This window comes from Flavobacterium aquiphilum (genome assembly GCF_027111335.1).
In the GTDB taxonomy this organism is placed as follows: domain Bacteria; phylum Bacteroidota; class Bacteroidia; order Flavobacteriales; family Flavobacteriaceae; genus Flavobacterium; species Flavobacterium aquiphilum.
Genome location: NZ_CP114288.1, coordinates 4,209,604 through 4,324,946, shown reverse-complemented (window position 1 = coordinate 4,324,946; position 115,343 = coordinate 4,209,604). Strand labels below are relative to the sequence as shown.

100 protein-coding genes (2 of these 100 only partly in view) are annotated in these 115,343 nt (G+C 35.3%); 51 read left to right on the top strand and 49 right to left on the bottom strand.

Translation table 11 applies throughout. The features are described from left to right. Window positions 1-648, top strand: the 3' portion of a protein-coding gene (locus OZP12_RS17495; protein WP_281226370.1) for a hypothetical protein. The gene continues 21 nt to the left of window position 1, outside the view; only the last 648 of its 669 coding nucleotides appear in the window; its start codon lies beyond the left edge, outside the window; its stop codon occupies window positions 646-648. A 67-nt stretch (window positions 649-715) separates the two neighbouring features. Here the strand turns inward: OZP12_RS17495 and OZP12_RS17490 are convergent, their stop codons facing one another. Beyond that, the gene (locus OZP12_RS17490) at window positions 716-1,243 is read right to left on the bottom strand and encodes a hypothetical protein (RefSeq protein ID WP_281226369.1); all 528 of its coding nucleotides are present in this window, start codon (window positions 1,241-1,243) and stop codon (window positions 716-718) included. A 241-nt stretch (window positions 1,244-1,484) separates the two neighbouring features. Here OZP12_RS17490 and guaA point away from each other — a divergent pair, with 241 nt between their 5' ends. The 4 genes from guaA (at window position 1,485) to OZP12_RS17470 (ending at window position 7,519) form a co-directional block, all read left to right on the top strand. Then, window positions 1,485-3,014, top strand: a complete 1,530-nt coding sequence (gene guaA / locus OZP12_RS17485) for a glutamine-hydrolyzing GMP synthase (protein WP_281226368.1) — start codon at window positions 1,485-1,487, stop codon at window positions 3,012-3,014. A 64-nt stretch (window positions 3,015-3,078) separates the two neighbouring features. Further along, window positions 3,079-4,959, top strand: a complete 1,881-nt coding sequence (locus tag OZP12_RS17480) for a LysM peptidoglycan-binding domain-containing protein (RefSeq protein ID WP_281226367.1) — start codon at window positions 3,079-3,081, stop codon at window positions 4,957-4,959. A gap of 81 nt (window positions 4,960-5,040) precedes the next feature. Continuing rightward, window positions 5,041-7,053, top strand: coding sequence for a LysM peptidoglycan-binding domain-containing protein (locus tag OZP12_RS17475; protein WP_281226366.1), 2,013 nt, complete (start codon window positions 5,041-5,043; stop codon window positions 7,051-7,053). Between the two features lie 64 nt (window positions 7,054-7,117). Beyond that, window positions 7,118-7,519, top strand: a complete 402-nt coding sequence (locus OZP12_RS17470; RefSeq protein WP_281226365.1) for an OsmC family protein — start codon at window positions 7,118-7,120, stop codon at window positions 7,517-7,519. A gap of 76 nt (window positions 7,520-7,595) precedes the next feature. Here OZP12_RS17470 and OZP12_RS17465 read toward each other — a convergent pair whose 3' ends face one another. Further along, window positions 7,596-8,294: an endonuclease/exonuclease/phosphatase family protein gene (locus tag OZP12_RS17465; protein WP_281226364.1), complete on the bottom strand. Its 699-nt coding sequence runs from the start codon at window positions 8,292-8,294 to the stop codon at window positions 7,596-7,598. 258 nt (window positions 8,295-8,552) lie between these two features. On the opposite strand from OZP12_RS17465, the gene OZP12_RS17460 reads away from it, so the two are divergent. The 3 genes from OZP12_RS17460 (at window position 8,553) to yidC (ending at window position 12,773) form a co-directional block, all read left to right on the top strand. After that, window positions 8,553-8,783, top strand: a complete 231-nt coding sequence (locus OZP12_RS17460; RefSeq protein WP_281226363.1) for a DUF3820 family protein — start codon at window positions 8,553-8,555, stop codon at window positions 8,781-8,783. 363 nt (window positions 8,784-9,146) lie between these two features. Continuing rightward, window positions 9,147-10,760, top strand: a complete 1,614-nt coding sequence (pyrG, locus tag OZP12_RS17455) for a CTP synthase (protein WP_281226362.1) — start codon at window positions 9,147-9,149, stop codon at window positions 10,758-10,760. Window positions 10,761-10,880: 120 nt separating this feature from the next. Next, window positions 10,881-12,773, top strand: a complete 1,893-nt coding sequence (yidC, locus tag OZP12_RS17450; protein ID WP_281226361.1) for a membrane protein insertase YidC — start codon at window positions 10,881-10,883, stop codon at window positions 12,771-12,773. An 86-nt stretch (window positions 12,774-12,859) separates the two neighbouring features. Here yidC and OZP12_RS17445 read toward each other — a convergent pair whose 3' ends face one another. Continuing rightward, a complete protein-coding gene (locus OZP12_RS17445) occupies window positions 12,860-13,828 on the bottom strand; it encodes a fasciclin domain-containing protein (protein ID WP_281226360.1) in 969 nt (322 codons plus the stop codon). Window positions 13,829-14,434: 606 nt separating this feature from the next. Here OZP12_RS17445 and OZP12_RS17440 point away from each other — a divergent pair. From OZP12_RS17440 to OZP12_RS17410, 7 genes are all read left to right on the top strand, one after another. After that, complete coding sequence (locus OZP12_RS17440; RefSeq protein ID WP_281226359.1) at window positions 14,435-15,151, top strand: toxin-antitoxin system YwqK family antitoxin; 717 nt, start codon at window positions 14,435-14,437, stop codon at window positions 15,149-15,151. 140 nt (window positions 15,152-15,291) lie between these two features. Continuing rightward, window positions 15,292-16,479 carry a tRNA 2-thiouridine(34) synthase MnmA gene (gene mnmA / locus OZP12_RS17435; RefSeq protein WP_281226358.1) on the top strand — a complete coding sequence of 396 codons (1,188 nt, stop codon included), beginning with the start codon at window positions 15,292-15,294 and terminating at the stop codon, window positions 16,477-16,479. 117 nt (window positions 16,480-16,596) lie between these two features. Then, window positions 16,597-18,210, top strand: coding sequence for a S8 family serine peptidase (locus tag OZP12_RS17430; protein WP_281226357.1), 1,614 nt, complete (start codon window positions 16,597-16,599; stop codon window positions 18,208-18,210). Window positions 18,211-18,224: 14 nt separating this feature from the next. After that, a complete protein-coding gene (locus OZP12_RS17425) occupies window positions 18,225-19,169 on the top strand; it encodes an NAD(P)H-dependent flavin oxidoreductase (RefSeq protein ID WP_281226356.1) in 945 nt (314 codons plus the stop codon). Between the two features lie 37 nt (window positions 19,170-19,206). Next, a complete protein-coding gene (locus OZP12_RS17420; RefSeq protein WP_281226355.1) occupies window positions 19,207-19,620 on the top strand; it encodes a hypothetical protein in 414 nt (137 codons plus the stop codon). A gap of 207 nt (window positions 19,621-19,827) precedes the next feature. Then, the gene (gene pafA, locus OZP12_RS17415) at window positions 19,828-21,450 is read left to right on the top strand and encodes an alkaline phosphatase PafA (RefSeq protein WP_281226354.1); all 1,623 of its coding nucleotides are present in this window, start codon (window positions 19,828-19,830) and stop codon (window positions 21,448-21,450) included. Between the two features lie 139 nt (window positions 21,451-21,589). Further along, the gene (locus OZP12_RS17410; protein ID WP_281226353.1) at window positions 21,590-22,558 is read left to right on the top strand and encodes a c-type cytochrome; all 969 of its coding nucleotides are present in this window, start codon (window positions 21,590-21,592) and stop codon (window positions 22,556-22,558) included. 54 nt (window positions 22,559-22,612) lie between these two features. On the opposite strand, the gene lysA is transcribed toward OZP12_RS17410, so the two are convergent. The 3 genes from lysA to gltB all read right to left on the bottom strand — a co-directional run bounded on the left by lysA (window position 22,613) and on the right by gltB (window position 30,145). Then, complete coding sequence (gene lysA / locus OZP12_RS17405) at window positions 22,613-23,836, bottom strand: diaminopimelate decarboxylase (RefSeq protein WP_281226352.1); 1,224 nt, start codon at window positions 23,834-23,836, stop codon at window positions 22,613-22,615. A 323-nt stretch (window positions 23,837-24,159) separates the two neighbouring features. After that, window positions 24,160-25,620 (bottom strand): glutamate synthase subunit beta, encoded by a 1,461-nt coding sequence (locus tag OZP12_RS17400; RefSeq protein WP_281226351.1) that lies wholly within the window; start codon window positions 25,618-25,620, stop codon window positions 24,160-24,162. Window positions 25,621-25,624: 4 nt separating this feature from the next. Continuing rightward, entirely contained in the window at window positions 25,625-30,145 is a 4,521-nt protein-coding gene (gene gltB, locus OZP12_RS17395) for a glutamate synthase large subunit (protein ID WP_281226350.1), read from the bottom strand. Between the two features lie 408 nt (window positions 30,146-30,553). On the opposite strand from gltB, the gene sucC reads away from it, so the two are divergent. The 3 genes from sucC to OZP12_RS17380 all read left to right on the top strand — a co-directional run bounded on the left by sucC (window position 30,554) and on the right by OZP12_RS17380 (window position 34,138). After that, the gene (sucC, locus tag OZP12_RS17390) at window positions 30,554-31,747 is read left to right on the top strand and encodes an ADP-forming succinate--CoA ligase subunit beta (protein WP_281226349.1); all 1,194 of its coding nucleotides are present in this window, start codon (window positions 30,554-30,556) and stop codon (window positions 31,745-31,747) included. Between the two features lie 209 nt (window positions 31,748-31,956). Then, window positions 31,957-33,522, top strand: coding sequence for a protein adenylyltransferase SelO (locus OZP12_RS17385; protein ID WP_281226348.1), 1,566 nt, complete (start codon window positions 31,957-31,959; stop codon window positions 33,520-33,522). A 259-nt stretch (window positions 33,523-33,781) separates the two neighbouring features. Beyond that, on the top strand, window positions 33,782-34,138 hold the full coding sequence (locus tag OZP12_RS17380) for a hypothetical protein (RefSeq protein WP_281226347.1): 357 nt from the start codon (window positions 33,782-33,784) through the stop codon (window positions 34,136-34,138). A gap of 325 nt (window positions 34,139-34,463) precedes the next feature. Here OZP12_RS17380 and OZP12_RS17375 read toward each other — a convergent pair whose 3' ends face one another. Both OZP12_RS17375 and OZP12_RS17370 read right to left on the bottom strand, forming a co-directional pair. Beyond that, window positions 34,464-36,965, bottom strand: a complete 2,502-nt coding sequence (locus tag OZP12_RS17375; protein ID WP_281226346.1) for a mechanosensitive ion channel family protein — start codon at window positions 36,963-36,965, stop codon at window positions 34,464-34,466. A 217-nt stretch (window positions 36,966-37,182) separates the two neighbouring features. Beyond that, window positions 37,183-37,674, bottom strand: coding sequence for a DUF1456 family protein (locus OZP12_RS17370; RefSeq protein ID WP_281226345.1), 492 nt, complete (start codon window positions 37,672-37,674; stop codon window positions 37,183-37,185). 182 nt (window positions 37,675-37,856) lie between these two features. Between OZP12_RS17370 and OZP12_RS17365 the strand changes: the two genes are divergently transcribed. Next, window positions 37,857-39,371 carry a redoxin domain-containing protein gene (locus OZP12_RS17365; RefSeq protein WP_281226344.1) on the top strand — a complete coding sequence of 505 codons (1,515 nt, stop codon included), beginning with the start codon at window positions 37,857-37,859 and terminating at the stop codon, window positions 39,369-39,371. 75 nt (window positions 39,372-39,446) lie between these two features. Here OZP12_RS17365 and OZP12_RS17360 read toward each other — a convergent pair whose 3' ends face one another. Continuing rightward, a complete protein-coding gene (locus OZP12_RS17360; RefSeq protein WP_281226343.1) occupies window positions 39,447-40,253 on the bottom strand; it encodes an alpha/beta hydrolase in 807 nt (268 codons plus the stop codon). Between the two features lie 58 nt (window positions 40,254-40,311). On the opposite strand from OZP12_RS17360, the gene OZP12_RS17355 reads away from it, so the two are divergent. Beyond that, the gene (locus tag OZP12_RS17355) at window positions 40,312-40,713 is read left to right on the top strand and encodes a TerB family tellurite resistance protein (protein WP_281226342.1); all 402 of its coding nucleotides are present in this window, start codon (window positions 40,312-40,314) and stop codon (window positions 40,711-40,713) included. Between the two features lie 109 nt (window positions 40,714-40,822). Here the strand turns inward: OZP12_RS17355 and uvrB are convergent, their stop codons facing one another. The 14 genes from uvrB to trmD all read right to left on the bottom strand — a co-directional run bounded on the left by uvrB (window position 40,823) and on the right by trmD (window position 56,884). Then, the gene (gene uvrB, locus OZP12_RS17350; protein ID WP_281226341.1) at window positions 40,823-42,814 is read right to left on the bottom strand and encodes an excinuclease ABC subunit UvrB; all 1,992 of its coding nucleotides are present in this window, start codon (window positions 42,812-42,814) and stop codon (window positions 40,823-40,825) included. Window positions 42,815-43,231: 417 nt separating this feature from the next. Further along, window positions 43,232-43,357: a hypothetical protein gene (locus OZP12_RS17345; protein ID WP_281226340.1), complete on the bottom strand. Its 126-nt coding sequence runs from the start codon at window positions 43,355-43,357 to the stop codon at window positions 43,232-43,234. A 45-nt stretch (window positions 43,358-43,402) separates the two neighbouring features. Then, entirely contained in the window at window positions 43,403-44,407 is a 1,005-nt protein-coding gene (gene rlmF, locus OZP12_RS17340) for a 23S rRNA (adenine(1618)-N(6))-methyltransferase RlmF (protein WP_281226339.1), read from the bottom strand. Window positions 44,408-44,534: 127 nt separating this feature from the next. Next, window positions 44,535-45,197 carry a thiamine diphosphokinase gene (locus OZP12_RS17335; protein WP_281226338.1) on the bottom strand — a complete coding sequence of 221 codons (663 nt, stop codon included), beginning with the start codon at window positions 45,195-45,197 and terminating at the stop codon, window positions 44,535-44,537. A 300-nt stretch (window positions 45,198-45,497) separates the two neighbouring features. After that, entirely contained in the window at window positions 45,498-46,337 is an 840-nt protein-coding gene (locus tag OZP12_RS17330) for a DUF4249 family protein (protein WP_281226337.1), read from the bottom strand. A 94-nt stretch (window positions 46,338-46,431) separates the two neighbouring features. Beyond that, window positions 46,432-48,834, bottom strand: coding sequence for a TonB-dependent receptor (locus OZP12_RS17325; RefSeq protein ID WP_281226336.1), 2,403 nt, complete (start codon window positions 48,832-48,834; stop codon window positions 46,432-46,434). Between the two features lie 182 nt (window positions 48,835-49,016). Beyond that, complete coding sequence (locus OZP12_RS17320) at window positions 49,017-50,069, bottom strand: alpha/beta hydrolase (protein WP_281226335.1); 1,053 nt, start codon at window positions 50,067-50,069, stop codon at window positions 49,017-49,019. A gap of 71 nt (window positions 50,070-50,140) precedes the next feature. After that, entirely contained in the window at window positions 50,141-51,412 is a 1,272-nt protein-coding gene (locus tag OZP12_RS17315) for an MFS transporter (protein WP_281226334.1), read from the bottom strand. Window positions 51,413-51,422: 10 nt separating this feature from the next. Beyond that, window positions 51,423-51,650, bottom strand: coding sequence for a hypothetical protein (locus tag OZP12_RS17310; RefSeq protein WP_281226333.1), 228 nt, complete (start codon window positions 51,648-51,650; stop codon window positions 51,423-51,425). Window positions 51,651-51,799: 149 nt separating this feature from the next. Then, window positions 51,800-52,390, bottom strand: a complete 591-nt coding sequence (locus OZP12_RS17305; RefSeq protein ID WP_281226332.1) for a TetR/AcrR family transcriptional regulator — start codon at window positions 52,388-52,390, stop codon at window positions 51,800-51,802. A gap of 293 nt (window positions 52,391-52,683) precedes the next feature. Continuing rightward, window positions 52,684-54,921: an NADP-dependent isocitrate dehydrogenase gene (locus OZP12_RS17300; RefSeq protein ID WP_281226331.1), complete on the bottom strand. Its 2,238-nt coding sequence runs from the start codon at window positions 54,919-54,921 to the stop codon at window positions 52,684-52,686. 291 nt (window positions 54,922-55,212) lie between these two features. Next, entirely contained in the window at window positions 55,213-55,563 is a 351-nt protein-coding gene (gene rplS / locus OZP12_RS17295) for a 50S ribosomal protein L19 (RefSeq protein ID WP_281226330.1), read from the bottom strand. Window positions 55,564-55,767: 204 nt separating this feature from the next. Then, the gene (locus OZP12_RS17290) at window positions 55,768-56,139 is read right to left on the bottom strand and encodes a hypothetical protein (RefSeq protein ID WP_281226329.1); all 372 of its coding nucleotides are present in this window, start codon (window positions 56,137-56,139) and stop codon (window positions 55,768-55,770) included. Window positions 56,140-56,206: 67 nt separating this feature from the next. Next, window positions 56,207-56,884, bottom strand: a complete 678-nt coding sequence (gene trmD, locus OZP12_RS17285) for a tRNA (guanosine(37)-N1)-methyltransferase TrmD (RefSeq protein WP_281226328.1) — start codon at window positions 56,882-56,884, stop codon at window positions 56,207-56,209. Between the two features lie 185 nt (window positions 56,885-57,069). On the opposite strand from trmD, the gene OZP12_RS17280 reads away from it, so the two are divergent. After that, window positions 57,070-57,591, top strand: a complete 522-nt coding sequence (locus OZP12_RS17280) for a TlpA family protein disulfide reductase (RefSeq protein WP_281226327.1) — start codon at window positions 57,070-57,072, stop codon at window positions 57,589-57,591. Window positions 57,592-57,720: 129 nt separating this feature from the next. Here OZP12_RS17280 and OZP12_RS17275 read toward each other — a convergent pair whose 3' ends face one another. Both OZP12_RS17275 and OZP12_RS17270 read right to left on the bottom strand, forming a co-directional pair. Continuing rightward, a complete protein-coding gene (locus tag OZP12_RS17275) occupies window positions 57,721-58,368 on the bottom strand; it encodes a DNA/RNA non-specific endonuclease (RefSeq protein WP_281226326.1) in 648 nt (215 codons plus the stop codon). Window positions 58,369-58,382: 14 nt separating this feature from the next. After that, window positions 58,383-58,826, bottom strand: a complete 444-nt coding sequence (locus OZP12_RS17270) for a DUF1569 domain-containing protein (RefSeq protein WP_281226325.1) — start codon at window positions 58,824-58,826, stop codon at window positions 58,383-58,385. A 527-nt stretch (window positions 58,827-59,353) separates the two neighbouring features. On the opposite strand from OZP12_RS17270, the gene OZP12_RS17265 reads away from it, so the two are divergent. From OZP12_RS17265 to OZP12_RS17240, 6 genes are all read left to right on the top strand, one after another. Next, window positions 59,354-60,100 carry a hypothetical protein gene (locus OZP12_RS17265; RefSeq protein WP_281226324.1) on the top strand — a complete coding sequence of 249 codons (747 nt, stop codon included), beginning with the start codon at window positions 59,354-59,356 and terminating at the stop codon, window positions 60,098-60,100. A gap of 7 nt (window positions 60,101-60,107) precedes the next feature. Further along, complete coding sequence (locus OZP12_RS17260) at window positions 60,108-60,518, top strand: VOC family protein (protein WP_281226323.1); 411 nt, start codon at window positions 60,108-60,110, stop codon at window positions 60,516-60,518. Window positions 60,519-60,559: 41 nt separating this feature from the next. After that, the gene (locus OZP12_RS17255; RefSeq protein WP_281226322.1) at window positions 60,560-61,066 is read left to right on the top strand and encodes an OsmC family protein; all 507 of its coding nucleotides are present in this window, start codon (window positions 60,560-60,562) and stop codon (window positions 61,064-61,066) included. A 41-nt stretch (window positions 61,067-61,107) separates the two neighbouring features. After that, window positions 61,108-61,677 carry a DUF4256 domain-containing protein gene (locus tag OZP12_RS17250; protein ID WP_281226321.1) on the top strand — a complete coding sequence of 190 codons (570 nt, stop codon included), beginning with the start codon at window positions 61,108-61,110 and terminating at the stop codon, window positions 61,675-61,677. 78 nt (window positions 61,678-61,755) lie between these two features. Beyond that, window positions 61,756-62,688, top strand: coding sequence for a peptidylprolyl isomerase (locus OZP12_RS17245; RefSeq protein WP_281226320.1), 933 nt, complete (start codon window positions 61,756-61,758; stop codon window positions 62,686-62,688). A gap of 198 nt (window positions 62,689-62,886) precedes the next feature. Continuing rightward, window positions 62,887-63,222 (top strand): tRNA-binding protein, encoded by a 336-nt coding sequence (locus OZP12_RS17240; protein WP_281226319.1) that lies wholly within the window; start codon window positions 62,887-62,889, stop codon window positions 63,220-63,222. Here OZP12_RS17240 and OZP12_RS17235 read toward each other — a convergent pair whose 3' ends face one another. From OZP12_RS17235 to OZP12_RS17225, 3 genes are all read right to left on the bottom strand, one after another. Continuing rightward, window positions 63,223-63,807: a YceI family protein gene (locus OZP12_RS17235; RefSeq protein WP_281226318.1), complete on the bottom strand. Its 585-nt coding sequence runs from the start codon at window positions 63,805-63,807 to the stop codon at window positions 63,223-63,225. Window positions 63,808-63,818: 11 nt separating this feature from the next. Beyond that, window positions 63,819-64,358: a dihydrofolate reductase family protein gene (locus OZP12_RS17230; protein ID WP_281226317.1), complete on the bottom strand. Its 540-nt coding sequence runs from the start codon at window positions 64,356-64,358 to the stop codon at window positions 63,819-63,821. 123 nt (window positions 64,359-64,481) lie between these two features. Continuing rightward, window positions 64,482-64,883, bottom strand: coding sequence for a cupin domain-containing protein (locus tag OZP12_RS17225; protein WP_281226316.1), 402 nt, complete (start codon window positions 64,881-64,883; stop codon window positions 64,482-64,484). Window positions 64,884-65,184: 301 nt separating this feature from the next. Between OZP12_RS17225 and OZP12_RS17220 the strand changes: the two genes are divergently transcribed. Continuing rightward, complete coding sequence (locus OZP12_RS17220) at window positions 65,185-66,717, top strand: SulP family inorganic anion transporter (protein ID WP_281226315.1); 1,533 nt, start codon at window positions 65,185-65,187, stop codon at window positions 66,715-66,717. Window positions 66,718-66,774: 57 nt separating this feature from the next. On the opposite strand, the gene OZP12_RS17215 is transcribed toward OZP12_RS17220, so the two are convergent. From OZP12_RS17215 to capB, 4 genes are all read right to left on the bottom strand, one after another. Beyond that, on the bottom strand, window positions 66,775-67,590 hold the full coding sequence (locus OZP12_RS17215; protein ID WP_281226314.1) for a sulfurtransferase: 816 nt from the start codon (window positions 67,588-67,590) through the stop codon (window positions 66,775-66,777). A 1-nt stretch (window position 67,591) separates the two neighbouring features. Continuing rightward, a complete protein-coding gene (locus OZP12_RS17210) occupies window positions 67,592-68,140 on the bottom strand; it encodes an RBBP9/YdeN family alpha/beta hydrolase (RefSeq protein ID WP_281226313.1) in 549 nt (182 codons plus the stop codon). Between the two features lie 2 nt (window positions 68,141-68,142). Next, entirely contained in the window at window positions 68,143-68,967 is an 825-nt protein-coding gene (locus OZP12_RS17205) for an alpha/beta hydrolase (RefSeq protein ID WP_281226312.1), read from the bottom strand. 250 nt (window positions 68,968-69,217) lie between these two features. Continuing rightward, on the bottom strand, window positions 69,218-70,480 hold the full coding sequence (gene capB, locus OZP12_RS17200) for a cysteate-C-fatty acyltransferase (RefSeq protein ID WP_281226311.1): 1,263 nt from the start codon (window positions 70,478-70,480) through the stop codon (window positions 69,218-69,220). Window positions 70,481-70,989: 509 nt separating this feature from the next. On the opposite strand from capB, the gene OZP12_RS17195 reads away from it, so the two are divergent. The 4 genes from OZP12_RS17195 to OZP12_RS17180 all read left to right on the top strand — a co-directional run bounded on the left by OZP12_RS17195 (window position 70,990) and on the right by OZP12_RS17180 (window position 75,252). Beyond that, complete coding sequence (locus tag OZP12_RS17195; RefSeq protein ID WP_281226310.1) at window positions 70,990-71,778, top strand: NYN domain-containing protein; 789 nt, start codon at window positions 70,990-70,992, stop codon at window positions 71,776-71,778. A gap of 668 nt (window positions 71,779-72,446) precedes the next feature. Next, a complete protein-coding gene (locus OZP12_RS17190; RefSeq protein ID WP_281226309.1) occupies window positions 72,447-73,025 on the top strand; it encodes a non-canonical purine NTP diphosphatase in 579 nt (192 codons plus the stop codon). 131 nt (window positions 73,026-73,156) lie between these two features. Continuing rightward, on the top strand, window positions 73,157-74,113 hold the full coding sequence (locus OZP12_RS17185) for a transporter (RefSeq protein WP_281226308.1): 957 nt from the start codon (window positions 73,157-73,159) through the stop codon (window positions 74,111-74,113). A 20-nt stretch (window positions 74,114-74,133) separates the two neighbouring features. Next, window positions 74,134-75,252 carry a GTP cyclohydrolase gene (locus OZP12_RS17180; RefSeq protein WP_281226307.1) on the top strand — a complete coding sequence of 373 codons (1,119 nt, stop codon included), beginning with the start codon at window positions 74,134-74,136 and terminating at the stop codon, window positions 75,250-75,252. A 161-nt stretch (window positions 75,253-75,413) separates the two neighbouring features. Here the strand turns inward: OZP12_RS17180 and OZP12_RS17175 are convergent, their stop codons facing one another. The 3 genes from OZP12_RS17175 to OZP12_RS17165 all read right to left on the bottom strand — a co-directional run bounded on the left by OZP12_RS17175 (window position 75,414) and on the right by OZP12_RS17165 (window position 78,142). Beyond that, entirely contained in the window at window positions 75,414-75,734 is a 321-nt protein-coding gene (locus OZP12_RS17175) for a panthothenate synthetase (protein WP_281226306.1), read from the bottom strand. Window positions 75,735-75,930: 196 nt separating this feature from the next. Then, the gene (locus tag OZP12_RS17170) at window positions 75,931-76,311 is read right to left on the bottom strand and encodes a PUR family DNA/RNA-binding protein (RefSeq protein WP_281226305.1); all 381 of its coding nucleotides are present in this window, start codon (window positions 76,309-76,311) and stop codon (window positions 75,931-75,933) included. A gap of 67 nt (window positions 76,312-76,378) precedes the next feature. Continuing rightward, window positions 76,379-78,142 (bottom strand): ABC transporter ATP-binding protein, encoded by a 1,764-nt coding sequence (locus OZP12_RS17165; RefSeq protein WP_281226304.1) that lies wholly within the window; start codon window positions 78,140-78,142, stop codon window positions 76,379-76,381. Window positions 78,143-78,343: 201 nt separating this feature from the next. Between OZP12_RS17165 and OZP12_RS17160 the strand changes: the two genes are divergently transcribed. The 3 genes from OZP12_RS17160 (at window position 78,344) to yajC (ending at window position 80,928) form a co-directional block, all read left to right on the top strand. Further along, on the top strand, window positions 78,344-79,450 hold the full coding sequence (locus OZP12_RS17160; protein ID WP_281226303.1) for a Glu/Leu/Phe/Val family dehydrogenase: 1,107 nt from the start codon (window positions 78,344-78,346) through the stop codon (window positions 79,448-79,450). A gap of 232 nt (window positions 79,451-79,682) precedes the next feature. Next, window positions 79,683-80,594: a transcription antitermination factor NusB gene (gene nusB, locus OZP12_RS17155; protein ID WP_281229085.1), complete on the top strand. Its 912-nt coding sequence runs from the start codon at window positions 79,683-79,685 to the stop codon at window positions 80,592-80,594. 61 nt (window positions 80,595-80,655) lie between these two features. Beyond that, entirely contained in the window at window positions 80,656-80,928 is a 273-nt protein-coding gene (yajC, locus tag OZP12_RS17150; RefSeq protein ID WP_281226302.1) for a preprotein translocase subunit YajC, read from the top strand. Window positions 80,929-81,016: 88 nt separating this feature from the next. Here the strand turns inward: yajC and OZP12_RS17145 are convergent, their stop codons facing one another. From OZP12_RS17145 to OZP12_RS17130, 4 genes are all read right to left on the bottom strand, one after another. Continuing rightward, on the bottom strand, window positions 81,017-81,577 hold the full coding sequence (locus tag OZP12_RS17145; protein WP_281226301.1) for a hypothetical protein: 561 nt from the start codon (window positions 81,575-81,577) through the stop codon (window positions 81,017-81,019). A 263-nt stretch (window positions 81,578-81,840) separates the two neighbouring features. Next, a complete protein-coding gene (locus tag OZP12_RS17140; protein WP_281226300.1) occupies window positions 81,841-82,407 on the bottom strand; it encodes a YdeI/OmpD-associated family protein in 567 nt (188 codons plus the stop codon). A 13-nt stretch (window positions 82,408-82,420) separates the two neighbouring features. After that, a complete protein-coding gene (gene pepT / locus OZP12_RS17135; RefSeq protein ID WP_281226299.1) occupies window positions 82,421-83,695 on the bottom strand; it encodes a peptidase T in 1,275 nt (424 codons plus the stop codon). A 322-nt stretch (window positions 83,696-84,017) separates the two neighbouring features. Beyond that, on the bottom strand, window positions 84,018-85,928 hold the full coding sequence (locus tag OZP12_RS17130; RefSeq protein WP_281226298.1) for an SPFH domain-containing protein: 1,911 nt from the start codon (window positions 85,926-85,928) through the stop codon (window positions 84,018-84,020). A gap of 196 nt (window positions 85,929-86,124) precedes the next feature. Between OZP12_RS17130 and OZP12_RS17125 the strand changes: the two genes are divergently transcribed. Next, on the top strand, window positions 86,125-87,087 hold the full coding sequence (locus tag OZP12_RS17125) for an ion channel (RefSeq protein ID WP_281226297.1): 963 nt from the start codon (window positions 86,125-86,127) through the stop codon (window positions 87,085-87,087). Here OZP12_RS17125 and OZP12_RS17120 read toward each other — a convergent pair. Then, complete coding sequence (locus OZP12_RS17120) at window positions 87,077-87,769, bottom strand: SIR2 family NAD-dependent protein deacylase (protein ID WP_281226296.1); 693 nt, start codon at window positions 87,767-87,769, stop codon at window positions 87,077-87,079. The genes OZP12_RS17125 and OZP12_RS17120 overlap by 11 nt on opposite strands. A 213-nt stretch (window positions 87,770-87,982) precedes the next feature. Here OZP12_RS17120 and OZP12_RS17115 point away from each other — a divergent pair, with 213 nt between their 5' ends. Continuing rightward, window positions 87,983-88,639 carry a TrmH family RNA methyltransferase gene (locus OZP12_RS17115; protein WP_281226295.1) on the top strand — a complete coding sequence of 219 codons (657 nt, stop codon included), beginning with the start codon at window positions 87,983-87,985 and terminating at the stop codon, window positions 88,637-88,639. Window positions 88,640-88,808: 169 nt separating this feature from the next. Here OZP12_RS17115 and OZP12_RS17110 read toward each other — a convergent pair whose 3' ends face one another. Both OZP12_RS17110 and OZP12_RS17105 read right to left on the bottom strand, forming a co-directional pair. Beyond that, window positions 88,809-89,576: a carboxypeptidase-like regulatory domain-containing protein gene (locus tag OZP12_RS17110; RefSeq protein WP_281226294.1), complete on the bottom strand. Its 768-nt coding sequence runs from the start codon at window positions 89,574-89,576 to the stop codon at window positions 88,809-88,811. A 188-nt stretch (window positions 89,577-89,764) separates the two neighbouring features. Next, window positions 89,765-91,660: a DEAD/DEAH box helicase gene (locus OZP12_RS17105; protein ID WP_281226293.1), complete on the bottom strand. Its 1,896-nt coding sequence runs from the start codon at window positions 91,658-91,660 to the stop codon at window positions 89,765-89,767. Between the two features lie 375 nt (window positions 91,661-92,035). Here OZP12_RS17105 and OZP12_RS17100 point away from each other — a divergent pair, with 375 nt between their 5' ends. The 6 genes from OZP12_RS17100 (at window position 92,036) to OZP12_RS17075 (ending at window position 100,179) form a co-directional block, all read left to right on the top strand. Then, window positions 92,036-92,320 (top strand): DUF4834 family protein, encoded by a 285-nt coding sequence (locus OZP12_RS17100; RefSeq protein WP_281226291.1) that lies wholly within the window; start codon window positions 92,036-92,038, stop codon window positions 92,318-92,320. 169 nt (window positions 92,321-92,489) lie between these two features. Beyond that, on the top strand, window positions 92,490-94,934 hold the full coding sequence (locus OZP12_RS17095; RefSeq protein WP_281226290.1) for a YfhO family protein: 2,445 nt from the start codon (window positions 92,490-92,492) through the stop codon (window positions 94,932-94,934). Between the two features lie 61 nt (window positions 94,935-94,995). Next, window positions 94,996-96,288: a glycosyltransferase family 4 protein gene (locus tag OZP12_RS17090; RefSeq protein WP_281226289.1), complete on the top strand. Its 1,293-nt coding sequence runs from the start codon at window positions 94,996-94,998 to the stop codon at window positions 96,286-96,288. A gap of 34 nt (window positions 96,289-96,322) precedes the next feature. Then, window positions 96,323-97,792 (top strand): oligosaccharide flippase family protein, encoded by a 1,470-nt coding sequence (locus OZP12_RS17085; RefSeq protein ID WP_281226288.1) that lies wholly within the window; start codon window positions 96,323-96,325, stop codon window positions 97,790-97,792. 144 nt (window positions 97,793-97,936) lie between these two features. After that, complete coding sequence (locus OZP12_RS17080) at window positions 97,937-99,592, top strand: DUF8459 domain-containing protein (RefSeq protein ID WP_281226287.1); 1,656 nt, start codon at window positions 97,937-97,939, stop codon at window positions 99,590-99,592. Between the two features lie 290 nt (window positions 99,593-99,882). Then, window positions 99,883-100,179, top strand: a complete 297-nt coding sequence (locus tag OZP12_RS17075) for a hypothetical protein (RefSeq protein ID WP_281226286.1) — start codon at window positions 99,883-99,885, stop codon at window positions 100,177-100,179. A gap of 78 nt (window positions 100,180-100,257) precedes the next feature. On the opposite strand, the gene uvrA is transcribed toward OZP12_RS17075, so the two are convergent. Further along, window positions 100,258-103,053 (bottom strand): excinuclease ABC subunit UvrA, encoded by a 2,796-nt coding sequence (gene uvrA, locus OZP12_RS17070; RefSeq protein WP_281226285.1) that lies wholly within the window; start codon window positions 103,051-103,053, stop codon window positions 100,258-100,260. A gap of 390 nt (window positions 103,054-103,443) precedes the next feature. Here uvrA and OZP12_RS17065 point away from each other — a divergent pair, with 390 nt between their 5' ends. Then, complete coding sequence (locus OZP12_RS17065) at window positions 103,444-104,028, top strand: RNA polymerase sigma factor (RefSeq protein ID WP_281226284.1); 585 nt, start codon at window positions 103,444-103,446, stop codon at window positions 104,026-104,028. 52 nt (window positions 104,029-104,080) lie between these two features. Next, on the top strand, window positions 104,081-104,224 hold the full coding sequence (locus OZP12_RS17060) for a hypothetical protein (RefSeq protein ID WP_281226283.1): 144 nt from the start codon (window positions 104,081-104,083) through the stop codon (window positions 104,222-104,224). Window positions 104,225-104,325: 101 nt separating this feature from the next. On the opposite strand, the gene OZP12_RS17055 is transcribed toward OZP12_RS17060, so the two are convergent. Then, entirely contained in the window at window positions 104,326-104,976 is a 651-nt protein-coding gene (locus OZP12_RS17055; RefSeq protein WP_281226282.1) for an endonuclease III domain-containing protein, read from the bottom strand. A gap of 174 nt (window positions 104,977-105,150) precedes the next feature. Between OZP12_RS17055 and bcp the strand changes: the two genes are divergently transcribed. Next, entirely contained in the window at window positions 105,151-105,603 is a 453-nt protein-coding gene (bcp, locus tag OZP12_RS17050) for a thioredoxin-dependent thiol peroxidase (protein WP_281226281.1), read from the top strand. 78 nt (window positions 105,604-105,681) lie between these two features. Here the strand turns inward: bcp and OZP12_RS17045 are convergent, their stop codons facing one another. After that, window positions 105,682-107,145 (bottom strand): TonB-dependent receptor, encoded by a 1,464-nt coding sequence (locus OZP12_RS17045; RefSeq protein ID WP_281226280.1) that lies wholly within the window; start codon window positions 107,143-107,145, stop codon window positions 105,682-105,684. A gap of 98 nt (window positions 107,146-107,243) precedes the next feature. Here OZP12_RS17045 and OZP12_RS17040 point away from each other — a divergent pair, with 98 nt between their 5' ends. Together OZP12_RS17040 and OZP12_RS17035 are read left to right on the top strand one after the other, a co-directional pair. Continuing rightward, window positions 107,244-108,008 (top strand): MBL fold metallo-hydrolase, encoded by a 765-nt coding sequence (locus OZP12_RS17040; protein ID WP_281226279.1) that lies wholly within the window; start codon window positions 107,244-107,246, stop codon window positions 108,006-108,008. Window positions 108,009-108,020: 12 nt separating this feature from the next. Next, the gene (locus OZP12_RS17035) at window positions 108,021-108,521 is read left to right on the top strand and encodes a hypothetical protein (protein ID WP_281226278.1); all 501 of its coding nucleotides are present in this window, start codon (window positions 108,021-108,023) and stop codon (window positions 108,519-108,521) included. A 53-nt stretch (window positions 108,522-108,574) separates the two neighbouring features. On the opposite strand, the gene OZP12_RS17030 is transcribed toward OZP12_RS17035, so the two are convergent. The 4 genes from OZP12_RS17030 to OZP12_RS17015 form a co-directional block, all read right to left on the bottom strand. Next, entirely contained in the window at window positions 108,575-109,222 is a 648-nt protein-coding gene (locus OZP12_RS17030; RefSeq protein WP_281226277.1) for an alpha/beta hydrolase, read from the bottom strand. 90 nt (window positions 109,223-109,312) lie between these two features. Continuing rightward, a complete protein-coding gene (locus OZP12_RS17025; RefSeq protein WP_281226276.1) occupies window positions 109,313-109,639 on the bottom strand; it encodes a hypothetical protein in 327 nt (108 codons plus the stop codon). A gap of 3 nt (window positions 109,640-109,642) precedes the next feature. Next, on the bottom strand, window positions 109,643-110,896 hold the full coding sequence (locus OZP12_RS17020) for a dihydroorotase (RefSeq protein ID WP_281226275.1): 1,254 nt from the start codon (window positions 110,894-110,896) through the stop codon (window positions 109,643-109,645). A 32-nt stretch (window positions 110,897-110,928) separates the two neighbouring features. After that, on the bottom strand, window positions 110,929-112,857 hold the full coding sequence (locus OZP12_RS17015) for a vWA domain-containing protein (RefSeq protein WP_281226274.1): 1,929 nt from the start codon (window positions 112,855-112,857) through the stop codon (window positions 110,929-110,931). Between the two features lie 178 nt (window positions 112,858-113,035). Between OZP12_RS17015 and OZP12_RS17010 the strand changes: the two genes are divergently transcribed. From OZP12_RS17010 to OZP12_RS17000, 3 genes are all read left to right on the top strand, one after another. Beyond that, on the top strand, window positions 113,036-114,148 hold the full coding sequence (locus OZP12_RS17010; RefSeq protein WP_281226273.1) for a lactonase family protein: 1,113 nt from the start codon (window positions 113,036-113,038) through the stop codon (window positions 114,146-114,148). Window positions 114,149-114,170: 22 nt separating this feature from the next. Further along, window positions 114,171-114,746 (top strand): Crp/Fnr family transcriptional regulator, encoded by a 576-nt coding sequence (locus OZP12_RS17005; RefSeq protein ID WP_281226272.1) that lies wholly within the window; start codon window positions 114,171-114,173, stop codon window positions 114,744-114,746. A gap of 68 nt (window positions 114,747-114,814) precedes the next feature. After that, on the top strand, window positions 114,815-115,343 hold the 5' portion of the coding sequence (locus OZP12_RS17000; protein ID WP_281226271.1) for a peroxiredoxin-like family protein. It continues 11 nt past the right edge of the window; only the first 529 of its 540 coding nucleotides appear in the window; the start codon lies at window positions 114,815-114,817; its stop codon lies off the right edge, out of view.

Below are 115,343 nucleotides of genomic sequence, written 5' to 3'. Positions count from 1 at the left end.
TTTCTTATTGGTTTTGCCACTTGTACTTATGCTCAGATAGAGTTTAACAGTAAGTTCAAAGGGATTCCTCCAGTTAATATAAAGCCAAAAGAAAAGAAAAATACACCTCCGCCGGTAGATACTTCTAGGATTATCCCTCCTAATATTTATAAAAACCCAAACCCGCTGTCTCCTAATCCGGTTACTGAGTATAGACCAACAATTAAGAGTGAGATTTCGATGCTTCCAAAGGAAGACGAGTTTATAAATCCGGGAGATGAAGTAAGGGATAGATTGAATAAGAAAACCGACCGTCAGGAAGGAATTGCTTACCGCCGTAATCAAAATTTAGGAACTTACAAGACAACTTCCGAATCGGCAAAAGTAATGTATAGGGATGCCCAATATGTAGATGGCGATTTAATTAGGGTGTATTTGAATGGAGAGGTTATTCAGCACCAAGTATATTTGGATAGTAATTTTAAAGGTTTTGAAATTACTTTAAAAAAAGGATTCAATAAAATTGATTTTGAAGCTTTAAACCAGGGAGATAGTGGCCCTAATACTGCCGAATTCAGAATCTATGATGACAAGAAAAACTTGATTTCAGCCAGTGAGTGGAATCTTGGAACAGGTTTTAAAGCGTCTATTATTATTGTCAAAGATTAAAATTTTATATAAAAAAAAACGAGGCTGTCCCTTTTGAGGTAGCCTCGTTTTCTTTATTTACAGTCTATTAAAACGGATCAGCTGTAACTTCAAAATTCATATTTGCTTTAACCGTTACTTCTTTGCTTAAGGTTTCCTTTGTGGTTACTGATGTGCGTATTTTAAAACTTGACGCTTTAATGTAATTATCCAATTTTTGGCTTGTACATGTTAAATTAATTGTGTTCGAAGTCGAGCTGATATTGTCTTGATAAGCCAATTCGATTTCATCCGAAGAATTTGTGGAAATGTACATGTGAACCGATTTGACAAAACTAAATGTCTTGTCGACAGGATCAGTGATGGTTAGTTTTAATTCTTTCAATTTTACGTTTTTGACTAAATCAGCACTAGTATTGTTGTTTTTGAATTCGGCAGAAGAGTTAGTTGTAACATCAGGAGTTGGGACTTCAAAAGGAGTGTTAAGAGACGTTCCCACACCTATTTTGAATGAGGTTTCTTCAGAAATGGTAAATGTCAATAATTTATCCACTTCACTGCACGCAATAGTTAATAGTAAAATAAGAGATGTAATTACAATTGTTTTTGTTTTCATGTTTGTAGGTTTTTGTTCAAAGGATATAACGTACTAATGTTTGGGTTATTATCTGTTAAAAAAATTGATTTTCATTTGTGGGGCTAATGATAAAAACAAGATTTCTTTAGTTTTTCCAAAAAAGTCTGGCGACAAATATAGTCTCGGACTTTAAATTTTTGATGTTTTTTAGTTAAAAAAGAAAATATTTTTTTTTCGAAATTCAATTTTTGAAATCAAAATATAAAAAGTATTTTTGCGCATGCAACACAACGTACTTATTTTAGATTTCGGATCGCAATATACACAGCTTATTGCGCGTAGAGTTCGCGAATTAAATATATTCTGCGAAATTTTCCCTTACAATCACATTCCTAGTGATTTATCAAGTTATAAAGCCGTAATTCTTGGTGGAAGTCCATTCTCGGTTAGAGGAGAAGATGCACCGCACCCGGATTTGTCGCAAATCAGAGGTAAACTCCCTATGTTAGCTGTTTGTTATGGAGCACAATATTTGTCTCATTTTAGTGGAGGTGAAGTAGCCGCTTCGAATACCAGAGAATACGGTAGAGCGAATTTGTCCTATATTAAGGAAGATGAAGTTTTCTTCGAAGGGATTACTCCAAACAGCCAAGTTTGGATGAGCCATAGCGACAGTATTAAAATTTTACCAACTAATGGAGTAAAACTTGCCAGCACACATGATGTAGAATTTGCTGCGTACAGAATTGAAGGTGAAACAACTTATGCTATTCAGTACCATCCAGAGGTTTACCATTCTACTGAAGGAACAAAAATGTTGGAAAACTTTTTGGTAAAAATAGCCCACGTTCCTCAAAACTTCACACCAAATGCTTTCGTTGAAGAAATCGTAGCCGAAATGAAAGAGAAAATCGGAGATGACAAAGTTGTTTTAGGTCTTTCAGGAGGTGTGGATTCAACAGTAGCTGCGGTTTTATTGAATAAAGCGATTGGTAAAAACCTATATTGTATTTTCGTAAATAACGGATTGCTTCGTAAAAACGAATTCGAAAGTGTTTTGAATCAATACGAAGGAATGGGATTGAACGTAAAAGGAGTAGATGCTTCTCAACGTTTTTACGATGCCTTGGCAGGTGTTACTGACCCTGAAAAAAAGAGAAAAGCAATCGGGAATGCCTTTATCGAAGTTTTTGATGATGAATCCCATAAAATTGAAAATGTTACTTGGTTAGCCCAAGGAACTATATATCCTGACGTAATCGAATCGGTTTCTGTAAAAGGACCATCGGCAACTATCAAATCACACCATAATGTAGGAGGTTTGCCGGATTATATGAAATTGAAAATTGTTGAGCCTTTGCGTATGCTTTTCAAAGACGAAGTGCGTAGAGTAGGAGCAACTTTAGGAATTGATCCTGAGTTATTAGGAAGACATCCTTTTCCAGGGCCAGGATTGTCCATCAGAATTTTGGGAGACATTACTTTAGAGAAAGTTCAAATTTTACAGGATGTGGATAAAGTATTTATCGACGGATTGAAATCTTGGGGATTATACGATAAAGTTTGGCAGGCCGGAGCGATTTTGCTTCCAGTTAACAGCGTTGGAGTAATGGGTGATGAGCGTACTTATGAGAAAGTAGTTGCCTTAAGAGCCGTAGAATCTACTGACGGAATGACCGCAGATTGGGTACACTTGCCTTATGATTTCTTGATGAAAATATCCAATGAAATTATCAATAAAGTAAAAGGTGTGAATCGTGTAGTTTATGATATAAGTTCAAAACCACCAGCAACAATTGAGTGGGAATAATATAATTTTTTTAACATTAAGTCGTTACATTTGTAACGACTTAATTGTTTAAACCTACTTATTTATGAAAGAATTTTTAAGAATTTTTTTGTTTGTTGCTTTTGTTTCAAATGCCTCTTTTGGACAGCAATCAGCAACAAAACATAAAGTTTTAAAAGGCGAAACCATCCCCCAAATCGCTAAAAACTACAACACTACTCCGTCTGAAATCTACAGACTAAATCCAGAAGCCCAAAACGGAATAGCAGAAAATGAAATGCTGAATATTCCGGAATTACTCCCTCAACCCAAAAATACAATTACACATACAGTTGCCCCAAAAGAAACCTTGTTTGGGTTGGCGACTAAATATAATGTCAAAGTTGAGGAGATTCAAAATGCAAATGCCGTTGCACTTGCCAATGGATTGCAAGTTGGTCAGCAATTAATAATTCCACAGGAAGATATACAAAAGCCGGATTCCGCTTCCGCAAAAAATACGCATTTGGTTCAGCCAAAAGAATCATTGTTCAGTATTGCCCGATTGTATAATGTGTCTGTGGAAGATTTGGATAAAACCAATTCGGCTATATTAAAAGATGGTTTACAAGTTGGTCAGGAAATTAAAATCCCGAACAAAAAGAAAACGCTTGACGGCAGGGTGAGAGTAATCAATTCTGAAACTGTTTTCTATGTGGTGAAAGCCAAAGAAACCAAGTACTCGATAGCGAAACAATTCGGAATTACCGTAGAGCAATTGGAATCCCAAAATCCTGAAATTGTAAACGGATTGACAGAAGGAAATAGATTGGCTATTAACGTGAAAGAAGTAAAACCAACCAATGAAAATGAAGAGTTGATGCTTGCATTGGCAGAAAAACAAGTTGTAGTCGAAAAATCGAAAGCCAGTGCAAAAGAGATCAATAGCTTAAAACAAAAATTGGTTTTGCAGGAAGAAATCAATCAGAAGGTAATTAAGGTAAATGGTCTTTTGGTGAATTTAAAAGAAATCGATAATACCAAAGAAGGTTCATCTGAAAAACTTAAAATGGTTTTGGATGCCAATAAAAAAATACAGGAAATTCTTTTGGTAAAATTGGATTCGTTGGTGAATACGATGAACAAAGATTTGAATGAATTGAAAAAAACAGAATTGGTAGATCTTGACGAATCAATTCGTTTGCAAAAGATATCCAATGAAAATATTCAAAAAACCAATGAATTATCCCAACAACTGAAAAAACAATTAGCTGAAAACAGAAAAGTATATTCCGGTTTGATGGACAAAGCCGAGCGAATTGTTGTCGAAGAAAATCAGGAATACAAGAAAAGCATCAGGGAAAACAGTAAAACCAAAGTTGAAACAAAGGTTGTAAAATTGACGACGGTTGATTTGAAAAACATGGAAATGGAACAACGCACTCGTGATTTGAATAATTTGAAGTTGATAACTAAGCTTGATTCGTTAAACAGGGAAAGTAAGTCAGAATTGAGATTACACATCGGTAAGGCAACTTTTTACAGCAAAGAAGCTCGAATGTTCGATGATAATTTGGCCAAACTAAAAAATCAAAGTTATCAGAATAAAGCACACGAAGCGCAATCTAAAACTGCTGTAGCTGCCAAATCGTTGACTTTGGATCAAATTAAAAAAGAATTGGCTAAGCAACCAACCAAAGTTAAATCCGTCAAAATTGAAAAAGTTGAAGGTATAAAAGAAGCAAAAGCGGGCTATTATATTGTATTGGGTAATTTTCAGGAAGCTGGTGCCAGAGATTCTTTTATCAGGAAATTGACTGATTTGGGTTCCTTGGAGGCTAACTTTTTCTATAATATGAACATACTTTCCTATTATGTTTATTCTAAAATGTTTGCAACCAAAGAAGAAGCACAATATGAGTGTATTCAGAAGCAAGGAAAACCTCTTTTTGAAAAAGTATTTGTTGCGAATGTAGTTTCCGAATAATTTGAATTAAGGAATAAATTAACAAACCCAGAAGTAATTCTTTCTATAAACACAGTATTTTTGCTGAAATTTATAACACACATGAAACCTATTAATATGAACTATTTTTCAGTAATACTTTGTACTGTTTTATTTTCGGTGTCCACTAGTTTTTCACAAGAAAAAATTGAAAAATATATAGTTGGAAAAGGAGAAACAGTAGCACAGATTGCTCAGAAATTTAAAGTTACTCCTTACGAGATTTATAAACTCAATCCAGACGCACAAAATGGATTGAAGCCTAATGCCATTTTGTTGATTCCTAGAAGTGGTGTGAGCACTACAAAGAGCGTTGCCGCTCCGGTAAAACCGGTAACAAATGCGGTTCCATCAAAACCACTGGTGCAACAGGCTAAAACACATACGGTACTTGCGAAAGAGACTTTATTTGGAATTGAAAAAAAATACGATCTAAGTGATGAGGCTTTGAAAAAAGCCAACCCGGATCTTGAGAAAAACGGTTTGCAGATAGGCATGGTTTTGAATATACCTTCAAAAAGTGCTGTAAAAGCGAATGTTCCTGTCACAAGTTCAGTAGTATCAAATGCTCCAATTTTTCATACGGTACAATCAAAAGAAACCAAGTATTCGATTGCTAAGAAATATGATATTACAGTTGAAGAATTGGAACGAAAAAATCCTGAAATTGTTCCCAATTTACCTGTTGGATACGAGCTATTGATAAAGGGGAATAGACCTAAAGCAGTTGCAAAAGAAGCTCTTGCAAAAGTTGTTATTCCTGCCGAAAAGCATGTCGCTGTAAGTACTCCTGAACCGATAAATTATATTGATTATACGGTAAAACCCAAAGAAACATTTTACAGTTTATCCAAAATGTTTGGATTGACACAACAGCAATTAATCGATTTGAATCCGAATTTGTCTGTTGGTGTGCAAGAAGGAATGATCTTGAAAGTGCCTTCAAAATCAAATCAGATTGCGGTTAATTCAGCAAAACAGAAAGTTGTATTGACTAAAAAAAGCAGTCAGGATAAAAAGACTCTAGTGTTGTTGTTCCCTTTTAATTTTGCCAAAAACAGTACGGATACAGTTACTTCAACGGTTAATAAACTGAATAATGATAAGTTTTTGAATATGACTTTGGATTTTTATTCAGGAGCTTTGATGGCGATAGACTCGGCAAAGCAAGTTGGTGTTTCGATGAATGTGAAAATTTTTGATTCCAACGAAACAAAATCAGCATCCAATGTTGCTTCTATTTATAGTGATAACAATCTTGCAGATGCAGATGCAGTTGTAGGGCCATTTTACCAAAATAATGTTGAAAAAACGGCGAATCTGTTTATACAAAATAATGTGCCTGTAATTTCTCCTTTGTCCAAAGATACCGGAAACCCGATAGCTAATTTGTATCAGTCTATTGTACCGACATCGGTGATGAAAACAGCCATGTTTGATTTTATGAATGCAAAACAAGGTAATTTGGTTGCGGTAATCGACAAGAAAAGAGAAACAATCAGAAAGTATATTTTGGAGAATCAAAAAGCGGTGAAAATAGCTCCGCTGACTCCAACAGGAGGTTTGGATGTGGAGAATTTCAAGAAATTATTGGTAAAGGACAGGATGAATTACGTTATTTTAGAATCTGCCAATACAGGGATGGTGAAGTACACAATAAATACGATGCTTTGGGCTATGGCCAATGGTTATCAGGTGCAATTGGTTATTTTGGAACCTAATGAGACTTTGGATACAGATGAAGTTAGTTTTGAGAATTTGACCAAATTGCATTTGCTCTATCCTTCGGCAACCCGTGAAAATAATTCGCCTGAAGCTCAGCTATTCATGCAGAGTTACAGAAAGAAAAATAAGGTAAATCCAAGTTCGTATGCTATTCGTGGTTTTGATATTACTTTTGATACCATGATGCGTTTGTCGCAGGATAAAACCTATCAGGAAACTGCCGAGACGATGATAACGGAACAAGTCGAAAATAAGTTCGAATATCACAAAAATCCGGATGGAGGATATTCGAACAAAGGAGTTTATATTCTGTATTATGACACGGATTTGACGATTAAAGAAGCGAAGTAAACTATTGGTCAGTCAAGGTTTTCAACATTAATAATTTATAACTCACAATTTATAATTTTAAAAAATGACTTCAAAAGTAACTTATTTGGGAGATTTAAGAACTTCCTCAATACACATACAATCGGGCACAGAAGTTTTATCGGATGCTCCGGTTGACAATAACGGAAAAGGAGAGGCTTTCTCGCCAACGGATTCGGTTGCCAATGCTCTGGCGACTTGCATGATGACAATTATGGGAATAAAAGCAAGAGCTATGAATATTGATTTTATAGGATCGACGGCGGCCGTTACCAAAATAATGAATGCCGAACCAAGAAAAATTGGTGCCATTGAAATTGTTTTCGAAATGCAGGGTGTCACTGAAGAAAAAGATAAAACAATCTTGGAAAGAGCGGCAATAACCTGTCCTGTTTACTTGAGCTTGAATGACGATATTGAGAAAAGAATTACTTTTAATTGGAATTAAATTTTTCCGTTTTAAAAATAAATAAACCCGATAGATTTCAAAAATCTGTCGGGTTTTGTATTTTATTCTTAAGAATTTAATCCACAAGCTCCATTGTAACCAGATAAGCACAATGATCAGAAGCGACTGAATCCGGGATGACTTCCCTGCTTATAACCTTCCATCTTTTTTTAGGGTAATACATTATGTAATCAATAGTTTTGTCGGGCTTGTTAGACGGGTAAGTGAATTGTGGATTTTTTGGGTCATAGGTCGTTCCCCACTTTTCTTCAAGTATTTTAATTGGATTACTTTCGGGAAGAGAGTTCAAATCCCCTGCTAAAATTGTTGGGTATTTATTTTTTAAAAAAACCGCATTGATTTTTTTTACCTGATTGATTCTATCAGTTTCTATTTCTTTATAGTCCAAATGAGTACCTACAAAAGCAATTGTGTCGCCTGAAGGAAGAACTGAAACTATTTCTACTGCATTTTTTGGTTCGTTGCCTTTGGTGTAAGGCAGGTTGACATTTCGGGAAGAGATTATAGAATGTTTGGATAAAATTCCTTCTCCGTATTCTCCGCTATCAAAATTCATTGCTCTGGCAAAAAGGGGGCATAATTTGGTTCTGATTCCAAGTTCTGTAACCAAATCGTATTTTTTAGCTCGGTTTGTTTTAAAATCAACTTCCTGTAAGGCAACAAAATCAGGATTAGCATCATTGATTACTTTGGCAATGACATCCAAGTTAAAATCGCCTTTCATGGTTTCGCCGTGGTAGATGTTGAAAGTCATGAATTTTATTATTTTTTTGTTTTTTGTTTCGTTTTGTGCGAATGATAGACTCGATGCGAAAAGAAATAATAAGAGAAATGGTTTTAATTTCATATAAATCGATTTAGTTGTGTTTTCGAGCACAATTTATGTATAAATGCCTAATGTGGCGTAATAAATGTTGAAAATTTTTTTAGTTATTTTTTGTGAACAAAGAATTTTGAAAATATTTTTTTGTCAAGCTAATATTTTACCTTGCGAAAAAAAAACTGTAGACTGATGGATCAAAACCAAAAACAGCTCATAAAATTAGCGCATACCAAAATGCCGTTTGGTAAGTACGAGGGTTGGTTTCTTATCGATATTCCGGAATATTATATTGTTTGGTACGCCAACAAAGGTTTTCCGAAAGGGGAACTTGGAGAGCAATTGAAATTGGTTCATGAGTTAAAACTTAATGGACTCGAAGAATTGATTCGGAACATAAAAAAGAAATATCCGAAGCCGTAATTACGAAAATCACTTATTGGGTAACGGATCTGTCATCTTGTTGCTATGAAAAAATAATGTTGATTTTTAGCCCCGATTGTAGTGAAAATCCTTGAGAACAGGGGTTCGGTTCTCAAGATTGTAGCGTAAAGCGGGAGGTTGCTTTCTGAAAATGCAGAACGTTTATACTCCAAAAAAGGAATGCGAAAAAGCCTTAATCAGAATGTTAATTTATTGATTTTTTGAATAGTTAGATGAAGGTTGTTTGCTAAATAAGCAATAATTAGGTAGGTCTAAAATTCTAATAATTCAACACTTTACTATTCCAATTAAATTTGTACTTTTGCGACGTTTTTTAGACAACTACAATACAAACAACAACAGATGAATCAAACGAAATATATTTTTGTTACAGGTGGTGTGACTTCTTCTTTAGGAAAAGGAATTATAGCGGCATCTTTGGCAAAATTGTTACAAGCAAGAGGTTATAGGACAACAATCCAAAAATTTGATCCTTATATCAATGTTGATCCGGGAACTTTGAATCCTTATGAACACGGAGAATGTTATGTAACGGATGATGGTGCTGAAACCGATTTGGATCTTGGACACTACGAGCGTTTCTTGACAGTTCCAACTTCTCAAGCCAACAACGTAACTACAGGTAGAATTTATCTTTCGGTAATTGAAAAAGAGCGTAGAGGTGAATTCTTGGGTAAAACGGTTCAAGTTGTACCTCATATCACAAACGAGATTAAAGAAAGAATGCAATTGCTGGGTAAATCTGGTGATTATGATATTGTTATTACCGAAATTGGTGGTACAGTAGGGGATATCGAATCTTTACCTTATATCGAGTCTGTTCGTCAGTTGATTTGGGATTTGGGTGAAAAGAACGCGATCGTTATTCATTTAACATTGGTTCCTTATTTGGCTGCTGCTGGTGAATTAAAAACAAAACCAACGCAACACTCCGTTAAGACTTTGATGGAAAGCGGAATCAAAGCAGATATTCTGGTGTGTAGAACAGAGCATGAGATATCTGATGAAATCCGTAATAAACTGGCATTGTTCTGTAATGTTAAGAGAGAGGCGGTAATTCAGTCTATTGATGCTTCGACGATTTATGAAGTTCCTAATTTGATGTTGGAAGAAGGACTTGATATTGTGGCGTTGAAAAAATTGGATTTACCTAAAAAAGCTGCTCCAGATTTAAAAAACTGGAACACTTTCTTGCGTAGATTGAAATTCCCAAAACATACTGTTAACATTGGTTTGATTGGGAAATATGTTGAAATGCAGGATTGTTACAAATCGATTCTTGAGGCATTCATTCATGCAGGTGCTGCGAATGAAACTAAAGTAAATGTAATTTCGATTCACTCTGAGTTTATTGATACAGAAAATATTAAAGAGAAATTAAGCGGTCTTGATGGGATTCTTGTGGCTCCTGGTTTTGGAGAAAGAGGAATTGAAGGAAAGATTGAAGCGATACGTTATGCGCGTGAAAACAAAGTTCCTTTCTTCGGGATTTGTTTGGGAATGCAAATGTCGATTATCGAATATTCAAGAAATGTTTTAGGATTGGCTGATGCGAATTCTACTGAAATGAATGATAAAACCAAGCACCCTGTTGTGAACTTGATGGAAGACCAAAAAAATGTTACCGACAAAGGAGGAACAATGCGTCTTGGAGCTTGGAAATGTGATATTAAACCGGACTCGTTGGCGTACAAAATTTATGGAAAAACATCTATTTCAGAACGTCACCGTCACCGTTACGAATACAACAGTGAATATGTAGATCAATTGCAAAAAGCAGGATTGATTTCGTCGGGAGTAAATCCTGATACAGGTCTTGTGGAGATTGTAGAATTAGAAGATCATCCTTTCTTTATTGGAGTACAATACCATCCTGAATATAAGAGTACTGTTGCAAATCCGCATCCTCTTTTTGTGAGTTTTGTTGCAGCAGCGGTTAAGGCAAAAAAGAAATAAAAGTTTATTAATTGAAAATGATAGTTGTTAAAATGTAACATTAGATATGTTTTGATGACTAACGAAATCAGTTTCTAATTCATTTCAATTAGAAAAACGAAAAAACAAGAATAAAATAAAATGGAAGATAAAAAATTAGACCTTAACTCGATTATAGGGATTTTATTGATTGGAGTTATTTTTCTTTGGATGATGTATCAAAATAAGCCTTCGAAAGAAGCTATTGCTGCAGAAAAAGCTAAAAAAGAAATGCTTGCCAAAGAAGAAAAAACTGCTAAGGCACAATCTGTTGCTGCTCCTGCGCTAGTTGCCGGTGACTCTACCCAATTGGCCCAATTGCAAAAAACTTTAGGAGGTTTTGCGTATTCTGCGACTTTGCCTTCAGCAAAAGATACTGTAACAACTATCGAAAATGATTTTGTGGTATTGAAAATTGCTAACAAAGGAGGATACATTGTTGAAGCTACTTTGAAGAAATTCACAAAATTCGAAAAGAATTCAGGGCAGTTGGTTTCTTTGATTAAAGACAACAATGCCGATTTGAATATTCGATTACAAACCAGCGATAACAGAGTTTTAGAAACAAAAAACCTGTATTTTGAGCCTACTTTGACAAAAGTTGGTAACGATCAGGTTCTTTCTATGAAATTGAAAGCGGGTGCCAATGATTTCTTGGAATACAAATATGTTTTGAAACCAAATGATTATATGGTTGGTTTCGATGTTCGTTCCCAAGGTTTGAGCAAAGTTTTGAATACCGCTAAGCCATTGGATTTACAATGGAATATGAAAACGTATAGAAGCGAAAAAAGTATCGCTTACGAAGACCGATTCACTGAAATCCGTTACAAATATGAAGGGGATAAAAACAATTATGTAGGTAACGGAAAAGACAAAGAAGAGACGCCTGACAAAGTTGATTATATTGCTTTCAAACAACATTTTTTCACGTCTATTTTATTGACAGATACTCCTTTTGAAAAATCTTCGCTAAAATCAAATAAATTAGCTATTGATACTGAGAAAGACACCATCTTTATAAAAGATCTTAAAGCTAATGTTCCTTTGGCTTTCCGTAACGGAGAAGTTGATTATAAAATGAACTGGTATTTTGGTCCAACAGATTATGATACTTTGAAAAAATATGACAAAGGAATGGAAAAAATTGTTCCATTAGGATGGGGTATTTTTGGATGGATCAATAGATTTATTTTTATTCCGTTATTTGGATTTTTAAGTTCAACATTAGGATTATCACTAGGAATTGCGATTATTTTTTTCACAATAATCATCAAAGTAGGAATGTCGCCTATTACTTATAAGTCATTCTTGTCTCAGGCAAAAATGAAAGTATTGCGCCCAGATATTGCTGAATTGGGAGAAAAATACAAAAAAGACCCAATGAAAAAACAACAGGAAACAATGAAGTTGTATTCTAAAGCAGGTGTGAATCCTATGGCGGGTTGTATTCCGGCTTTGATTCAGATTCCGTTTATGTATGCGTCGTTTCAGTTTTTCCCATCGGCATTTGAATTGAGACAAAAAAGTTTCCTTTGGGCTGATGACTTGTCTTCATTTGACTCTGTTTACAAATTGCCTTTCCATATTCCATTATACGGTGATCATATCAGTTTGTTCCCAATTTTGGCTGCGATTGCAATTTTCTTTTATATGAAAATGACTTCAGGCGATCAACAAATGGCTGCTCCACAACAAGAGGGTATGCCGGATATGACGAAAATGATGAAAATGATGATTTACGTTTCGCCAATCATGATGTTGATTTTCTTCAATAGTTATGGTGCAGGATTGAGTTTGTATAACTTTATTTCGAACTTAATCACTATCGGAATTATGTTTGTAATCAAAAATTACATTGTTGATTCAGATAAAATCCATGCTCAAATTCAGGAGAACAAGTTGAAAGAGCCTAAAAAACCAGGTAAGTTCCAACAAAGATTGCAAGAAGCAATGGAGCAGGCCGAAGCTCAAAAAAAAACTAAAAAGAAATAGAACTGAATAAAGTTGAAAAAGCTCCTGGTAATGCAGGAGCTTTTTCGTTTTTAACAAATTAAATTAACTACCAATTATTATATTAATTAAAAAGTGGGCAGAAGGACTTTGTCTAATACGTGTATGATGCCATTGGAGCATTGAACATCTACTGCTGTAATATTGCAATTTCTTCCGCTTACATCCAGTAAACGGGTTGGAGTGAATTTCACAGTAACATTTTGTCCGGAGAAAGTAGTTACAACTTGGTCGTTTGTCAATTGACTTGATTGTACATTGGCGCCAGCAACCACATGATATTTTAATGTTTTTTCTAAAACATTTGCTGGAATTGCTGATAATCCAGAATAGCCTGTTTCTTTTAAGAAAGCAGTAAACGCGTCATTTGTGGGTGCAAAAACTGTAAAAGGAGAACTAGTTGTTCCAGATAATATTCCTGCAAATCCTGAAGCAGGATTGTAGGTCAATGCAGCTACTAATGTGCTAAAGTTTGGATTGGCAACAGCATGATCTACAATTGTTGGGAGGCCTATTACTGCATCAACGACGTGTATAATTCCATTTGTTGCCTTAATATCAGCAGTAACCACTTTGGCTATTCCATTTAGTTTGACTCCTGAAGAAGTATTGACATACATACTTAAAGTATTGGTTGTCGATGCACCACCTTTAGCAAGAGTTTTGATGTAGCCGGTTGTTAAATCAGTTGACTTTACTGCACCACTTACTACGTGATTAAGTAATATTTGTGTTAAAGTTTCTTTTGGTACGTCTTTAATTGAAGCGTAAGGTGTGGTTTTAAGGAAAGCAGTAAATGCCGCATTTGTTGGTGCAAATACGGTATATGGACCTGCTCCTTTTAATGTTGTCGCTAATTCTGCTTTTGTTAATGCTTCAACTAATATGGATAAATCAGTATTACTTGAAGCAATTCCTGTAATTGTATTATCGGCGACTGGTGGCGAAGTTGTGTTGTTGTCATTGTCGCATGAAGTACCAATGATGGCTAAAAAGGCTAATACAGCTGCTTTTTTGAATTTTAATAAATTTTTCATGATATTAATCGTTTTAAGGTTTGATTATTAGTTGTTTAAGTCTGTGTAAAAGTAAAAGTATTTTTTTATTTTGTTTATTGTTTTTTAAAAAAAATTAAACAAAAAAAATAAAATTTATATTTTTTTTTGATTTTGTTTAGCCTATTATTTTTATTTAATTGATTTAAATAGCCTCTTAAATTGTCTATTTTTATCGTTTTTTGTTTTTTATTTTTTATTTTTTTTGATATGTTTTTGTTTAAAAGTGTTAAACAAAAAAAGTACTTGTATTATGTGTAGTGCTTCTTCGGGTAAAAAAATCAATTTTAAAGGTTCTAATTTGTGATTTTGATTTATAGCACTGTCCGTTAAATAGAATAAATAAAGAGTGGCTAACGGATTGAATAGATTTCATGGATTATCATGGATTTGATTAAGCAAGGTTGCAACTCCCTTTTCTATATGCCCAATAGTTTTCATACGTGGACTATTTTCTGAAATTGTCTAAGAAAGGGTAAGTCATATATTTATTAAGATTTATGTACTTTTATAGCATAATTCAGATGGATGATGTTAGTTGTTTTTTAAGGTAATGCTTTTGATTTTGAATGATTTAAATTAATTTATATGTTTTCTATTTTTAGATTTTTGACACTTTTATTGTGTTGTCAAGTTGTTTTCTCCCAAACTAATTCCAATCCGGTAGATGAAAACGGGAAGAGGCATGGTGTTTGGAAAGGGTTTTATGAAGAATCTGGGAGACAACGCTACGAAGGAACTTTTGAGCACGGAAAAGAAGTCGGGGTTTTTAATTTTTTTGATGATACAAAAGCAAAATCAATCATTGCTACAAGGAATTTTAATTCAAAGGATAATTCCTGCTACACTATTTTTTATGATCAAAATAAAAATGTGGTAAGTGAGGGAAAAGAAGTAAATAAGGTTAGGGAAGGGCAATGGAAGTATTATCATAAGGCTTCCAAAGTGATTATGACTTCGGAAAATTATAAAGACGGAAAATTAGATGGAGTTCGAACTGTATATTATCCAAGTGGGAAAATTGTAGATGAAACCATTTATAAAAACGGATTGAAAGAAGGCGTTTATAAAAAATATTCGGAACAAGGGATTGTTTTGGAAAACAGCTTTTTTAAAAATAACGAATATGAAGGTGAGGCGATTTATAAAGATTCAAATGATCAGGTTATAGTCAAAGGAAAGTTTAAAAACGGTAAAAAAGTTGGGAAGTGGCAATTTTTTGTCAATGGAAAACTCGATAAAGAGGAAAATATGGATAAGCCCAAAAAGATACAGCTCAAAAGGGATAATGTAAAAAAAGGTTAAGACATTTTGAGATTCTTAAACTAGGTATATTATTTGTACTTTTGCAAAAGATTAAATAAGATTTCAAATAATGAATAATGAAATTGGTGTGATTTTTTGTTCAAATTGCATTATTCGTAAAAAACAATAAATAATTACAAATGAAACGTGTAGTTGTAGGTCTTTCCGGTGGAGTGGATTCAAGTGTTGCAGCCTATTTGTTGCAACAGCAAGGTTATGAGGTAATAGGTCTTTTCATGAAGAATTGGCACGATGATTCGGTGACAATATCTAATGAATGTCCTTGGTTGGAAGACAGTAATGATGCTTTGTTGGTTGCCGAGAAGCTTGGAATTCCTTTTCAAACGGTCGATTTAAGCGAACAATACAAAGAAAAAATCGTTGATTATATGTTCAACGAATACGAAAAAGGGAGAACTCCAAATCCTGATGTGCTTTGTAACCGTGAAATAAAATTTGACGTTTTTATGAAAATCGCTTTGAGCCTTGGTGCCGATTATGTCGCTACTGGACATTATTGCCGAAAAAGTGAAATCGAAGTTGATGGTAAAAAAGTGTACCAACTCCTTGCAGGTGTTGATGGAAATAAAGACCAGTCTTATTTTTTATGTCAATTATCTCAGGAGCAATTATCCAAAGCGTTGTTCCCAATTGGTGAATTGACAAAGCCACAAGTAAGGGAAATTGCTGCCGAAATGGAATTGGTAACTGCCGAAAAGAAAGACTCGCAAGGACTTTGTTTTATCGGGAAAGTACGTTTGCCTGAATTTTTACAGCAAAAACTTCAACCAAAAGAAGGAACAATTATTCAAATAGATAAAAACGATCCTGTTTATTGTAATGAAATGCAAAGCGGATTGTCGATTGAAGAACAATTGGCTTTCGCTTCGAAAAAAATGCCATATACCCCAAAAATGGGTAAAGTAATGGGAAAACATCAGGGAGCACATTATTTTACCGTTGGACAACGAAAAGGCTTGAATGTAGGCGGAACAACAGACCCTTTGTTTGTGATTGCTACAGATGTTGAGACCAATACAATTTACACTGGTCTGTCAAGTATGCATCCCGGATTGTTCAAAAAAGCATTGTTTATAGATAAATCAGAAGTGCATTGGGTTCGTGAAGATTTGGCTTTGGCCGAAGGCGAAACAATGGAAGTTATGGCACGTATCCGATACAGACAACCTTTGCAAAAAGCGACTTTGCATCAGTTTGAAAATGGCATGTACATTTCTTTTGAAGAACCACAATCTGCGATTACTGAAGGTCAATTTGCCGCATGGTACCTGAATGACGAGTTAATCGGTTCTGGGGTTATTTCTTAAAGGAATTATGCTTTAAGCTATTAGTTTTTGCGATAGCCTAAAAACAGAAAACAGAGAAGTTGTAATTTTGCATTTAGTATAAAGCTTAAGGCTTAGAGCTTAAAGCAAAAAATAAGCATGAAAAAAATAGTAGCTATTGTTTTGTTCTTTTCCTGTTTTTTGGGCTTTTCCCAAGAAGATGCTTGGGTATATTTTAATGTTAAAAACAATTCTCAAAGTTATTATAACAATCCTTTGCTGATGCTTTCTCAAAGAGCTATCGATCGAAGAACTATTCAGAATATTCCGTTGGATTCCAAAGATATTCCAATCGATAAAGCTTTGATTGATCAGATTAAAAGCGTTTCGGGAATAACCATAATGGCGAAATCGAAATGGCTGAATGCTTTGCATATTCGCGGTACTCAAACGGTAATAAATTCTTTGAAGTCTTTATCATTTGTGGATAAAATCGATTTTGCAAATAAAGCACTTAATTCGACCGCGAAGATTGTTGGTACTTCAAAAATAAAAGACGTTGAAAAAGATGAAGAGATAAAAGTAGATTTTGCTTATGGCAATTCTGCTAATCAAATTCAAATGCTTCGTGGTGATGTGTTGCATAAACAAAATTATACTGGTGGAGGAAAAATAATTGCTGTTATGGATGCTGGGTTTCCCGGTGTTAATACGGCGCAGCCTTTTCAAAGACTGAGAGACAATAACCGAATTTTAGGCGGGTACGATTTTGTCGCCAGAAGTACTGATTTTTATACAAATGATTCTCATGGGACAATGGTTCTTTCCGTAATGGGAGGATATAAAGACGGCGCGCTTGTTGGAACGGCTCCAGACGCTTCTTATTTTTTGTTTCGTACTGAAGATGCTACTTCTGAAAATCCTGTTGAAGAATCGTATTGGGTAGAAGCAGCTGAAAAAGCTGATAGTTTAGGAGTAGATGTTATTAATACTTCTTTGGGTTATTTTGAGTTTGATAAAACGACTTACAACCATACTTACAGTGAGATGGACGGTAAAACGGCCTTCATGACTCGTGGTGCCGAAATTGCTTTCTCTCGGGGAATGATTGTGGTGGTTGCTGCAGGAAATGAAGGAGCGACAGTAAATCCGCATATTGCTGTTCCTGCGGATGGGATTTCGGTACTTGCAATAGGGGCTGTTACTCCTACCAAAACAGTAACGAGTTTCAGTTCGATTGGGCCTTCTTACGACGGAAGAGTAAAACCGGATATTATGGCGCAAGGACAATCAGTAGTCTTGTCTGACGCTTCAGGAAATATTGGGACTGCTAACGGAACTTCTTTTTCCAGCCCTATAACTGCGGGATTAGTGGCTTGTCTATGGCAGGCTTTCCCTAACAAAACCAATAAGGAAATTAGGGATTTAATCATAAAATCAGCGGATCGATATACAACGCCAAATAATCAATATGGGTATGGAATTCCTGATTTTGGTTTGGCATTGTCGAATGGATTGGGAAATATTGATTTTTTAAAAGGAAATGTTTTTCTGTATCCGAATCCAACAACTGATTTATTTACTGTTTCTTTTAATGGATATTTGGATGCCGCCACTTTACGGGTCTATTCAATACTTGGACAGAAAATAAAAGAACAGACAATCACAAAAACTTCGCCAAGCATTTCACTCAAAACATTACAATCCGGAATTTACATTTATGAACTCGATTGGGATGGGAATGTAACTACAGGAAAATTAATCAAACAATAATCCCTAATTTTTATATGAACAAAATTACAAGCCTTTTCAATATTAAATATCCAATTATACAAGCGGGAATGATTTGGAATAGTGGTTATAAACTGGCAAGTGCCGTTAGTAATGCTGGAGGATTAGGGTTGATAGGTGCCGGTTCGATGTATCCGGAAGTTTTGAGAGAGCATATTCAAAAGTGTAAAAAAGCAACCGATAAGCCATTTGGCGTTAATGTGCCAATGTTATATCCGAACATTGAAGAAATAATGAAAATTATTGTTGATGAAGGAGTGAAAATAGTTTTTACATCGGCTGGGAATCCTAAAACTTGGACTCCTTTTTTGAAAGAAAATGGAATAACGGTTGTACATGTCGTAAGTAGTTCTGTTTTTGCATTAAAAGCACAAGACGCAGGCGTTGATGCTGTGGTAGCTGAAGGTTTTGAGGCCGGGGGACATAACGGGCGAGAGGAAACCACGACTTTCACTTTAATTCCTATGGTAAGGGATAAAATTTCAATTCCGTTGATTGCGGCTGGAGGAATTGCTACAGGTAGGGGAATGCTTGCCGCAATGACTCTTGGTGCTGATGGTGTACAAGTTGGAAGCCGTTTTGCAGCATCACTAGAATCATCATCACATGAAAATTTTAAGAAAACCATTATTGAGCTTCAGGAAGGAGGCACACAATTAACGTTGAAAGAATTGGCTCCCGTTCGTTTGATTAAAAATAAATTTTATCAGGAGCTACAAGAGTTATATGAAAAATGCCCTAGTAAAGAAGAATTAATTGCTTTATTGGGAAGAGCAAGGGCTAAAAGGGGAATGTTTGAAGGGGATTTGGATGAAGGTGAATTGGAAATCGGACAAATCGCTGGACTAATTAAAGAAATATTGCCTGCAAGTGAGATAATTAATAAAATGATATCCGAATTTGAGCAGGCAAAACAAGAAGTGGTTTCATTTGGTTATTAAAAATGGTACATTTGTTTGTATAAAAATTTTTACGATAATGAATAAATTAAAAACTGGGTTTATATTATTCTTGCTTTTTTTTGGGGTGAACCAAGGATTTAGTCAGGTTTATAAATTCAAAACTACAGGCTTAAGTGTTTCGACAAAAGATAAAAATGAAAAATTTAGTGATTGGACCGAAGTGAAATCAGTGAATATGGTTGTTAATTTGGATACCAACAAAAACCGAATTGTGATTTATTCCGAAGTAATTCAGTTGTTCGAAATCGTTGATTATCTCCCTACAGAAGAAAATACTTCTGATTTGGTTTACCCATTTGTTTGTAAAGATAATGGTGGGGAAAACTGCACACTCTCTTTTATTACCCGTAAAAAACAAGATAACAGAATGCAGTTGTATGTGAAATATATGGATAGGGTATTGGCATATAATATTATCAAATTGGAGTAAAATCTTAAATCCAATTGTAGCCTATTCTTCTTCGGTTTTCTTATTCTGACGGTTGATTTCAATTGGAAACTTTTGACGATTTAAAGATTTTGAGAAAATATTGATGATTTTTTTAAGATGCGAAGAATTAATTTATTGTAAAGGTAATTTTGTTTTAAACTTTTTATACATGATAAAGTGTATTTTTATGACCTATTTTAATATATTATGAGAAAAATTATTTTGTTTTTAGCTTGTGTTTTTTCTTTCAATAGCCAAGCGCAGCAACGACCTAAATTAGTTGTTGGAATTGTAGTCGATCAAATGAGAATGGAGTATTTATACCGGTTTTCGGATGATTTTTCAACAAGAGGTTTTAAAAGATTGATGGATAATGGGTTTACGTACCACAATATGAATTATAATTATGTGCCCACATTTACTGCACCTGGTCATGCTTCTATCTACACCGGTACAACTCCTGCTGTACATGGAATATTAGGGAATGATTGGTATGTTCGTCCTGCAGGAAAAAGTATGTATTGTACTGATGATGCTAGTGTTAAAACGTTAGTGCCAGGAACTGAAAAGGAAGGGGCGATGTCTCCAAAAAATCTTTTGAGTACTACAATTACCGATGAATTAAGGATGTCGACTAACTTTAAAGGGAAAGTAATTGGAGTGAGTATTAAGGATCGAGGAGCTATTTTGCCAGCGGGTCATTTTGCGAATTGGGCTTTTTGGTGTACAAAATCTGGGGACTTTATTTCAAGCAGTTTTTATGGTGATAAAATGCCGGGTTGGGTTACTCAGTTCAATGCTGAGAAGAATTTTATGAAATATATTGATAAAGGTTGGAGCTTGTTGAAACCGATTGATACTTATAATGAAAGTTTGCCCGATAATAATCCTTATGAAGGAAGTTTGGATAAAGATGTTCCTCCTGTATTTCCTTATGATTTGAAGAAAATTTATAATGAAAAAGGGATGGAGGTCTTGAAAACAACTCCGTTTGGAAATGATTTCTTGGCTGAATTAGCTATGAGAGCTATCGAAAAAGAAGAGTTAGGTAAAGATAATATTACCGATTTCTTGACTTTTAGTTTCTCGTCTACCGATTATGTAGGACATACTTATGGTCCGCGTTCTATGGAGATTCAAGATACTTATTTGCGTTTGGATCTTACTATTGCTACTTTTTTGGATTATTTAGACAAAACTGTAGGAAAGGATAATTATTTGGTTTTCTTGACAGCAGACCACGCTGTTGCAGAAAATGCGATTTATTTGAAAGATCGTAAATTAAGTGTGGATAATATCCCAGCAAAAGAGATTTTTGCTTCTTTGAGTAAATTCTCAACAGATACTTTTGGTGTTAATTTAGTGTTGAACTATTCTAATTTCAATGTTTTCTTGGATAGAGAAGTTATCAAGCAAAAAGGATTAGAATTGACTAAAGTAAAGCAAAGTTTTAAAGATTTTTTGATGGGGCAAGTATATGTAAAACGAGTGTACACACAGGAAGATATTTTGGCTGGTTCTGCTCAGGATTATTATCTAAATTTCATATTTAAAGGGTATGATTCTAAGCAAAGTGGGGATCTTGTTATTCTTGAAGGGCCTGGATATTTAGAGAGTTATGGAATAGGTACCGGAACTACACATGGCACACCAAATAGTTATGATACCAATGTGCCGTTGCTTTTTTATGGTTGGCATGTTCCGCAAGGAGAATCCAATAAAAAAGAATATATCACTGAAATTGCACCTACACTATCTAAAATGCTTAAAATCACGACTCCAAACGGTACGGAATCACAAGTTTTAGAAGAGTTATTTGTGAAAAAATAAATATTTTTTTGACAGGTCAAATCCCCATTTGTGTAGATGAATGGGGATTTTTTTTGTTTCATCGATTTTTTCTCTAAATAATATTGTTTTTTAAGCGAAACTGTTAAATTTAAAAAGGTTTGTTTAAATAAATTCAATTATGAAGAAAGTTGTCAAATGGTTCTTATCATTAGTTGTCATTTTTGTTGTGACCGTCTTATTGTATGTGAAATTGGCTTTGCCTAACGTTGGTAAGATGGAGTATCTAAGTGTTAGGCCAACAGCAAGTAAATTAGAAAGAGGAAAATATCTGGCTAACCATGTTTGTGTTTGTATGGATTGTCATTCTACAAGAAATTGGAATGAGTTTTCGGGGCCATTGGTAGATGGAACTATTGGTAAAGGAGGAGAGGTTTTTGATCAAAGGTTTGGTTTTCCGGGTAGTTTTTATTCTAAAAATATAACTCCTTCAGGTATTGGTGACTGGTCTGATGCTGAAGTTTTAAGAGCAATTGCTAGCGGTGTTTCCAAAAATGGACAAGCATTGTTTCCTATAATGCCACACCCTCATTTTGGTCAAATGGATAAAGAAGATTTGGAGTCAATAATTGTTTATTTAAGAACTTTAAAACCTATTGAAAATATAGTGCCAGAATCGAAGGCAGATTTTCCGATGAACTTTATAATTAATACCATACCGAAAGAACCTCGTTTTTCGAAAAAACCGAACGTACATGATGCTGTTGCTTATGGAAGTTACTTATTTAATGCTGCATCCTGTTCAGAATGTCATACCAAACATGAAAAAGGAGAACCTATTGAAGGAATGGAATTGGCAGGTGGTTTTGAGTTTCCTATGGTGACCGGCGGTATTGCGCGATCGGCAAATATTACACAAGATAAAGTGACCGGAATAGGTAAGTGGTCTGAAGCCGATTTTGTTAAACGTTTCAAATCTTATACAGACAGTACTTATGTGTCGAATAAGGTAGTAAAAGGGAATTTTAATACCGTTATGCCCTGGACAATGTATGGCGGCATGAATGAGCAGGATTTGAAGTCAATTTATGCGTATCTAAAAACAATTAAACCAATACATAACAATGTGGTTAAATTTGTGAATCCATAATAGGATATTGTTCAAAAAAAAATCCCGTCTTTTTAACTAGACGGGATTTTTATATTAAACTGTTGCTGCCGCTTCTGTAGGCAACGGAATCTGATTTTGAAGTAAATCTTCGAATTTTTCGTGAGCTCTGATTAAGTAGCCTTGATCATTCATCCATAAAACCTCTGCTGGTTTGTATCTTGAATTATAGTTTGATGACATTGAGAAACAATATGCTCCTGCATTACGGAAACATAAAATATCTCCTTCTTTGATTTCAGCAATTCTTCTGTTGGTTGCAAAAGTATCTGTTTCGCAGATGTAACCTACTACAGAGTAAAAACGCTCTTTTCCTTTTGGATTAGAGATGTTTTCTATATAATGTTGTGAACCGTAAAACATTGGTCTGATTAAATGGTTAAATCCACTGTCAATACCAGCAAATACAGTTGAAGTAGTTTGTTTTACAACATTTACTTTAGTTAAAAAGAATCCAGCCTCACTTACCAAGAATTTTCCTGGTTCAAAGATAAGAGTCAAATCTTTTCCATATTCAGTACAGAAAGCGTTGAATCTTTTAGATAATTTTTTGCCTAATTCATCTATGTCTGTTGTAATATCATCTTTTTTGTAAGGAACTTTGAATCCGCTTCCAAAATCAAGGAACTCTAGGTTTTTGAAGTTTTTGGCGGCATCAAATAAAATTTCGGCTGCATATAAAAACACTTCAATATCCAAGATATCTGATCCAGTATGCATGTGGATACCAACAATGTTCATATTGGTATTTTCAACAATACGAACCAAATGTGGCAACTGATGAACAGAAATACCAAATTTACTATCAATGTGTCCAACAGAAATATTAGCGTTTCCACCCGCCATTACGTGTGGGTTAATACGAATACAAACTGGAACATGCGAATGTTTCGCACCGAACTGCTCTAATATAGATAAATTGTCGATGTTAACCTGCACACCCAATGCGTGTACTTCTTCTATTTCTTCTAAAGAAACACCGTTTGGCGTATAAAATATTTTTTCTGGCGCATAACCAGCGTGCAGACCTAATTGCACTTCTTGAATGGAAACTGTATCTAAACCTGACCCCATGTCTCGCAATAATTGCAGTATCGCAACATTAGACAAAGCCTTCATGGCGTAATTGATGCGTAAATTGGCAACCTTAGAAAATGCCTTCGTTAATCGATTGTACTGGGATTGTATTTTCTCTGCATCATACACATAAAGTGGACTTCCAAATTGTTCTGCTAAGTGTAGTAAATCGTTTGCTTGCATTTTATATTTATTAATTTTTTACAAATTTATTATTCTTTAATATTACGACCAAACAATTACTTGTTATTTAACAAAACATAACATTTTGTTTTATTTACAACAAACAGCTTTAATTCGTTGTTTTATATAACTTTAGTTTACAAATGTAACTTTTGTTAAGTTTTTACAGAATGTCGTTTTATGTTGCAAAAAGTATGCTTTGTTGGTTTTTTCTTTATTGAATATTTTAGTTTTTAACTATGTCAGATGGCTTATTGGATCTAAAAAAGAAATCCCTTGACAAAAAATGTTATCAAGGGATTTTATAGTTTTTGTTTCAAATGTTATACACCTGGTAAATCTCCACCTTCTTTAGTAGGAAGGTTTGTAGTTCCCATTAAGTATAAATCAACTTGTCTTGCAGCCTCACGGCCTTCAGAGATAGCCCAAACAATTAATGATTGTCCTCTTCTCATATCACCAGCGGTAAATATATTTGGAACATTTGTTTGGAATTTACCGTATTCTGCTTTATAGTTGCTTCTGAAATCAGTTTCAATACCTAATTGTTCTGCTAAGCCTTTTTCTGGTCCTGTAAATCCTAAAGCTAATAAAGCTAAGTCACAAGGCCAGATTTTCTCAGAACCTTCAATTTCGATTAATTGAGGTGCTTGCCCCGGAACAATTTTCCACTCTACGTTTACAGTTTTAAGAGCTGTCAATTTACCATTGGCATCTTTGATGAATTCTTTGGTATTGATTAACCAGTTTCTAACAACACCTTCTTTGTGAGAAGAAGAAGTTTTTAACTGTAACGGCCAATATGGCCAAGGAGTTGTTTCGCTTCTTCCAACAGGTGGTTTTGGCATAATTTCGAAGTTAGTCACCGATTTTGCACCGTGACGGTTTGATGTACCCACACAGTCAGAGCCTGTATCTCCACCACCAATAACGATTACATCTTTTCCAGTAGCTAAAACTTGGTTTTCGATTTTCTCTCCAAAAACAACTTTAGTTTGTTGAGTTAAGAAATCCATTGCCTGAACTACACCATCAGCATCAGCACCTGGAGTTGGCAATCCTCTTCTTTGAGTAGCACCACCACAAAGTACGATAGAATCGAAGGCTTTCAAATCTTTGATATCGTAGTTAACACCAACATTAGTGTTTACTTTGAAAGTGATTCCTTCTGCTTCAAGGATAGCAATACGACGGTCGATAATTTCTTTTTCTAATTTGAAATTAGGAATTCCGTAACGTAATAATCCACCAATTGCATTGTCTCTTTCGAAAACGGTAACAGTGTGTCCAGCTCTGTTTAATTGTTGCGCAGCTGCTAAACCAGCAGGTCCTGAACCAACTACAGCAACTGTTTTTCCAGTTCTTGTTTTTGGCGGTTGTGGTTTAATCCATCCTTCTTGGAAAGCACGCTCCACAATATTTTTTTCTATATTCTCGATAGAAATTGGCTCGTTAATAATCCCTAATACACATGCTTTTTCGCATGGGGCAGGACATAGGCGTCCTGTGAATTCAGGGAAGTTATTTGTTGAATGTAATATCCAAGAGGCTTTTTGCCATTCACCTTGGTGTACCATGTGGTTGAAATCAGGGATTAAATTCCCTAACGGACATCCACTGTGGCAAAATGGAATACCACAATCCATACAACGTGATCCTTGTTTTGTAATTTCAGCTTCACTCAAAGGAACTGTAAATTCTTTATAATGTCCTACACGTTCTTGTACTGCTGTGTATGATTCATCCTGTCTTTCGAATTCTTTAAAACCTGTTACTTTTCCCATTGTGTTATGCTGTTAATTCTTCAACCATTTGTACCTCAGTTTCCATGCGTTTTAGCGCTTTTTTGTATTCTGTAGGCATTACTTTTACAAAATTTTCTAGGCTTGTTCCCCAATCATTTAATAGTTCGATACCTTTTGTACTTTGTGTGTACTCCACGTGTCTTTCTATTAAAGTTTTCAATTCATCAGCTTCTGTTCCTTCCACTTTTTCAAATTCGATTGTTTCAGTGTTACATAAACCGTTTGTGAATTTATTCTCTGGATCGTAGATATAAGCGATACCTCCACTCATACCTGCAGCAAAGTTTCTTCCTGTTCTACCAAGAACTACAACTTTTCCACCAGTCATGTACTCACAACCGTGATCTCCCACACCTTCAACTACCGCTGTGGCACCTGAGTTACGAACTGCAAAACGTTCTCCCGCAATACCATTGATGAAAGCTTCTCCTTCAATCGCTCCAAATAAACAAACGTTACCAACGATGATGTTTTCAGAGGCAACAAAAGTCGCTTTAGCTGGTTTCTTGATGATTAATTTTGCTCCGGATAATCCTTTTCCTAAATAGTCATTTGTATTTCCTTCAACAGTGAAAGTCAATCCGTGTGCACTAAATGCTCCGAAACTTTGTCCTGCAGAACCTGTGAAATTAACGTTCAAAGTATCCTCAGGTAGCCCTAGGTGTCCGTATATTTTAGAAATTTCGTTACTAACGATAGCTCCCACTGAACGGTCGGTATTTTTAATAGGATATTCTAAAGTTGTTTTTTCTTTTCTGTATAAAGCACGGTGAGAATCTTTCAAGATTTGGAAATCCATAACATCGTCCAATCCATGGTCTTGTTTCTCTGTGTTACGAACCGTCATGTATTTGTATGAATCCGGTCTGTGCAGGATAGAAGATAAATCCAATCCTCTTGCTTTATAGTGCGTAATTGCTTTGTTAGCATTGATTTTGTGGGTTTGCCCAATCATTTCTTCCAAAGTTCTGAATCCAAGTTGCGCCATGATACCTCTTAACTCTTCTGCAACATAGTAGAAGAAGTTAATTACGTGTTCAGGAGTACCCTTGAAGTTTTTACGCAATTCCTTATCTTGAGTAGCAATACCTACCGGGCAAGTATTCAAGTGACATTTACGCATCATAATACAACCAGAAGCAACCAATGGGGCTGTAGCGAAACCAAATTCTTCAGCACCAAGTAAAGCAGCGATAGCTACGTCACGACCTGTTTTCAATTGTCCGTCACATTCTACAACGATACGGCTTCTTAAGTTGTTTAATACTAAAGTTTGTTGTGCCTCAGCCAATCCAAGTTCCCATGGAAGACCTGCGTGTTTCAATGAAGTCAATGGAGAAGCTCCTGTACCACCATCATAACCTGCAATCAATACAACGTCAGCTTTTGCTTTAGCAACACCTGCCGCAATTGTTCCAACACCAACCTCAGAAACTAATTTCACGTTGATACGCGCTTCTCTGTTAGCATTTTTTAAGTCGAAGATTAATTGAGCTAAATCTTCAATTGAGTAAATATCGTGGTGTGGCGGAGGTGAAATCAATCCTACGAAAGGAGTTGAGTTACGGGCCGCTGCAATCCAAGGCAATACTTTATCACCTGGTAATTGTCCACCTTCTCCTGGTTTTGCACCCTGAGCCATTTTAATTTGAATCTCTTTCGCGTTTGTCAAGTAGTGAGAAGTTACTCCAAAACGTCCTGAAGCTACTTGTTTGATAGCCGAGTTACGACTGTCACCGTTTACGTCTGGTTGGAAACGGGTTCTGTCTTCTCCACCTTCGCCTGAATTGGATTTTCCTCCAATACGGTTCATTGCAATCGCTAAGTTTTCGTGCGCTTCTCTTGAAATCGAACCGTAAGACATTGCACCCGTTTTGAAACGTTTTACAATAGCTGTCCATGGTTCTACTTCGTCTAATGGAATTGGATCTAAGTTGTCAAATTCAAATAAACCACGAATAGTCATTAAATTCTCAGCCTGATCGTTTACCGTTTTAGCATAAACATCATAACTAGCTTGGTCGCTTAAACGTACTGCTTGTTGTAATTTAGCAATAGTCGTAGGGTTGAACATGTGTCTTTCCCCGTTACGTCTCCATCTGTATTCTCCTCCAATGTTTAATCCTAAACGGTTTGGAATTAATACGTCTGGGTAAGCGTAGTTATATCTTTCGCTAATTTCTTTTTCAATTTCGTACAATCCTATACCTTCAATTCTTGAAGCAGTGTATGGGAAGTATTTTTCAACAAATTTAGAGTTGAAACCAACAATTTCGAAAATTTGAGAACCTCTGTACGAGTGTAATGTAGAGATTCCAATTTTGTTCATGATTTTTAAAATACCTGAACCAATTGCTTTGTTGAAATTGTTGACAGCTTTTTCTTCGCTAATTCCGGTAATGAAACCTTCTTGTACTTGTACGCGAATGATTTCGTTAACCATATATGGGTTGATCGCACTTGCTCCGTAACCAAATAAAGTTGCAAAATGGTGTGGTTCACGTGGCTCAGCAGATTCGATAATGATATCGAAATAAGAACGCTTACGCAAACGGTTCATTTGGTGATTAACATAAGAACAAGCTAATAAAGCAGGAATTGGAGCAAATTCTTTATTTACACCTCTGTCCGAAAGGATGATGATGTTAGTTCCTCTGTCAACTGCTTTGGTGATTTGGATAATGATATCTTCCAAAGCATTTTCCAAACCGTTCAAACCTTTGCTCTTAGTATATAAGATTTGGATAGTTTCTGCTTTGAAGTTGTCGATATCTATATTTCTGATTTTTTCTAAGTCATCATTAGAAATAACCGGATTTTGAATTCTTAATTTTCGGCATTGCTTGCTTGAAATATCAAAAATATTACGATCCTGACCTAAATTTAAGGCAATATCAGTTACAATTTCTTCACGGATACCATCCAAAGGTGGGTTGGTAACCTGTGCGAATAACTGTTTGAAATAGTTAGGAATTAATTGTGGTCTGTCTGACAATACCGCAAGAGGGGTATCGGTACCCATCGATCCCAAGGCTTCTTTTCCGTCTTGAGCCATAGGCGTAATCATATCTTGGATATCTTCCAAAGTATAATTGAATAGGCGCTCTCTTGTTTTTAAATCGATAGTTTCAATTGGACAAGTTTTGTTTGTATAAGGAACGTCTCTCAGGTGTAAACGGTATTGTTTTAACCATTCCTGATAAGGTCTTTCAGAAACAATTTTGCTTTTGATTTCCTCGTCATTGATGATACGTCCTTCGTTCATGTCCACCAAGAACATTTTTCCTGGCTCCAATCTACCGTGACTTTCTACATCTTCCGGATCAATGTTTACAACACCAATTTCTGATGCCATAATCAATTTACCACTCTTAGTTACAGTATAACGGGAAGGTCTCAAACCATTACGGTCTAATAAAGCTCCAACATAATCACCGTCAGAGAAAGGTACAGAAGCAGGACCGTCCCATGGTTCCATGATGCAAGCATTGTATTCGTAGAATGCTTTTCTTTCTTCAGACATGGTTTTGTGTTTCTCCCATGCTTCAGGAATCATCATCATCATTACTTCTGGTAATGATCTTCCAGTATGTGTTAATAATTCAACAACCATATCCATAGAGGCAGAATCTGATTTTCCAGGAAGAATGATTGGGAATAATTTCTCGATTTGCGATCCAAAGACATCACTTTTCATGATTTCTTCACGAACACGCATTCTACTTACGTTACCTCTCAAAGTGTTGATCTCACCATTTTGACACATGTATCTAAAAGGTTGAGACAATTCCCAGGTAGGCATTGTATTGGTAGAGAAACGTTGGTGTACTAACGCTAAACGAGTTACCAAATCCGTTTGTTGTAAATCGGTATAATATGGCCCAATATCTTCAGGCATAATGATACCTTTATATATTAAGGTAGTAGTAGATAAACTAGGTACGTAAAAATAAGAACTTTGCGATATTTTAGAATTCGCAATAGTGTGTTCTGTGATTTTACGGGCAGCATATAACTTAGCTTTGAAAGTAGCTTCGTCAATGTCAATAGCTTCGGGCTTACCAACGAAAATTTGCTCAATAGTAGGTTCAGATGCCAAAGCAATTTGACCTAATTGAGTAGAATCTACAGGAACTTCTCTCCATCCTAGAACGGTAAGTCCTTGTCCTTTAATTTCTTTTTCAAATATGTCTTTACAGTAAACATATTGGTTGTGGATTTTTGGTAAAAATACCATTCCAACGGCATATTCACGTGGCGCAGGTAATTTGAAATCACAAACTCTATTGAAGTATTCGTGTGGAATGTCAATTAAAAGTCCAGCTCCATCTCCCGTTTTCCCGTCAGCACTTACACCACCACGGTGTTCTAGTTTTACTAGAATTTCTAATGCGTCGTGAATAATTTGATTTGTTTTCTCACCTTTAAGGTTGCAGATAAAACCAGCTCCACAGTTTTCATGCTCGAATTCTGGCAAATAAAGGCCTTGTTTTTTAATTCTCATGCTTGATATTTTTTTTTACAAAATTAAAGATTTCATAACACATAACCAGTGAATGGTGTGAATGAGTTATATTTTTGCTATAAAATTAAAAAAGATATGTATAATTGACAATAATGCTTATTTTTCACATAGGAATTGATATATCTTCAATAAATATTTTATTGATTTAAAAAAAGTCATGAATTTTGTAATAAATATTTGATTATACTTTTAGGGAATAATTATTTTAACAAAAAAGCGAATAATTTTTAAATTTTCTACACTATAACGATTGAGATAAAGAATTCTTTAATTTTCACTTTTAATATGTTATTAAAATTAAAAATAATTTCAATTAAACTAAATTTTGCTATTTTTGTGCCACTTTTATTCTGAGATAAATTCAGGATCCAGACAAAATCTATTATTATGAATATACACGAATATCAAGGAAAAGAAATTTTAGCTAGCTATGGAGTTCGCGTTCAACGTGGTATTGTAGCCAACAGCCCTGTAGAGGCTGTAGCCGCTGCGAAAGAATTAACTGCCGAAACAGGAACAAGCTGGTATGTTGTAAAAGCCCAAATACACGCAGGTGGTCGTGGAAAAGGAGGCGGAGTAAAACTAGCCAAAGGAATTGACAAAGTGGAAGGTGTTGCAAGCGAAATCATCGGAATGCAATTAGTAACTCCACAAACTCCACCTGAAGGTAAAAAAGTACACAAAGTATTAATTGCTGAGGATGTTTATTATCCAGGTGAAAGCGAAACTTCTGAGTTTTATGTTTCTGTTCTTTTGAATAGAGCTACAGGTCGTAACATGATTATGTATTCTACTGAAGGTGGAATGGATATCGAAGAAGTGGCTGAGCACACTCCACACTTAATCTTTACTGAAGAGATTGATCCAACTGTTGGATTACAAGGTTTTCAAGCAAGAAGAGTTGCTTTTAACTTAGGTCTTTCTGGTAATGCTTTCAAAGAAATGGTGAAATTCATCGATTCATTATACAATGCTTACATTGGATCTGATGCTTCTATGTTTGAAATCAACCCTGTATTGAAAACTTCAGATGATAAAATTTTGGCAGTAGATGCTAAAGTTAATATCGATGATAACGCTTTATACAGACAAAAGAAATATGCTGATATGCGTGATATCCGTGAGGAGAATCCAATCGAAGTTGAAGCAAAAGAAGTAGGATTGAACTATGTGGATCTTGACGGTACTGTAGGATGTATGGTAAACGGAGCTGGTCTTGCTATGGCAACTATGGATTTGATTAAATATGCTGGTTTTGAGCCGGCAAACTTCCTTGACGTAGGAGGAACTGCTGATGCAAAACGTGTGGAAACTGCTTTCCGTATTATCTTGAAAGATCCAAACGTAAAAGCTATTTTGATTAACATTTTTGGAGGTATCGTTCGTTGTGACCGTGTGGCGCAAGGAGTTGTTGATGCTTACAAAAACATGGGCGATGCTATTAAAGTGCCAATTATCGTTCGTTTGCAAGGAACTAACGCTGAAATCGCTAAAGAATTGATCGATAATTCTGGAATGCCAATCTTGTCTGCGGTACAATTCCAAGAAGCTGCTGATCAAGTTCAAGCTGCGCTTTCTTAATACAATATCTTGTTGAGATGCACTGTAGTGCATTTCTCAAAGCTATAGAAATCCTGAGTGAGAGCTCAGGATTTTTTTTGTTATTTAAAATGGAATTTTGATTCTGTTTTTTATAAATAAAAAGACTTTGCTCATAAGATAAACTTATTGGAAGAACTCGGTTAAGTGTTGCTTATGCAATATCTTTACAGTACCAAATGTATTAAGAAATGAAACTTCATATTCAAAATAATTTTACCTCCGAATTACCTGCTGATCTTAATGAAAATAATGTTCCAAGACAGGTTGAGAAAGCTTGTTTTTCGTATGTATTGCCAAAACAGCCTTCTAATCCGTCTTTGATTCACGCTTCACAAGAAGTAGCAGAATTTATAGGTTTGTCTCAAAAAGATATTCAGTCAGCTGATTTTTTAAATGTTTTTTCCGGGAATACTGTTTATCCGGGGACAAAGCCTTACGCAATGCCTTATGCCGGACATCAGTTTGGGAATTGGGCAGGACAATTGGGGGATGGGCGTGCGATTAATTTAACCGAAGTTGAACATAAAGGAAAGTCATTTACGTTACAATTGAAAGGAGCTGGACCTACACCATACTCGCGTACGGCAGATGGTTTTGCAGTATTGCGTTCTTCAATTCGGGAACATTTATGTGCCGAAGCGATGCATTATCTTGGCGTTCCAACCACCCGTTCACTTTCATTGATAGAATCAGGCGATCAGGTTTTGCGTGATATTCTCTATAATGGAAATCCGGCTTACGAGAAAGGAGCGATCGTTTGCAGAGTAGCTCCTTCGTTTATTCGTTTTGGAAATTTTGAATTATTTTCTTCCCGAAATGATCTTCCTACGCTTAAATTATTGGCAGATTATACCATTAAACATCATTTTCCGGATATTAAAACGGAAGGTGTAGAAAAATATATTGAATTTTTTCAAACCATTACTAAGACTACGCTTGACATGATTGTGCACTGGCAACGTGTTGGTTTTGTTCACGGTGTTATGAATACCGATAATATGTCGATTCACGGAATTACTATTGATTACGGTCCTTATGGATGGTTGGAAGATTATGATGTGAATTGGACTCCAAATACAACCGACAGACAGCATAAAAGATACCGATTTGGAAACCAACCGAATATTGCACTTTGGAATTTATACCAATTGGCAAATGCTTTATATCCTTTGGTTAATGATGCCAAACCATTAGAAGAAATCCTAAATGGTTTTGCGACTGATTATAAAGTCAAATATTTGGATATGATGAGAAACAAACTTGGTTTTAAAATAGCGAAAGATGAAGATGCTGTTTTAATTGAAAGTTTGACCGAATTGCTACAATTGGCCGAAACAGATATGACTATTTTCTTTAGAAATTTAGGTAATGTTTTGAAATCAGATTCTGGAGCAACAGCTTTTGATAAGATAAAAGAAGCTTTTTATAACGAAAAAGGTCTTGAAGAATCTGTTTTGAATAACTGGAATACTTGGCTTGGATATTATATCGGCAGAATTAATCAGGAAACATTTTCTGATGATGAGAGAAAAAAGCTGATGAATGCGGTAAATCCTAAGTATGTATTGCGTAATTATATGGCTCAGTTGTGTATTGATGCCGCAGATAAGGGAGATTATTCTTTGTTGAATGAATTATATGAATTATTGAAAAGACCTTATGATGAACAACCGGAGAGCCAAAAATGGTTTACTAAAAGACCTGACTGGGCAAGGGATAAAGTGGGTTGTTCGATGTTGAGTTGTAGTTCGTGAGACTTTTTTTAAGTAAATGTTACCAAAAGGTCTTTTGGTTTTAATTGATAAGAATGTTTAAATTTTTGCTTTTTTAATGTTTTTTTTTAGTTAAAATTTGAAACTGTTCATTTTTAATCCTATTGTGTTGTAAAGTAAGGAAATATTGTATAAAACGAAATGTTTGTCATAATTTAAAAATAGGTTAAGCTATTGGTTTTTAGTTTTTTGTCTGCTTTTTACGGGTAATTTTGACTCGTAATCTTAAAAACAATAAACCATGAAAAATTTATTTTTAACTTTAGTTGTTGCGTTATTTGTTACTACTGCTTCTGCTTCTGCTTTTCCAAGTAGCGAGGAGCCTAAGCCAGTATTGGTTGAGACTTCAAAGGAACTTAGTCATCTGTTAAATTCGGTTTATACAGAAGGTTTCTTAGAAAAAGAGGAATTAGGGAAAGTTCTTTTTGTTGTAAATGATCTGAATCAAATAGTTGTATTAAAAGTGCAATCTAATAATGAAGAGATTCAATCATATGTTGCAAAAGCGCTTAATTATAAAACGTTATCTTCTAAAGAATTGAAAATGGGTGAAAATTATTTTTTTGTTGTGAAATTTAAAATAAAGGAGCAACAATAAAATGTAGGAATCTGAATCGCAACAACTGATTTGCGATTGTTTTTGAAGTTTTAAAAGAGAAGGAAGCCTAATGGTTTCCTTTTTTTATGTGTAGCTGCCGAACTCGATTATTGAGATTTCAGTTTTTTTAATCTCTTAAAAGTAAAATGTTGTCGTTTAGCCCCGATAGGAATGGAAATCCTTGTAAATCGTCTCGTCCCAAAAGACGAGAGGTTTACAAGATTGAAATGGATAGCGGGAACAATGCCTGTAAAAAACACCTAATATTCTGCTCCAAAAAATAATAATTGAACTTCATTTTTAAAGAATAAATTATCTAATTCTGCTAATTCTCAGATTCAATATCGTTTCTTATGATATGGATATCCTGCTGTGCAAATGGGATGACAATATTGTTTTCTTTTAAAGTTTTGTCAATAGCCATTATCAATTCGCTTTTTACTTCATTGTCATAATCGAAATGTTTGATCCAATATTTTAAAACCAAATCGATCGAACTGTCTCCAAATTTGGTAAACCAAATTACCGGCATCGGTTTCATCAGTACATTTTTGTTTTTTTCAAGGATTTCAAAAAGTAATTTTTTGGTCAGTTCCAAGTCGGTTCCATAAGCTACCCCAAATCGGATTTCCGATCTTCGGTGACTGCTTCCCAAAGTCCAGTTGGTTAGATTTTGGTTTAATAAATCTCCGTTGGGAATCACTACGTCGGCACCGTCGTAAGTGGTGACCACACTACTTCTGATACCGATTGATTTCATTTTTCCGGATTGTGTTCCCACCTCGATGATATCGTCCAAATTTACCGGTTTTTCAAAGGCGATGATTAATCCGCTTATCAGGTTATTGACAAGGCTTTGCATACCAAACCCAATACCGACTCCCAGTGCACTTATGATTAGCGTTATTTTGTCTAAAGGAATTCCTGCCGACGCAAAAGCAACTAAGATTCCCAGGGTCACTATGGTAATTCGGGATAAAAACAGCCAGCTTCCAAATTTTTTGGTTTTGTCTTTACTTTTGATAATTTGACTATCCGAAGCTAAAAAGGAAACCACTTTTGAAATGAAACCAGATAATAAAATCACTAGGACAAATATGATGATATTTTCAAATGTAAAAGTAATACTACCAAGGTTTCGGGGCTCAGATATAGAATTTCTAAAAGGATCTACAAAATTTTGAAAAGTCATGGTGTTCCTTGTCATTAACAAAAAACAAGAAAGAAAAAGCAGCAGATAAAATCCAATACTAAACTGATTCGGAATACCATTTATAGTTTTTTTGGTTTTGTCTTCATCAATTACTTTCAAAATCTTGGATACCAAATTAATTTCCTTAACGGCAATTAAAGTGTTGTATAGTGAGTGAATTACTATGATTGTATAAACTCCTTTAGTCATCAGGAATTTGCCTAAATTGTAATGACCATTAATTAAATAATAGATTGAAAAAACTTGAAGAATGGTTCCTGCTAAGATATACCACAAATAAATTTTTCTTTGAAATCGAGATCTGTTTATAAATGAATAGGTGCCAATTGAAATGCCTATTATATTTATTCCAAGAATCAAAAGTGACTCTCCTTTAAAATGAATTAGAATTAAAGTGTCAAAAAAGGCTATTAAATGCAACAGAAAAATGGAAATCCATATTTTCCATACAAATGTATTAATGGAATTCCACATTATCACAGTCAATGAAATTGTAGATATCGTCCAAATGATAATAGAAAAGATTAGCGGTGGCATGGGAAGCAAAAATTGATATAAACTCAGCACAACCAAAAAAGCGGCAGCTATCGGGCTGTTTAATATATTGAGTTCAATTAGCATTTCCTTTTTGAAGCCTAAATCAAGGAATTTTCTCTTTTGCAATTCAAAATATATAGCTGTTCCAATTATTAAAAGCAGCATCGTAAGGATCGAATTTTTATTGTTTATTAAATAAAAATACATCACTAAATAATTTGTTTTTATAGAAGTAGCCAATGGATCATCCAGCAGTGCTTTAGTAATGGTAAATTGTTCGAAAATAGGCACTTTTTTGGTGAACATTTGGCTGAGTTCTAATTTTCGGAGCCTGTCATTCTCAATTATGTCCGATTCAATTTTATATTTTAATCGGTCTCCCATAATTTCCAAAGTTTGGATACTGTCAACGGCATTTTTTAGCCTTCCGGAAATCAGATTAATGTCGGTGTTCATTTTCTCGGATCGAAGACGATAAATTTCTCGGGAAACAGAATCTGTTGGAACATAATACAGGTTCTTTTCAGCAACCAAAGAATCAATTTTTTCTTGTGTACGGCTGAGTTGTTGGTTTTCAATGTTTATTTTTTTTAGACGATTGTTGGCACGTTTCAATAATTCATCCAATAATATTGAAATTGAACTAAGATTTCGATCCGTCAAAACCTCAATTTTTTTTCCAACAATTCCCTTAACTGCAAATTCTTCCCAATCTTTCAATTGATGAATTTCTTCAGTAATGTCTTTGTAATCAAATCTTTTGTTTATTTGAAATTTAGCATTTTGGATTTCGGATTCAATTAAATTGAAAAGCTTGTTTTGTTTTTGAATTTTTTGATAGTTGATGTATTTTTCCTGTCTCATTTTCTTCTCGCTTTCGGCTTTTCCTTCAAGAAAAACATGAGTGACTTTATCTTTGATCCCTAATTCTTTAACAATGGAATCTAATTCTTTTTTTGTGTTTTGGGAAGTAGCCGGAATAGAGAAAAGGAAGGCGAGGAAAATAAAAAAAAGTTTAAAACTATTGCCTTTGTTTTTATGAGTGAGGTTTATGTATTGAAATATAAAATTTAACATGGAGGTATGTTTTATTTATTAGTATTTCGTTCAGTTTAATAACCGAGGGGGTGTGTGTTGATCAAATTTAACAAAATTTTTTGTTTTTGATCCGTGTATTTTAAAAAGAGTTTTAGTAGAGAAATGAAGTCAATTTTGGACATAAAAAAACCTGAACTTTCATTCAGGTTTTTATTTTTTTGACTAGGTCAGTATTTTAAATCATAAGATTTAAGTTTTATGATTTTTTGTTTTTGCCAAAATTGTATTTTACTTTCTCAACAACAGACGGTTTTCCGTTGCCTTTTGGGAATTTCTTTTTAGCCGGTTTTTTGGCTGCTCCGGATTTATCAGGCGTTTGGTCGGCTCTTGAGTATTCAGGATCTTTAGGTTTTGGTTTGAATTGCTTCGCCTGTTCGCTTTTGCTCGAGTCAACTTTTTTAGTATTTCCTTCTTTTGCCGGAATTTGTGCTTTGTGTTTTGCAATAACGTCATTCGGGTTTTTAGGGTTTTCTTTGGTTCCTCTCAAATGAATTACCAATCCGTTTAGGAAATTACGCAAAACCTGATCGCCACATTCAGTGTAATTTGGGTGTTTTTCGTCACGGAAAAAAGCGCCCAATTCTGATTTTGAAATTCTAAAATCTACCAATTGCAAAATTTCCACTATTTGGTCATCGCGCAACATCAACGCTACCCGAAGTTTTTTGAATATATCGTTATTTGTCATTTTTAAGGATTTAAAGGGCAAAGATAAGCATTTGCAAATTGAATTGTTTATTATTGAGACTGCAAAACACTTTGGTAATAGTTTGAAATTGTATTTAAAATCAATTATTTTTGAATAATGATAAAGAAAATTATCAGAAAATAGCTTAACTAATTTTTAAATTGTCTCAAAGAGTATTGTCAATGAAGAAAATCATACTAAGTTTTGTTCTTTTTTTGAGTTTAATGTCGACTCAAGCCCAGTCAGGATATGAAATCAAGATTAATCTGAAGAATTGCAAGGATACCATTGCTTATCTTGCCTTTTACCAATTTGATAAATTGTATGTTGCCGACACCTGCAAAAAAGTGGTGAATGGAAATATAGTTTTTAAGGGTAAGAAAAATTTAGACAAAGGTGTTTATTTTTTGCTGAGTCAGGAAAAAGGCAATTATTTTGATTTTATTGTAGATGAACAATCTCAAAAGCAACAAATCATTTCAGATAAATCCAATTTGCTTGAAAATTTAAAAGCTGTTAATTCTAACCAAAACAATAGCTTCTTCAATTACATTCGTTATGTGTCGGCCAAAAACAAAGAATATGACAGTTTTAAAAAATCAATAAAAGAACAAAAGAAATCTGATTCGACTGCGTTGTTGACCAAAGAGTTTAAAGTTTTGAATGAAGGTATTCAGGAAAACGATTCGAAGTTTATAGCCGAAAACAAAGGAAATTATCTCTCTGAAATGATTAATTTAAAAAGCGAAAAAGTGGCTAAAGATGTTCCGAAAGCCTCTAACGGGAGACCTGACAGTATTTTTTCGTATCATTATTATAAAAAACATTTTTGGGACGGAGTTAATTTTCAGGATGATGCCATGTTGAGAAATCCGTTTTTTGCCAATAAAATCAAGCAATATTTCAATTCGGTTGTAGTGCAGCATCCGGATTCCATTTGTGTGGAGATTGATCGAATGATGAACAAAACCAAGCAGGAAACAAAGATGAATATGCTTTTGTTGGCTTATTTTACTTCGACCTATGAAATTCCAAAAATCATGGGAATGGACAAAGTGTTTGTTTATATGGTTGACAATTATTTTAAAAAGGGAAAAGCCAAAGGGGTTTATGATGACAGCGTAATCAAATTAATTATAAACAGAGGAAATACTTTGGCGCCGCTTCAACTCGGGAAAACGGCTCCGGATTTATTTATGATTGACATTCCAACTCATGATAAGATTGCCAAAATGGGGTTTGATACGGCCAAAACCAGCGAAGAAATCACCAAAATCTATTATGATAACAAAGCCGAAATAGAGAAAAGTTATGTGACTTTATCGGGCATAAAAGCGGATTATTTAGTGCTTCTTTTTTGGGATGTGGATTGTGGGCATTGTCAAAAAGAAGTGCCAAAAATATTGGAACTGTACCACGATTTATTGAAGGAAAATAAGGATGTGAAAGTTTTTGGCGTTTACACACAAAACGAATTTGACAAATACAAAAAGTATATAATTGACAACAAAATTGATTGGATCAATGTCTATGACGGGGTTCATATCAATAATTTAAAAGATAAATATGATGTTGTGACAACACCCGTGATCTATATTTTGGATAAAAACAAAGTCATCAAAGCCAAAGGAATTGGCTCTGAATCTATAAAAAGTATCATTGGTCAAATGGAGAAAGAGTATCTGAAAAAAGGTTAGAAGATAGAAGTTAGAAGATTGAAAATAGAAAATAGAAAATAGAAGTACTAGTTTCTGCCTTCTGCCCTCTAACCTTTAATATCCCAACCAAATAATTGCATCATCAAAACCATCTTTCCATAACTTTTCGTTGTGATGACCGCCTTTTACAATTACTTTTTTGTTGAGATGCAGGCAATAACAACGATTGGTGTTTAGCAACTTTTCCATGTGATTGAGATCGGTCACCATGCTGTCATCATCACCTTCCGAGTCGCCGCAGAGAAAGTAAATTTTGGTTTTGAGCTTTTTACTTTTTGCCATGTAATCGTTTATATCCTTTCGGTTGATCCAAAAGGCAGGTGAAAATACCCCCGCTTTTCCAAATACTTTCGGATATTTTATGGCGGCATAAAAAGAAACCAAACCACCCAATGAACTTCCCATTATGGTTGTGCTTTTAGCATTGGTTTTTGTTCTGTATTTTTTGTCGATTTCCGGTTTTAGGGTATTTACGATAAATTCAAGGTATTTGTCGGCATTCCCGCCACCGTATTTTTCATTTTTATAAGGAGTCAATTCTTCCAGGCGTTTGTCGCCACCGTTTTCAATACCAACTACGATTACCTGTGCACTCAGACTATCTAGTTTTTCGTCTACATTCCATTCTCCCGCAAAGGAAGTTTTTGCATCAAATAAGTTTTGGGCGTCATGCATATAGATGACAGGATATTTTTTAGTTGAACTTTCGTAATTTTTGGGTAAATACAGCCAAATTTTTCGGCTAGTTTTTAATTGCGGTGCTTCGATCGTAAAAGTAGAAACCTGTTTGGAAGCGGTGCTTTCTTGTGCATTTGCTTTAATTAGCAAAAAAAATAGCGGAAGGATATAACGTAATTTCAAGGGTTTTATTTTTTTGATTTATAAAAAAATGAATATTTTAGCTAAAAATACAAATACCATGGGAACGCACGTAGATAAAATCAATTTATTGTCCGAAATGATTGCATTTTCAGTTGTAGATGGCCGATTGCATGAAAGGGAATATCAATTTGTTTGGATTGTTGCCCAAGAATTAGGAATCGACAGAGCAGAATTTAAGGATTTGTTTCATCGTGAATTGCCTACAGGAGTTATAAAAACCGAATTTGAAAGGGTTCAGCAGTTTTATCGTTTGGCTTTGTTGATGCATGTTGATGGAGTTTTGCATCAAAAAGAAGAGGAAGCTATTCGTCAAATTGCTATCAATATAGGGTTAAATCCTAGTGCGACTAGCCGCATTCTTAAATTGATGAAAAGTTCTCCAAGTGCTATGATTTCCCCGGAAGTGTTATTGGAACATTTTCAGGAACAGCATAATTGATTTAATGTTTTTTTAAAATAAAAATATTTTTTTTGAACCATTAAGATGTTAAGAAAATTAAGTGTTTATGGGACTTAATGAAACTTAATATCTTAATGGTTTTAAATTTTTAACTGATTTTTTCCTGTAAAGCTTTAATCTCATCACGGAGTTTTGCAGCATGGATGAAATCCAAATCTTTTGCGGCTTTTTCCATAGCTTTTCTTTTTTCGCGAATAAGCTTTTCCAAATCGGGTTTGGACATGTAGGCTGTTTCCGGTTCGGCGGCCATTTGCGGAATATGTCCCAATTCATATTCAACCAATTTATTATTGGTAAAAGCACTTTCGATTTTTTTGTTCAAAGCTTGAGGAACCACATTATTTTCAATGTTAAAATTGATTTGCTTTGTTCTTCGGTAATTGGTTTCGTCAATGGTTTTTTGCATACTGTTCGTGATTTTATCAGCATACATTATGGCTTTTCCGTTCAGGTTTCTTGCGGCACGACCAATGGTTTGGGTCAGCGAACGATGGCTTCTCAAAAATCCTTCCTTGTCCGCATCGAGTATGGCAACCAATGAAACTTCGGGTAAATCCAAACCTTCTCTTAATAAGTTTACCCCAATCAAAACATCAAATATTCCTTTTCGTAAATCCTGCATGATTTCGATACGTTCTAATGTATCAACATCAGAGTGGATGTAGCGGCAGCGGATGGATACTTTTGTTAAGTATTTGGCAAGTTCTTCGGCCATTCTTTTGGTCAAAGTGGTTACCAAAACCCTTTCGTCCAATTCGCATCTTTGTTGGATTTCCTCAATCAAATCGTCTATTTGGTTCAAACTTGGACGTATTTCAATTATTGGATCCAATAAGCCTGTAGGTCGTATCACTTGCTCTACATAGACACCGCCTGATTTTTGGAGTTCATAGTCGGCGGGAGTTGCAGAAACATAGATAACCTGATTTTGCATTGCCTCAAATTCGTCAAATTTCAATGGGCGGTTATCCATTGCGGCAGGCAGTCTGAAACCATATTCGACCAAGTTTTCCTTACGGCTTCGATCGCCACCATACATAGCCTGTACTTGTGATACCGTTACGTGACTTTCGTCAACAACCATCAAGTAGTCTTTTGGGAAATAGTCCAATAAACAGAAAGGTCTTGATCCTGCTTCTCTTCCGTCAAGATAACGTGAATAGTTTTCGATTCCGGAGCAATAACCCAGTTCCCGAATCATTTCTAAATCGAAATTTGTGCGTTCTTCGAGTCTTTTGGCTTCCAGATGCTTTCCAATTTCTTTGAAATAATCGACTTGTTTAACCAAATCCTGTTGTATTTCCCAAATCGCATTTTGTAACACATCTGGAGAGGTCACAAACATATTGGCAGGATATATAGTCAGTTTTTCGTATCGCTCAATAACCTTGGATGTTTTCACATCAAAACTTTCAATTTCTTCAATTTCATCCCCAAAAAAATGAATTCGGAAAGCATCATCTGCATAACTAGGATATACTTCCACCGTATCGCCCTTAATGCGAAAATTTCCGGGAGTAAAATCGGCTTCGGTTCTAGAATACAGACTTTGAACCAAATTTTTCAGCAATTTGGTACGGGAAATCGTTTGGTTGGTCTCTATGGCAATGACGTTTTTTTGGAATTCCACCGGGTTTCCGATACCATAAATACAAGAAACCGAGGCCACGACCAAAATATCTCTTCTTCCTGAAAGCAGGGCAGAGGTGGTACTCAAACGCATTTTTTCCAATTCATCATTGATCGATAAATCCTTTTCTATGAAAACACCTGTTACGGGCATGAACGCTTCGGGTTGATAATAATCGTAATACGAAACAAAATATTCCACGGCATTATTTGGGAAAAACTGTTTGAATTCCGAGTACAATTGCGCCGCCAAAGTTTTGTTATGTGCCAAAACCAAAGTTGGTCGCTGTATTTCCTGAATAACATTGGCCACTGTAAATGTTTTTCCGGAACCGGTAACTCCAAGTAAAGTTTGGAATTGTTCACCATCCAGCAAGCCTTGGGTTAATTTTTCAATGGCTTGCGGTTGGTCACCTTTTGGTTTGTATTCGGATATGACTTGGAAATTCATTGTTTAGTATTTCAATCGTTTAGGATTCTGTCTTGTGTCCCAAACGGACAGAATTATGATATGAGTTTTATTTACTTCGTAGAAAATATAATAGTTTTCAATTAATAAACCACGGATATTTATCGAGTCAGTTTTCTTGCAATAGTTGGTTGTTGGGGCAGAATTTTTAATTCGGTTTGAATTAGTTTGTATAATCTCTGTGAATATGTTTTGCTTTATTTCTAAAATTAAAATATTCTAAAATGGCTATTAATTGAAGTTTTGCTGATGATGTCCAAACTATTCTTCTGTCAGCCATTTTTCCATTTCTTCGTTTAAAACATCATTTTCAATATAATTACCTTTCAAATATTCTTGTTGCGAATTTTGAATTTCTTTTTTTTGTTGATCGGTCAGAATTATTATTTTTTGAAATTCTTAATTGCTGTTTTCGACACTTTTTGATTTGCTGTCCAAAATTGTATTTATTGCTGATAAAAAAGCTTCGTCATTAATTTCGGCAATTTTAGAAATCAATAAATTTTTTAATTCGATGGTTCCCATAAGAAATGAATTTATACAAATTTAGTCAAAAGAGTGTTTCAAAAATTAAAACTTCCACGCTTTTTGCTGTGCAGGACTCATGAAAGTCCAAGCAACAAAACGGCTTGTTTTTTGACCTTGTGCCATTTCTATGGTTTTATGAATAGCTCCAACAAGGTTCAACGTTTTGTAAATTGTATTCAAATTGGCTTGTTTGGAAACCAATGTTGTGAACCAAAGACATTGCATAGGATATTTGGCACTTTCAAAAACCATTTGTTTGATAAAACCTAATTCGCCTCCTTCGCACCACAATTCTGCGTTTTGTCCGCCAAAGTTAAGTGTCGGTTTGATTTCGTTTCTTTTGGTTCCGCCTCGGGTTGTTGCTTTAGGAGTGTTTTGGGTCAAATTGGTTACTTTTCGTAGATTACCTTTTGTCGCTTCATCGGGTGATGAGTGGAAAGGAGGATTGCAAATCGTAAATGTAAAACGGTCTTCGGGAGTTATGATATTTTTGAAAATAAAACGAGGGTTTACCTGTAATTGCAGACTGACAGTTTCGGCTAATTTTGGATTGTGGCCAATGATTTTTTTACAATTTAGAAGGGCGTTTTCGTCAATATCTGTTCCTACAAAAGACCAGCCGTAAATTGAATTTCCAAGTATAGGATAAATGCAATTGGCACCAACGCCAATATCAAGCCCCATAACGTTTTCCCCTTCAGGAATGACACCATTGTTTGTGCTTGCCAATAAATCGGCTAGAAAATGAATATAATCTGCTCTGCCTGGAATGGGAGGACATAGAAAATTGGCAGGAATATCCCAGTTTTTAATATCGTAATTGGTAATTAATAAAGCTTTATTGAGCGCCTTTACGGCATCGGGATTGCTAAAATCAATGGTTTGCTTCGTCTGTTCGCTATCGCTCGAGTCAATATTGTGATTGTTGACAAAAACAAATTTCTCTAATTCGGGAGAATTTAACGTCAATAGTTTAAAATCATATCCAAATCGGTGAAGATTTCTTGGATGTAAAGTTATCTTTTCGGTATTCTTTGTAGGTTTCATTTTCTAAATTTCACTGCAAAGATAGTCATTCCTTTCTTTAAATCGCTATTGTGCTTATTTACAGTGTTTACTATTTAATAGAGAAAGCAAAACATAGCCTATTTGGTGAGTTTTTTATGAAAATTTACTAATCGATACATTCCATTAACAGTAAATCCCCATCGCTGTGATTGATGGTAACTATTCCGTCATGAGCTACTGCATTACTGCTTCCTGTTCTGTATCCCATTGTCAGGGTATCGTTTTCTAATGGATACACTAAATTTCTAGAATAGATTCCGTTTACGACACCGATTGGAATTAACGAAATTGGAGTTCCTGCAGTGTACCATTTTTCAAATTTATTGGGAAGCAAAAATATTTTGGAATGGTCATCGAGTATGACAATTTTTATCAAATTTCGGTAGCGAACAATATTTGTGAGGTTGGTAATGGTATGGTCTGCTCTTTTTCCAGTGGCCCAAACAACGTTTACAGCTGGAATTTTTCTTTCGATCAAGTAATCGAGGGCTTTTTCCAAATCGGTTTTGTTTTGATCCGGTGTGTGGATAATTTCCAATGGATATTGGGAAGTCTGATATTTTTCGGGGTCAAAACCTCGGTCAAAATCCCCTAACAAGACATCTATTTTTATGTCAAGTTCCATAACGCGCTCGATAGCCGAATCTAATACAATCACCAGTGGCGACCATTCGAGCAATTGCCCCAGTAATTCCGGATGGCAAGCGGCTCCATTGGCAATGATTAATGCAGGTTCTTGGTCGTCGCGAACGATATGGTGTGAAGACATTTTGATTTAGGATTTTAGAATGCAGATTTAAGATTTCAGTAAAATGAATATAGATTTTACCAAATATTTTTCCGTAAAAGTATAAAAAATCTAAATTCTTAAATCAGAAATCTAAAATCATTAATATGACTATCCTTAACTAATGCCAAGCCAATAGAATTGGCTACAGATTAAAACACACACAGTTTTCTTTAATAACGCTTATAAAATCTGTGAGAATCTGTGTAATCAGTGGCAAAAAAATATTTAGTACGCTTTGCGGACAGTCATAATGATTAATTAGACAGTCGTAATCATTAATTACTCAATTGTGTGACTTCCCGAGTCGATTTCAGAAAGATGGAAATAGCCAAACGGAAAATTATCGGGATTGGTTTTGTTTACAATGTTTCCTCGTATAGCCGATGCTTGTGGAATTGCAAATGGACCATTACCTTCAACACCTGAAGAGGTAATTAATTTGTTCATGTAATTGTTGTATTTCTCGGTGATTCCCTGCAGGCTGTACTGTACAACATCGCCTTTTTTGAGGTCTTGGTCCTGATAGATCGCAAACATTAGATTTCCTTGAAAAAATTCATCCGAAAGTACACCGTATTCGGGATATGCTTTTTTGCTGCTTTTGGCTCCTACTAAATAGAAATTGTCTTCAGTGCCATTGTCCTGAAAATAGAATTTGATTTCATACATATCTTCGCCTCCAAATCCCGGTTTCAAAATTTGTTCTGTTTTTTCAATTACAGGCGTAGGCATAAATTTAGAAGTCCCCGAATAAGTTTCCCCTTTGTAAACTATTGTCAGTTCATAATCATTATTCATAATAGGAGTGAAATTGCTACAAACGTATTCACCTGTTTGTCCATCTTCTATGAATTGAAAGGTTGTTGGAGTAGTAGCTGTTATGTTTTTGACAGAAACAGTAGCTCCGGTAGCAACTGGAATAGTATTGGAATAATAATCGGTTGTTGTGGTCAATTTGATTTTTTGGGTTTTTCCATCGGTACCTTTTTGCCATTTTATTGAGGCGTCTATGACTAATTTTGGAGCTGCTGTATCCAAACCGACATTGACTACATCTTCACAACTGATTACACAGAAAGAAGTCAGGATAATCGCTATTAGGAGTTGTATCTTTTTCATATGTTGATATTTATTGTTTTTTATCTGTCATATGTAATTCGCATATCGTCATTGGTGTTTGCTACCAATTTTGGGACATGCTCATTTCATTTTATTAAAATTTAAAATTATAGGAAACCGAAGGAACCATCCCGAAAATTGATAATCTCACGGCTTCATTTGCGCCTGTATCTGCATTTTCTCTAAAACTGATCGAAGCAGCATTTTTTTGGTTGTAAATATTGTAAATACTGAAAACCCATTCGCTTTGCCAATTTTTCTTTTTTTCCGGGTTCGGAATATAAGTGGCCGAAACGTCTAAGTGATGATAAGCAGGGAGACTATTTTTATTTCGTTCTCCATAACTTGGGACAGTAATGCCTTGATAAATGTATTGTCCGTTCGGGTAAGTTACAGGTTGTCCGGATTGCAGGGTGAAATTCCCTCCAAAAATCCATTTTGGGCTCAATGTGTAATTTCCTGTAACGGCAATATTGTGAAGTTTATCATAAGCTGATCGGTACCATTTTCCGTAATTGATCCCTATTTCATCAGGAGTTCTACCAGGAGTTCTTTGTTGCGATTTTGAAATGGTATAAGCAATCCAACCGTTGAACCTTCCTGTGTTTTTTCGTAATAATGTTTCGATACCGTAGCTGCGCATTTCGCCGTTAAGAACCACTTGCTCGATGGCTTCATTGGCAATCAAATCGGCACCGTCTATGTAATCCATTCTGTTTTTAATTTTCTTGTAAAAACTCTCTACTTCAAGAGTGTATTTGTTTTCGCTAAAATTATTAAAATAGCCAATAGCCACCTGATCGGCAATTTGGGGTTTAATGTAGTTGTCACTAGGCGTCCAAACATCGAGTGGGGTCGGGGAGGCCGTGTTGGAAACCAATTGAAGGTATTGCGCCATACGGTTGTAACTGGCTTTCACCGATTGATTTTGAGTCAATTCGTAAGCTACCGAAAAGCGTGGTTCAAGGTAGTCAAAACTCGCGATGGTTTGGTTTTTACCGAAATGAGTTGTTCCTATAGGTTTTGCTTTTTCGTATACTTTTAAGTCGCTATCGTAAAATACAGGTTGGTTATTTTGATAGAGATTTACAGTTGAATTTCCCAGTCGGTTGAAGATACTGTAGCGAACACCATAGTTTATGGCCAGTTTATCGGTTAGGGTTTGTTCTGCTTCCAGATAAAAACCATTTTCAAAAGCATATTTTTTTTCTAATTGTCTATAGTTGACACTGGAACTGGATCCATTAGGTTCGATAGTTCCCGGATTAAAGTCGTAGTAAATGGAGTTCAACCCGTAGTTCAGTTTTATTTTATTGGATATATAATGCTTGAAATCGTATTTTAAATTGAAATTTTTGATACCAGAATCCCAATTGAAGCCAACAAAATCAAGCGTTAATCCATAATAGTAATCACTGTAAATAAGTGATAAGTTAGAGAATAATTTGTCACTATAAAGATGGTTCCATCTCAAGTTTACCGTTGAATTTCCATAAATATTTTTAAAGCTTTCGTTTAACGAAAACACATCCCGACCAAAATATCCCGAAAGAAATAAATTGTTATTCTGATCGAGTTTATAATTCAGTTTGGTGTTCAGGTCATAGAAATAAGCGGAATTGTCATTGTTTGCCAGTTTCAGGAACAAATGAGCATACGAAGCACGGCCACCAATCAGGAACGAACCTTTGTCTTTTACGATTGGACCTTCGGCCAAAATCCTGCTGGAAATCAGTCCGATTCCTCCGTTCATATGGAATTCTTTGCTGTTACCGTCCTTTTGATAAATATCCAAAACCGACGATGCACGGCCTCCAAATCGAGATGGAATTCCACCTTTGTATAATTTCAAATCCTTAATTGCATCGGGGTTGAAGACCGAGAAAAAACCAAAAACGTGTGAGGAATTATAAATGGTCGCTTCGTCCAAAAGAATTAAGTTTTGATCGGCACCACCACCGCGAACGTTGAACCCGGATTGGCCTTCGCCGGCATTGGTAACTCCGGGAAGAAACAAAATGGATTTAATAACATCGACTTCACCCATTACCACTGGCATTTTTTTGATTGCCGAAATCGACAATTTATTAACGCTCATTTCAGGTTTTCGAATATTGGCGGTTGTTTTTTCGGTATTAATGATGACTTCTTTCAATTCCTGCTCCGATTCACCAAGGGAATAATTTTTTTTGATGTCTTGGGTTAGCGAAATTTTGTCTGTAATAGTCTTATAACCTACATTGCTGATTGTTATTTCGTAATTTCCTTTAGGCAAAGTCACCGAATAATATCCGTATTCATTGGTTGTGATGCTCATTTTTAATTCGGGGATCAAAACGTTTGCACCAATTAAAGTTTCGTTGGTGCCGCCATCAGTAATAACCCCGCTAAGGGTGAATTTTTGTTTAGCCGATTCGCCGCCACTTTTGTTCTGTGAAAAAACAGATAGTGTGACCAGTAATAAAAAGAACAGGGAAATTATTTTTTTCGAAATCATTGTTATGGTTTTGGACTGCAAATATCATAAAACAGGGTTAATTCTCACAAATACAATTGTTAATCTATCGTTAATAACTGTTGTTTTTTTGATTTAGAGAAAAAAAACAGTGACTAGCTATCCGGGAGCAAATAGTGTATTTTGTCCCAGATAGCATTTTGTAAGATTTAAATAATTTGAATTTATTTGCAGTTTGCAATTCTGGGATTGTTGATAGAACTGCATTGGAATTGATATTTGCTTTGCGGGTAGGCCGGAATAGGATTGTCAGTGACTTCTAATGGTGTTAAGGCTTGTCCGTTATAGCTTGGCATTGTAATTTGCTCGGCTGAGCCATTTCCTAAAGCAACTTTTTTACCAGCTGAACTACCGTTAAAACTATAGTCAATCATAGCATCAAGAAGTCTGTAAATACCGTAATAATCATAAGCATCATAGGCTGACTGGGTATTGGGTAAGGTGTGTTCAGCGGTATAGGTATATGTGGGTAGTACGCTTTTCTTAATCAGAATAAAATCTTTTTCTGAATCTGGAATATTGATGTTTTTGAAAATATCAATGGCTAGTCGGTGGTCGTTGGTCACGTCATCGTCATAGACTTGGGTAATTAGTTTTGTATTTGCAGGAAAATTTAGCAAATCCGCATCGGTAATTTGGTGTGCATACCATTGTGCCATTGTAAAAATAAAGCGTCCGTTTTGTCCCCAACCTTCATTGATAAATGCTTTATGAGCCAACGCAAATGATGCTCCTCCACCAAAAGAATGCCCCATAAAACCAATTTTTGAAGTGTCAATGATATTTGGATAATCAGTTACTGCTTTTTTAAAACTTTCCCATAACGTACTGTATCGGTCGTCGATGCTGACTCCTGTTGTAGGATAAGGTGCAAAAACAACAACATACCCTTTCTTGGCTATAAATTCATATAATCCAATATTGTAACTGCTTTCTTCGCCACCATAAGGATGTGAATAAAAAATAGTTGGTCTTGCTGTGCCAATTTCTTTTGGATAGAATATTGTTACATTTTTTCCGCTATAAAGTGGACTTGGAAACGATTTGGTTGCAACAGTATATTGTCCATCAGAGCCATATCCGTTTTGTGGACGTGAAATTGGACCAGCCAGATCATCACTAACATTAGGATCTGTTTCAGACTTTGAATCATTGCTAGTGCATGAAAATGTCAAAAGTGTTGTTAAAATTAAAATCAGAGGTAAATTGATTTTCATAGGTTTTTTTTGAAGTTTGCTATTAGATAGTGCTGTAAGTAAATAGTTTAATCTGAAATAGAATTTTTCGACTATATTTCTTGAAAAGTAATAAGATCTTCTTTCTTGCCCTGATTTCTTCTTTTTACCATTTTATTGACGCGATACATAAGTACAACCGTAAGGATTGAAATTCCAATAATTATAATTCCCAAAGTGTCGTAATGTTCAAGGGGGCTCGTTTTTGTCTTCTGAACTACAATTGTTCCTGCGAAAGCAGCTGCAACACCCCCGGCGATTTGCTGTAAGGAGGAGTTAATGCTCATAAAAGCGCCTCTGTCTTGCATTTCGGGAATTGAAGTTACCAGTGCTGAAGATGGAACCATTCGTCCCATGACGCCCATCATCATCAATACGTTGGCAATGGCAACCAGTCCAAACACTGTTACCCCAAGGTTGGTATAAATAGCCACCATTATCATTGTCCAAATTGAGGCATAAACAAATATTTTGTATTTGTCTATGCTGTCGCTCAATTTTCCTATCAAAGGCATTATCACTAGAGTGGCTAAGCCGGCAATCATAAATAGCATTGGTAATTGTTCTTGCGTAACATGAAGGTTGTTGATGGCAAAAGCGCTCCCAAAGGGCATCATCATAAAACCTCCAACGGATAGTAGGGCAGTTGCAGTGAAACCAATTCGGTATTCTTTCTTTGCGATAGTGTGTTTTAAATGTTCAAAAGGTGATTTGTCGTGCTGCACTGCGAGATGTTTAGTGATGGGTTTTAGTTTGACAGCTATTGTGAACGCAATAATTCCTGCCATTCCAGCTACCCATAAAAAAGGTGCGTGCCATCCCCAGGCATTAGCAAAATACAAACCGATAGGAATTCCTAGAATTTGGCTGGCTCCAAAGCCCATTTGGATAAAACCCATTACACGGCCACGTTGCTGAATATTAAATAAATCGGCGATGATGGCCATCGATATGGAACCGATAACACCACCAAACAATCCCGTAATTATTCTGGCCGCAACAAGCCAATAATAAGAGTTTACGATTCCGCACATTACGGTTCCCGAAATAAACCCTACGTAGAAGAATAGCAAAAGTTTTTTGCGGTCAAATTTATCGGCAAAACCAGCAGTAAGCAATCCTGAAGTTCCCGCGCTAAACGCGTAAGCCGATACGACCAATCCAAAATGTGTTGGTTTTAGGTTCAATGACTTCATCAGGATATCTCCCAAAGGCGACATTACCATAAAATCGAGAATTACCGTAAATTGTGTGATGGCGAGTATGAAAACTGCAAATTTTTGATAGGATGTAAATGGTGGAGTCTTTATTTTTTCTTGTTTCATATTGTCTGTCTTATTCCAATGCCGAGCACTCGAAGTTTTGGTTGTCTAAAAGGGTTATTATTTGTTCTTCAGATAACGTGTAGCTTACGATTCGTAAAACACAGTCAATGTCTTCCAAATCGAGAGACCATTGAAGTATTTCCGGGTTATTATTTAGAACATTGCTTATTGTTAGTTTGTCATTTTCTGTTTTGATATTGGTTGCAAATACCAATATGTTTTCAATTTGGTTTTTCATATATGTAAAATTTATTTGTCATAGGTCATATATGTTATCGCTTTTTATTATCGTTGTTTATCTCACAATATTTTATTTTCATCGGTGTTCGATGATTTTCAATTGCTACCGCAAACTTGTTGTTAATGGCGATTTCATTGCTAAACTTTTTATGGTGTCAAAGCTTTTATTACTAATTCAAATGTTTTTTCTGTGGTTTCTTTTGTGAGTTCGAAAGGAGTTCCTGCCATTGTTTTTCCTTCATTATGGAAGCGAAGTAAGGTGTATAAAGGGCCGTAGGCAATACTCCAAAATACCTCTTTGGGCATGCAGACTAATTCTTTTTTCTCTATTGCTTTTTTCAAAAAATCTCCCATTATGGTTTTGAAATCAGAAAGGCTGCTTTCCAAAATTGCGTCTCTATAGCTGGAATGGCTCAAAAGTTCCCAACACGAAACATGAAGCGGATACTTTATGGTATAACGCGCCCTGTTTTCCCATTGTTTGCGCAAACCGTCTTTAAAGGACATTGTTGGAGAAAAATCTACAGTCATTTCATTGAAGAAACTTTGTCCAATTTCGATTCCAATTTTTTTTATCAAATCTTCTTTGTCTTTGTAGTAGATGTATAAAGTGGCTACCGAAACGCCGCATTCTTTTGCCAATCGATTCATTCCAAAGCCTTCAATGCCCAGTTTTACAAGCATTTCGATCGCTTTTTGTTTTACCAATTCTTCTTTATTTGTATCTCTTGTTCGCATTTGGTTACTTTTTTGGAAAAGCAGAAGTAGTATTTATAAATGAATGTTCGCTTATTTATAAAATATTTTTTTTAAAGTAAAATACTAGAATGTTGATTTCTAGCCCCGATTACTTCGTCAGTTCGCTTCGCTCGTGTGCAGAGGAAATCCTTATGACCCGGTGTTCGGGACATAAGATTGCAGCGTAAAGCGGGAGCAATGTTGATAAAAAAGTCAAATGTTTTGCTCCAAAAGCGCAAAAAAAAAAGACAACCGTTTCCAGTTGTCTTTTAGTTATTTGGGTTTAAAAATGATTAAGCCGTTTTTAAAGCTGAGATTTTGTCCAAAATTGTGTTCAATGTAGTACTTGGTCTCATTGCTTTGCTTGTTAAAGCTGGATTTGGTTGGTAGTAACCGCCAATTTCCTGTGGTTTACCTTGAGAATCGATTAATTCAGCATCGATTTTAGCTTCGTTTTCAGTAAGTTCTTTTGCAATTGGAGCAAAAATAGCTTGCAACTCAGTGTCTTTTGTTTGAGCAGCCAAAGCTTGAGCCCAATATAATGCTAAGTAAAAGTGAGAACCACGGTTGTCGATTTGACCAACTTTTCTAGCTGGAGATTTATCGTTTTTCAAGAAAGCGTCGTTTGCCTGATCCAAAGTTTCGGATAAAACGATAGCTTTTTCGTTGTTCAAAGTTTGTCCTAAGTGTTCCAAAGAAGCACCTAAAGCTAAGAATTCACCTAATGAATCCCAGCGTAAGTATCCTTCAGTCGTAAATTGCTCAACGTGTTTTGGAGCGGATCCACCTGCACCTGTTTCGAACAATCCACCACCATTCATCAACGGAACGATAGAAAGCATTTTTGCGGAAGTTCCAAGTTCAAGAATTGGGAATAAATCGGTTAAGTAGTCACGCAATACGTTTCCTGTTACCGAAATGGTGTCTAATCCTTTTATAATGCGCTCCAATGTAAATTCGGTAGCGGCAATTGGATTTAGGATACGGATGTCTAATCCGGCTGTATCGTAGTCTTTTAAGTATTTCTCAACTTTTTGGATTAATTGTCTGTCGTGTGCTCTGTTTTCATCTAACCAGAAAACAGCAGGGGTAGCAGATAAACGAGCTCTGTTTACGGCTAGTTTTACCCAGTCCTGGATAGGGGCATCTTTCGCCTGACACATTCTGAAAATGTCATTTGCTTCAACAGTTTGTTCCATCAAAACTTTTCCGTTTACATCCACAACACGAACTACTCCGTTAGCTGATATTTGGAAAGTTTTATCATGAGAACCATATTCTTCTGCTTTTTGAGCCATTAAACCTACGTTAGGAACGCTTCCCATTGTCGTTGGGTCAAAAGCACCGTGTTTTTTACAGAAATCAATTGTAGCAGTATATATACCAGCATAACAACGGTCTGGGATGATAGCAATAGTATCTTGTAGTTTTCCTGCTTTGTCCCACATTTGACCTGAAGTACGGATCATTGCTGGCATAGAAGCATCAACAATCACATCAGAAGGTACATGAAGATTAGTGATTCCTTTATCCGAATTAACCATTGCCAAAGCTGGACCGTTTTCAATTGCCTCTGCAATTGCAGCTTCTACTTCAGCTTGTTGCGGATGACCTGCGATTTTTGCATACACATCACCTAAACCATTTTTGGTGTTCACTCCAAGTTCAGCAAATAAATCTGCATATTTTTTGAAAACATCGGCAAAATAAACTTCAACGATAGCACCAAAGATAATTGGGTCAGAAACCTTCATCATGGTAGCTTTTAAGTGTACAGAAAGTAATACTCCTTGAGCTTTTGCTTCAGCGATTGTTTTAGCAACAAAAGCTTTCAAAGCGTTTAAGTGCATTACAGAACTGTCGATGATTTCTCCTGCTTTCAAAGGAGTACTTGCTTTAAGAACAGTAGCTGTACCGTCTTGAGCAACAAATTCGATTTTTACGTCTGTCGCTTCTGCAACAGTAACTGATTGCTCACTTCCGTAAAAATCACCGCTTTCCATAGAAGCAACTGTTGTTTTTGAATCGGCAGTCCAAGCTCCCATTGAGTGTGGGTTTACTTTTGCGTAATTTTTTACGGCTTTAGGAGCTCTACGATCAGAGTTTCCTTCACGTAAAACAGGGTTTACAGCCGACCCTAATATTTTAGCATATTTAGCTTTGATTGCTGCTTCAGCATCATTTTGTGGATCTTCCGGGTAGTCAGGAACTTTGTATCCGTGTGCTTGCAATTCGGCAATAGCTCCTTTTAATTGAGGAACAGATGCAGAAACGTTTGGTAATTTGATGATGTTTGCTTCTGGAGCAGTAGCTAGTTTTCCTAATTCTGCCAAAGAATCTTTTACTCTTTGCTCCTCAGTTAAAAACTCAGGGAAATTAGCAAGGATACGAGCTGCAACTGAAATATCTTCTGTTTCAATTTCGATTCCAGCAGTAGCGGTAAAAGCCTGGACAATTGGTAAAAAAGAGTAGGTTGCCAATAAAGGCGCCTCATCTGTAAGTGTGTAGAAAATTTTAGCTTTTGGTGTCATTTTTTTTTATTTTTTTTAATCTAAAGCGTGGTTTATAATAAGAGCCTTATTAGTAATTACATCGATTGAGATAAGGCGGGCAAATATATGAAATGATGTTGGATTTGAGGTTGTATTTGCAGATAAAAAACTAATTTTAAGACGTTATTCTGTGATATTTTGAATTTGATATTTTTACCCCCTTTTGATTTTTAAATTCTGATTTTAGGCTATTAAAAATTATCAAAAAAAAAGTCCCAATCTCGATTTTCATCGGTTGGGACTTTTTTATCATTAAGGAAATAGCTTAAACTATCTTCTTTTGTCTTTGATTTTAGCTTTTTTACCAGTAAGTTCTCTGAAGTAGAAAATTCTAGCTCTACGTACGTGACCTTTCTTATTGATTTCAATTTTTTGCAAAGCTGGTAAGTTAACAGGGAAGATACGCTCTACACCAACTGAACCTGACATTTTACGGATTGTAAAAGTTTCAGTTACTCCAGCTCCTCTTCTTTGGATAACAACACCTTTGAAAAACTGTGTTCTTGTTTTTTCACCCTCTTTAATTTCGTAGTAAACTGTGATTGTGTCTCCAGCTCCGAATTCAGGGAAATCTTTTCTTGTTATGAATTCGTCTTGAACGAATTTCAATAAATCTGCCATTTTATTTTTTATTTATGGTTTAAATAGAGCAACATTCACGGTTCTCGCCAGAGGTTGGTCTAATTGAGGGTGCAAATGTAGCTAAAATTTTTAATATACAAATTTCAAACTTAAATTTTTTTAATGTGCTGATTCATTGGTGAAAACATAAAAAAAAGTCTTTAACGTTAAAAGCTTTTTTATGGTTTGTATTGTCGAAATAACTTAAGGAGTCATTTTTGAAGCTTTTACTTTTTGTACGGTTTCTGCAGTTTTTGAGCCGGTTTGCGATTTAATGTCACTGTATTTGTTTATGCCTAAAGACGAGGTCAAGGCTTTGTCTCTTTTGTCAAATAATTTATCAATTTGTTTATCGCGATTTTCTTTTGATAAATTTTTTTCTTCCAATGCAAACAGTTCCGATACTAATGTGTTGTTTGCATTTTCAAAATTGCTTTGTTCATCTGCGTTTAGTGTGACTCCGTAAGTTTTGTTCAGTTCATTCAGCAAGGACACTTTATTTATTCCTTGCGTAAAAGCAATGGAAGAATATAGAAACGCAATAATCAAAAATACTTTGGTGATTATCTTTTTCATAATTTCATACTTTAGAGTTATTTAAAATGAACGTTTTTATTTGTTCTAAAGTATAAAGTTTTAAAAATTAATCATTTAATAAATCGGGTCTTCTGTTTTTAGTGTGTTCGTAGGCAGTGTCTTCTCTCCATTTGTCGATTTTGGCAGCATGACCACTCAATAAAACATCCGGAACTTTCCAGCCTTTGTAATCGGCAGGGCGGGTGTAGATGGGGCCTGATAATAAATTGTCCTGAAAACTATCCGTCAATGCTGATGTTTCGTCACTCAAAACCCCCGGAATCAAACGGATTATGGCATCCGACAAAACCAAAGCTCCCAATTCACCTCCTGACAAAACGTAATCGCCTATCGAAATTTCCTTGGTGATAAAATGGTCGCGAACACGTTGGTCAACCCCTTTGTAATGTCCGCACAAAATGATAATGTTTTGGTACAACGACATTTTGTTAGCCATTTTTTGATTCAAAGTTTCCCCGTCAGGTGACATATATATGATTTCGTCATACGATCTTTCACTTTTCAAATGAGTGATGCAAGCATCAATAGGTTGAACGGTCATCACCATTCCGGCGCCACCGCCAAAAGGATAATCGTCAACACTTTTTTGTTTGTTGGTTGTATAATCCCTTAAATTGTGAATATGAACTTCGACATGTCCTTTGTCTATAGCGCGTTTCATAATCGAACCTTCAAAAGGGCTTCTCAATAATTCGGGTAATACTGTAATAATGTCAATTCGCATGAGCTCTTTTCTAAATTTTGAAGTGGCAAAGGTACAAAGTTTTAAATTCCGATTTTATTTGGGGAAAGTTTTTGTTTCTTCACTTTTTTAGATTGTGGATTTGTTTAATACTGAAAAAACAATGCTTTTTTTAGGTTTTATCTTATGTTTTTGTTAGATTTGAAGGAATCTAAACAGAAACTGAAATGAAAAAATTGAGCTTGTTACTAATTTTACTGTTGACTTTTTCAGCTAATGCACAAAGTGAAGGAAACTCTTATGATAAAACTTCTGTTGTTAAAATTGGAGATTCAATGCCAAGTTTTACCTATATCGACAGCAAAGGAGACACCAAAAAGAGCGATGATTTTAAAGGAAAAGTGGTTTTGATTAATTTTTTCGCCACTTGGTGTGGTTCTTGTATGGTAGAAATGCCATTTTTGGAGAAGCAAATTTGGGATAAATACAAAGACAATCCCAATTTTAAATTAATCAGTTTTGGAAGAGATCATGATTTGGCTGAAATGAAAGATTTTGTAAAGAAAAAAGGATTTGGATTTCCTATCAGCCCGGACAAGGGAAAATTGATTTATAATAAGTTTGCAACCCAATACATTCCTAGAAATTATTTGATTGACAAAAATGGAAAAGTGGTTTACGTTTCCATTGGTTTTAGTGAGGAAGAGTTTGAAATTTTAAAAGAAAAAATTAAATCATTGATGCAATAAGCGGAGATTTAACTGTAAAGTTAATAAAATTTTGAAGCTAAATTTTTCAAGCAGATTTAAGCAGATTAAAATTGTATATAATTATTTGATATTTTGCTATTTGCCTTTTGCCCTTTGCCCTTTGCTTTTTCAATAAAAACTCCATTCCTTATAACTCAACTCTCTTTCAATCTTCTCTTCAATTTTTTCTGAGAGTTTCTGATTGAAATCGATACCCGTGATTTGTTCAATATCATCGATAGTCGTTGCAAAAGTATAAAGCGGCGCATCCGATTTTTGATTCGGAACCAAAAACGGAATCATAACCAAACCATTATTCTGTACCCGAACCACAATTTTGAAAAAATAATCAGGAACAGAGACTTCTTCATCACCGATAGTAACCAAATTGTCGTGTAAAACACTTCCTGTTACTATAAAAACAGCTTTGTATTTGTCAGCCCAATAGCGGACTTTCTGTTCCAACCGATTCCAAACACCTGCATTGAAAGCCCTGTTTTGCGGAGCTACATTCGACGTAAAAAAAGTTTCATTGTAAGCTTCTTCGGAAAATTTCATGTCGGCGGCGGGAACCAAATGTCCTTTGTCGAAACCGGTATCCTTGTAGTTTTTCCAATGCGCCGACTCGGTGTCAACCAATGGATCTTGTTTGAAATAGGGCCTTTCAAAATGATGCTGCAAACGCGAGTCCTCGGTCAAATAATAGGCTGCCCATTCCGCTTGCTCGTGTTCCTCCGAATAGGATAGAAAAAAATGTTTATGTCTGATGATGCTCATAAATGGGTTGTTTCTTAAACTCCAAATTGTCTCAAGTGGTGATCCGTATGTCTCCACATCAATTTGTCCCAATCTTCAAAACTCATTTTTCCCCAAAAAGGATGATCCATAGTTTTAATGACTCCGGTACCTTTCGCAAATTGGCTAAAACTTTCTATTAATTCTTTTCGACTGGTTTCAAAATCATATAAATCTTCACATTTTAGTTCTTTGGCAGTGGGGCTGTTTTTTCCAAAGTCGCTATTAAAAGCCTTGTTTTTTATTAATCTGCCCAAAATGCGCAACAGGAAATTCGTCTTCAGCTCTTTTGTGCCAAACGCAACCTGTATTGCAGCATTACAATGTTTACACATTTGGTCTACCCTCATCTTACCCCACAGCGCTCTGCTCTCGGGCGAAAGAGAATTGATTCGGGAAATAATAGCCTCATTATCCGCTTTGTCGTATATCGAACCCATGCTTTTTGATTTAAAATGACTAACAAATATAATTCTTTGCAGCCAAATACAAAGGAGTGCCAATATAATAATAAACGGGATAATGATTAGGAGCATTATCCTGCTCTCCATTTCAAGCTCGCTCGCAGTCTTGTTTTTTCCAGGTAAAAAAGAGCTTCCTGCGGTCGCTCTTTTTTACCTGGAAAAAAATACAAGCCTCCTTCGCAAGGCTTTCCACTACGATCAGGGCTAGGGTTTAGTGGAATTAAGATTTTCAGCAATAACAATTTTAGCTCAAGTGGATCATTGCGAGGAACGAAGCAATCTCACGAAGTATTCTATATTAAAGATTTTTTTAATGAAGATTTTAATTTCATAATACATATTTGGAGTTGCAATTTTTGGTTTAAAAATAATGTAGGAGAAATTTTTAATATATTTACGTGATAAGAATTTGAGAATAGTGATTTTAAGAAGCTTGGATTAGGGTGAATATCATTATTTCATTAGTTCAATCTGTATAATTTAACGATTAGTTTTAAAGTATTATGACTTCATTAATTGACACACTAAAAAAATACAAACAATCAGTTGATCTAGAGAATAGGTTTGATTATAATTTTGATATAGATACAAATATATTTTCAGACCAAGAAAAAAATGAATTATTCAAGAATGAAAATATTTTTAGCCGAAATATAAGGCTTAAAGAATTAATAAAAACAAAAACAAAAGGTTCATACAAATTAACAGATTTGAATTTTTGGATAATAAACAAATGGGGAGGTATTCAGACTTTTAAGCAAAATGAAAACAACTTGAAAAAAATAGAAACATTTTCAAATCAGCTTGCAAAATCTAAATTAACAAAAGACACTTTTAGTACAATCTCGTCGTTGTCTAAAGTTTCATCCTTTATAGAACCAGATAATTACGTAATTTATGATTCAAGAGTGATTTATGCAATAAATTGGTTAATAATGACCACAAAACCGACAGGCCTCAAATACTTTCCAATGCCTACAGGAAGAAATAAAAAACTTGTTGATTTTGATATAAACACAATTATTCATTTGACGCATTTAGAAAGTTACCAAAATGGAGAAGAAATTTTTTACAAACACAGTGTTGCTTATTTTGAATTTTGCGAGCTTATTAAAACTTTAAGTAAAACTGTTTTTGACGACCAGACTATAAAACCGTATTATTTGGAAATGTTATTATTTACAATTGCAGACAATGAAATTTTTAGAGAATTGATAAAACGAACAACTGTTGAAATAAAACTAAACTAAAGAGTTAATGAAAAACCAAAATAACAAACCCGACATCTTAACTCCAAAAGTAACAGGAATTGGCGGTATTTTCTTTTTTACAGAGAATCCCGCAGAAACTAGAAATTGGTATGCAGATAACTTAGGACTTGAAGTCAATGACTATGGTTCGACTTTTGAATCCAGAGATCTTGTTGATCCTGATCAGATAAATGCGTTACAATGGAGTCCCTTCAAGAATGGTAGTGAGTATTTTGCGCCTTCTAAAAAAGAATTCATGATCAACTATCGGGTTCAAAATATTGAAGGATTGGTTCAAAAATTAAAAGAAAACGGCGTGACGGTATTGGACGAAATTGTGTCATACGACTATGGTAAATTTGTTCATATAATGGATCCTGAAGGAAACAAAATAGAACTTTGGGAACCTGCTGGTTAATAGAATTGAAAGAAAAGAACAATCATTAAAATCTTTATAATATGGATGCAGAAGAACTTAAAAACATTCAGGCACCGATTAAAGATAAATATCGGGAAGTTCCTGATGCTGCAATGATAACACTCAAAGCGCAGGGCAAAATTGGTGATGGAATTTCCTGTAAGGTCGAAACTGGAAGGGAGATGGCCGAAGCAGGACTTCATCCGGCAACGGGTGGCAACGGAATGCTTGCGTGTTCGGGAGATATGCTTCTCGAAGCTTTAGTTGCTTGTGCCGGAGTAACGTTGAGCGCCGTTTCGACAGCTCTTGGTATCGAAATAAAAGATGGAATTGTTAAAGCCGAGGGAGACTTGGATTTTCGTGGGACTTTAGGAGTTTCCAAGGAAGTTCCGGTTGGATTTCAGGTGATTCGGTTATCATTTTTATTAGAAACTGATGCAACCGATGAGCAAATTCAAACGCTCGCAAAACTGACAGAAAGATATTGTGTTGTTTATCAAACGCTGGTTAAAGGAGTTTTGGTAGAAACTAGGTTTGATAAAAAGTAAAGTCAAGAACCTATTAAAACATCGAAAATAAAACAGCTATTATGGCAGCAAAATCTATAAAAGAGTTATCACCGGAAGAAAGTGAACAACTAATCACTGTTTTGAAAAAACGTTTTGAGAAAAACAGAAATCGTCACATTGGCATTGATTGGGATAATGTACAAACTAAATTGGAAAGCAATACTGAAAAGCTTTGGTCGCTCAACGAAATGGAAAAAACAGGTGGTGAACCAGACGTTGTAGGTCATGATGAAAAAACAAACGAATATATTTTCTATGATTGCTCTGCTGAAAGTCCAAAAGGGAGAAGAAGTCTTTGTTATGACCGCGAAGCTTTGGATTCGAGAAAAGAATTCAAACCGGAAAATAGCGCTATAGATTTGGCGAACGAGATGGGTATCGAAATTTTAACCGAAGCTGAATATCGGGAGTTACAGCAACTTGGTGATTTTGATACCAAAACTTCTAGCTGGGTAAAAACGCCTTCGGATATCAGGAAACTTGGTGGTGCTATTTTTGCCGATTTCCGTTATGCCAATGTATTTATTTACCACAACGGCGCTTCTTCGTACTATGCCGTTAGGGGATTTCGTGGCTCGTTGAGGGTTTAAAAAAGTTTAAAAGTTTAAGAGTTTAAAGGTTTATTTAATTTTATTCGTAAATTCGCACCTCAATAAAAATTAAACAAAATGGAAAACGGGATATACGCTAAATTCAACACCTCAAGAGGGGCGATTTTGGTAAAATTAACACATGATTTGACACCTGGTACAGTGGGTAACTTTGTTGCTCTTGCTGAAGGAAATATGGAAAACAAAGTGAAACCTCAAGGTCAAAAATACTATGACGGTTTGAGCTTTCACCGTGTAATTCCTGATTTTATGATTCAGGGAGGTTGTCCAAAAGGAACTGGAACTGGTGATCCAGGTTATAAATTCGATGACGAGTTTCACCCATCTTTGAAACACGATCGTCCTGGAGTGCTTTCTATGGCTAATGCTGGGCCTGGAACTAACGGTTCTCAGTTTTTTATCACTCACGTGCCAACAAGTTGGTTGGATAATAAACACACTGTTTTCGGTCACGTGATTGAAGGTCAGGATGTGGTTGATGCAGTAGCTCAAGGTGATGTTTTGGAAACATTGGAAATTATCAGAGTTGGTGAAGAAGCTCAAAAATGGAATGCAATCGAAGCTTTTATCAGTTTGAAAGGTGCTCGTATGAAAAGAGAAGCTGCTTTGAAAGCGGAAGCTGAGGCAAAAATGGAAACATTGGCTGCTGGTTTTCAAAAAACAGAAAGCGGTTTGCGTTACCAATTTATCCAAAAAGGTTCCGGTAAGCAAGCCGAAGCAGGAAAAACAGTTTCTGTACACTACGAAGGGTCATTAGAGAACGGTAAAGTTTTTGATTCTTCTTACCCAAGAAAAAAACCAATCGAATTCAGATTAGGTCAAGGTCAGGTAATTGAAGGTTGGGACGAAGGTATTGCTTTATTGCAAGTAGGTGACAAAGCCCGTTTCGTAATCCCATCTGATTTAGGATACGGACCAGCAGGTGCTGGAGGTGTAATTCCACCAAACGCTATCTTGATTTTCGACGTTGAATTGATGGATGTTAAATAGTTAAGCAATTACTATTGAAATAAATATAGAATCCCAAAGCGGTCAACGTTTTGGGATTTTGTTTTTTACTAAAGATGCTAAGAATCTGAGTTTCTAGGTTGGCAAAAAAAACTTAGCATCTTAGAGGCTTATTATCTCAGTAACTTAACAATAAACGTAGTATCTTAGAATCTCAGTAACTCAGCAACTTTAAAAAGAATGGACTTAGCCTGGTCAGAATTTGAAAGAGTCGAAATGCGTGTGGGAACCATACTCGAAGTCAATGATTTTCCCGAAGCACGAAAACCCGCTTTTCAGCTAACGATAGATTTCGGATCCGCCATTGGAATCCGAAAAACATCGGCGCAAATAACCAAAAGATATTCCAAAGAAGATTTAATTGGAAGACAAATTGTTGCAGTAGTTAATTTTCCCAAAAAGCAAATTGGGAAGTTTATGAGCGAATGTCTGGTATTGGGCGCTTTAGGTGAGGAGGGCGACGTTATTTTATTGGCTCCCGATTTTAAAATAGAAAATGGATTGCGAATAGGTTGATTAATGTTGATTCTTAATTAATTGAATATTGGCATTTATCCTTACTTCTTCGCTGACCAAAACACCACCACTTTCGATTGCGGCATTCCAAATCAAGCCATAGTCCCTGCGATTGATTACTCCTTTTATTTTTAAACCGGCTTTTGTGTTTCCCCAATGATCAACATTGCTACCACCATAATCGATATGTAAAATGGTTGGTTTTGTGATTCCCTTTATGGTAAATTTGCCGAGTATTTCAAAAGTCTTGTCGCCAATTCTTTTGAATTTAGTCGAGTTGAAAGTAATTTTTGGAAACTTTTCGGCATCGAAGAAATCAGCGCTTTTTAAGTGATCGTCTCTTTTTTTGTCATTAGTATCAATTGAATTTACATTTGCGGTAAACGAAAATAATGCATTTTCAAAATCATCTTCTGCCTCCGCTGTTCCGGTTATTTCGTCAAAACGCCCTGTTAAAGTCGCAATTTCCAGATGTTTGATTTTGAAAAACACTTCTGAATGTGAAGGGTCTATTTCCCATTTTATATTTTCCATGACTTTGGTTTTTATGTTTTGGTCTTCTTCAATGGTGATTTGAGGTATCATTTTATTGTAATTTAAGGGTTATTATGTCTGTTAATTTTGTAGTGGCTCATGACGAGTCCATTTGCAAAGAGGTTTGTTTTTAGGTGTTCCAAAGGAATATCATGGTCGAGTTCCCCAAACAGGGGAATGCCATTGCCGATAAGCATCGGAACTTTTGTGACTATAAGTTCGTCAAGCAAATTTTCTTTTAGGAAACTTTGTATCACTTTTCCTCCATCAACGTAAATGTTGGAATATCCTTTTTCGGATAGGTAAATGAGTGCTTGTTTTGGAGGCATGGAAAGAATTGTTACTTTGTCTTTTAGATTGTCTGGTACTGTTTTGATCTGCGAGCTTAACACAAAAACTTTTTGATGATAGAACCAATCGGGGAAAGTGAGTACTTTTTTAAAAGTTCCGCTTCCCATCAGTATAGCGTCAATTCCACTGCTGAACTTTGCGTAGCTTTGATTGATTTCTTCGCTGTCAAATTGGATTAACCAATCGATTTCGCCATTCTTTCTGGCGATAAAACCATCAAGGCTGGTTCCTATGTATGCAATTGTTCTCATTTAAATATTAATAGGTTATAAATTTTACAAATTGGCACAAAAAGAAACCTAGGGTCAAATTTCTATTTGTGTCAAATGTATTGCTGTTACTTTCGTTTTGGGGTGGAATTGTGAATGAATGGTTTATTTTTTCTTGGTTTTGGGTTCAACATAAGGATGTTCTTTTAGTTCTACCAACAGAAATTTAATTGTATTGGTACCTCCATTTTCAGAAACGTGTGGTCGTTCAGGAGCGCTCACTGCAGACATACCGGCTTTAAGTTCTATGGTTTCGGTTTTGCCATCTTTGTAGTGGACAATTAATTTTCCATCAGTAAGTGCATAAACGAAATGGGCGGGATGTGTGTGCATGTCGCTCTTTTCTCCTGGCTGAAGTATCACTTCAGTAGCTCGTAGGAAAGTGGTGTCTGCCAAAATATGGTTCATTTTTGGATTCACGTTTTTCCAATCCTGCGCATTGGCGCCAAATGACAATAGGAAGGGTGCAAAGATTCCTCCCAACATAATGGATAAATTTCTTTTCATGATTATCTTTCTTTAAATGTTGAGAAATAAAAAAGCATAAAAAAACATGTAAAGTTAGTGAATTTAACTCATTTTTTAATGATTTTAGTCATGTATAAGTCTGTTTTTTAGTTGTTTATATTTTTTTTGGTAAGGGGAAAGAATGTAGTCGTTTTAGGTTGGTAGGCTGTAATAATTGATTTTTGTCGTTTATTGTTTAAAAAAGATATTCGGATTACGGCTCGGGTTAATTTTCGGGTTGAATTCATGTTTAAAAGCCTATTTTTGCACTTCTCAAAAAAAACAACAGTATTTTCAATTTATGAAACGATATTTTAATTTGTTCAATTTCAATCAAAAAGTAGATTATAAAATTGAAATTTTGGCAGGGCTTACCGTTGCGATGACGATGATTCCCGAATCGCTTTCTTTTGCCATACTTGCCGGTTTTCCTCCTTTGGTGGGGCTATACGCTGCTTTTATAATGGGGTTGGTTACGGCCATATTTGGAGGAAGACCTGGCTTAATTTCCGGTGGGGCGGGGGCAACGGTTATCGTTTTGATTGCCTTAATGAAATCTAATGGATTGGATTATGTCTTTGCCGCAATTGCTTTGGCGGGAGTTTTGCAAATAGTTGTCGGTTTGTTCAAATTAGGAAAATTCATCCGATTGGTACCACAACCCGTTATGTATGGTTTTGTAAACGGATTGGCGATTGTTATTTTTATGTCGCAAATAGAACAGTTTAAAACGGTTGTCAATGGTGAAAGTGTTTGGCTTTCCGGAGATTCATTGTTGACGATGTTGGGCTTGGTTGCCCTGACGATAGCCATTGTGAAAGGTTTTCCAAAATTGACTAAAAAGATTCCGGCTTCGCTAGTGGCTATTTTTGTGGTTTTTATATTGGTTTTGGTATTGGGTATTGACACAAAAACAGTTAAGGATATTGCTTCTGTCAGCGGTGGTTTTCCGCCCTTTCATATTCCAAATGTCCCTTTTGATTTTAATACGTTACAGATTGTTTTTCCTTATGCTTTAATTATGGCCGGAGTCGGTTTGACGGAAGGATTGTTGACGCTGAATTTAGTGGATGAATTAACGGATACGAAAGGGAATAGCGACAGAGAATGTATTGCACAGGGAAGTGCCAATATTTTAAATGGTTTTTTCTTTGGAATGGGCGGCTGTCCGATGATTGCACAAACACTAGTTAATATTTCTGCAGGTTCGAGGGCACGATTGTCCGGAATCATTGCTGCAATAACAATTTTGATGATTATATTGTTTGGGGCTCCCATAATCGAAAAGTTACCAATTGCCGCTTTAGTTGGGGTAATGATGATGGTGGCAATCGGGACTTTTGAATGGGCTAGTTTCCGAATCTTCAATAAGATGCCCAAACATGATATTTTTGTGTTGGTAACCGTGGCTTTGATAACGGTTGTTTTGCATAATTTGGCATTGGCCGTTTTGATAGGCGTGATTATATCGGCCTTGGTTTTTGCTTGGGAAAGTGCCAAAAGAATTCGGGCAAGAAAATATATTGACGAAAACGGAGTGAAGCATTATGAGATATACGGCCCGCTTTTCTTTGGATCCACGACTGTATTTGCCGAAAAATTCGATATTGCCAACGATCCTGATGAGGTTGTGATTGATTTTAAGGAAAGCCGAATTATGGACATGAGTGCCATTGATGCACTGAATAAAATTACGGAACGATATGCTAATATGAATAAAACGATTCGGTTACGTCATTTAAGCCCCAATTGCAGACAGTTATTGCAAAATGCAGATGCTGTTATTGATGTGAATATTTTGGAGGATCCAACGTATAAAGTGGCGGTGGAATGATTCATTAATTTGTAATAAAAAGGGGATTCGTTTATCAAAAACAGAATCCCCTTTTTATTATTCTATAGGCAAATCAGTTGAACCCCATTCGGTCCAGGAACCATCGTAAACGGCTTTTGGATTGTCCGAAATCAATTCACAAGCGAGAAGGACAATACAGGCTGTAATTCCCGAACCACAAGTGAAATATAAAGGTTGATCGTTTAGTTTTAGGATTTCTTTCAATTCTTCATTTGATTTGAATTTTCCGTCCTGCTGCAGTTCGGTGAAAGGAATATTAATAGAACCCGGAATATGTCCGCTTCTTAATCCGGCTCTAGGTTCTTCATGGGTGGCGTGGAATCGGTCAGCTGATCTCGCATCCATGAGAACGGCTTTTTTAGTAGAGATGTTTTCCAGTATCTGTTCTTTGTTTTTAATTAATTCAGGCTGAAATTTTGCCACAAAATTGCCTTTTGAGTAAGTCGTTTGTTGTTGCTTTTCGGTTGGGAATCTTTCTTTAATCCATTCCGGAAGTCCGCCGTCTAGAACAAAAACTTTTGGATGTCCCATCGCTTTGAACATCCACCAGGCTCTGGGACTGGAATAAATTCCCAAAGTATCATATACCACAATTGTGCTATCCGAGTTGATTCCTAATTTTTGGCTTTCAGAAGTGAATTGTTCGTCTGACGGAAAAGTGTTTGGCAACGGATTACTTGTGTTGCTAAAATTATTTTTGATATCAAATAAGCGAGCACCTTTTATTTGTAAGCTAGGATTTTGATTTACCAAATTAGCTTGGTTTTGTTCCAATCGTGCTTCGAGTATTATAAGATTTGAATCGTTTAAATGTTCGTGCAGCCATTGTGCAGATACTATTGGATTTGTCATTTTAGCCTTTAATTTTTGCTATTAGTTGTTGTAAATAATTTTGTCCTTCTTCCCAATATTCCAGATTAGATTCTGAATTAATATGTCCTTTTTGTCCAATGTTTATAAAATCACTTCCCCAGTGAGTAGCCAATTCTTTGGCTCTTTCAAGCGACATATAAGTGTCGTTTTCGGTTCCAATAACTAGCGTAGGAAAAGGCACAGTTTGGATTGGAATAGGGGAAAAGTGTCTCAGAAAATCAGGAGTGTGTTCCGGAGAATCTACATCGGCGGGGGCAACTAGCATTGCACCAACAATGTTTGGATTGTTATTTTTTGAAATCCAGTGCATTACAAGTGAAACCGCCAAGCTGTGAGCAACTAGAATAGTTGGTTCTTCTGTTTTTTTGATAGTTTCTGAAAGACGGTCAAGCCATTCGCTGAGCTGGGGTTCGTCCCAATTGTCTTGAATAACTTTGGTGGAATTGGGGAATTTTTGCAGCCAAAAGCTTTGCCAATGTTTTTCGCTTGAATCTCCAAGTCCGGGAATGATTAATAAATGTGGAGTCATTTTTATTTCTTTTTTAACGCTGTAATTCTTTTAATTTCTTGAACGACTATAGGGAAAGCAGGTTCCGTCATATTGTGACCAAAGCCTTGTAATTCGTATAGAGTGGTTTGTGTATGCCCGGCAATTTTCATCATTCGTGCCATATAGGCGTTTTCTTCGTAGCGACCCAACATTTCTTTTTCTCTGTCGCCAGTAATTAGCAATAATGGAGGGGCATCGGCGCGAACGTGATACAGCGGTGCAAATTCATCGACTATAGGTTGTGTTTCAGGGATACCTCTTTCTTTTCGGATTTCAAAATGGGTAATGGTTTGGGGACTTAACGGAATCAATCCTGCAATAGAATTAGCGTCAATCTCATAGGTTTTCAACCATTTTTTTTCCAAACCTACCATCAATGTCAAAAATGCACCGGCCGAATGTCCTGAAACCAGAATCAGGGAATTATCGCCACCGTAAGATGCAATGTTTTTGAATGTCCAGGCTACTGCTGCGGCTGCATCCTCAATGCATTTTTCTGCTTTTACTTTTGGTGATAGTCTGTAATTTACTGAAACGACACAAAAGCCTTTGTCTTTTAATCCTTCTGGAAGTTCTTTATTGCCGGAGGTTAAACCGCCGCCATGAAACCAAATCACAGTGGTAAAACCTTTGATATTTTTTGGGTAATAGATATCGAGTACGCAACGTTCTTTAATGTACGAATCTGTTTTGGCTATTGTTTCGCTGTAATAAGGTATGTTGGTAACTGTGGTGTATTCTGTTTTTTGGGCTGTGATTATTGTTACGAAAAACAGCAGTAATGACGAAAGAAGAATTTTTTTCATTTTTCATTTTTGGTTTAGGCTCATAAAAGTACAGAATTTTTATACGTTGTTTGCATTGGTTCTTATGAAAATATAAACTTGTAGAATAGCCCCGATTGCAGAGAAAATCCTCTTGTGCCGGCGTTCGGCACAAGAGATTGTAACGAAAAGCGGGACTGAACTTGATGAACCGCACTAATGTTCTGCTCCAAAAAAAAAAAATCCATCAGCCTTTTGACCGATGGATTTTTATATGTAAGGTTGCTTATTGTTAAGCTTCCATGTCAACAGTTGTTTTGCTTGCGATTTCTTTGTAAGTACCGTTTGTTAATTTCTCACGGATAGCTTCAAAAGCTGACAAAGTCTCGTCAATGTCTTGCAAAGTGTGAGAAGCCGTAGGGATCATACGCAATAAAATGATTCCTTTCGGGATTACCGGATACACCACGATCGACAAGAAAATACCGTAGTTTTCTCTTAAATCGTTCACCATGACCATCGCTTCCGGGATACTTCCTTCCAAGTAAACAGGAGTGATGCAAGTGTTGGTGTCACCAATGTTGAATCCTCTTTGTTTCAAACCGTTTTGCAATGCGTTTACGTTTACCCAAAGTTTGTCTTTGATTTCCGAAGATTGACGCAACAATTCCAAACGTTTCAACGAACCGATAGTTTGGATCATTGGTAAAGCTTTGGCAAACATTTGCGAACGCAAGTTGTATTTCAAATAATCGATAACGTCTTTGTCTGCAGAAACGAAAGCTCCGATATTTGCCATTGATTTGGCAAAAGTCGAGAAGTAAACATCGATTCCGTCTTGGCAACCTTGCTCTTCACCGGCTCCGGCACCTGTTTTTCCAAGTGTACCAAAACCGTGTGCATCGTCAACAAGTAAACGGAAATTGTATTTTTCTTTCATCGCCACAATTTCTTTCAATTTTCCTTGTTGTCCGCGCATTCCAAAAACACCTTCGGTGATAAATAAAATACCACCACCAGTTGTTTCGGCTAGTTTTGTAGCACGTGCCAAGTTTTTCTCCATGCTTTCGATGTCGTTGTGCTTGTACGTAAAACGTTTTCCGCTGTGTAAACGAACACCGTCGATAATACAAGCGTGAGCATCAACATCATATACAATCACATCGTTTCTTGTAACCAAAGCATCGATGATAGAAACCATTCCCTGGTAACCGAAATTCAATAAATAAGCTGATTCTTTCATTGTAAAAGCAGCCAATTCCTGTTCCAATTGCTCGTGGTATTTGGTGTGACCGCTCATCATACGAGCTCCCATTGGGGCAGCAGCACCAAACTGTATAGCAGCATCAGTATCGGCTTTACGAACTTCAGGATGGTTTGCAAGACCTAAATAGTCGTTCAAACTCCAGTTCAAAATATCTTTTCCTTGAAATTTCATTCTTGGCCCTAGATCTCCTTCCAATTTTGGGAAAACATAATATCCTTCTGCTTGTGAAGCCCATTTTCCTAGAGGTCCTTTATTGTTTTGAATTCTTTCGAATAAATCTTTTACCATTTCCTAAATATATTTCTTCTACTATTTGTTTTAAGTCTGTTCCGATGTCTCGGAATCGGGAGCAAAAATAATTATTTATAATGTATTGGCGTCTTGAAAGTATATTTATTTTTTTAAAATAGAGTTATTTTGATGACTAATGAAATCATTTTTAGAGAAGTGAGAGTGAGGAGCTATTTACTTCGTCAGTTCGCTTTGCTCGTGTCCTGCTGTCCATTGCAAGCTCTCAGTCATAAACTTTTTTTTCTATAGTGCCGCAAGGAGCTTTTGGCTACCCTCTCTTTTGGAGAGGGGCTGGGGGTGAGGAAGTCGCTCTCGCGGCACTAGAAAAAATAGGTTTATTTCCTCGAGGCTTTTCATTTCCATCAGGGCTAGGACCGGAGACTTGAACATTTTCGATAAAAAAATGTATATTTGAAAGAGGTTTTATCGAAAATGAGAATAATAATTTTAATGATAATCTGAAATATTAAAATCAACAATCCAATAATCGAATAATTTAAGAAGGTATGTCCCAAAATTCAAAAGAATTAAAACTTGCTGTACTTATTGATGCCGACAATGTTCCTTACAGCAACGTAAAAGGAATGATGGAGGAAATTGCCAAATACGGAACACCAACCACTAAGCGGATTTATGCCGATTGGACCAAACCGAATGCCAACGGCTGGAAATCAGTGTTGCTCGAACATGCCATTACACCAATTCAACAATACAGTTATACGGTTGGGAAAAATTCCTCCGATTCTGCATTGATAATCGATGCGATGGATTTACTCTATTCGGACAAAGTGGATGGTTTTTGTATTGTTTCCAGTGACAGCGATTTCACCAGACTGGCTATTCGCTTGCGTGAATCGGGCATGAAAGTGATTGGTATAGGCGAGAAAAAAACACCTAACCCTTTTATTGTGGCCTGTGACCGATTTATTTTTATAGAGGTTTTGGAAGGTGCCATCAAAAAGAAAAAACCAAAGCAATCGGCTTCGGCTTCTGCCGCTGAGATAAAAGACAACAAGAAAGCTACCGAAAAAGAAACTACTGTAAAAATTGACGCCAAAACCATTGAGTTGATTGAAGATACTATCGATGCCATTTGTGATGATGACGGCTGGGCTTTCCTCGGTGATGTGGGAAATCTGATCGTAAAGAAAAAACCTGAATTTGATCCCCGTAACTACGGTTTCAACAAACTCACCCCGTTGCTCAAATCCCTTACTGATATACTCGAAATAGACGAAAGGGATTCTGATAAAAAAGGAATTAAACACGTTTATGTGCGATTGCGTTACACTTAAACAGGCTCTTAAAAAAAGCACAAAAAAAAGGAGGGCTTTTTACAGCCCTCCAATTATTGACTTTGATTTACCAATATTCCACTTATCTTACCCTTTAGTTGATTAATAAATAATCCTCCATATTTCGGTATTTACGCAAATACTTAATCAATCAAAACCATATTCAAAGATATGATAATTATTGGTTTAAGTTGTTGTTAAGGAGTACTTTAACTTTAAATTAACTTAGCAGTTTTATGTTTGTGGAGAATAACCAAGTTCAGGTTAATGGCGTTTGGCTCCCCTCTCCGAAGGAGAGGGGTTGGGGGTGAGGAAAAAAAAAGAAGGGCTTATTTCTAGCCCTTCAATTTGTAAGTTCTGATTTATCATTATCTAACTTATACCCTAATTCTGTATAGCTGACTATTGAGAATACTTTTTCTAATATTGAAATATTTGTGATATTATATTGCTCAAGTAATTAATCAGAACCGACATCCAAATTTACAATTTTATTATTTTTAAAATACTGTAAAACAGTATTTTAACTAAGTTTTAACTTCGTGGTTTTTTAATAGGAAATCGGTATATTTAATTGCTGAAAAGAGAGTTGTTAATAAATCAGTTGTTTTTTAAAGCGTAATAAACCAATACATTTGTATTCGAAAAAAAACAATAAACACCTACCTATGAAAATCGTTTTTGCTACGAACAACGCCAATAAAATAAAGGAAATACAAAGTATGCTTCCGGAAAGCATCGAAATTATTAGTTTGGAAAGTATAGGTTGCCATGAAGATATTCCTGAAACTGCAAATACCATTGAGGGAAACGCGATTATGAAAGCTAATTATGTAACGGAAAAATATGGCTATGATTGTTTCGCCGATGATACAGGACTTGAAGTGGAAGCTTTAAATGGTGAACCCGGAGTTTATTCGGCTCGATATGCCGGAGAGCAAAAGTCGGCTGAGGATAATATGAATAAATTACTTTTAAATTTAGAAAAATCAACCAATAGAAATGCCCAATTCAAAACCGTTATTACTTTGAATCTGAAAGGAAAACAATATCTTTTTACTGGAATTGCCAAAGGAGAAATTACTTTAGAAAAAAGCGGTAACCATGGCTTTGGTTATGACCCAATTTTCAGGCCCGAAGGATATCGGGAAACTTTCGCCCAACTTTCATTGGAAACCAAAAATGCCATAAGCCATAGAGGAAAAGCGACCCGAGAATTAATCGATTTTTTGAATCAGAATTCGTAGGGGGAAATTCGTGAATTCGTGGCTACTATTTTTCAAAATGAATATTCTAAGATTTTTTTAACCAAATGATAGTTACAATAAAATATAGTACATTTGGAATGCGTTATAGCTTTTCACTCAAATTACACAGTATGTCTACTATCAAAACGTTATTTTTTGCATTCATTTTTTTAATCCCAACAATTCATTACGGGCAGCACACAGACGAAATTAATTCGAACAGACCAGGAGAATCCATGTCGGCTTTCGCAGTTGGGAAAACAGTCTTTCAAGTAGAATCAGGTGTGTTTGGTATCACTGAAAACCATAATTTGTTGAAATACGATGCCAATGGATTTGGAGTAGATGTAGAATTGCGATATGGTGCTTTTCTTGAGAATTTAGAATTTATTGCCGATGTTCAATACCTGTACGAAACATTTACTTATCCAATGCAGGTTGATGATCGTGCCGATTTTAAACAATCTGTCTTGGGAGCAAAATATTTGATTTATGACCCAAATAAAGGATATAAAAGAGAGGCGAATATTTACAGTTGGAAAGCTAATCATAAATTCGATTGGCACCAATTAATCCCTGCTGTTGCTGTTTTTGGAGGGGCTAATTTTACTGGAAAGGACAATCCATTTTATTGGAGATCAAAATCTGAAATATCACCAAAAGCTGCTTTGATTTTGCAAAACCATTTAGGAGATGGTTCGTGGGTTTTTGTAGCCAATATTATTTACAATTACGTTACTACTGATTATCCTAGTTTGAGTTATATTGTGACTTTAACAAAAGGAATTAATCAACATTGGTCGGCATTTGCTGAAAATCAAGGGATAAAAAGCGATTTTTATAGCGATGCCATCGTTCGTGGCGGAGCAGCCTATTTGATTAATAGAAATTTGCAGGTTGATGCTTCCATAAGTACCAATTTCAAAGATACTCCTTCGATCCTTTATGGAGGTGTAGGATTGTCATGGCGCTATGATGGCCGATATAAAGAAGTACACCTTTTGTCAAAAGAAGAAAAACAAGCCGAAGAAGTGGCGAAAAAGACCAAAACCAAAAAAGGTTTTAGATTATTTAAAAAGAAGAAGTAATAACTCCCGATAGAATAGAAATGATTACCATAAAAGAAGCCAAAACCAAAAGCGAGTTAACAGAGTTTATAAAATTCCCATTTTCTTTATACAAAGGAAACCAATATTGGGTTCCGCCAATAATTGCTGATGAACTTGAATCGTTTGATAAAGACAAGAATCCTGCTTTCAATACCGCTCAGGCCAACTTTTATTTGGCTTATAGAGATAATAAAATCTTAGGGAGGATTGCTGCCATTATCAATTGGGATGAGGTGAATCAGCAGCAAAAGAATAAAGTCCGTTTTGGTTGGTTTGATGTTATTGATGATATCGAAGTAACTAAGGCATTACTTGAAAAAGTATATGAAATGGGACAAAAGCACAATCTCGAGTATGTAGAAGGGCCTATGGGGTTCTCAAATCTGGATAAAGTAGGGGTTTTGACCGAAGGTTTTGACGAATTGGGAACTATGGTTACCTGGTACAATCATCCCTATTATGCAAAGCATTTTGAGCAATTGGGTTATGTAACCGAAAAAGAATTTATGGAGAATAAATTCCCTTTTGCAAATGCGAAACCTGAGTTTTTTGAAAAAATTGCCGAATTGGTCAAAAAACGATATGAACTAAAACCAATCAATTTTAAATCGACTAAAGATGTGATGCCTTATGTGGATAAAATGTTTGATTTGTTTAATGAGAGCTACGCTAAGTTGTCTTCTTTCGTGGCAATAACGGATATTCAAAAAGAATATTTCAAGAAAAAATACATCAGCTTCATCAATCCTGAATACATAAAATACATTGAAGATAAGGATGGAAATCTAGTCGCTTTTGGGATTGTGATGCCTAGTTTCTCGAAAGCACTTCAAAAGGCCAATGGTAAATTGTTCCCTTTTGGATTTTTACATTTATTAAACGCAAGACGTAATAGCAAGGATGTTGTTTTTTATCTTATTGGTGTTCGTCCTGATTATCAAAATAAAGGTGTGACTGCTGTAATTTTTAAAGAGTATTACGAAACTTTTACTGCAAAAGGGATTAATTATTGCTATAGAACTCCCGAGTTGTCTGATAATTTAGCCATTCAGTTGATTTGGAAAAATTTTGACCCAGTTGTTCATTGCCGAAGAAAAACGTTTAGGAAATCACTATAGAATTATTTGATTTTTAGGATCAGATCTTCATATAAAAACGAAACCTCTTCTTAATGGAGAGGTTTTTTTATACCATTTGTGGATATAAAATAGTTTAAAAGAACGAGTAGATTGGATTATTTTATTTACATAAATGGTATTTAGTTAATGGTACGCTCTTTTTAATTGGCATGAACATCACTCCATTTTTCAGCTAGTTTGTTGAGGTTAGCTCTCATCAAATCTTCGGGGGTCATTGCGATTCTGATTTCGCAATGTGCTTCAAAATTTAAAAACCAAGGTTCGCAAATCGCTGGAATACTTGAGGCATCTGGTATTTCTACAATCATAACTGCACCTCTGCTTCCATCTTGTTCTGAAAAATAAATACTTTCTGGTTTTATATCATCGATAACGCGACCAATGGTTTCGCCAGCTGTACCATTTCGAACCATTGAATTGAAAGGCTCAATGGGGAAGATAACATTAATTAACATTTTCATTGTGAATGGATTTAAATTATTATCTCTAAAGGTACAAAATTATTATGCTTGATTACTTTTAAATAATTGATAATCAGTATGTTTTTTTAGTGAAAAATAAATTTACTGGGGATAATGTTTTTTGATTGTTTTAAGTATAAAAAAAGTCCAAAAATCAAGTGATTTTTGGACTCTCTAATTTGGTGTTTCTTGTTGATTAAATATCGTCAAATTCGATATCTGTAAAACTAGATGTATTTGGAATAATATCTTCATTTACTTTTTCTGAAGCGTATTCTTTTTTGAAATCTTTTTGGTGTCTTTCTGAAATTACTTCTTCACCTTTGTGGTTTAAAACGTAAGAAGTCATGTCTTCTAAAATTTCTGAAAAAGCGGTAAAATCTTCTTTGTATAAATAGATTTTGTGTTTTTTGAAGTGAAAAGATCCGTCTTCTTCGGTGAATTTTTTGCTTTCTGTTATTGTAATATAATAATCGTCAGCTTTGGTAGCTCTTACGTCAAAGAAATAGGTTCTTCTTCCAGCTCTTAAAACTTTTGAAAAAATTTCCTCCTTTTCTAACATATCATTTTCTCTCATAATCGTATCGTCATTTTATTATTTAATAGCAATCAAAAGTGGTAAAAATATATGTATTATACAACAATTAGAGCAATTCTTTTTCCGAAAGTTGTTTTAAATATAATGCTGCATAATACCCTCCTTGGTTTATTAATTGATTATGAGTGCCTTGTTCTATTATTTTTCCATTTTCAAGTATGATGATTTTATCTGCGTTTTTTGCCGATGAAACCCTATGACTCACAATAATTGTAGTTTTATTTTTACATATTTGATAAAGATTATTCAGAATTGCCTCTTCTGTTTCTGTATCGACCGCAGATAGGCAATCGTCAAAAAGTAAAATTTCAGGATTCTTTATAATAGCCCTTGCGATAGAAACACGTTGCTTTTGTCCACCGGAAAGCGTAATCCCTCTCTCACCCAAAATTGTATCGTATCCTTTGTTAAAACCGATAATATTGTCGTGAACGACAGCGCTTTTTGCGACTGCTTCGACCTCTTGATCAGTAGCGTCTTCTTTTCCAAATTTGATATTATTTTTAATGGTATCTGAAAATAAAAAAGCATCTTGAGGGACAACTCCAATACTGTTGCGTAAATCGAATAAATTGAGTTGGTCGATTTCTTTGTTGTCAATCAGGATTTTTCCTCCGGTAACATCGTATAAGCGCGACAATAAGGCCAAAACGGTTGATTTTCCAGAACCAGTTTTTCCTAGGATAGCCAAAGTTTCTCCTTTGTTGACAGTGAAGGAAACATTTTGTAACGCTTTTATTTGGGTGTCATCGTAGGTAAAGCTCACATTGTCAAAAACAATACTGCCATCAATTTTGGATTTATTGTTGTTTTTATTTTGTATCTCAGGTTCAATTTTCAAAAATTCGTTCAATCTTTTTTGCGAAGCTTCTGCCTCTTGTACCATTGAAGAAACCCAGCCCAATGACGCCACCGGCCAAGTCAGCATATTGATGTATAGTATGAATTCGGCAATCGTTCCAATACTTTTGATAGAACCATGAATGTACATTAGTCCGCCAAAATAAATTACGACCAAGTTGCTCACACCGATAAGGGCAATCATAAAAGGACCAAAAAGAGCTTGTACTTTGGCAAGGCTTAAACTTTTGCTTTTGCTTTCATTAGCCAAATCGTTAATGTTGGCTTGATGTTGTTCTTCCAACGAATAGGCTTTAATAACACGTATTCCGGAAAAAACTTCTTGGGTATAACTGGAAACCTTGGATAAGTATTGTTGGAATATTGTCGATCTTTTATTGATTTCAGAGCTCAATTTGAAGATGCAGTATGATAATATGGGTAAAGGTAATATGGTGTATAAAGTCAGTCTTGGCGATACATTGTACATATAACCGATTACGATTGCAAAACGGATAAATGTGTTTATCGTGTACATAACCGCCGGTCCAACGTACATTCTTACTTTGGAAACATCTTCGCTTATACGGTTCATCAAATCTCCGGTTCGGTTTTGTTTGTAGAAATTCAACGAAAGCTTTTCATATTGACGAAAAACTTCATTTTTTAAATCAAATTCAATGTGGCGAGACATTACTATCAAAGTTTGCCTCATAAGGAAGGTAAGAAAACCTGCTATAATTGTAGTTGCAATGATTAGTAGGATATTATTAATCAATTCGTGGCTTATAGCGCTAGGGTCAACCGAACTGCCTTTTCTGTAAGCTGTTTCAATTTGACTGAATGACTTGCTGACTAATTTTGGAGTAAATAAAGAGAAAATTTGTGCGATTATGGTGATAATTATTCCAAGTGAAAAGCTGTATTTGTACTTAATGAAATATTTATTTAAATATTGTAATTCTTTCATGTTTTAAGTGATTCGGTATTGAAATGTTTTTGTTTTTTGCTTAATGTCTAAATTTTAACAATTGTATTGAAGAAATGTTTGTTTTGTAAACATTGATGAATATTTATTTTTTTACAAATACAATGAAATATATTTATTTTTTATTTATGTTTGGGTTGTCTTTTTGATGAATTCGTAATTTATAACTAAAAAAATAGTACTATGAATGCTAATGTTACCTCTGTAAAGGAACTTCAAAAAATGGATCCTGTTTTTGGACAATTGTCATTTAATGATCACGAGCAAATCGTTTTTTGTAATGACAAAGATACAGGATTAAAAGCAATTATTGGTATCCATAATTCGGTTATGGGGCCAGCATTAGGGGGAACCCGAATGTTTAATTACGCCAATGAATGGGAAGCTTTGAATGATGTTTTGCGTCTGTCCAGAGGGATGACTTATAAGGCTGCTATCACTGGATTGAATATCGGTGGGGGAAAAGCAGTTATTATTGGCGATGCCAAAACTCAAAAAACACCTGAATTGATGCGTAAATTTGCTGAATTTGTGCATTCGCTAAGCGGAAGATATATTACAGCAGAAGATGTTGGAATGGAGACTTCAGACATGGATTTGGTAAGAGATGTTACTCCTTACGTTACCGGTATTTCCGAAGAAAGAGGTGGATCAGGTAATCCTTCACCAGTTACTGCTTTTGGAGTTTATATGGGAATGAAAGCAGCTGCCAAGCAACAATTTGGATCGGATAATTTAGAAGGTAAAAAAGTATTGGTTCAGGGAATTGGACACGTTGGGGAAACTTTGGTTTCGTATTTGACCAAAGAGGGAGCTCAGGTTTTTATCGCTGATATCAATGAAGAAAAATTGTATGAAGTAGCTACAAAATATAATGCACAAGTATTCACAGGAGACGATTTATATAGCGCCGATGTTGATATTTATGCGCCTTGTGCGATGGGAGCAACGATTAACGATACTACAGTAAATAAAATTAAAGCTAAAGTAATTGCTGGTGCTGCTAATAATCAATTAGCTAATGAAAATACTCATGGTTTGATTTTACAGGAAAGAGGGATTCTATATGCTCCTGATTTCTTGATTAATGCCGGAGGAATTATCAATGTTTATGCTGAGTTGGCTCATTACGATAAAGCAGAAATTATGCGTAAAACCGAAAATATCTACAATACTACATTGGAGATTTTTGATTACGCTGTTGCAAATGGAATAACTACGCATCAAGCGGCTTTGACAATTGCTCAAAACCGTATTGATTTGAGAAAAATAGAAAACAGTAAAAAATAGTTTTCATTTTTTAGTTTAAAGTCTCAGTTTGCAGTCTCAGTTTTGAGCTGAAAACTGAGATTTTTTTTTGAAACTATTTGAAAACTGTGACTGAGACTTACGACTACGACTGAAAACTTCAAAAATAAAGCAATTTTAAATTTTCATTTGACCAATGAAATTTATAATTTTGCAAACTAATTTTAAAAGTTCTTACAAGGTGGTAAATAGAAGACACATCCGCGTTAAAGTCATGCAATCCATTTATGCGATGCATCAAAATGGTTCTGATAATCTGGAAAAAGAAGAGAAATTTCTTTTTCATAGTATAGACGCAATTCAGGATTTATACCTTATCATGCTTTCTTCATTGATAGAAATCTGCAAAAAAGAGACTGTTTATTTGCAGTTGGCAAGTCAAAAACATTTGGCTACCAAAGAAGAACGCAATCCAAACAAGAAATTCATCAATAACAGCATTTTTCAAATTCTTGCTGAAAACAATTCCCTTAGTATAGCCCTTGAAAACCGTTCGATTAACAATTGGACTTTAAATGATGATTACATTATTCTTCTTTTAGCGGCTATAAAAGAAAGTGATTTGTATGCCAAATACATGAGTACAAAGGTGAATACTTTTGAAGAGGATAAACAATTTATTGTTGATATATTTTCAGATGTGATTGTTCCAAACGAGAAGCTATATGACTATCTGGAAGACGATAAATTGACATGGATTGATGATATTCCTTTGGTAAACACTCATATAATCAAGCAGTTAAAATCGATTAAGCAAGGTGAGGATGATAATTTCAGGGTTCCAAAATTGTATAAGGACATTGAGGATAAGGACTATGCTAAAAATTTGTTTAGAAAAACAGTTTTAAACGAAACGGAGTTAGCGAAAGAGTATGTTGATAAAACACCAAATTGGGACAGTGAGCGTATTGCCGAAATTGATACCATTATCCTTAAAATGGCTATTTGCGAATTCTTGAAGTTTCCATCTATTCCTGTTAAAGTAACTTTGAACGAATATTTGGAATTAGCCAAAGAATATTCAACACCAAAGAGTAGCATTTTCATCAACGGAATATTGGATAATTTGGTTAAAGAACTTGAAGCTAAAAAACGAATTGTAAAAATGGGAAGAGGTTTGATGTAATAATTAAATTCCAGATTTTACAACATTATAAAAACAATTAACAAAAACTAAAATTTAAATTATGGGACAATTACAACAGTTTTTACCATTTCTATTAATGTTTGTGGTTCTTTACTTTTTCATGATCAGACCACAGCAAAAACGTGCTAAAAACGAAAGAGAATTTGAAAGCAACTTAAAAGTAGGAGATAGAATAATTACTAAAAGCGGTATTCACGGAAAAATTGTAGAGCTTACAGATGCTACTGTAATTATTGAAACAATGGCTGGGAAGTTGAAAATGGAACGTTCTTCCATTTCTTTGGAGTTGACAGCTACTTTGAAAAAAGACTAGTTATAGAAGCTCACACCGATTGGTGTAAAAAAAAATCCCAAATTCCGATTTTCTAATTGGAATTTGGGATTTTTTCAGCAAACAGTTTTTATTTTTTCTTGCTCTTTTTGGCTTTTTTAGCTTTAGCTTTTTTCTCTTTGAGTTTAGCTTTTAGCTTTGCTTTTTTAGCTTTTTCTTTTTTGGCCTTTTTAGCCTTTTTTGCTTTTTTCTTAGCTTTTTCTTTGGCCTTGGCTTTTTTGGATTTCTCTTTTTCTTTCACTTTGTCTTTTGTTTTAGATTTTTTTTTCTTTTTTTCTTCCTCTTGAGGAACTACAACTGCTGTTTCTACCTCTGCGATAGCTTTGGTTTCAGTTTTTGTTTCAGTTGATGGAGCAGTAACTTTGGCTCTGCTAGGTCTTGCTGTTGTTGCTCTGGAAGCTCTTGGTTTTGTAGTGACTGATTTTACGGTCGCAGTGCTAGCAACTGCAGGTTTAGAGACAACGGGCTTAGCAGCCGTCGGTTTTGCTGTACTTGTTGTTCTCGCGGCGGTGGTTCTTGGTGCTCTTGGTTTTGGAGCTGCTGGCTTGACTGCTTCAGGTTTTTGATTATTTACTGGATCAGGACTGACTGAATTATCAGAAGTTGTTTTTTCGGCTTCTTTTTCTATCATAATACTTGTATTAATGAGTTATTAATTGTTTTGTAGTTAGTAAGAACGTATAAAGGCAACCTTTAATGGAATTTAATATTAATTAATTGTTGCGTTTGTATTAACAAATATAATGAATAATTAAAAGCCTTAATGTTAAGATTTTAGTGGTTTTTGATAAAAGAAGAAGGGCTGCAGGTAATGGTTTTAATTTTTTGAATAAAAAAAATCTCAAATTTCGATAAGCTGAAATTTGAGATTTTTATGAGTTAGATATTTCTTAGTTATCTGTATTTATCGTTGAGGCCAATGTTATCTAATATCATTGGTTTTATTTTTTTGATTCTCGAGATTTTGGTTTCTTCTCGTTTTGCTGTTTCTATATATTCAATAAACTCCTTTTGTTTGTATAGGCTGAAGTTCAAGAAGGCATCTTTTAGTTGGTCATCAATGTCTAATTCATTCTGCAATAAAGACGGAATAATAATTTCCGATTTTGTTTTTTCAGGCTTGGTTGTTTTTCCTAGCTTTTCATTGTCTATAGCTTCTTGGATATAGGGTAAAATCTCTTTTTCGTTGATTTCATCTTTGGATGTAAAACGCCATTGTCTTAATGATTTGGTTACACCTTCATTGGCATTAATTAAATGTTTCTTCTCGTCTTTTAAAAAGGCGCCATTAAAAAACCAAAGCGTAAAGAATTTCTTGAATCCACCAACACCAATCACATTTCTGTTATTGCTATCTACATACACGCAACCGCCCCATTTATTAGTTTCGACCAATTCTGTTTTAGCAATGATAGCTTTTAAAAGCTCCAATTCAGTTTCCCATTCCTCGTTGTTAGTCATCGAAAAATATGTTTTAACTTTTTTTGGACGCAGTTTCTTTTTTCTGATAGGCACCTTCAGCGGTCAATTCTGCAATTTTTACGATTACATTTACCGCTTTTTGCATGCTTTCTACAGGAACATATTCGTATTTTCCGTGGAAATTGTGACCACCGGCAAAGATATTTGGACAAGGTAAACCTTTGTAAGATAATTGACACCCGTCAGTTCCACCTCTGATGGGTTTTATAATAGGTTTTATACCCAATTCTCTCATCGCTTTTTCAGCAATAAAAACAATATGTTTTACAGGAAGAACCTTTTCTTTCATATTGTAATATTGGTCTTTTACCTCGGTAATTACGATGTCTTCACCAAATTGTTTTGCAAATTTCTTGTTGAATTTTTTGGCGATTTTGTCAATTAAGGCTTTTCGCTTTTCAAATTTGAATTTATTGTGATCACGAATGATTAGTTCTAAAACGGTTTCTTCAATACTTCCCGAAAGGTGATGAATATGAAAAAAGCCTTGATAACCTCTAGTTTCCTGGGGAGTTTCGTCCTTAGGTAATTCGTTGATGAAATCATTCGCAATAAGCATGGAATTGATCATCTTACCTTTGGCATATCCGGGATGTACGCTTTTTCCTTTGAAGATAATTTTGGCACCGGCTGCATTGAAATTTTCATATTCCAATTCACCAACCTGACTTCCGTCCATGGTATAAGCCCATTCGGCTCCAAATTTTTCCACATCAAAATGATGCGCACCGCGGCCAATCTCCTCATCAGGAGTAAAGGCTATTCTAATTTTTCCGTGTTTGATTTCAGGATTGTTGATCAGGAATTCCATTGCAGTAACAATTTCAGTAATTCCCGCTTTGTCATCGGCGCCTAGTAAGGTTGTTCCGTCGGTGGTGATTAATGTTTGTCCTTTGTATTGTAATAAATCTTTGAAATAAGAAGGGGAGAGGACAATATTTTGTTCGGCATTCAGGATAATGTCTTTACCGTCATAATCAGGAATGATTTGTGGTTTTACATTGGCTCCTGTAAAATCCGGAGTAGTGTCAAAATGAGAAATAAATCCAATAGTAGGTACTTCATGATCTACATTACTTGGAAGCGTTGCCATGATATAGGCTTTGTCGTCTATTGTGACATCTTGTAAGCCTATGGCCTTTAATTCTTCGACTAGTTTATTGGCGAGATCCCATTGTTTGGCTGTACTTGGGGTGGTATTTGAACCTGGATCCGACTCTGTGTCGATGGTTACATAGCTTACAAAACGATCAATTATATGTTGCATGGTATTTCTTTTTGGGCAAATATAAACATTTTTAAAGCAGATTGTTAAAACGCTTTTTGGGATACTTTTTTGGAGCAGAACATTTGCTCTTTTTTGAACGATTCCTCCCGCTGTCCGTTACAATCTTGTGAACCTCTCGTCTTTTGGGACGAGACGGTTCACAAGGATTTTCACTATCATCGGGGCTAAAAATCAACTTTTCTGCTTTTTTTTACAGGCAATAAAAAAATCTGCGAAAATCTGCCGAATCTGCGTGAAAAAATTAGCACGCAGATTTGATAGATTTTCGCAGATTAAAGGTTAAATATTTTTGTTTACATGTCTATTCTCCCTTTTTAGGAGTCTCTTTGTTGTTGGTGTCCATCATTTCCATAAGTTTTAGACCTAGCAGTCCACTCATAGAGCCATCAGTACCGTTGTTTCCAGAAATAAGGACTTCAGGGATAATTTTGATTTTTCCTTTACCAATTTCTTCGGTGATTTTGTATTTCGTAAAGTTATCGCCGCCCATCGCAGAGACCTGAAGTTGGTATGCCTCGGCAGTCGATTTACCAATAGCCATAATTTTTTCCGCTTCAGCGAGACCTGTTTTAGAGATTTTTTCGGCTTCGGCACTGGCGTTAAGTTTGGTTGCTTCGGCTTGCGCGCCTGCTCTTGCTTTTGTCGCTTCTGCTTCGGCATTGGCACGCATTTTTGTTGCTTCGGCTTCGGCGTTTACGTTCAGTTTTAAACTGGTTGCATCTCCTTCCGCTTTTTTAACTGTGGCATCGGCAGTACGTTGCGCGATTTCAACACTTTGGGAAGCCCTAACAATTTCCTTTTGCATGTCGGCAATTGCAGTTTCTTTTTCCATTCCCTGACGTTGTTCTTGAGCCATTTTCTGAGTCTGATAGGTTTTTTGCTCTTCTTCTGCAATTTTTCTATCCGTCAATGTTTTCATCAAGGATTCTGGTGGTACAATATCTCCAATTAAAGTGTCAACAGCATTAACGTTGTATTCGTCCAAGACTATTTTGATATGGTTTTTGGCCGATTCCTGACGCTCTTTTCTGGTCGAAAGGAACGAAATTACATCACTTTCCTGAGCTGAGTTTCTGAAATAATTTCCAATGGTAGGTTCTAAAACCTGAGAAACCAGATTGTTCATACTTCCAAAACGAGCAATTACTTTTGGAGCTTCATTCGCAGGAACGTGGATAATTTGCGAAACATCCAGATTGAAAGGGAAACCGTCTTTGGAACGAACTGTAATGGTAGAAAGGTTTTTGTCCAAGTTGTGGGATTCACTTCTGGCATCGGCCCAGTTTAATACCAAGTTGGTGGTTGGAACCGGTTCTAATTTGGTGGTGTATTTGTTAAGGGCATATTTACCGGGACCAAAAGGCTCCATCCAAACGCCACGTTGTCCTTTTGAAACAATATTTCCATGTTTGAAATTATCTCCGGTTACATCCTGACCGTCTTCCCCAATATATGAAATTACCACTCCAACATATCCTATAGGCACATCGGTCATTGGAGTCTGTTCAATCTGGATTGCCCAAGAGTTGATGTAATAAGAACCAGCAAGCATTACCTGTGGTTGCAGTCCACGGTTTCCTCCATTTTTCAAGAATTGGTCAAAATCCTGAAAGTTATTGTGGTTGTCAACAAATTTACCGGCAATTTGCCCGATAGGAATTGGCTCTCCATCCATGGCGGTCACAATTCCGACCATATTTTCGGAAATAACTACTTGTGGTGCCACCACTACTTCAAACAAAAAAGTATTAATACGGTAAGAACCTGTTGTAATAAATGCCGATTGACGCCCTTTTTGCCCGCCATTGTCAAGAAACATTGTTGCATCTTGAAAATTATCGGAGTTTACTTTTTGAGCAAGAATGCGTCCTGTAGGGATTTCGGCTCCGTCTTTACTTAATACCAGCCCAACATTTCCTTCAGGAATGATTGTAAACGGAGTCATGTTTACTGAATATTGCCAAGGCCACATTCCCCAATACAATCCTGGGGCAAGGGTTTTTGCCTGAAAACCGGCTTCGCCTTTGGTGGCGATAATTCTGCCGTCAGGCAATGATTTTGCGGCTCCAAAGAGCACGAATTTTTTGGTTACAAGACCAATTCGATCTTCAGGAACAATTACCATTCCAAAGAATACACGTAAAACAAATTTGTAAAAGAGCAGGGATAAAACAATTAATAATATCCACCAGTTAGTAAGAAAAAAGTTCATATTGGTTAAGATTTAGATTATAAAAATAATTTATTTTTTTCTTGTAAACTGTTTTCTGTTTGGAATTATTTTCTAACTTTTTATGTTAATAAATTCAGTGTTCAATCCTTGTTTTTTGTCAAAAATGAAATTGAAATTCACGGTATTGTATTGTAGAATTTATTGTCTAATTTGCGATTAAATAGGAAATTGGATTATGGCAATGTTTAATCGGCTGAATTTAAAAGCAAAATCACTTATCAATACTGGATTTGGAACCAGTTCATCGAGTTATGGTGGTCGCTTCATCAATAAGGACGGATCAGTGAATGCAGTTAAAAAAGGTGTTGGGATTTTTGATAGGATTAGTTGGTATCACACCATGCTGGATATGCCTTCATGGAAGTTTCTTTTGATTCTACTGCTGTTTTACATCGGCATAAATTTTGTGTTTGCGTTGCTGTATTTTGGGATTGGGATTGAACATCTCAATGGGATTCAAGCGACTGATGAGGCATGGGTACAGTTTGGGCAGGCTTATTTTTTTAGTGCCCAGACATTTACGACAGTGGGTTATGGGCACATCAGTCCGACGGGTTTTTACACAAGTGCTTTGTCTTCTGCCGAAGCTTTGATGGGACTCTTGAGTTTTGCTATTGCGACCGGTTTGTTTTTCGGGAGATTCAGCAAACCGGATATTTTTCTAAAGTTTTCAAAGAATGCAATTATTGCGCCTTTCAATAATGGAAAGGCACTGATGTTTAGGCTCGCTCCCTATAAAAATACCAATTATATAGATGCTGAAGTCAATGTAACGCTCGGAATGCAGATGGAAGAGAACGGGGTTATGACGAATAGGTTTTATACTTTGGATTTGGAGTATCAAAAAATAAATTCATTGGCTCTGAGTTGGACTTTGGTTCATCCCATAACAAGCGAAAGCCCCCTTTATGGATTGACGGCATCAGATTATGAATCGATAACGGGGGAAATTATAGTAATCATCAAAACATTTGATGATATGTTCAGCACTACAGTTGCAACACGGACATCCTATACTTTTGAGGAAGTAGTTTATGGTGCCAAATTCCAGCCGATGTATTCACAAAGTGAAAATCATCACAGCACTGTTTTGGATTTGAGTTTGCTGAATACTTTTGACAGAGTTGTTATCGATTAGAATGTAGTTTTTCCTTTAAAATGCGAACCCCTTCCGAAGCAACATTTGGAATCACTTCAAGAGGGTTTCTAAGGTTTGGGATTTTTATTGGCTTAGGATCGATATAATAAATTGGCGTTTCTTTCTTGGTGAAATCGATTAATCCTGCTGCCGGATACACTTGTAAAGAAGTGCCGATAACCGCAAAATAATCGGCTTGTTCGGTAATTGTGATGGCTTCTTCAAGGGCAGGAACTTCCTCTCCGAACCAAACGATATGAGGACGAAGTTGGTTTCCTTGCTGGTCAACATCTCCAAAATTTAAGTCATCGTGCCAGTCCAGAATGTAATTTTTATTTTTGGAACTTCTTACTTTTAATAATTGACCATGTAAATGTGTGATGTTTGAACTTCCGGCGCGTTCGTGTAAATCGTCTACATTTTGGGTAATGATATAAACGTCAAAATCGGCTTCTAATTCGGCTAAAATCTGATGACCTAAATTGGGTTGTACCTCTTTTAATTGTTTGCGTCTTTGGTTGTAAAAATCAAGAACCAAAGCTGGGTTTTTATGCCAACCATCGGGAGTTGCTACGTCCAATACGTTATGTCCTTCCCATAAACCGTCACTGTCACGAAAGGTTTTGATTCCGCTTTCGGCACTGATTCCGGCACCGGTGAGAACCACTAGTTTCTTTTTCATGTTCTATTTTGATTGAAGTAATGAGACACAAATTACACAAATTTCCAGAAATTTTATATTCGGCACTTATAAAATTGTAGTAAAGATTTAACCGCAAGGCTCGCAAAGAATTACGCAAAGGACACAAAGCCTAGGGCATCCTTTGCTTGCCTTGCGGATAAGTAGAAAGATTTTGTTCTAAGTTTAGTATTTTTGCCAAAAAAATATTTAGTAATGATTGATTTGGATTACCTTAATTATCTTGAAGGGTTTTTGACCGAAAACAGAAAAGAAAGTTTTTTGAGAGTATTAAAAAATAGAACAAAACATTTTACGGTTGCTGTTGAGGACGTTTTTCAGATGCATAATGCGAGTGCGGTGATGCGCAGTTGTGAGGTTTTTGGTGTTCAGGAACTGCATGTGATTGAGGAACGTTTTGGTAAACAAATTGATAAAGAAATTGCGATGGGCGCTCAGAAATGGGTTGATATTTCTGCTTATGATAGTGCTGCCAATTGTTTAGATACTTTAAAGAATAGGGGATACCAAATCATAGCAACAACACCTCATGCCAATGACTGTTTGCTGGAGGACTTTGATATATCGAAACCAAGTGCTTTATTTTTTGGTACCGAAAGAGAAGGATTGTCTGATGAGATTATTAAAAAAGCAGATGGCTTCCTTAAAATTCCTATGGTTGGATTTACGGAGAGTTTGAATATCTCGGTTTCGGCAGCAATTGTTATTCAGAATTTGACTAATCGATTGCGTAATTCTGATGCTAATTGGCAATTAACGGAGGAAGAAATTCTGGAGAAAAGATTGGATTGGGCGAAGAAGTCTATTAAGGATATCAAGAGAATTGAAGAAAGGTATTATAATGAATTTTAATTTGTGAATTTATATTAATCTTGTTGTAATGCAGAATGCCGCGTGAAGGATGGGAGCAGGCTACCAAAGTAGCGCGGACAGCCTGACAGCAAAAAGAAAAGGGACCGAATCACCGTTGCGATAATTTGGTCTCTTTTCTTTATGGTGGCACGCCCAAATTTGGATTATGCTATTTTTTCTTCAAAATTTTGTATTGTTCGTAACAACTGCTTAAAGCATCCATGATCTGAAGGTCGTTGGCTGTTTTAATGAAGGCTTCGGAGTAACTGCAACGCCCTAAAATTTCCGAAATTTCATCGGTGGAAACGCCTAGAAGCAATGAAATAGTTTCTCTGTCGTATTTGGTTTCCAAAAGGTTTCTTACGGTGTCATCCTTTCGCATCTCCCTTAGTTTTTTGAGCTGCTGGGTCTTTTTACTAAAGACATTATAGAGCATGTCGGCGGGGTTAAATATAGAACCCAATACTTTTCCGAATGCTTCTGGAGCGTATTGTCCGGCTTCGTATCCTTGCCCTAAACCTGAAATGTTATAGCGATAATCTTCTTTTACAGGAATCAATTTGGAGTCAATTTCGAGGTAACCAGTAAGATGATAAGGGCTTATTACAACTTCATTAAGAGCAATTGCTTTTTGTGTAAGCTGGATGGTGGTTCTTTTATTTTTAATCCAGTCATTGGTAACACGAACACGTAGTGATTCATAACCAAGAAGAGTTATATGTAGGGTGTCGCTCTGGGTAACGGCAAGTTCAAAATTACCTTTGCTGTCTGTAGTGGTTCCGTTAACCTGATTGATGTTGATAATGTTAACGTTAGCTAATGGGGTGCCAGAGTTGTCGCTGATGATAGTACCAGTGATTTTTGTTGGGATATCAGTAGTTTGGGCTACTGTACTTATGGATGTGAGTAAAAATAAAAAAACTACAAAATATTTCATAAACTGATTTAAAACTTTATAAAAGTAGTAAAACGGGATTAAATATTTTGTAGTTCCAGTATAATTATAAGAAAATTAACAATCGAAAAAAAAGATAGAGGTCAGAAAATAGAAGTTAGAAATTAGAAAAACATGATTTAAAACCTGTTTTGCAGCTTCTGACTTCTAACCTCTAATTTTTAATTTAATTAGTCTCTTCTTGGTCTTCTTGGTCTTGAAGAATCTCCAAAGCTTTCAGAACGTCTTGGAGCTCTGTCTGAGGAACCGTCTCTTGAACTTCTGTCAGATGAAAAACCGCCTTCTCTTCTTGGGCTTCTTTCAGATCTGAAACCGCCTTCTCTTGAAGAAGAACTTCTTTCGCCTCTAAAGCCGCCTTCGCGTCTTGGAGCAAAATTTCCTTCTCTTCTAGGAGCTGAGCTTCTTCCACCAGAATTTCTTCCGTTGTGGTCACGTCTTCCGCCACCGTCATTTTTAGAAATTTCAACATTGATACGACGTCCTTCTAATTGTACGTTGTTCAATATATCCATAACTTTATCGGTATGTTCAGGATCTGTGTTGAAGAAAGAGAAACCTTCTTTTACATCTACCTTGAAAACGTCATCACGACCTAAGTCCAATGTTTCTTTTAGGTAGTCTTTTAAGGTCATCCAATCGAAATTATCTCTCGAACCGATGTTTACAAAGTATCTTGTAGCACCACCATTGTTGTTGGCTCTTGGTTCTCTGTCGTCACGATCACGTCTTTCAGAACCTGATGATTGGCTTGAGATGTCTCTGTTTTTCTTGTAGTAAGTGATGAAACGATTGAATTCTACCGATACCATTTTCTTAATCAATTCTTCTTTTGATAAATCTTCAAGAACATTATTGATAGCTGGTAAGTAGTTGTCGATTTCGTGATCAACTTCGGTATCTTTAATTTTTGTTGCTAAGTGTAATAATTGTATTTCGCAGATTTCAATTCCAGAAGGGATTGTTTTTTCTTCGAATTTTTGTTTGATGATTCTTTCGATAGAAGAAATCTTGCGCAATTCACTTTTAGTAACAATTACGATAGAAGTACCTAATTTACCTGCACGTCCGGTACGTCCTGAACGGTGATTGTAAGTTTCGATTTCGTCCGGTAATTGGTAGTTAACTACGTGAGTAATATTGTCAACGTCGATTCCACGTGCAGCAACGTCAGTAGCAACCAGCATTTGGATTTGTCTTCCTCTAAATGATTTCATTACGCCATCACGTTGCGCTTGGGATAAATCTCCGTGCAATGCAGCGGCACTGTATCCGTCTTCAATTAATTTTTCGGCAATAGCTTGTGTGTCACGTTTTGTTCTACAGAAAACTACAGAGAAAATATCTGGATTAGCATCAGCCAATCTTTTCAATGCTTCATAACGATCACGTGCATTTACAAGGTAAAATTCGTGAGAGACGGTTGCAGAACCTGAATTTTTGGTTCCTACAGTGATTTCTACTGGCTCGCTCATGAATTGTTTTGCAATTCTGGCAACCTCTTGTGGCATAGTTGCAGAGAACAACCAAGTACTTTTTTGGTCTGGAGTATCAGATAAAATTGATACGATATCCTCATAAAATCCCATGTTCAACATTTCGTCAGCCTCATCAAGAATACAGTAATCTATGTTCTTGATATTTACCAATCCTCTGTTAATCATGTCTTGCATTCTTCCTGGAGTTGCCACAATAATTTGTGCCCCTCTTTTAATTTCTCTAGCCTGCTCTGTTATACTAGCTCCTCCATAAACTGCTACCACATTAATACCTTTTTCGTATTTTGAGTAGTTTTTAAGTTCGTTGGTAATCTGTAAACAAAGTTCGCGTGTTGGCGATAAAACTAATGCTTGTGTATTTCTGTTGTCGGCATCAATTTTTTGGATTAGCGGAAAACCGAAAGCTGCTGTTTTCCCTGTCCCTGTTTGAGCCAACGCAACCATATCTGTGTCTTTTTCCAATAATAGGGGAATCGCCTTTTCCTGTACCTCTGACGGATTTTCAAATCCTAGATCTAAAATCGCCTTCAGTAACGATTCATTCAATCCTAATTGTTCAAATTTATTCATATGTAATTTTAAAATAGGGTGCAAAATTAGTCTTTATAATTCATAAAAACTAATGCTATTTTAAGAATTAGCCTTTTATTTTGATTTGATAATCAGTTTGTTATGGTTTAAAGTTGCCTTTTTTGGTTTTTTGAATGGATTTTTACTGTGAAATTATGTCGTCTTTTGGTTATTTATGTTAAAAAAAGACCTTAAAAACTGTTGTTTAGTGGTATAGGTTTTAATTGGTAATGAACTTTGGGTAGTTGGAGATGGTTTTTACCCCTTTTTTGGACAATTTTGTCTTTATTTTATCATTTATTTAAGAATGATATTTTCAAATTGCTTCTAAGTTTCGATATTGATTTATTAATTTTGCCTAAAAATAATTTGATTATGCAAACAGCCTCTTTTTCGGGTTTTATAGAAATGGTTTTCTTTATGATAGCCTTCTATTATATTTTTAAATTTTTGGCTCGATTGTTTTTACCTTTATTAGTGAAAAAGGTAGTGGAAAAAGCAGGGCAAAATTTTCAGCAACAGCAACAACAATATAACCAGCAAACTGCTTGGAGAAGAACTTCTAATAATGATGAGATCATAATCAATACTGCCAATAGTAAAAATCCCCGCGAAACCAAAAAAGTGGGAGATTATGTGGATTATGAAGAGATTGAATAATGATTTAAGATTTTTGAATAATGATTTCTGATTTTTTGAATGCAAAAGAAAAAATTTGGTTGCAATCATTTAATCTGAAATCATTAATGCTTAATATTGCCAATTAAAAATCGATTCCGAAAATTCGGAAAATAAATCAAAAGCCGTTAATCAAAAATCTAAAATATTAATGAAGCAACTTCAAAAGTTCTTTCCGCACGCGTTGGCTATACTTGGATTCGTCCTTGTTTCTACACTTTATTTCTTTCCTGTTTTGCAGGGGAAACAAATTTTTCAATCGGATATTGCCCAATATACTGGGATGGCCAAAGAACAAAATGATTTTAGAGCAACCCATCACGAAGAACCTTATTGGACAAATTCGGCTTTTGGAGGAATGCCAACCTATCAATTAGGTGCCAAATATCCTCACGATTATGTTGGTGCTATTGATGATGTGTTGCGTTTTTTGCCTCGACCAGCCGATTATCTATTTCTGTATTTTCTAAGTTTTTATGTATTGATGCTGGTTCTGAAAGCCGATCCGCTTAAAGCTTTTTTTGGAGCAGTCGCTTTTGGTTTTTCGACCTATTTGATAATAATTCTTGGAGTCGGACATAATGCGAAAGCACATGCAATCGCTTATATGCCAATGGTTGTTGCAGGTTTTATAATGGTTTTTCAGCGGAAATATATTTTGGGAGGCTTGCTCACCATGCTTGCTGTGGCATTGGAAGTTAATGCCAATCACTTCCAAATGACTTTTTACTTATTGATTTTGCTATTGATTCTTTCAGGGTATTTTATTTATGAAGGAATTAAATCGAAAGAATATAAACCGTTATTGATTTCTATTGGAACCCTTATTGTTGCAGGTGTAGTTGCCATTGGTGCCAATGCGACTAATTTGTTGGCAACAGTTGAGTATGCAAAATATAGTACTCGTGGTACAAGCGATTTGAGTTTTAACCCAGACGGTTCTAAAAAAACTACTGATATGGCAATGACTTATGACTATATCACGGAGTATAGTTATGGGATTGCCGAAAGTTTCAATTTAATTGCGCCGAGATTATTCGGAGGTTCAAATAATGAAAGTTTAAGCGAAGATTCTAAGATTGTTGATTTTTTACAGCAGCAACAAGTTGGTGAAGGGCAATATATTTCAAAAGAACAAGCAATCGAATATGCCAAAGGAGGAATGCCTACTTATTGGGGAGACCAGCCAATAGTATCGGCACCGGCATATATTGGCGCGGTGGTTTTTTTCTTAGCGGTTTTAGCTTTGTTTGTTGACCAAAGAAAAATTAAATATGCATTTCTTGGAGGAGCAATACTGACTTTATTTTTGTCCTGGGGGAAAAATTTTCCGACTTTGACGGATTTTTGTATCGATCATATCCCAATGTATAACAAGTTTAGAGCGGTTTCGTCTATTCAGGTTATTTTGGAATTGTGTTTTCCTGTTTTGGCTATTATGGGTTTGCAATCCTTTTTTAAATTTGAAAAAGAAAAACAGTTAAAGCCGTTGCTTCAATCTGGAGCTGTAGGTTTAGGATTGATTATACTTTTGTTTTTATCCAAAAGTATGTTCAGTTTTGCGGGTGCTAGCGACAGCACTTTATTACAGACTTACGGGCCAAGTTTTGTAGATGCCATTAAAGCTGATAGAAAGACAATGTACAGTGCCGATTTATTGCGTTCCGGATTTTTTATTCTGATTGCTGCAGGTGTTTTATGGTTGTTTGTTAAAAATAGAATAGCTCAAAATACTGCAATTATTTTAGTTGGTTTATTTATGGTGGCCGACTTGTTTTTTGTGGATAAAAATTATGTTTCTAATAAAGATTTTGTCAATGGACACGATGTAGAATATCCTTTTGAGGAAACTCCTGCTGATGCTGAAATTCTAAAAGATCCTACGAATTACCGTGTCTTTGATATTGATGGATTGATGCAAGGAAGAACATCTTATTTCCACAAAGCAATTGGAGGTTATAGCGCTGTAAAACCGCAAAGAATGCAACAATTATTTGACTATCAAATTGCCAAAAATAATTTGGAAATGCTAAACATGTTGAATGTTAAGTATGTAATTCAAACTGATAAAGAAGGTAAACAACGTCCGGTTATAAATCCGGATGCTAATGGAAATGCATGGTTTGTGAATCAAGTTTTACCGGTTACAAATTCAGATGGAGAAATGAAAGCTTTGGATAAATTGAATTCTAAAAAAGCTGCTGTAATCAATATTAATGAGTTTTCAGAAGTTAAGAATAAAGCTTTCGCAAAAGACAGTTCGGCAACCATAACTTTGGATTCGTACTTGCCAAATCATTTGAAATACACATCAACCAATTCAAAAGAAGGTTTAGCTGTTTTCTCTGAAATGTATTATGAAAAAGGTTGGAAAGCTTTGATTGATGGAAAAGAAACCCCAATTATGAGAGCCGATTATGCTTTGAGAGCGATATTGGTTCCAGCTGGTAAACATACAATAGAATTCAGATTTGAGCCTCAAGTGGTAAAAACGGGTAGCGCTATCACGCTAGTTAGTACTATTGGTATGTTATTGTTGTTGGTTGGAGGATTGTATTTTGAGAAGAAAAAAGGTGGGTTTAAGAGTTTAAATTAACTACTCGATTATAATCGAAGTTGATTTTAGATTTAATTATTTAATATAAATCGCAATCATTTTGGATGCTAAAAAAGTCCTCATTATAACTTATTATTGGCCGCCTGCAGGAGGGCCTGGTGTTCAGCGTTGGCTTAAGTTCGTGAAATATTTACCGGATTTTGATATTCAGCCAATTGTTTATGTTCCTGAGAATCCAACCTATCCTATAGTTGATGCTAATTTAGAAAAAGAAGTCTCGGACAAAGCAATTATTTTAAAAAATAAAATTTTTGAACCCTACCAACTGGCATCTGTTTTTTCTAAAAATAAAACCAAAAAAATTAGCTCGGGGATCATTCCTAACAAAAAGAAACAAACTTTCCTTGAAAAAATGTTGTTGTGGGTTCGTGGTAATTTGTTTATCCCAGACGCACGTGTTTATTGGGTGAAACCATCAGTTGCTTATTTGGAAAAATATATAGCTGAAAATAATATTGATACTATTTTTACTTCTGGGCCGCCACATAGTTTGCATTTGATAGGATTGGTTTTAAAACAAAAATTAAATATCACCTGGATTGCCGATTTTCGTGATCCTTGGACAACTATTGGTTATCATAAATCTTTACGATTATCTACAAGAGCAGAAAGACAGCACAAAGCTCTTGAGTTTAGGGTTTTGAACACGGCTGATAAAGTTATCGTTACCAGTAAAACTACCAAAACTGAATTTGAGGCAATAACAAATAAGCCAATAACGGTTATTACGAACGGTTATGATTCTGAACCTGCAACTAAGATTGCTTTGGATTCTAAATTTAGTCTTGCTCATATTGGTTCGTTCCTCTCAGAGAGAAATCCAGCTATTTTATGGGAATCTTTAGCCGAGCTAGTAATGGAAATTCCAGATTTTAAGTCTCATTTGGAACTAAAATTAATTGGAGCCGTAAGTCAGGAGGTATTGGATGCTATTTCTCAATTTGGTTTGGATTCTTATCTAAATAATCTTGGTTATGTTTCCCATACTGAAGCTGTAGCACATCAAAGAAATTCTCAGGTTTTGTTGCTTATCGAAATAAATTCGGAAGAAACAAAAAGTATTATTCCCGGAAAATTATTTGAATACATGGTTTCTAACAGACCAATTATTGCCATTGGCCCAAAAGATTCGGATTTTGCCGAAATAATAACTGGTACAAATACTGGTGTGTTTTTTGAATATACTGAGAAAGAAAAATTAAAAAACACGATCATATCTTATTATAATCAGTTTTTAGAGGGCAAATTGCAATCTTATGCCGTAGGTTTGCAAAAATATTCCAGAAAGAATCTGACCAAAGAATTAGTACAATTAATTAATTCGAAAAGTTAAGATACTTCAACTTTTAAACTTTAAAAACCTATTAATGGGCATAGTATTAAATCAGTCATTAAAAAACACCATAATAACTTATATTGGATTTGGAATTGGAGCAATCAATACTTTGTATTTGTATCCAATTTTTTTAGGAGCGACTTACTATGCTTTGACAAATTACATACTTTCTGCCGCAAATGTTATCATGCCTTTGTTCGCTATCGGAATGCAAAACACGTTGGTGAAATTTTATGCCCAATATCAGACTGAAAAAGAGCGTGAGCAGTTTTTATCTTTTACAGTTTTATTTCCGTTGCTGATGTGCATTCCATTAGCTATTTTAGGTTTGTTTTTCTATGATGATATCTTAGCTTTTGTTTCAAAGAAAAATCCTGTTGTTAAAACATTTATTTTACTGATTCCATTCACGGGTATATGCATGGCTTATTTCGAAATATTTTATGCTTGGGCAAGAGTCCATATGCATTCTGTTTTTGGAAATTTTATAAAAGAAGTTGGTTTACGCTTGTTTTCACTAATTGTTTTGATCGGTGTATATTACGACTGGATAACAGTTGTGCAGTTTGTTTATGTTACTGCTGGAATCTATTTTTTGGCTTTTTTGGTTACTATGTTTTATGCGTTTAGTATCAAGAAACCTGTTTTTCAATTTGTAATTCCAGAAAATGTAAAGGATATTTTGATTTATACTTTTTATATTATTTTGTCGGGTAGTGTTGCCAATTTATTATTGGACGGAGATAAAATAATGCTGAATCAGTATATGAAGATTGAAAACATTGCATACTATTCTGTTGCTACATATATTGCTTTGGTTATTTCGGTTCCAAGTCGTGCAATGCATCAGATTGTATATCCTATTACTGCAAAACTCATGCATGAGGACAAGCATGATGAGTTGAATAGCTTGTATAAAAAGACATCCATCAATTTACAGATTGTAGGAGGGTTTGTGATGCTTTGTATTTTTGTCAATATCAATCAATTATACGAAATGGTTCCGAAGGAATATAGTGGCGGAATTATTGTAGTGTTTATGATTGGTTTGTCTAAATATTTTGATTTGATTTTGGGAAATAATAATGCTATTATTTTTAATTCAAAATATTATCGGGCAGTCTTGTTTTTAGGAGTTGGACTGGTGGTTTTGACCGTGATTTTGAACATGATTTTTATTCCTTTATTTGGAATTATGGGCTCCGCATTCGCTACTTTATTATCAATTACTTGTTATAGTTTGGCCAAATTGCTTTTTGTTGTAAAACGCATGTATTTGTATCCATTTACCAAAGAAACATTATATTCAATAGGTATTACTTTTGTAGTGTTTTTGTTGTTCTACTATTGGCAGTTCCCATTAAATCCAATTATTGCAATCTGTTTGAAATCAGTTTTAGTGACGATTGTTTACGTATTTATCAATTATAAATTTGTCGTTTCACCGGAAATCAATCAAACTTTGGACAAAGTTTTTTTGAAAATCAAGAGAAATAAATAATTTTTAGTACTTGTTCTAAACTTTTTATTTTCTGATGTTTATGTTTAAAATTTTGTGGTTTTGTTTTTTATATTTGTTCTTGTAGTTTCTAATTTACAAATACAGGAAGCTTCGTAGTAATTAATTTAAAAATATATTAATGCCATGATGAATTTTAAATCTATACTTCTGTATTTGTTTCTTGGACTTTCTATATTATCGTTTTCGCAACCCCAAAAGCATGATAATTCCAGCGTAGAAAGATATAAAGCAGAAAATGATATTTCTCGTCAAAAAAAAAATGGATACAAAGGTTATCCAGTGAAACCCTTTAAGGATACCTTGTTTTTTATTTACAATAAAATTGGCTCTTTTACTGCCGAGAATAGGGCAAATGCTATTGCTAGTAGAATAGAATTGCTTTATAAAGATCCTTTTTTCAAGAAAGACTCTTTGATACTTAACAATTCAGAATCTGGTGTGGATATTGTTTATAAGAGTGATTTTGTAGTAATGTCGGTTACTGATTTGGATGGGAAAACAATAGGTAAAAGTAATTTTGAGTTAGCTCAAAAAAATCTTGCTATAATACAAAAATCGATACTCTTTCAAAAAGAAAATAACTCTGTTGAAAATTGGGTGAAACGATTGGGACTTGTCCTGCTGCTGCTATCTTTGGTGGTTGTAATCGTAGTTGTAATCAATAAAATCTTCAAATGGTTTATGTTTTTTCTTGTTAGAAGAAAAGAGGCTTATTTTTTAGGATTAAAGGTTAAGGGTACCTATGTGTTCTCTCCCAAAAAGCATTTAGAGTTTGTTTTAAAGATTGTCAAGTTTATCCGTTTAGTTGCTCTTCTGTTTACATTTTATATTTCATTACCAGCTATTTTTAGTGTTTTTCCAGAAACGGAAACCTATGCTACCACTCTTTTAAATTGGATATTTTCTCCTGCTCGGGCTGCATTTATTGGATTTGTTGACTTTTTGCCCAATCTAATATCCATACTGGTAATTGTAATTTTGTTTCGTTTTCTTTTGAAAACTATTAAATTTTTTGTTGAAGAGATTGAAAAAGGGCAAATCAAAATAGAAGGATTTTATAGTGATTGGGCAAAACCTACTTTTAATATAATTAAGGTTTTGATTTATGCCTTCATGATAGTGATTATTTTTCCCTATCTTCCAGGGTCTAATTCGCCCATATTTCAAGGGGTTTCTGTATTTGTGGGAGTTTTGTTTTCGTTGGGGTCTTCGAATGCGATTGCTAATATGATTGCGGGACTCGTGATTACATATATGCGACCGTTTAAAATAGGCGATTATATAAAAATAGGTGATGTGAGTGGTACGGTTATTGAAAAAACTCCTTTGGTAACGAGGATAAGGACTCCAAAACAGGAAGATATTACAATCCCAAATGCTACCGTTTTATCCAGTTCTTCTATTAATTATTCGGCCAATGTTGATGAGAATGGTAAAGGATTATTAATTCATACCAAAGTTACCATTGGTTATGACAGTCCTTGGAAGGCTGTTCATGAAGCATTATTGGAGGCTGCTTCAAGAACTGATTTGTTAGAAAAAACACCAAAACCTTTTGTTTTGCAAAGTAGTTTAGACGATTTCTACGTAGCTTATGAAATTAATGCTTATACGAAAAAGCCCAATCAGCAGCCTTTGATTTATTCTCTATTGCACCAAAATATTCAAGATTGTTTTAATGAGGCAGGACTCGAAATTATGTCTCCTCATTACAATTCACTTCGTGACGGGAATAAGACTACTATTCCGGAAAATTATTCCAAAAAGGAAAATAAATGAAATAGTGATTTGTAAAAGAAGATGGTATTGAGTTATATATTTTGTTAAAATAATTTGATTTGATCTGTATTGAAAGAAAATTATTGTTTATTCTTTGATTTTGATACCTTCTAACGATTATTTTAAACTTTATTTGGCGGCTGTTTTTGTAATTTACTAATAATCAATAACTTGATGTTTTACTTCTAAAATATCACTAAAAGTGGGTATTGCAGAGTTCTTGTTTGTGACTTAATTTTGTGTGGCTTTTAAGAATTATTCAAACACTTGTTTAATTTAATACACTAAAGATGAAAAATCATTTTATTAATCAAGATAAGTTAAATCTGTTTACCAAAACTATCTCAAAGAAAATAAAAAACGGATTTGTAGTTGTGGAGCGTAATGATAAATTGCCTTTTACTGTTTTATATAAAGAAGGGAAAAAAATAAATCATAGCCTTAATTTTTTGGCTTGTTGCGCAACTCTAGGAATGTGGTCTTTGCCTTGGTTGTATTTATCGCAAGTAGCTTCCAAAGACAAAAAAGTATTGATTGCAATTGATGAAGACGGGAATGTTTTTGAAGAAAATTGCTATTTAGGATAAGTTTCCTTGAAAATTATATAAAAAAAAGTCACCACAAAACAGTTTTATGGTGGCTTTTTTGTTGGTTAAAACTTAAACTTATAGCTTTTCTTTCAAGTATTTGGCCGTAATTGATTTTTTGTTTTTGACAATTTCTTCAGGAGTTCCTGTAGCCAGTAATAAGCCTCCGTTTTCGCCACCTTCAGGGCCTAAATCAATAACCCAATCTGCACATTTTATTAGGTCAAGATTGTGTTCTATCACAAGTATCGAATGTCCTTTTTCGATTAAAGCATCGAAAGAAGCCATAAGCTTTTTTATATCATGAAAATGCAATCCTGTCGTTGGTTCGTCAAAAACAAAAAGAGCTTTCTCTTTAATGGTTCCTTTAACCAAAAATGAAGCGAGCTTAATACGTTGGGCTTCTCCTCCGGAAAGTGTCGATGACGATTGACCCAATTGCACATATCCTAAACCTACATCTTGTAAAGGCTGTAGCTTTTGAATAATTTTAGTTTGCTTGTTTTTTTCAAAGAAAAGAATAGAATCATCGATGGTCATCGTCAGGATGTCGTTAATGTTTTTTCCATCAAAAGCCACCTCTAAGACTTCTTTTTTGAAGCGTTTTCCGTTGCAGGTTTCGCAAGGCAATTGCACATCAGCCATGAAAACCATTTCGACATTTATGGTTCCTTCTCCTTTGCAGGTTTCACATCTTCCACCATCAACATTAAAGGAGAAATGCTTGGCCTGATAGCCTCTTACCTTGGAAAGCTTTTCTTTGGCATATAAATCACGAATATCATCATAGGCCTTGATGTAAGTCACCGGATTGGAACGGGAACTACGTCCAATTGGATTTTGATCAACGTATTCAATGTGTTTTATTTGTGAAAAAGAACCAGAAAGCTCGCTAAATTGACCCGCTTTTTCGCCGGCATTATCGAGTTTTTTCTGCATTGCGGGAAAAAGAATCTTCTTTACAAGCGTACTTTTTCCACTACCCGAAACTCCAGTGATAACGGTTAGTACGTCAAGAGGAAAAGTAACATCTATATTCTGTAAATTGTTTTCTCTTGCGCCTTTTATTTCGATAAAATTCTTGAAATTTCGTCTCTTTTTTGGTACTGTAATTTCTAGGTCACCATTCAGATACTTAGCGGTTAAGGAACTAGATTTTAGGATTTCATCATAAGTGCCTTGTGCAACAAGATTGCCACCCAATGTTCCTGCTTCGGGACCAATATCGATAATCATATCCGAGGCTTTCATAATGTCTTCATCATGCTCCACTACAATTACGGTATTGCCAAGATCACGCAACGATAATAAAACATTTATCAGTCGTTCAGTGTCTTTTGGGTGTAAACCAATGCTTGGTTCATCCAAAATATACATGGATCCCACAAGACTACTGCCCAATGAAGTGGCCAAATTGATACGTTGGGATTCTCCTCCAGAAAGTGTAGATGAATTTCTGTTTAGCGTCAAGTAATTCAAGCCAACTTCGGTAAGGAAAGATAGTCGGTTGTTGATTTCAGTTAATAATCGTTTGGCAATTTGCTTTTCGTATTCGTTCAAATCAATGTTTTTGAAAAACTCGACCAAATGTTTGATAGGTAAATCAACCAAATCAGATACGGTTTTTCCATTGATTTTTACATATGAAGCTTCAACTCTTAAGCGTTTCCCTTTGCAGGTATTACATTTGGTTTTACCTCTGTAACGGGAAAGCATTACTCGGTTTTGAATCTTATAATTTTTTTCTTCAAGTTCTTTGAAAAAGTCATTCAATCCTTGAAAATATTTATTTCCTGTCCAAATTAGTTCTTTCTGTTCATCGGTCAGTTGGAAATAAGGCTTGTGAATTGGAAAATCAAATTTGTAGGCGTGATTTACCAATTCGTCCCGAAACCAGCTCATGCTTTCACCTCGCCAGGGGAATATCGCATTTTCAAAAACAGAAAGTGAAGTGTTTGGGACTACCAATTCGGCATCAATTCCAATGATATTTCCGTATCCTTCACAAACAGGACATGCTCCGTAAGGATTGTTGAAACTAAATAAATGAACGTTTGGCTCCAAAAAAGTAAGACCATCTAATTCGAAATTATTGGAAAACGAAAGTTTCTTATCTGAATTTAATTCCTGTAAAAAGCAAATTCCTTTTCCTTCGAAAAATGCTGTTTGCACGGCATCTGATAATCGATTGTAGAATTCTTCTTCGTCCTTAACAACGATTCGATCAATGATGAGTAAAATATCTTTATGGTCTAAAGTGTGCTGCTCATCTGGACTGAAATCATCCAAACGAACCATTTCGTTATTTGCCAAAATTCTCGCAAAACCTTGTTGTAGCAGTACTTTTAGTTTTTCTTCCAATTGTCTTCCTTCTTCGAGATGAATAGGAGCAAGGAGCAGCCATTTGCTGTTTGGTTCAAATTTTTTCACTTCATTGACCACATCGGTCACAGTGTTTTTTTTGACTTCCCATCCTGAAACCGGGGAATATGTTCTTCCGATTCGGGCATATAATAATTTGATGTAATCGTATATTTCTGTCGAAGTTCCCACAGTAGAGCGGGCATTGGTTGTATTTACTTTTTGTTCTATTGCGATGGCAGGCGCAATTCCTTTGATATATTCCACTTTTGGTTTGTCCAATCTACCTAAGAATTGTCTGGCATAGGATGATAAACTTTCTACATAACGGCGTTGCCCTTCGGCATATAAAGTGTCGAAAGCCAAACTGGATTTACCGGAGCCTGAAAGTCCTGTAATAACAACGAGTTTATTTCTAGGAATAGCAACATCTACATTTTTTAAGTTATGTACCTGCGCCCCTTTTATGATGATGTTTTTCTTTGGGTCTAGTTTGGAAATGTCAATTGGCATACTAAAAATGAGTTTTCACAAAAGTACTTAATTTTAAAATGAGATCATCGAAAGAATTATAATCAAAACTTGGTTTTTTGAACCACTTTTTTAAGAATTTTACTTGTAGAGTCTTTTGTTAAGATAATTTAATTTTGGATTTAATTATTTTAAGTAATTCTTGTGTATTTTACTGTATTTCAGTGGGTTTGTTTTTATGTTTCTGCAGTTAATGGTTTTTTAAATGTTAAAAAAAAATGGCTAAAAAGATAATTATCTTCTTTTTTTTTGTTACTTTTAATAATTATTTGTTATGTTTGGCAAATAATTAACCTAACTCCCTTTAGCCTATAGTATAAAATTACTTTTTAGAAATACCCCAAAAACTAACTAAATCTAAAAAGAAATGCTATGGCAAATTTACAAAAATCAGATGCTTTATTGGTAAAGGACTATATGTCTGGCAACGAAAGCGCCCTGGCTGTGCTGATCAAAAGGCATGAATCTAAGGTTTATGGATTCATTTATTCTAAAGTGGCCGATAGAGAGATTTCAAATGATATTTTTCAGGACACCTTCATAAAAGTTATTAAAACTTTAAAGACGAATTCTTATAATGAAGAAGGTAAATTTTTGCCTTGGATTATGAGAATTGCACACAATTTAATTATTGATTTTTATAGAAAATCGAAAAAAATGCCGCTCTTTAGGGAAACAGAAGATTTTTCTATTTTTTCAATTATGTCCGACGATTCCCTTACGATTGAAAATCGAATTATTGCCGATCAGGTTGAAGTTGATATTCGCCGATTGGTTGAAGAACTTCCTTTGGATCAAAAAGAGGTTTTGATTATGCGTATGTATCAGGACATGAGTTTTAAAGAAATCTCTGAAACAACTGGTGTAAGTATCAATACAGCACTGGGGAGAATGCGATATGCGATATTGAATTTGAGAAAAATAATTGAGAAACATCAAATTGTTTTAACAAATTGACAATAAATGATTAATTCTTCCGTTGTAGTAATAAATGCAATTTATACTTCATATGGAAAAGAATTACTCTAAATCACTGAAACTTTCAAGAGGGATGAAACCCGATAAAGAGGTCGTGTCTCTTTTATTGAATTACTCTAAGGCTTTGAAAATAGTTAAGATTGAGGGTAAGGCTTTTGAAATCATAGCCAATTAATCTGGTCTTTAATCAGATGTTTTAATTTTTTAAAGTTTGGCTTGGACAGCAAATTTCACTAATTTTTATTGAATTAGTGAAATTTGTTATTTACATCCAATTCACTTTTTTGAAAATTCGCTTAAAACAGATTTTCTTCCAATAGTTCTGGTAATGATATCTTTCTCCAAATCCCAACCCCTGGCTGGAGAGTATTCGCGTCCATACCAAATAATCTGAAGATGCAAATCATTCCATAATTCTTCTGGGAAAATGCGTTTGGCGTCTTTTTCAGTTTGAACTACATTTTTACCATTAGTCAAATTCCATCGGTACATTAATCTGTGGATGTGAGTATCAACAGGAAAAGCAGGAACTCCAAAAGCCTGTGACATCACCACGCTGGCTGTTTTATGCCCAACGGCTGGTAATTCTTCGAGGGCTTCAAAACTTTGCGGCACCTGTCCGTTGTGTTTTTCGATTAAAATTTGTGATAATCCATGAATTCCTTTCGATTTCATTGGAGATAACCCACAAGGACGAATGATTTCCTTAATTTCTTCTACCGACATTTTAACCATATCATAGGGGTTATCTGCTTTGGCAAAAAGCAAAGGTGTAATTTGATTCACACGCACATCTGTGCATTGAGCCGAAAGTAATACAGCAATCAACAGAGTATAAGGATCTTTATGATCTAAAGGGATAGGTATAGTAGGGTAAAGTTCGTTCAACGTATTGATGACAAATGTTACGCGTTCCTGTTTGGTCATTTTTTCTCTAAGTTACTAAGATTCTAAGTGGCTAAAGTACTAAGTTTTTAAAATTAAATTAAAGAATATGATTCATATTAACTAATAATCTCAGAAATTTAGAGTCTTGGTAATTCAGCAACTCTAAATAATCTTAGTAACTTAGCCACATAGTAACTTAGAATCTTAAAACGAATGACAACATTGCAAAAAGGAGATAAGGCACCTCAATTTTCAGGTGTTGACCAAGACGGGAAATCACATCAATTGGAGGATTATAAAGGAAAAAAACTAGTTGTTTTCTTTTATCCAAAAGCTTCCACACCGGGCTGTACCACCGAAGCCTGTGATTTAAGGGATAATTTTGAGCGTTTTCAGGCTAATAATTATGCCCTTTTGGGCGTAAGTGCCGATAGTGCGAAAGCACAAACAAAATTCAGGGATAAATACGAACTGCCTTTTCCTTTATTGGCTGATGAAGATAAGTCGGTTATTAATGCTTTTGGGGTTTGGGGACCAAAAAAGTTTATGGGAAGGGAATACGACGGAATTCACAGAACTACTTTTGTTATAGACGAAAACGGAATCATTGAGGATGTTATCACCGAGGTAAAAACAAAAGAACACGCAAATCAGATATTGGGATAAAGGATGTTCTTTCAAAATAAAAATCCAAGAAAAACAAATTGTCTTTCTTGGATTTTATAAAACTTAAAAATTTCTGTTTTAATTTTTGGCTTCCAAAAGCGAATTTGGATGATAACCGAAAAGATGTTTTTCTTTTATAATTTCGGCTACTCCCGGAGGCAGCATCGATTCCCATCCCGGTTTTCCGTCACTGATCATTTTCAGTACTTCACGGGAGAATACTTCCAATATTTCGGGGTTGTAGCCCTCGATGTCAAGCACTTTTCCGTTGAATTTAAAGAATTTATACAATTCTTTCATTCTTGGGTGTACTTTTAGATTTTTGGAGGTTATGATTTCTCCTTCTTCACCCAACATTGGGTACAGGAACACTTTCATGTCGCGATAGAATAATTTTCCGAAGGCTTCGAGTATTCCTCCGCTCAAATGGCGATAGTATTTTTCGTCAAAAATATCTACCAAGTTGTTAACTCCCATTGCTAGTCCCATTCGGGCTTTGGTATAATTAGAGAAATATTCTACCACTTTGTAATATTCTTGGAAATTCGATATCATTACGGTTTGTCCCAAAGAACAAAGTAATTCGGCGCGATCCATAAAGTCTCTTTCGTCAATTTCGCCATCAGAACGAAGGTTTGATAATGTGATTTCGAAAACCACCAAAGTGTTGTCTTTCTCCACTTTGTTTTCTTCTAAAAACATCTTTAAAGATTCCTTGTACATATCCATATTTACCTTGGTAACCGGACGGAAACTTCCTCTGAAAGCGAGAATGTTTTTCTTGTAAAGGATTGCAGCGGGTAAAATGTTTTTGGCTTGAGGATTGAACATTACGGCATCTGTCATTCCGTTTTTAACCAATTGCAAACTCATCAATCGGTTATCGACTTCAGCAAAACGAGGGCCTGAGAAATTGATGGTGTCGATCTCTAATTGGTCTTTGTCTAAGTGATCGTATAAGTAACGGAGTAATTTTTTTGGATCATTGTATTTGTAGAAAGCACCATAAATTAGGTTTACTCCCAAAACTCCCAATGTTTCTTGCTGTAATCTGGAATCCGTTTCTTTGAAACGAATGTGGATGATAATTTCGTTGTAATCTTCGGTAGGATCTAGTTGATATCGAATTCCTACCCATCCGTGACCTTTAAATTGTTTTGCAAAATCTATCGTGGCAACGGTATTGGCATAACTAAAAAATAGTTTGTTCGGATGTTTGGTTCTGCTTAATCGTTCTTCTATCAATTCGACTTCAAACTGGAGCATTTTTTTGAGTCGGCTTTCGGTAACATAACGGCCGTCTGCTTCGACTCCATAAACGGCATCACTAAAATCTTTGTCATAAGCAGACATCGCTTTTGCAATTGTCCCTGAAGATCCACCTGATCTAAAAAAATGTCTTACTGTTTCCTGGCCAGCCCCAATTTCGGCAAAAGTTCCGTAGATGTTTTCATTTAAATTAATACGAAGCGCTTTGTCCTTTAAAGAAGGAATTTGTTCAATGACTTTGTCTCCTTTTAATTTTATCTTTTTGGGTTCCATTTATTTTTATTTAAATTCGGCGATTATGTTACAAAGTTAACCAATTCGGCATTTAATGAAAGAGAAATTAATCCTATTTTTGTAAAAAAAGAACACAATTGAAGGTATATTTTTTAGGTACAGGAACGTCACAGGGAATTCCTATTATTGGGAGTGATCATGAAGTGTGCAAAAGCACAGATTTTAAGGATAAAAGGCTTCGGGTTTCGGCTTGGGTCTCGTGGGATGACCATTCGTACGTTATTGATTGCGGCCCCGATTTCAGGCAACAAATGTTGGCTTCGAATTGCCGAAAAATTGATGGAATCCTATTTACCCATGAACATGCTGATCATACGGCTGGCTTGGATGATATCCGCCCTTTTAATTATCGACAAGGAGAAATTCCGATTTACGCCCATAATAGGGTGCTTACCGATATTAAAAAACGATTCGAATATATATTTGAAACAGTCAATAAGTATCCGGGTTCTCCCTCAGTCAAAACCATTGAGATATCTGATAATGTACCTTTTCCTATTGGAGATAAGATTGCAGTACCAATTACCGTGATGCACGGAAGTCTTCAGGTTTTTGGGTTTAGAATAGACGATTTTGCCTATTTGACTGATGTAAAAAGTATTGCAGAAGCTGAAGCGGAAAAATTAAAAAACCTCAAAGTGTTGGTGGTAAATGCTTTACGTGAAGAACCTCATAACACACATTTTAATTTGCAGGAAGCACTCGATTTTATAGCTTTGCTAAAGCCTGAGAAAGCTTATCTTACCCATATCAGTCACATGTTAGGTTTTCATGAAGTGGTTCAAAAAAGACTACCAAAAAATGTTTTCCTGGCTTATGATAATTTAGAAATTACTATTTAATTCCTTTTAATAATGAAAAAATCGTTGTTGCTTTACGCTTTAATTTTGTCTTTAGTTTTTAATATTTACACCTACATGTACTTAAGTAAAGAGGTAACTTTTGAGCAAGATAAATTTAAAAAAACGACTACCAAATTAAAAGATAGTTTGCAATCTGTTACCAATAAAATGTCGGATGCAGATTATTTTTCATTGGAGAAAAATGAAAATGCACAAAACTACTTTGAATCAGCTAAGTCAGATAAAATTAGAAATTATGCGACCTTAGTTCCTTATGTTACAGCGCAATTGTTGGATTTGAATGCTAATCCAAAAGGGAATCCTTATACTGGTCAAATACAGTTAGGAGCCAATAAGTTTTCGATTAATAAAGTAAAAGTATTGAACCACCGTTGGATAATTGCCGATTATAGTGATGGTGAATATTGGGGTGAAGTATTGTTGAAATATTTTATCAACGATGATGAAAGCGTTTCTTTTGAAGTAATCCAGTCGGTTATTTACCAAAAATAAAGTTTAAGAGGCAGTTTTCAGTTTTATATATAACTGAAAACTGCAACTGTTTACTATTTTTCAATAAGCCAATTTTTTAAGTCATAGAAATTTTGTGGCGCTACTCCGTGACCTACAGGATATTCTTTGTAGGTGATATCCACTCCTAATTTTTCTAAAATCCCAGGTGTTTTTCTGGCCCAATCAACAGGGATTACCTGATCGACTGTTCCGTGAGAGGCAAATACTTTTAATTTGCTTAGATCATTTTTCAGATAATCATCGGTTACGATATCCAAATTGATGTAACCACTCATTGCTATTGTTTTGTTTACTTTTTCAGGATATGAAAGTGCTACTGCATAACTTAAAATTGAGCCCTGACTGAAACCAATCAGGTTTACATTATTGGCATCAATTGGATAATTAGCAACCAATTCATCAATAAAATCTGCAATTATATCTCTAGAAATTCGGGCTTGGTTGTTGTCTGAAAATTTGTTTTGATCGGCATCAAAATTAATGGCATACCAGGCATAACTGCCGTATTGCAAATCATAAGGTGCACGTGCCGAAATAACATAATATTCATCCGGTAATTCTGGAGCAAACGAAAATAAATCGGCTTCATTGCTGCCATATCCATGAAGTAGCAGTAATAATGGATTTTTGTCAAGAATAACTTTTGGTTCTCTTATTTTATATTCTAAGGATAAGATCATTTTTATTTTAGATTTTTTGTCAAATCGAGCGCAGTCGAGATTGAGTATTGAGTCTCGACTGCGCTCGACTTGACAGATGAAGTGTAATTTTTATGAGATGCTTTTAAGCCATTTTTGAAAATATTCTCCAAGTAATGGGACAGGTTTTGTTTCGCCTTTTATTGCGCCAAATATTCCATAAGTCCATAAAACAGAAATGAAAATCCACATTGAGGCAGAAATCATCAGGCTGTTGAAATTATTGATAATCAGTCCTAAAGAAATAAAAGTAATTGTTAGTCCAAGTCCTTGCCGAATATGAAAGGAAGCAAATTCATTTTTGTCTTCGCCGTTCATCGACATGGCTATAAATACGCCAATCCCTAAAATATAACTGGTAATGGCTGCTGTTTTTCCAGCTTCGATGGAGTTGTTCATTTTTTATCCTAAGATTAGTTTTCCTTGGTTCAAAATTCCATAAACTTTTCCTTTTAAAGCGGTGCCAAGGAATGCTGAGTTTTTGGATTTTGAAAGTATATTTTCTTTTGTGAAAACGCTATTGCCATCCGGATTGAATAAAGTAATATCCGCAATTTCTCCTTCACTGATGCCGTGTTTTGGAATATCAAAAATAGTTTTTCCATCGGTAAATTTTTCGATTATGGTTTCCAATGGAAGTGCCGTCATCAAAGCTCCAAAAGCACTTTCTAAACCAATAGTTCCATTTTTGGCCAAATCAAATTCCATTTTTTTGTGTTCGATATCGATAGGATTGTGATCGGAGGTAATTATGTCAATCGTTCCGTCCAAAACGCCGTTGATCAATGCTTGTCTGTCACTTTCAGTTTTCAATGGAGGAGTTACTTTATATCGGGTGTCAAAGCCCTCTAATTTTTCATCGGTTAGTACCAAATGATGAACGCTTACGCTACAGGTTACATTCAGTCCTTTTGCTTTTGCTTCTTTAATTAATTGAACTGATTTTGCTGAAGAAACGGTTGGGATATGCATTTTTCCGCTAGTGTATTCTAATAAAAATAAGTTTCGAACAATTTGCAATTCTTCAGCCAGATCCGGAATTCCTTTCAATCCTAATCGGGTGGAAACTATTCCTTCATTGGCAACACCATTTCCTTTTATTTTTTCATCCTGCGCAAAAGCAATTACCAATCCGTCAAAATCTTGTACATATTGTAAAGCTATTTTTAGCAAATTGGCATTGTCTAAACTTTTTGTGTAATCACCAAAGGCAACTGCTCCCGAATTTTTCATATCGTATAATTCGGCCATGTCCTTGCCTTCACTGCCTTTAGTTAGAGCCCCGATTGGAAAAAGTTGTGTAGCAAAACCATTGGCTTTGTTTTTTACAAAATTCACTTGCGCCTGATTGTCTATGATAGGGAAGGAGTTAGGTTGCAAAGCAATGCCAGTAAAACCGCTTTTGGCAGCCACTTTAAGTCCGTTTGCAATGGTTTCCCTGTCTTCAAAACCGGGTTCTCCAAGCGAAACACTACTGTCAAACCATCCTTGTGAAAGATGTAGATTGTCTAGTTTTATTTCTTCGGCATTATCGGTATTTGGAAGTGCCGTTCCTATTTTTTTTATAAAACCATCTACAATTAAAAGATCTACAGTCTGGTTGTGAAAGGGACTTTTCGAATCGATAATTTTGGCGCTTCGGATGATTATTTTCATGTGTCGTTTGTAGTTATTAGAAAACAGAATTGTTATTTCACAAATTTGATGATTGCCGTTTCCAACGCTAGGAAAAGCAATGCAAAGATAATAAACCATTTCCAAATTTGATTGTCCGTTCGGTTGGTTTGTAGCGTATCAAAAATGGTTGAAATGGAATCACCTGTTTTATAATCGGATAATAAATTTTCGTTGACTTGATTCAGATCGCTTTCGGTTCTTGGGTAATTGAAACTGATGTTTTCTATTGGTTTTTGAGAATCGTAAATGGTGTAATTACCAGCTTTTTCAGGGTAGTCATTAAAGAAAAGCTGCACCTTATTATTTAGCAGTTTTTGCACGGGAATAAATTGCTCTTCCTGATTTTTTACCGTCAGAATTTCGTCTTTAGACAATAAAACCGAAACTACATAAGAGCTGCTGTTGCCAATGGTGTTGGCGCTAATGCCATTATTCGGTTTGCTCAAAGCCATTTTGTAAAACACGGGAACAATCAAAGGCGATTGTTGGAAATTGGAATTTAAAGTGTTTATTGGCGCCGAAAAAACATAAACGGATGAAACGGCATTTTTGAGTCCTGTTAAAAATGGGGATTGATCCTCGAAATTTAAAACCGATGGACTTGTAGTTGAAATAACGAAAGTCTTTTTTGCTTTTGGATATTGAAAATTATTGGTTTTGTTTTCAAAAACGCCAGCAAATAACGGATGATTGAAGTTGATTTTGGTAATTAGTTTTTCATTTGGTTCCAATGATTGAAATTGTGTGGTTCCAAATTGTTTCAAAAAGGTATTTAAATTAGAAATTGAAACTATTTCCGACGGAATTACAATCAGGTTTCCGCCTTTGTTCACAAATGATTTTAAAGTGGTTTGTAATGCTTGCGGAATTTCGTCCAGTTCATTTAGAATAATAGCATCTTGTTTGTCGATACTGTTGTAATCCAAATTGCTTAGCGCAAAAGAACCGTAATTGAATTCATCATTGGTATAAATTCGGCCTAGAAAATTGTTTTTTTCAGGAGCCCCTATACTGATGACGTTCGTTTTTTTGATTTTAGAAATGCTAAAAAACAATTTGTTGTCATAAGTTAAATCATTGTCTTCGATGGAAACATAGCCGTGAAAGGCCTGTTTGGGAATAGTGAAATTAACCGTTTCATTTTTACTCTTAAAATTAATGATGGTTTTGGCAACCAGTTTGTTTTGGTTGTACAAAGCCATAGAAATTGGCTTAAAATCTTCACTATAGTTTGTTGCGTTGATGCCTAACTCGTAAAAATCATCTAGAGTTTGGCGAATAAAAACGCTGTCAACAGCCACATTGTTTTTTTGTTCGGCTTTTGGGACAATGAAATAGGGAACGTTATCAGTGTCTATGTTTTTTAATTGATTTGGAGTCAGTCCCACGGCATCGGTAATGATGATGATGTCTTTCTTGAAGGCTGATTTTCGTGCTTTAATTTTGGCTAAAATAGTAGTAAGTTGAAAAGGTGTAGCGCTGTATTTTAAGTTTTGGAGTTCACTTCGAATTGTTTTGATATCGGTATTCCAGTAATTGTCATTATTGGTCAGTAAAGAAAAAGTTGCGTTTTCGGGAGTTTCTTCCAGCAGTTCCTGAACGGCGCGTTTTAACAATTCCCCTTTTTTTCCTTTCGCTTGCATACTGAAGGAATTGTCCAGTACGATATACATTTCATTGCTAGCATTTTTGCTGTCTTTGGATTCGAAAAAGGGTTGTGCAAATGCAATAATAATACAGGCGAGCAATAGCATTCTACAGGTCAAGAGTAACCATTTTTTGATTTTGGAACTTTTTCGGGTTTGAATCGAAAGGATTTTTAGGAAACGAACATTGGTGAAATATTCTTTTTTGAAACGCCTTAATTGAAATAAATGCACCAAAATTGGAACAATCAACAAGAATAGAAAGTATAGAATTTCGGGCTGTTTAAAGTGCATTCTGAGATTTTGTTTGCTTCACAGGATTTAAAACAATGAAGTTCATTGAATTTTGAGATTCAAAAATACAAATTTGTAAACAGTTTTCCCTGATGTTGTTGTTATTTTTCAAAAGAGTGCAGAAATAGGTTAATTCTGAAAGAAAATAAGTATTTTAGCTTTTCTGAAAACTACCTATATGAAAAAAGTTTACCTGTTTCTTCTATTACTTTCATCTTTAGCCTCGGTATTGGCACAAAAAAACAAAGTCAACCTGATTGTAGGAACCTATACCAACTCGTGTTATAGTAAAGGAATTTATGTATATGAATTTGATACCAATAAAGCCCAAATTCGATTAAAAAAATCTTCTGACAGTATTTCTAATCCAAGTTATTTGTCACTTTCTAAGGATGAAAAATTCATTTATGCTGTAAATGAAAATGGAAAAGAAAGTACTGTAAGTTCTTTTTCGTTTGACGCTGCAAGTGGAAAAGCAAGTTTTATGAATAATGTAAGTTCAAAAGGAGCAGATCCTTGTTATATTATCAATGATGATAAAAATGTAATTGTTGCTAATTATTCGGGTGGGAATATTTCGGTTTTTGGTAAAAAAGAAGATGGGAGTTTAGCTGAAGCCAAACAAGTCATTCAGCATTACGGAAAAGGGGTGAATGCCCAAAGACAGGAAAAACCACATGTGCATATGGTTTATTTTTCGCCAGATAAAAAATATGTTTTAAGCAATGATTTAGGAACTGATAAAGTCTATGTGTATAATTACAATCCTACTGCTACGGATGGAGTTTTATCATTAAAGGACAGTGTTTCGGTAAAGGCGGGAAGCGGGCCAAGGCATTTGACATTTAGCAAGAATGGGAAATACGTTTATTTGTTGCAAGAGCTAGACGGTTCATTGACTACTTTTAGTTACCAAGAAGGAAAATTGACTCAAATTAATGAAACTTCTATTTTAGCCAAAAATTATAACGGAACTTTTAGCTCTGCCGATATTCACGTTTCACCAAACGGTAAGTTTTTATATGCTTCAAACAGAGGTGATGCCAATAGCATCACTTTTTTTAAAATTTCCGGAAAAGGAAAAAAATTAACGTGGAAAGGACAAGTAAGCACTTTAGGTAAAGGTCCAAGGAATTTTGTGATTGATCCTACTGGAAAATTTCTTTTGGTGGGACATCAATATACAAATGATATCGTGATTTTTAAGATAAACAAAAGAAAGGGAACGCTTATGGACACAAAGAAAAGATTTGATTTGTGCTCTCCAGTTTGTTTGGTGTTTGCCAAATAAAAATTTCAATAGCTGTATTGTTATGAATGCTGAATTATCACAGTTTCTATCCCAAAAATCACTTTTAGGAGCTGATTCAGTTGAGGTCTTATTAGAGTTTTGGAACAAGGATAAAAGACTTAAATCCAAAGAAATATTATTGAATTTCAATCAGCAGGATTCTAATTTGTATTTTGTGAAGGGAGGTTGTGTGCGCTTGTTTGTGATTGTTAAGAACGGAGAACAAATTAATTTGGGTTTTGGTTATGAAAATTCATTGATTACCTGTTTTCAGACTTTTATAGAAGGAAAACCTTCGTTGATGAGTATTGAAGCCATTTTGGATACTGAATTGATTGCCATTGCCAAAGCTGATTTAATGCGGTTAATTCATGCGAATTCGGAAATTGCATTTTGGTATCAGTCGATGTTAGAATATACTTTGACAGGGCATATTCAGAGACAAGTGGAGTTACTTACATTAAAACCCCACGAGCGATATTCGGTATTTATTAAAAGAAGCGGACATCTTATTAATAGAATACCTTTGAAATATATTGCTTCTTACCTTATGATGAAACCTGAAACCTTGAGTAGGATTCGAGCCAAGATTTCTTGATTTTAATCAAGAAGAATGGATTTTTAAAATTTCAAATTTGTGATTGTAAAATTTAAAAATCATTGATTATGAAATTAGTTTCAGGACAAAAAGCGCCTTTGTTTGTTGCCAAAGATATTTTTGGAAATACTATAGATTTGGCTCAGATCCAAAATCAAAAAATTCTGTTGAGTTTTTTTCGTTACGCTGAATGCGCAATGTGCAATCTTCAAATTTCTAAAATCATGAAGCATAAGGAGGCAATTGATAAAAAGGGAATAAAATTGATAACAGTTTTCGAATCTCCGGCTGATAGTCTAAAAGTAAGTATTGCAAATCGGCACAGTTTTGACTTCACAATCATTGCCGATACTAATAGGGATTTATATAAACTTTATAAAGTACGTCCATCTTGGTTAAAAACAATGCAAACAATGTCTGTTAAGGGATTTCAGCATTTGTCAGAAGCAATTCAATTAGGTTTTAAGGCAGGAGGAAAAGTGGAAGGAACGTTTCATCAAATTCCAGCTGATTTTTTAATTGGTAAAGACAAAAAGATCCAAATCGCACATTACGGAGGTAGTGTTATTGACCATTTTCCGTTAGAGAATTTACTTT

Coding starts and splice junctions, on each gene's coding strand:
- OZP12_RS17490 (WP_281226369.1), bottom strand. CDS start 1,243: ATGAAAACAAAAACAATTGTAATTACATCTCTTATTTTACTATTAACT.
- guaA (WP_281226368.1), top strand. CDS start 1,485: ATGCAACACAACGTACTTATTTTAGATTTCGGATCGCAATATACACAG.
- OZP12_RS17480 (WP_281226367.1), top strand. CDS start 3,079: ATGAAAGAATTTTTAAGAATTTTTTTGTTTGTTGCTTTTGTTTCAAAT.
- OZP12_RS17475 (WP_281226366.1), top strand. CDS start 5,041: ATGAAACCTATTAATATGAACTATTTTTCAGTAATACTTTGTACTGTT.
- OZP12_RS17470 (WP_281226365.1), top strand. CDS start 7,118: ATGACTTCAAAAGTAACTTATTTGGGAGATTTAAGAACTTCCTCAATA.
- OZP12_RS17465 (WP_281226364.1), bottom strand. CDS start 8,294: ATGACTTTCAACATCTACCACGGCGAAACCATGAAAGGCGATTTTAAC.
- OZP12_RS17460 (WP_281226363.1), top strand. CDS start 8,553: ATGGATCAAAACCAAAAACAGCTCATAAAATTAGCGCATACCAAAATG.
- pyrG (WP_281226362.1), top strand. CDS start 9,147: ATGAATCAAACGAAATATATTTTTGTTACAGGTGGTGTGACTTCTTCT.
- yidC (WP_281226361.1), top strand. CDS start 10,881: ATGGAAGATAAAAAATTAGACCTTAACTCGATTATAGGGATTTTATTG.
- OZP12_RS17445 (WP_281226360.1), bottom strand. CDS start 13,828: ATGAAAAATTTATTAAAATTCAAAAAAGCAGCTGTATTAGCCTTTTTA.
- OZP12_RS17440 (WP_281226359.1), top strand. CDS start 14,435: ATGTTTTCTATTTTTAGATTTTTGACACTTTTATTGTGTTGTCAAGTT.
- mnmA (WP_281226358.1), top strand. CDS start 15,292: ATGAAACGTGTAGTTGTAGGTCTTTCCGGTGGAGTGGATTCAAGTGTT.
- OZP12_RS17430 (WP_281226357.1), top strand. CDS start 16,597: ATGAAAAAAATAGTAGCTATTGTTTTGTTCTTTTCCTGTTTTTTGGGC.
- OZP12_RS17425 (WP_281226356.1), top strand. CDS start 18,225: ATGAACAAAATTACAAGCCTTTTCAATATTAAATATCCAATTATACAA.
- OZP12_RS17420 (WP_281226355.1), top strand. CDS start 19,207: ATGAATAAATTAAAAACTGGGTTTATATTATTCTTGCTTTTTTTTGGG.
- pafA (WP_281226354.1), top strand. CDS start 19,828: ATGAGAAAAATTATTTTGTTTTTAGCTTGTGTTTTTTCTTTCAATAGC.
- OZP12_RS17410 (WP_281226353.1), top strand. CDS start 21,590: ATGAAGAAAGTTGTCAAATGGTTCTTATCATTAGTTGTCATTTTTGTT.
- lysA (WP_281226352.1), bottom strand. CDS start 23,836: ATGCAAGCAAACGATTTACTACACTTAGCAGAACAATTTGGAAGTCCA.
- OZP12_RS17400 (WP_281226351.1), bottom strand. CDS start 25,620: ATGGGAAAAGTAACAGGTTTTAAAGAATTCGAAAGACAGGATGAATCA.
- gltB (WP_281226350.1), bottom strand. CDS start 30,145: ATGAGAATTAAAAAACAAGGCCTTTATTTGCCAGAATTCGAGCATGAA.
- sucC (WP_281226349.1), top strand. CDS start 30,554: ATGAATATACACGAATATCAAGGAAAAGAAATTTTAGCTAGCTATGGA.
- OZP12_RS17385 (WP_281226348.1), top strand. CDS start 31,957: ATGAAACTTCATATTCAAAATAATTTTACCTCCGAATTACCTGCTGAT.
- OZP12_RS17380 (WP_281226347.1), top strand. CDS start 33,782: ATGAAAAATTTATTTTTAACTTTAGTTGTTGCGTTATTTGTTACTACT.
- OZP12_RS17375 (WP_281226346.1), bottom strand. CDS start 36,965: ATGTTAAATTTTATATTTCAATACATAAACCTCACTCATAAAAACAAA.
- OZP12_RS17370 (WP_281226345.1), bottom strand. CDS start 37,674: ATGACAAATAACGATATATTCAAAAAACTTCGGGTAGCGTTGATGTTG.
- OZP12_RS17365 (WP_281226344.1), top strand. CDS start 37,857: ATGAAGAAAATCATACTAAGTTTTGTTCTTTTTTTGAGTTTAATGTCG.
- OZP12_RS17355 (WP_281226342.1), top strand. CDS start 40,312: ATGGGAACGCACGTAGATAAAATCAATTTATTGTCCGAAATGATTGCA.
- uvrB (WP_281226341.1), bottom strand. CDS start 42,814: ATGAATTTCCAAGTCATATCCGAATACAAACCAAAAGGTGACCAACCG.
- OZP12_RS17345 (WP_281226340.1), bottom strand. CDS start 43,357: ATGGGAACCATCGAATTAAAAAATTTATTGATTTCTAAAATTGCCGAA.
- rlmF (WP_281226339.1), bottom strand. CDS start 44,407: ATGAAACCTACAAAGAATACCGAAAAGATAACTTTACATCCAAGAAAT.
- OZP12_RS17335 (WP_281226338.1), bottom strand. CDS start 45,197: ATGTCTTCACACCATATCGTTCGCGACGACCAAGAACCTGCATTAATC.
- OZP12_RS17330 (WP_281226337.1), bottom strand. CDS start 46,337: ATGAAAAAGATACAACTCCTAATAGCGATTATCCTGACTTCTTTCTGT.
- OZP12_RS17325 (WP_281226336.1), bottom strand. CDS start 48,834: ATGATTTCGAAAAAAATAATTTCCCTGTTCTTTTTATTACTGGTCACA.
- OZP12_RS17320 (WP_281226335.1), bottom strand. CDS start 50,069: ATGAAAATCAATTTACCTCTGATTTTAATTTTAACAACACTTTTGACA.
- OZP12_RS17315 (WP_281226334.1), bottom strand. CDS start 51,412: ATGAAACAAGAAAAAATAAAGACTCCACCATTTACATCCTATCAAAAA.
- OZP12_RS17310 (WP_281226333.1), bottom strand. CDS start 51,650: ATGAAAAACCAAATTGAAAACATATTGGTATTTGCAACCAATATCAAA.
- OZP12_RS17305 (WP_281226332.1), bottom strand. CDS start 52,390: ATGCGAACAAGAGATACAAATAAAGAAGAATTGGTAAAACAAAAAGCG.
- OZP12_RS17300 (WP_281226331.1), bottom strand. CDS start 54,921: ATGACACCAAAAGCTAAAATTTTCTACACACTTACAGATGAGGCGCCT.
- rplS (WP_281226330.1), bottom strand. CDS start 55,563: ATGGCAGATTTATTGAAATTCGTTCAAGACGAATTCATAACAAGAAAA.
- OZP12_RS17290 (WP_281226329.1), bottom strand. CDS start 56,139: ATGAAAAAGATAATCACCAAAGTATTTTTGATTATTGCGTTTCTATAT.
- trmD (WP_281226328.1), bottom strand. CDS start 56,884: ATGCGAATTGACATTATTACAGTATTACCCGAATTATTGAGAAGCCCT.
- OZP12_RS17280 (WP_281226327.1), top strand. CDS start 57,070: ATGAAAAAATTGAGCTTGTTACTAATTTTACTGTTGACTTTTTCAGCT.
- OZP12_RS17275 (WP_281226326.1), bottom strand. CDS start 58,368: ATGAGCATCATCAGACATAAACATTTTTTTCTATCCTATTCGGAGGAA.
- OZP12_RS17270 (WP_281226325.1), bottom strand. CDS start 58,826: ATGGGTTCGATATACGACAAAGCGGATAATGAGGCTATTATTTCCCGA.
- OZP12_RS17265 (WP_281226324.1), top strand. CDS start 59,354: ATGACTTCATTAATTGACACACTAAAAAAATACAAACAATCAGTTGAT.
- OZP12_RS17260 (WP_281226323.1), top strand. CDS start 60,108: ATGAAAAACCAAAATAACAAACCCGACATCTTAACTCCAAAAGTAACA.
- OZP12_RS17255 (WP_281226322.1), top strand. CDS start 60,560: ATGGATGCAGAAGAACTTAAAAACATTCAGGCACCGATTAAAGATAAA.
- OZP12_RS17250 (WP_281226321.1), top strand. CDS start 61,108: ATGGCAGCAAAATCTATAAAAGAGTTATCACCGGAAGAAAGTGAACAA.
- OZP12_RS17245 (WP_281226320.1), top strand. CDS start 61,756: ATGGAAAACGGGATATACGCTAAATTCAACACCTCAAGAGGGGCGATT.
- OZP12_RS17240 (WP_281226319.1), top strand. CDS start 62,887: ATGGACTTAGCCTGGTCAGAATTTGAAAGAGTCGAAATGCGTGTGGGA.
- OZP12_RS17235 (WP_281226318.1), bottom strand. CDS start 63,807: ATGATACCTCAAATCACCATTGAAGAAGACCAAAACATAAAAACCAAA.
- OZP12_RS17230 (WP_281226317.1), bottom strand. CDS start 64,358: ATGAGAACAATTGCATACATAGGAACCAGCCTTGATGGTTTTATCGCC.
- OZP12_RS17225 (WP_281226316.1), bottom strand. CDS start 64,883: ATGAAAAGAAATTTATCCATTATGTTGGGAGGAATCTTTGCACCCTTC.
- OZP12_RS17220 (WP_281226315.1), top strand. CDS start 65,185: ATGAAACGATATTTTAATTTGTTCAATTTCAATCAAAAAGTAGATTAT.
- OZP12_RS17215 (WP_281226314.1), bottom strand. CDS start 67,590: ATGACAAATCCAATAGTATCTGCACAATGGCTGCACGAACATTTAAAC.
- OZP12_RS17210 (WP_281226313.1), bottom strand. CDS start 68,140: ATGACTCCACATTTATTAATCATTCCCGGACTTGGAGATTCAAGCGAA.
- OZP12_RS17205 (WP_281226312.1), bottom strand. CDS start 68,967: ATGAAAAAAATTCTTCTTTCGTCATTACTGCTGTTTTTCGTAACAATA.
- capB (WP_281226311.1), bottom strand. CDS start 70,480: ATGGTAAAAGATTTATTCGAAAGAATTCAAAACAATAAAGGACCTCTA.
- OZP12_RS17195 (WP_281226310.1), top strand. CDS start 70,990: ATGTCCCAAAATTCAAAAGAATTAAAACTTGCTGTACTTATTGATGCC.
- OZP12_RS17190 (WP_281226309.1), top strand. CDS start 72,447: ATGAAAATCGTTTTTGCTACGAACAACGCCAATAAAATAAAGGAAATA.
- OZP12_RS17185 (WP_281226308.1), top strand. CDS start 73,157: ATGTCTACTATCAAAACGTTATTTTTTGCATTCATTTTTTTAATCCCA.
- OZP12_RS17180 (WP_281226307.1), top strand. CDS start 74,134: ATGATTACCATAAAAGAAGCCAAAACCAAAAGCGAGTTAACAGAGTTT.
- OZP12_RS17175 (WP_281226306.1), bottom strand. CDS start 75,734: ATGAAAATGTTAATTAATGTTATCTTCCCCATTGAGCCTTTCAATTCA.
- OZP12_RS17170 (WP_281226305.1), bottom strand. CDS start 76,311: ATGAGAGAAAATGATATGTTAGAAAAGGAGGAAATTTTTTCAAAAGTT.
- OZP12_RS17165 (WP_281226304.1), bottom strand. CDS start 78,142: ATGAAAGAATTACAATATTTAAATAAATATTTCATTAAGTACAAATAC.
- OZP12_RS17160 (WP_281226303.1), top strand. CDS start 78,344: ATGAATGCTAATGTTACCTCTGTAAAGGAACTTCAAAAAATGGATCCT.
- nusB (WP_281229085.1), top strand. CDS start 79,683: ATGCAATCCATTTATGCGATGCATCAAAATGGTTCTGATAATCTGGAA.
- yajC (WP_281226302.1), top strand. CDS start 80,656: ATGGGACAATTACAACAGTTTTTACCATTTCTATTAATGTTTGTGGTT.
- OZP12_RS17145 (WP_281226301.1), bottom strand. CDS start 81,577: ATGATAGAAAAAGAAGCCGAAAAAACAACTTCTGATAATTCAGTCAGT.
- OZP12_RS17140 (WP_281226300.1), bottom strand. CDS start 82,407: ATGACTAACAACGAGGAATGGGAAACTGAATTGGAGCTTTTAAAAGCT.
- pepT (WP_281226299.1), bottom strand. CDS start 83,695: ATGCAACATATAATTGATCGTTTTGTAAGCTATGTAACCATCGACACA.
- OZP12_RS17130 (WP_281226298.1), bottom strand. CDS start 85,928: ATGAACTTTTTTCTTACTAACTGGTGGATATTATTAATTGTTTTATCC.
- OZP12_RS17125 (WP_281226297.1), top strand. CDS start 86,125: ATGGCAATGTTTAATCGGCTGAATTTAAAAGCAAAATCACTTATCAAT.
- OZP12_RS17120 (WP_281226296.1), bottom strand. CDS start 87,769: ATGAAAAAGAAACTAGTGGTTCTCACCGGTGCCGGAATCAGTGCCGAA.
- OZP12_RS17115 (WP_281226295.1), top strand. CDS start 87,983: ATGATTGATTTGGATTACCTTAATTATCTTGAAGGGTTTTTGACCGAA.
- OZP12_RS17110 (WP_281226294.1), bottom strand. CDS start 89,576: ATGAAATATTTTGTAGTTTTTTTATTTTTACTCACATCCATAAGTACA.
- OZP12_RS17105 (WP_281226293.1), bottom strand. CDS start 91,660: ATGAATAAATTTGAACAATTAGGATTGAATGAATCGTTACTGAAGGCG.
- OZP12_RS17100 (WP_281226291.1), top strand. CDS start 92,036: ATGCAAACAGCCTCTTTTTCGGGTTTTATAGAAATGGTTTTCTTTATG.
- OZP12_RS17095 (WP_281226290.1), top strand. CDS start 92,490: ATGAAGCAACTTCAAAAGTTCTTTCCGCACGCGTTGGCTATACTTGGA.
- OZP12_RS17085 (WP_281226288.1), top strand. CDS start 96,323: ATGGGCATAGTATTAAATCAGTCATTAAAAAACACCATAATAACTTAT.
- OZP12_RS17080 (WP_281226287.1), top strand. CDS start 97,937: ATGATGAATTTTAAATCTATACTTCTGTATTTGTTTCTTGGACTTTCT.
- OZP12_RS17075 (WP_281226286.1), top strand. CDS start 99,883: ATGAAAAATCATTTTATTAATCAAGATAAGTTAAATCTGTTTACCAAA.
- uvrA (WP_281226285.1), bottom strand. CDS start 103,053: ATGCCAATTGACATTTCCAAACTAGACCCAAAGAAAAACATCATCATA.
- OZP12_RS17065 (WP_281226284.1), top strand. CDS start 103,444: ATGGCAAATTTACAAAAATCAGATGCTTTATTGGTAAAGGACTATATG.
- OZP12_RS17060 (WP_281226283.1), top strand. CDS start 104,081: ATGGAAAAGAATTACTCTAAATCACTGAAACTTTCAAGAGGGATGAAA.
- OZP12_RS17055 (WP_281226282.1), bottom strand. CDS start 104,976: ATGACCAAACAGGAACGCGTAACATTTGTCATCAATACGTTGAACGAA.
- bcp (WP_281226281.1), top strand. CDS start 105,151: ATGACAACATTGCAAAAAGGAGATAAGGCACCTCAATTTTCAGGTGTT.
- OZP12_RS17045 (WP_281226280.1), bottom strand. CDS start 107,145: ATGGAACCCAAAAAGATAAAATTAAAAGGAGACAAAGTCATTGAACAA.
- OZP12_RS17035 (WP_281226278.1), top strand. CDS start 108,021: ATGAAAAAATCGTTGTTGCTTTACGCTTTAATTTTGTCTTTAGTTTTT.
- OZP12_RS17030 (WP_281226277.1), bottom strand. CDS start 109,222: ATGATCTTATCCTTAGAATATAAAATAAGAGAACCAAAAGTTATTCTT.
- OZP12_RS17025 (WP_281226276.1), bottom strand. CDS start 109,639: ATGAACAACTCCATCGAAGCTGGAAAAACAGCAGCCATTACCAGTTAT.
- OZP12_RS17020 (WP_281226275.1), bottom strand. CDS start 110,896: ATGAAAATAATCATCCGAAGCGCCAAAATTATCGATTCGAAAAGTCCC.
- OZP12_RS17015 (WP_281226274.1), bottom strand. CDS start 112,857: ATGCACTTTAAACAGCCCGAAATTCTATACTTTCTATTCTTGTTGATT.
- OZP12_RS17010 (WP_281226273.1), top strand. CDS start 113,036: ATGAAAAAAGTTTACCTGTTTCTTCTATTACTTTCATCTTTAGCCTCG.
- OZP12_RS17005 (WP_281226272.1), top strand. CDS start 114,171: ATGAATGCTGAATTATCACAGTTTCTATCCCAAAAATCACTTTTAGGA.